Raw genomic sequence first — 115,343 nt, 5'->3', positions numbered from 1 at the left:
ACGCAGGGCCAGGCCTGAGATGAACCGTGACGCCGGGGGGTTCGAGGGAACCGAACAGTCGTCCGACTTCGCAGCCGTGCCGGATGCGTTCCAGCGGCTGTGGACTCCGCACCGCCTCGTCTACATCCAGGACGGCCAGCAGCCGCACGCCGACGACTGCCCGTTCTGCCTGGCGCCGGAGATGGACGACGAGAAGGCCCTGATCGTTGCCCGCGGTCGTTATGCCTACGTCCTGCTCAACCTGTTCCCGTACAACAGCGGTCACCTGCTGGTATGTCCGTACCGGCATATTGCGACGTATGACGAGGCGTCGCCGGAGGAGGTCGCCGAGATTGGTAGCCTGACCCAGATCGCCATGGGCGTGCTCAAGGCGGTCTCGCACTGCGACGGCTTCAACATCGGTATGAACCAGGGCCGAATCGCGGGGGCGGGCATCGCCGGCCACCTGCACCAGCACATCGTCCCGCGGTGGGCGCTCGACTCGAACTTCTTCCCGATCATCGCCGGAACTAAGGCCATTCCCCGACTTCTGGGCGATGTTCGCCGCGAAGTGGCCGAGGGCTGGCCGCAGAGCACGAACTAGCGCAGAGCACGAACTAGCGCAGAGCACGAACGAGCAACACTTTCCCGCCCGGCCCCTGCCGGGCGGAACCCATCCAGTGCAAGGAATAGAATTACAGCCATGACTGAAACCACACCCGCCGAGCAGTTTGGGTCGAGCCGCGTCAAGCGCGGACTCGCCGACATGATGAAGGGCGGCGTCATCATGGACGTCGTCAACGCCGAGCAGGCGCGCATCGCAGAGGACGCCGGCGCTGTCGCCGTCATGGCCCTCGAGCGTGTGCCGGCCGACATCCGTTCCCAGGGCGGCGTCGCCCGCATGAGCGACCCCGACCTGATCGACAGCATCATCGCCGAGGTCTCCATCCCGGTCATGGCCAAGGCGCGCATCGGCCACTTCGTCGAAGCGCAGATTCTGCAGGCCCTGAACGTCGACTACATCGACGAGTCCGAGGTGCTGAGCCCCGCCGACTACGTCAACCACATCGACAAGTGGAACTTCACGGTTCCCTTCGTCTGTGGTGCGACGAACCTGGGTGAGGCGCTGCGCCGCATCACCGAGGGCGCGGCCATGATCCGGTCCAAGGGCGAGGCCGGCACCGGCGACGTCTCCGAGGCCATGAAGCACATCCGCACCATCAAGGGCGAGATCGGCCGCCTGTCGTCGCTGAGCAAGGACGAGCTGTACGTCGCCGCCAAGGAACTGCAGGCCCCGTACGAGCTCGTCGCCGAGATCGCCGCCACCGGCAAGCTCCCCGTCGTGCTGTTCGTCGCCGGCGGCGTGGCCACCCCGGCTGACGCGGCCATGATGATGCAGATGGGCGCGGACGGCGTGTTCGTCGGCTCCGGCATCTTCAAGTCGGGCAACCCGCAGGCCCGCGCGAACGCCATCGTCAAGGCCGTCACGTTCTACGACGACGCCAGCGTCATCGCCGCCGTCTCCCGCGGTCTCGGCGAAGCCATGGTCGGCATCAACGTGTCCGATCTGGCCGCACCGCACCGCCTCTCTGAGCGCGGCTGGTAGTCACTCGTCCGTGAGCGTTGGAGTTCTCGCCCTTCAGGGTGATTTTCGGGAGCATGCCGAGGTTCTCCGGTCCCTCGGCGCCGACGTCGAACTCGTTCGCCGCCCGGAGGAACTGGCCCGCGTCAGCGGGCTGGTGATCCCGGGCGGCGAGTCCAGCGTGATGGACAAACTGGCCAGGGCGTTCGGCCTGGCCGAACCGCTGGCCGCCTTCGTCCGGAGCGGGCTGCCCGTCTACGGCACCTGCGCCGGCCTGATCATGCTCGCCGACACCGTCATCGACGGGATCGCCGGCCAGGAGAGCATCGGCGGTCTCGACATCGCCGTGCGCCGAAACGCCTTCGGTTCCCAGACTCTCTCGTTCGAGACCGACCTCGACGTGCCTGTCCTCGGCGACGCTCCCGTGCACGCCGTGTTCATCCGGGCCCCGGTCGTGGAGACCGTGGGCCCCAGGGCCCGGGCGCTGGCCACTCTCGCCGACGGCCGGTGTGTCGCCGTCGAGCAGGACAACCTGCTCGGCACGTCTTTCCACCCCGAGATCACCGGGGAGAACCGTTTTCACGAGTACTTCCTGGGCAAGGTGGCCGCGGCCGGTTTTCGCGGCTAGGGTCCGTACATGACCCGGTCGGTTGCTTTCCTGCGCGGCATCAACGTCAACGGCATCAACATCAGGATGGCGGCCCTGCAGTCCGTCTTCCGGGAACTCGGATACACCGGGATCAGCACGGTGCTTGCCAGCGGCAACGTTCTGTTCACGACGAGTGAGACGGATGCGGCGGCCACGAAGGCGCGGATCGAGCGGGCGCTCTCCGACACCTTCGGCTACCGGGCCTGGATCATCCTCGTCGACGTCGAGTGGCTCGACCGGGTCGTGCGGGCGTTCCCGTTCGACGCGGACCGCGAGGGGTGGCATCCCTACGTCGTGCTCGGGTCAGACCGGTCCGTGCTGGACGAGCTCCTCGGCGCGGCCGGCGACGCGGACCCCGACACGGAACAGATCAGGTCAGGCGCCGACGTGTTGTACTGGCAGGTTCTGCGGTCGGTGGGCGTGGGCAGCCCGTTCAGCAAGCTGAGCGGCAAGGCCCGGTACCGGGCGAGCACGACCACGCGCAACCTGCGTACGCTGCAGAAAATCCTGGACCAGCCCCCGGGCGCGTGAAGCCTGCTCCGCCGGACACCGCGGGTTAGAATGTGGGGTACCTCAGGGTGCGACGACCAGAGAGCCAAGCGAGACAACGGGAGATTCATGTCCGGACATTCCAAGTGGGCGACAACGAAGCACCAGAAGGCGGTCACCGACTCTCGTCGGGCCAAGGCGTTCGCCAAGTTGATCAAGAACATCGAAGTGGCTGCCCGCATGGGCGGCGCCGACTTGTCGGGAAACCCGACGCTGGTGGACGCGATCCAGAAGGCCAAGAAGACCTCCGTCCCGAACGACAACATCGACCGCGCCGTCAAGCGTGGTGCAGGCCTGTCCGGTGAGGTCGTCGACTACACGACCATCATGTACGAGGGCTACGCCGCGCACGGCGTCGCCATCATGATCGAGTGTCTGACCGACAACAAGAACCGGGCCGCCGCCGAGGTGCGCACGACCGTCTCCCGCAACGGCGGCAACATGGCCGATCCCGGCAGCGTGGCCTACAACTTCAACCGCAAGGGCATCGTCGTGGTGCCCAAGGGTGACAACGTCACCGAAGACGACGTGCTCGCGGCCGTGCTCGACGCCGGTGCCGAAGAGGTCGTCGACGACGGCGACAAGTTCGAGGTCTTCAGCGAGGCCCATGACCTCGTCGCCACCCGCACGGCGCTGCAGACCGCCGGAATCGACTACGACTCCGCCGACATCGCATTCGTGCCCCAGCTCAAGATCGAGGTCGACGCCGAAACCGCCCGCAAGGTCTTCAAACTGATCGACGCGCTCGAAGAGCTCGACGACGTGCAGAACATCTACAGCAACTACGACGTGTCGCCCGAGGTCATCGCGGAGCTTCAGGCCGAAGCCGAGTAGAGGCCGTGTCAGTCCGGGTCCTGGGCATCGATCCCGGGCTGACCCGTTGCGGCGTGGGCGTGGTCGACGTGAACCCCAACCGCACCGCGACCCTCGTCGACGTGGCCGTGCTCCGCAGCGCGGCGGACCTGCCGCTCGAGCAGAGGCTCCTGCTGATCAGCCGGGGTCTCGAGGAGATGCTCGACCGGCACCAGCCCGAATTCGTGGCGATCGAGCGGGTGTTCGCCCAGAACAACGTGAGCTCCGTCATGGGCACGGCGCAGATCAGCGGGGTCGCCCTCCTCCTCGCGGCTCAGCGCGGGCTGACCGTCACCCTGCACACCCCCAGCGAGGTCAAGGCCGCGATCACCGGTTACGGGTCCGCCGACAAGGCGCAGGTCGGCACGATGGTCGCCCGGGTGCTCGGCCTGGCCGAAGTGCCCAGGCCGGCGGATGCCGCGGACGCGCTGGCCATTGCGATCTGCCACGCCTGGCGCACCGGCGCATCCGGTGGCACCCTGCCGACCGGCGCCGCCGTCCCGGTCGGAACGCTGACCCCGGCCCAGAAGGCATGGCGCGCCGCCGAACGCGGCTCCGTGTCGCCGGTGACCCGTAGTGTTAAGCGGTGATTGCATCCGTACGTGGCCTCGTCCTGTCTGCCCTGGGTTCGACGGCCGTGATCGAGGTCGGGGGAGTGGGGCTGGCCCTGCAGGTCACCCCCGCGACCGCGCTGACGCTGCGGGTCGGCACCGAGGCCCGCCTCTCCACCACGCTGATCGTGCGCGAAGACTCACTCACGCTCTACGGGTTTCCGGCCACGGACGAACTCGAGGTGTTCGAGCTGCTGGTCGGGGTGACCGGCGTCGGACCGAAATCGGCCCTCGGTGTGCTCGCCGTGCTCAGCCCGAACCGGATCGCACAGGCGGTCGCCTCCGAGGATGACGCCGCTTTCCGCAAGGTCAGCGGCATCGGCCCCAAGACCGCCAAGTTGATCGTGCTCTCCCTGGCCGGCAAGGTCTTCGTCTCGGCCGCCGCCGCCACCGCCGCGGCTCGCCCGGCCCCCACGAGCGCGTCCGCGAACGTGCAGGCCGCCCTGATCGGCCTGGGCTGGTCTGAGCGGGTGGCCGCTCAGGCGGTCGAGGAGACCCTCGCCGACACGGCCGATCCCGAGCAGGTCGGGGTGGCCAGTCTCCTCCGGCTGGTCCTGGCCCGGCTCGGCCCGGCCCAGCAGGCTTCGGAGCGCCGCTCATGACACCCGAACCGCGCCTGGCCGGCGACCCCGGGGTCGAGCTGACCAATCCCGTTCTGGAAGGCGACGCGGAACTCGCGTTCGAAGGCGCCCTCCGGCCCCGGAGCCTGGCGGAGTTCGTCGGCCAGCAGAAGGTGCGCAGCCAGCTGCAGCTGCTGTTGACGGCGGCGACCATGCAGGCCCGCACGCCGGACCACATCCTGCTGGCCGGCCCGCCCGGGCTGGGCAAGACCACCCTGGCCATGATCATCGCGTACGAGGGCAACCGGCCGCTGAGGATGTCCAGCGGCCCGGCCATCCAGCACGCGGGTGATCTGGCCGCCGTGCTCTCCTCACTGATCCCCGGCGAGGTGCTCTTCATCGACGAGATCCACCGGATGGCCCGCTCGGCCGAGGAAATGCTCTACCTCGCGATGGAGGACTTCCGGATCGACATCATGGTGGGCAAGGGTGCCGGCGCCACCTCGGTGCCGCTCGAGCTCGCCCCGTTCACGCTGGTGGGCGCCACGACCCGGTCCGGGCTGCTGCCCAACCCACTGCGCGACCGGTTCGGGTTCACCGCCCACCTCGAGTTCTACGCGGACCACGAGCTCGAGGAGGTGCTGGCGCGTGCCGCCGCACTGCTCGACTTCAGGATCGACCGGGAGGCCCTCGCCGAAATCGCCGGTCGGTGCCGCGGCACGCCGAGAATCGCCAACCGGCTGCTCCGGCGGGTGCGCGACTACGCCCTGGTGCACGGGGGGGACGCCGACCTGGCCGCCGTCCACGCGGCCCTGGAACTCTACGACGTGGACGCGATCGGGCTCGATCGGCTCGACCGGGAAGTGATGCGCATCATCCTGACCCGTTTTGGGGGTGGGCCGGTTGGCCTGAACACACTGGCGGTGTCCGTGGGGGAAGAGTCGGAGACCATCGAGGCTGTCGTGGAGCCGTTCCTGGTGCGGATAGGCTTCCTCACGCGCACCCCGCGCGGGCGCGTGGCGACCCCCGCAGCGTGGCGGCACTTCGGTCTCGTCAACCCGCAGGACGGCGCTCCGAAGGTCCCATAACCTCGATGACCTATAATTCGAGTTGGTTCGTAAGGAATCAGACGCACAAGCTTCGGCCATCGCGCCGCAATCGGAAGGTTTCACAGTTTTATGGATCCGTTGACTCTTGTCATGCTCGTCGTTCTCGCGGCGCTCGTTTTCTTCATGTTCCGCAACAGCCGCAAGCGCCAGAAGGACCAGGCCGCGCTGCAGGCCCAGATGGTTGCCGGCGCGGAGGTCATGACCAACTTCGGGATGTACGGAACCATTCTCTCGATCGACGAGGAAGCGAACAAGGTCGCCCTTGAAATCGCACCGGGAACGGTCGTGCAGCTGCACCGCCAGACCATCGCCCGTGTGATCGAGCCGACCGTGGCCGAGTCCGAGGACGCACCCGTTGCCGAAATCGGCCAGGACACCGCCGGCGTCATGAACGAACCCGAGTTCGGTCAGCGAGTCGCTGATGCAGACACCGACGAAGAGCCCAAAAAGGGCGATGCGTAACCAATCCCTCTCACATGCCCGCGCCGTGACGGCGCGGGCATGAGCACAGAAAGCTGAGTTCACAGGTGGCAAAGTCGTCTCCGGCCAAAAAGGCCTGGCGTTCCCTCACGTGGCTGGGGGTGATCATCGTCGGTCTGATCGCTCTCAACACCGCCGGCGTCCTCACCGGCGGCGGTTCCTGGACGCCCAAGCTGGCCCTCGACCTCGAGGGTGGCACGCAGATCATCCTCGCGCCGAAACTCGAATCCGGTCAATCAGTTTCGCAGGAACAGCTGAACAATGCCGTGTCGATCATCCGGCAGCGCGTTGACGCGTCCGGCGTCTCCGAAGCGGAGATCAACACGCAGGGCGGCCAGAACATCGTCGTCTCGATCCCGGGCATCCCCGACGACGCCACCATCAACCGGATCGAGTCCTCAGCGAAACTCGAATTCCGCCCCGTCCTTCTGGCCGACGCCCCGTCGGCGGCCAGCGTGGGCGCGGACGGCGCGGCGACCCCGGCCCCGAGCGTCGACCCCGACCTGTCGAGCACGCCGACCGCGGTACCCACCGACGCCAGCGACCCGAGCTGGATCACCCCGGCGCTCCAGGCCCAGTACGACGCCTTCGACTGCACGAAGCTCGACACCAGCAACGTCGCCCCGGCGGACAAGCCACTCGTCACCTGTGAGACCGACGGCTCGGTCAAATACATCCTCGGCCCGGTCGAGGTCAGCGGCGAGAACGTCTCGGACGCCACCAGCGGCCAGGAGACGAACCAGAGCGGCGCGACCACCGGCCAGTGGGTCGTCAACATGAAGTTCGACAAGACCGGGACCAAGGCGTTCGCCGACGTCAGCACCCGGTTGAACGGCCTCGAGGGCGTGCGCAACCAGTTCGCCATCGTTCTCGACGGCCAGGTCATCTCCGCGCCCCGCACGAACGCGGCGATCACTGACGGAAACGCGCAGATCAGCGGAAACTTCACCAAGGAATCGTCCAAGACGCTCGCCGACCAGCTCAAGTTCGGCGCCCTGCCGATCAGCTTCACGGTGCAGAGCCAGGACACCATTTCCGCGACGCTCGGCTCCTCCCAGCTCCTCGGCGGTCTCATCGCCGGTCTGATCGGACTGATCCTGGTCGTGATCTACTCGCTGATCCAGTACCGGTTGCTCGGGGTGGTGACGATCGCTTCCCTGACCGTCGCGGCCCTGATCACGTACCTGATCATCACGACCCTGTCCTGGCGGGAGGGTTACCGACTGTCCCTCGCCGGGGTGGCCGGGTTGATCGTTGCCATCGGAATCACCGCCGACTCCTTCATCGTCTACTTCGAGCGCGTGCGCGACGAGCTGCGGGACGGTCGCGGACTCGAGTCGGCCGTCGAGGCCGGCTGGAAGCGCGCTCTGCGCACCATCCTCGCCTCGGACGGCGTGAACTTCCTCGCCGCCGGCGTGCTCTTCATCGTGGCGGTCGGCAACGTCAAGGGCTTCGCCCTGACCCTCGGCCTCACCACGATCGTCGACGTCGTCGTCGTCATCCTGTTCACCCACCCGATGCTCCAACTGCTGGCGCAGACCCGGTTTTTCAACGAGGGTCACCGCTTCAGCGGACTCGACCCCCGGGCGCTCGGTGCCACCTACCGCGGCCGTGCCAAGTTCCAGCCGTCCACGCAGGTCGCAACAGGCAAACTGTCGTCGGCCAGTAAAGAAGCCGCCAAACGTCAAACCATCGCCGAACGCAAGGCGCAGGACCTCGTCGGTTCCAGCACCGATCGCTTCTCGAACGGGAAGGAATCCTAATGGCCAGCTTCTCCCAGTTCGGCAATGACCTGCACACCGGCAAGCGATCGTTCAACATCATCGGCCGGCGCAACACGTGGTATCTCGTCGCATCCGTCATGCTCCTGATCGCCCTGGTCGTCCCGCAGCTCCGCGGCGGGTTCGTCTTCGGCATCGAGTTCACCGGCGGATCCGAGTTCGTGGTGTCAGACCTGCCGAAGCAGGACCAGGCCACGGCGTCTGACGCCGTCAACGCCGTGGTGCCCTCCGCGGTCCCCAAGGTGTCCAACGTGGGCAACAGCGGCATCCGGGTGCAGACCGACCAGCTCAGCGCCCAGGACAGCCGCGATGTGCGCACCGCCCTGGCCGACGCCTACTCGGTTCCGAAAGACCAGGTCACCGCGTCCTTCATCGGCCCGTCCTGGGGTGCCGACATCACCGGCCAGGCTCTGCGCGGGTTGGCGATCTTCCTCGTCCTCGCCGGGATCGGCATGGCCCTGTACTTCCGCACCTGGAAGATGGCCCTGGCTGCCATGGTCGCGCTCCTGCACGACCTCGTCATCACCGCCGGGTTCTACGGCATCACCGGGTTCGAGATCACCCCCGCCGCCGTGATCGGCTTCCTGACCATCCTCGGCTACTCGCTGTACGACACCGTCGTGGTGTTCGACAAGATCCGCGAGAACACCGCTGAGGACGTCACGGATTCGCGCCGCACATTCGGAGAATCGGTCAACCTCGCCGTCAACCAGACCCTGGTGCGTTCGATCAACACCTCCGTCGTGGCGGTGCTCCCGGTCGGATCGATCCTGTTCATCGGTGCCCTCGTGCTCGGCGCCGGCACCCTGCGGGACATCTCGCTGGCGCTCCTGATCGGAATCATCGCCGGGGCATACTCGACGATCTTCATCGCGTCGCCGCTGTACGCCCAGCTGCGGTCCAGCGAGCCGGATATCCGCAAACGGGACCTGAAGGTTCTCTCCCTTCGGGCCAAGGCCGACGCGACGACGACAAAATCCGCGGAGAAGATCACCGCCTAGGCCGGGAGTCGGTCCCCACCTGGCGCCGGTGGTATCAGGCCCGGGTGGCGAACAGCCATAATTGTTGTGAGGGATGGAGGTGACGGATGACCGATCTGACGTCTCCTCCTGCCTCCCCGGCTCCGGTTCCGCCCGCCTCGCTCCGGCGCCTCGTGCCGCGCATCTTTTCGCGGGCTCAGCCGGTCGGAGCTGTCGACACCCTCTTGAAGACCGTGCGGATGCACCACCCGAAGGTCGACCTGTCGATCATCGAACGCGCGTACACCACGGCGGAACGGGCTCACGAAGGGCAATTCCGGCGCAGCGGTGAGCCGTACATCACCCACCCGGTCGCGGTGTCGCAGATCCTCGCCGACCTCGGCATCGGCCCCAAGACGGTGGCCGCCGCGCTCCTGCACGACACCGTGGAGGACACCGAGTACACCCTCGATCAGCTGCGGAGCGATTTCGGCGACGAGATCACCATGCTCGTCGACGGGGTGACGAAGCTCGACAAGGTCAAGTACGGCGACAGCACGCAGGCCGAGACCGTGCGCAAAATGATCGTGGCGATGTCGAAAGACATCCGGGTGCTGATCATCAAGCTCGCGGACCGGCTGCACAACGCCCGCACCTGGGGCTTCGTGCCGGCGGAGTCAGCCGTGCGTAAAGCCACCGAGACCCTTGAGATCTATGCCCCGCTCGCGCACCGGCTGGGCATCCAGACCATCAAGTGGGAACTGGAAGACCTCTCGTTCGCGGTGCTCTACCCCAAGCTCTACGCAGAGATCGACAGCCTGGTCAAGCAGCGCACCCCTCAGCGCGAGGAATTCGTTCAGCACGTCATCGACTCCATCGTCGACGACCTCAAGGCGGCCCGGATTCGCGGCAAGGTGGCCGGCCGGCCCAAGCAGTACTACTCGATCTACCAGAAGATGGTCGTGCGCGGGCGCGAGTTCGACGAGATCTACGACCTGGTCGGCATCCGCGTGCTGGTCAATTCCGTGCGCGACTGCTACGCGGTGCTCGGGGCGATCCACGCGCGCTGGACCCCGCTGCCCGGCCGGTTCAAGGATTACATCGCCACCCCCAAATTCAATCTCTACCAGTCGCTGCACACCACCGTCCTCGGGCCGAGCGGGCGCGCGGTGGAAATCCAGATCCGCACCCAGGAGATGCACCAGCGCGCGGAATTCGGCGTGGCCTCGCACTGGAAGTACAAGGAGCAGACCACCGGCAAGACCTCCGGGCCGGGCCCGCAGAGCGACACCGACATGGCCTGGCTGGCGCACATCTCTGACTGGCAGGCCGAGACGGCAGACCCGGGGGAGTTCCTCGATTCGCTCCGGTACGAAATCGGTGCCAAAGAGGTCTACGTCTTCACACCCAAGGGCCGCGTCATCGGCCTGCCGGCCGATGCGACCCCGGTCGACTTTGCCTACGCCGTGCACACCGAGGTCGGCCACCGCACGATGGGTGCCAAGGTCAACGGGCGTCTCGTGCCTCTCGAGAGCCCGCTGATCACCGGCGACGTCGTGGAGGTCTTCACCTCCAAGAATCCGGACTCCGGGCCCAGCAAAGACTGGCTCAACTTCGTCAAGAGCCCACGGGCGCGCAACAAGATCCGCCAGTGGTTCACCAAGGAGCGCCGGGACGAGGCGATCGAACAGGGCCGCGACGCCATCGCCCGCGCCATGCGCAAGCAGAACCTGCCGCTGCAGAAGCTGATGAACCAGGACTCCTTCGCCGAGGTGGCCGCGGTGATGAAGTACGAGGACGTCTCCGCCCTCTACGCCGCCGTCGGCGAGGGTCACGTGTCCACCCAGTCCGTGTTGGAGAAGGTCGTCGCCACGCTGCAAAGCGTCGAGGAGAGCGATGCCACCGATCTCCCGTTCGCACCGAACGGGCGCACGCAGACGCTCCGGAACAGCGATTCCGGCATCCTGGTGCGTGGAGCCCCGGACATCCTGGTCAAACTCGCCCGCTGTTGCACCCCGGTCCCGGGCGACAAGGTCGTCGGATTCATCACCCGCGGCGCCGGCGTCTCGGTGCACCAGGCAACCTGCCGCAACGTTCAGTCCCTGCTCAAGGAACCTGAGCGCATGATCGACGTGGACTGGGCGCCGACCTCCAAGAGCCTCTTCCTGGTTCAGATCCAGATCGAGGCCCTGGACCGCTCCGGACTCCTGTCGGACGTGACCCGGGTGCTGTCCGAGCACCACGTCAACATCCTCTCCGCCACGGTTCACACCTCGACCGACCGCTTGGCGATCAGCCGGTTCGTTTTCGAGATGGGGGATACCACCCACCTCGACCGGGTGCTCAACGCCGTGCGGCGCATCGACGCCGTGTACGACGTCTACCGCGTCAACGACGGCTAAACCGGCAGCGTCGGCTGAACCGACAACGTAGGCTCAGCCGGCAGGGTGTCCAGTAGGACCTGCGCCTCGTCGAGGCGGGCCAGGGCCTGGGCCTTGTACGGCACGTTGGGGCCGGCGCAGAGCCGGCGGGCCGGATCGGCGCTGCTGTGGCCGGCGAATCGCAGGAGCGCGGCGATCAGTGGCGGCAGGGCGCACGCCCGCAGCGAATCCCCATCGGCATCCGGGTCCAGGTTCCACCGCGCCAGGTCCACGACGGTCCGGAGGGGGCGAGTGACCCGCAGGCCGGAAATCGTCTGCACCTGGTCCGGGCTGCAGCTGACCTCGCGGATCCGCAGCCTCGGTGAGGGAGCCAGATGCATCCGGGCGGCCGTGTGGACGCAGAACTGGTGCTGTCGCGGCTCCGGGGTGAGGCCGTAGATCCACGCGGCGGTCAGCCGCTCCGCGATCGCCCGTGGAGACACGAGGAGGCCCGCCGCGCGAGCCCGGCTCGGGGCGTCGCCCGGCTCGTCGACCGGGCACCAGAAATCGCCCAGCTTGAACACCTCCCCGTCGAGGCGCGCGCAGCACAGTTCAGCGAGTGGAAGGTCCCGGGCGGAAAGCACCGGCTGCAATCTGAAGCTCATCGGACCAGCGTGCGGTCCGGTCGCGGGCCGGATACAAGAAGAACGGGGATCTGTGGACAGATCCCCGTTCTCACTTCTGTTGACGAACCCGGTTCGAGCCGGGGCGCGTTACTGGCCGATGGCCTTCAACCACGCCTTGCGGGTCTCCAGGGCCTCGGTCGCCTCGGCGATCGCGCGAGCGTCCTTGCTGTCCTGGGCCGTCGCGAGCTCGGCCTCGAGCTTGGCGATGGCGTCGTGCAACTGACCGGCCATGCCCTCGGCACGTGCCTTGGTCTCCGGGTTGTTGCGCTTCCAGTGGTCGTCGTCGAGCTTGCGAACGGCGGCCTCGACCTTGCGCATGCGGTCTTCGACCAGCTTGACGGAGTCGCGCGGAACCTTGCCGATCGCATCCCACCGGCGCTGGATCGCGCTGAGGGTCGTGCGGGCCTTCGTGCGGTCCGTTTCGGTCAGGAGCAGTTCGGCTTCGGTGAGCAATTCGAGCTTCTGCTCCAGGTTTCCGGCGAACTCCTCGTTGTCCTGCGCGTCGATTTCCGACTTCACGGAGTACAACACGTCACCGGCGGCCTTGAACTTCGCCCACATGGCGTCATCCTGCTTTTTGCCGCTGCGGCCGGCCAGCTTCCACTCGTCGAGAAGGTTGCGGTAGGCCGGGATGCCGTCCGCGCCCTTCGGCGCGAGGGCTTCGGCCTGCTCGATCAGGTGCTGCTTGCGGTTGCGGACGTCCTTGTGGGCGCTGTCCAACTCGGCGAAGAACGCCTTGCGGTTCTGTTCGATCGTGGTGCGGGCGGCCCGGAATCGCTTCCACAGGTCGTTGGCCTCACCCTTGGGGATGCGGGGGGCGTCGTGCTGGTGAGCCTGCCACTTGGCGAAGAGCGCCTCGAGGGCAGCACTGGTCTGCTTCCACTGCGTCTTGGCCGGGTCTTCGGCCGCGAGGGCCTCTGCTTCGGCGACGATGGCGGCGCGCTCGGCGATGGCGGCGACAGCAGCGGCCTTCGACTCGGCGCTCTGCTGCTCCGTGAGCTCGCTCACGGCGCCGCCCAGGGCGCCCAGGCGGGCTGCCAGTGCGGCCAGGTTGCCGACCGCGTTGGCGTTGGCTACCGTCTCGGTCAGGTGAGCGACGGACTTCGCGATGTCGGCCGCGGGCGCGCCACCCTTTGCACGCTGTTCCAGGAGCGTGACCTGTCCGTTGAGTTCAACGTATTTGCGTTCGAAGTAGGCCAGCGCCTCTTCCGGCGTCGCGTCGGGATACTGTCCCACGGCGCGTTCACCTGTCGCTTCGCGCACGTAAACCGTGCCGGATTCGTCTACGCGACCCCATGGTTGCTGATCTGTCGTAGTCAAGAGCCTCACCTTAATGATGTCGTCGGGCGCTCACGAGGGAGCCGATACTGCGTCTAGAGCCAATACTGCGTCAAGCCTATTGCAAGCCCGCGCATGGTTTAGGTGATTCTACTGAACTGATACCTGTGTGATCGTCGTCGGCACCGCGGGAGCGCCGTCCGCGGAGCCGCCGGTGACGCCGGCATCCGTGATCTGCGCCTTGATCTGGTCAAGTCCGCCGGTGACCTTGCCCAGCACCGTGTAGCCGCCGACCGCGTCGGCGGGGATGGTGGTGTCGTCGTAGACGATGAAGAACTGGCTGCCCATGCTGTAGGCGTTGCCGCCCTGTCGGGCCATGGCGAGGGTGCCGGCCGGGTACACGTTGTCCGCGGGGGCGTTCTCGACCGGGCCATAGCTGTAACCGGGCCCGCCGGCACCGGTGCCTTCGGGGTCGCCGCACTGCAGCACGAAGAATCCGCCGGTGGTCAGACGGTGACAGGTCAGGTCCTGGCAGAACCCCGAATTGATCAGACTGATCGTGGACGACACGGCCTGCGGTGCGGCGGCGCCGTCCAGTTCGATCTCCAGTGGAATGCCGTTCAGGGCCATCGTGCCGGTCCAGGTGCGGCCCTCGGCCAGGGTCGTGGGCGGGACATCGCCCGAGTTCGCGCCGGCCGGCGCCGTCTCACTCGCCGACGGGGTCGGGGTGGCCGACGTGGAGGGCGCGACCTTCCCGGAGCCGCCGCTGAAGAAGGCCAACTGCGCGCCCACGGCGAGGGCGAGCACGGCCGTCACCGCTATACCGGCAAAGATGTTGTCCCGCAACCGACGCTTCTGCTGGTGCTCGTGCACCGCCCGCCGGGCCTGGAAGGCACGAACCCGCACACGCGCCTCGCGGGCTTCGCGGTCTTGTTTCTTGTTCACTACCACGTCGTATCCTCCAGGGGGCCGCGCACGGCCAGATCACGCAGGGACGGCCCGGCGCGATTGACGCCCGAACCACGTTGAACTCTACGCAACCGAGTGAATCCAGACAAACAGGGTCGCGGGCCCGTCGCCCGGCACTGTTCGCCCGGTCACCGGCACAAACTACGCTGGACCTATGGCTGATGTTCAACCGGGACTACGCAGCGGTGCCACACCGCTCGCCGTGCGGATGCGCCCGAAGAGTCTCGACGAGGTCGCCGGCCAGAAGCACCTGCTGACTCCCGGCTCGCCGCTGGTGAGCCTGGCGAGCGACAAGACGGGGGAGCAGGGCGCCGTCTCCGTCATCCTCTGGGGCCCGCCCGGCACAGGCAAGACCACGCTCGCCCAGGCCATCGCACACAGCTCCGGTCGTCGGTTCGTGGAGTTGTCCGCTGTCTCGGCCGGCGTGCGTGACGTGCGCCAGGTGATGGAGGAGGCGCGCACGAGTCGTGACCTCTACGGGCTCTCCACGGTACTTTTCCTGGACGAGATCCACCGTTTCAGCAAGGCCCAGCAGGATGCCCTGCTCCCGGGTGTGGAGAACGGGATCATCATCCTGGTGGCCGCGACCACCGAGAACCCGTCGTTCTCGGTCATCTCTCCGCTGCTGTCACGGTCCCTGCTCCTGACCCTCGAGACCCTCAGCGACGACGACCTCGGCATCGTCGTCGACCGTGCCGTGGTCGAGCCGCGCGGTCTGGCGGACCGGTTCGTTCTCGACCCCGAGGCCCGGGCGGCGATCATCCGGCTCGCGTCGGGGGACGCCCGCCGGGCGCTCACGGCGCTGGAGGCCGCATCCGTGTCGGCGGCGTCGGCGGTCAGGCCGGCGGAATCCGAACCGGGAGCGGACGAGCGGCCGGTCATCACCACCGAGATCGTCGCCCTCGCCGTGGACCGGGCGTTGCTTCGCTACGACCGCAACGGCGACGAGCACTACGACGTGATCAGCGCGTTCATCAAGTCTGTTCGAGGATCCGACGTCGACGCGTCCCTGCACTACCTCGCGCGCATGATCGAGTCCGGCGAAGACCCGCGATTCATCTGCCGCCGCATCATCGTCCTGGCCTCGGAAGACATCGGCATGGCCGATCCGCAGTCCCTCCTGATCGCCATCGCCGCCGCGGACGCCGTGCAGTACATCGGCATGCCGGAGGGTCGCATCCCACTGGCCCAGGCGGTCGTGCACCTGGCCACGGCGCCGAAATCCAACGCCTCTTATATGGCGTTGGACAAGGCCATCGCGGATGTTCGCGCCGGCAAGACGGGCCGCGTCCCCAAACATTTGCGCGACGCCCACTATTCCGGCGCCAAACGGCTCGGTCACGGCCGGGGCTACCGGTACCCCCACGACGACGTCCTCGGCGTGCTGGCCCAGCAGTACCCGCCGGACGAGATCGCCGACGCTCGCTACTACGAACCCACCGAGCACGGCAACGAGCGCGAGGTCTCGGCCCGGCTCGCCAAGCTCCGCAAGATCATCCGCGCCCGCTAGCAGCCCGCAGCCCTCCTCCTCCCTCGTGCCTCCTCCCTCGTTCCTCGTGCCTCGTGCCTCCTCCCTCGTGCCTCCTCCAGCCTCCAGCCCCCAGCCCCTCGCCCTCGCCCCGCTCCGCTGTGCCCCGCCCGATGAACGAATTCGACGGAGATTTTGGCCAAACCGGCCCGAAACAGTCGGTATGAGCCGTTTTAGAGCAGAATCTCCGTCGAATTGGTTCGGGCGGGGTCGGGCGGAGGGGGCGGGCAACGGAGTGGGCAGCGGGGCCGATGTGGTAGCCTGAACGGGCCTACAACTGGAACGGCATGCGGCTGCGTCCGTCTCCAGATTTGGATGGGTTTCGCTCTGTAGCCGGGCGTCCCGTGGCAACCACCCCTCTGAACTCCCATGACGCCGGTCTGTGCTTTTGCACACCAGGCTCGCGCCCTGGTTTCCCCTGTTTGCAGTTCCATCGAAAGGACACCGTGTCTACCAAGTCACGCACCCGCAGTAAGACCCGCCTGTCGCGGGCCCTGGGCATCGCCCTGACCCCGAAGGCCGCCCGCTACCTCGAGAAGCGTCCGTACGCACCGGGGGAGCACGGTCGCACCAAGCGCAAGACCGACTCCGACTACGCCGTTCGTCTTCGCGAAAAGCAGCGCTTACGCGCCCAGTACGGCATCCGCGAGGCTCAGCTCAAGATCGCCTTCGAGGAAGCTCGCCGCGCCCAGGGACTGACCGGTGAGAACCTCGTCGAGATTCTCGAGACCCGTCTCGACGCTCTTCTCGTGCGTTCGGCCATCGCCCGCACCACCGCCCAGGCCCGTCAGATGATCGTGCACCGTCACATCCTCATCGACGGCCAGCTGGTTGACCGGCCCTCCTTCCGCGTGAAGCCGGGTCAGCTCATCCACGTCAAGCCCAAGAGCGAGGGCATGGAGCCGTTCCAGGTTGCAGCCGCCGGCGGTCACGTCGACGTTCTCCCGAAGCTCCCGCCGTACCTCGAGGTCGAGATCGACAAGCTGCAGGCCCGCCTCGTGCGCCGCCCCAAGCGCATCGAAATCCCGGTGACCTGTGAAGTCCAGCTCGTCGTCGAGTACTACGCGGCCCGCTAGGTTCTTTTTTACCTGCGCCGCCGTCAGGCAGCGCTTCTGAACTACGCTGGAGAGCGGATCACCCTTGGGGTGGTCCGCTCTTTGCATTTCTGCACGCCGAATGTCGGTGCATGCCGATCGAGGAATGGATGGTTGGTCAATGTCTGGTGCAGATATCGTCGGTCTGGTTTTTGCGGGCGGCTTCGCCGTCCTGGTGCTCTTCCTGTCCGTCCCGCTGTTCAAGCTCGGGCGCGTCTTCGATGAGACGACCCTGGCCATCCGAGACCTGAGCCACAACGTGACACCGCTGCTCGAGGAATCGACGAAGACCCTGCAGGAGACCAACGCCCAGCTCGCCCGGGTCGACACCATCACGTCGAATGTGGCGGATGTCACGGGCAATGTCTCCGCGATGGTGGCCCTGGTCGCCGCGACCGTCGGCGGTCCGCTGGTCAAGCTCGCGGGCTTCTCCGCCGGCGTGCGCGCCGCCCTCGGGGCCGCCCGACCGGCCCTCACCCGTCGGCGCCGGTAGTCCGGCGCAGGGAGTCGGCTATTCTGGAAAGAAGCCGTTCGAGTCTCGGATCCGGGTCTCCACACACGTCAGGGAGCATTGTCATGAAGAACTTCATCTGGTTCGTCGTCGGTCTGGCCACGGGGCTGCTCCTCGCCCGTGAGGGCGGTAAGACGCGTCAGGGCAAGCAATTCTTTGCCGATCTCGACACCAAGGCCCGCGAATTCGGCGAGGCCATCTCGGACGGTTACCGCAAACGCGAGGCCGAACTGCGGGACGCCATCGGCGATATCGCTGCGGAAGCCGACGACTCGATCGAAAAGCTCACCCAGCCGTAAATTTCCATCTTTTTCCCGCTACAACGAACTACGGAACTAATGCAGACTGCTGAAATTCGCGGGCGCTGGCTCGACTTCTTTGCCGATCGCGGACACACCGTTGTCCCCTCCGCTTCGCTCGTCAGCGACGACCCCACACTCCTCTTCACGGTGGCCGGCATGGTTCCGTTCGTGCCCTACCTGACCGGTCTCGTACCGGCCCCGTACCCGCGCGCGACGAGCGTGCAGAAGTGCATTCGCACCAATGACATCGAAGAGGTCGGCAAGACGCCGCGTCACGGCACCTTCTTCCAGATGAACGGCAACTTCTCATTCGGCGACTACTTCAAAGAAGAAGCCATCGGGTACGCCTGGGAGCTGCTCACCACCTCAGAGGCCGACGGCGGCTACGGCTTCGCGGAGAAAGACCTCTGGGTCACGGTCTACGAAGACGACGACGAGGCCTTCCGCTACTGGCGCGCCCTCGGCCTGCCCGAGAACCGGATCCAGCGCCTCGGCATGGACACCAACTACTGGTCGACCGGCCAGCCGGGCCCCGCCGGACCCTGCTCCGAGATCTTCTTCGACCGCGGTCCCGCCTACGGCATCGACGGCGGTCCGGCCACCGACGACGACCGTTACGTCGAAATCTGGAATCTCGTCTTCATGCAGTACCTGCGCGGCGAGGGCACCGGCAAGAACGACTTCATCATCCTCGGCGACCTGCCGAAGAAGAACATCGACACCGGAATGGGCCTCGAACGCGTCGCCTTCCTCAAGCAGGGCGTCGAGAACATGTACGAGATCGACCAGGTGCGTCCGGTCCTCGACCGTGCCGCGGAGCTGTCCGGTCGCCGTTACGGCGCCGTGCACGATGACGACGTGCGGATGCGCATCGTCGCCGACCACGTGCGGTCGTCCCTGATGCTGATGAGCGACGGCGTCATGCCGTCCAACGAGGGCCGCGGGTACATCCTGCGCCGCCTCATGCGCCGGAGCGTCCGCGCCATGCGCCTCCTCGGCGTGGAGGGCTCCACCTTCCCCGAGCTCTTCCCGGCCTCACGCGACGCCATGGCCGGGGCCTACCCCGAGGTCAAGGCCGACTACTCCCGGATCAGCCAGGCGGCGTACGCGGAGGAGGAGACCTTCCTCCGCACCCTCGCCAGCGGCAGTGCGGTCCTGGACCTCGCCGTGGCGAAGACCAAGAAGGCCGAGAAGGTCGTTCTCCCGGGCGACACCGCGTTCCTCCTGCACGACACCTACGGCTTCCCGATCGAGATCACCCTCGAGATGGCCGAGGAGGCCGGCCTCAGCGTCAACCGCGACGCCTTCGACGCCCTCATGGCCAAGCAGCGCGCAATGGCCAAAGCCGACGCTAAGGCCAAGAAGACGCACCTCGCCGACCTGTCGGTCTACAGCGCCTTCCGCGCGGCGGGGGAGACGCTCTTCACCGGCTACGACGCCCTGCAGACCGAATCCAGCGTGCTCGGCATCATCGTGAGCGGACAGTCCGTCGACCGCGCCGTTTCCGGTGAGATCGCCGAGGTCATCCTGGCCGAGACGGCGCTCTACGCGGAGTCCGGCGGCCAGGAGGCCGACGCCGGCCTGATCGTGGGAACCGGCTACGAGCTCGAGGTCCTCGACGTGCAGAAGCCCGTCAAGGGGCTCATCAGCCACAAGGTCCAGGTCCGGTCCGGCGAGGTCGGTGTCGGAGACGCGGCCACCAGCGTCGTCGACCCCGATTGGCGCCGCGGCGCGCGCCAGGCCCACTCCGGCACGCACGTGCTGCACGCAGCCTTGCGCCAGGTGCTCGGCCCGAACGCGCACCAGTCCGGCTCCTACAACAAGGCCGGTTTCTTCCGCCTCGACTTCTCCTGGAACCAGGCTCTGTCCCCGGCGACCCGCAGCGAGATCGAAGAGATCTCGAACAACGCCATCCGGGACAACCTGCCCGTTCAGACCCGCGAGCTTCCCCTGGCCGAGGCGAAGGCCCTCGGAGCCATGGCCCTGTTCAGCGAAAAGTACGGCGACCGCGTGCGGGTGGTCGACATCGGCGGCCCCTGGTCACGTGAACTGTGCGCGGGAACCCACGTCTCTTCCAGCGCGGAGATCGGAATGATCAGCCTCGTCAGCGAGGGCTCCGTCGGATCCACGAACCGCCGGGTGGAATCGCTGGTCGGCCTCGAGGCCTTCCGCGACCTGGCCGCCGAACGCGCCCTCGTCTCCCAGCTGACCGCGAACCTGAAGACCCCCCGGGATCAGCTGCCCGAACGCATCAACGAGCTCGTGCAGAACCTCAAGGCCGCCGAGAAGAAGATCGCGGCCTTCGAAGCCCGTGCACTCACGGACAAGGTGCCGGCCCTCGTCGCGTCCGCCTCCACGGCAGGTTCGGTCAAGGTCGTCGCCGAGAACGTCGGCACGCTGAATTCCGCCGACGAACTGCGGATGCTGGTGACCGCCACGCGCACCCAGCTGGGAAGCGGCCCGGCCGTCGTCGCCCTCGCCGCGGTGGTCGGCGAGAAGCCGGTCGTTATCGTGGCCACCAACGCCGCGGCGCGCGAGTCCGGCCACCGGGCCGGCGCGCTGGCCAAGCAGGTCGCCGGGATCCTCGGCGGCGGCGGCGGCGGCAAGGACGACCTCGCCCAGGGCGGCGGCACCGATGTCGCGGCCATTCCGAACGCCCTCGCAGCCGTCACCTCAGCCGTAGCGGGCTGAGCAGCATGCGTCACGGCGTGAGAGTGGGAGTCGACGTCGGGACAGCGCGGATCGGGCTCGCCCGAAGCGACCCGCACGGCATGCTGGCGACGCCGGTCGAGACCGTGAGTCGCGACCAGTCCGGCAGCCTGGACGTGGTGCGGATCGCGGCCGTGGTGGCAGAGCTCGACGCCATCGAGGTCGTGGTCGGCCTGCCCCTGGCGCTGTCCGGAAACCGGACAGCATCGACCAACGACGCGGTGGGTTTCGCAGAGTTGCTCGCCCGGACCCTGTCGATCCCGGTGCGACTGGTCGACGAGCGCCTGTCCACGGTCGCCGCCCAGTCGGTGCTGCGCGCCGCCGGGCGCAAGGCCAGGACCCAGCGCCCAGTGGTCGATCAGGTCGCCGCCACTATAATTCTTCAACATGCCCTCGACACCGAACGTGCTCTGGGAACGCCACCCGGCTCGGCGGTGGCTCCGACCGAAGGGCCGCCACAGTGACGAATCCCCCCGCTGATCCCGACAGAGTGCCGGTCGAAGTCACGCCGTCGGGCTGGGACGCCCTGCTCAGTGGCTGCGTGAACAGCAGCGGCGGCGTGAACACCAGCGCCAGCGCGCCCCGCGACCCCGCCGTTCCGGGAGCGAACGCATCCGCGTCGCCGACGGTACCGTCGCGCCGGGCCCTGCGGGAATCGCAGCAGCCGGGCACGCGTTCCAGCCGGCGCACCCAGCTCGGCACCGAACCGCCGCGGAAGAAGAGGCGGCGGGGCGCCTGGGTCGGGCTGATCATCACCCTGGTCGTGGTCGCGTTGCTGGCTGGCGGCGTCCTGCTGCTGCAGGAACCCCTCTCGAAGATCGTCGCGGCCGTGCAGGGGCCCGCAGACTACGCCGGGAAGGGCACCTCGAAGGTCGTGGTGATGATCCATGACGGCGAAACCGGGCAGGACGTGGCAGACTCCCTCGTCGACCAGGACGTGGTGAAGAGCTATGAGGCCTTCTACTCCCTGCTCCTGAAGGAGTCGCCCGCGCCGGTGTTCCAGCCCGGCGCCTACCGGCTGGCCAGCAAGATGAGCGGCCGCGCGGCCCTCGACGCGCTGCTCGACCCCGCCAGCAAGCTCGAGCAAACCGTCGTGATTCCCGAGGGCACCGCCGCGGTGGACGTGCTCCAGCTGGTCTCCGAAGGCACCAGCATCCCGCTGGCCGACCTGAAGGCCGCCGCCAAGGACGTCGTCGCCTACGGGCTTCCGGCCGAGGCGACCTCCCTCGAGGGCTTCCTGTTCCCGGCCACCTACACCTTCGCGCCCGAACTGTCGGCCGCGGACGCGATCAAGACCCTCGTCGATCGTCAGTTCCAGGCCCTCGACGACGCCGGGGTGGCTCCGGAGAACCGCTGGAAGACCATCGTGTTGGCCTCCCTGATCCAGCGCGAAGCCGGCCTGACCGAGGACTACTACAAGGTCTCCCGGGTGTTCCTGAACCGGCTCGACCCGGCGCAGTGGGAAACCGGGCTGCTCCAGTCCGACGCCACCGTCGCCTACGGCACCGGGGAGACCCACCGCGTGACCACGACGGACGCCGAGCGGGGCGACCCCGCCAACCCCTACAACACCTACCAGCACCCCGGCCTGCCGATCGGGCCGATCTCCAACCCGGGCGACGCCGCGATCGACGCCGCCGTGCACCCGGCCGACGGCCCCTGGCTCTACTTCGTGACCTGGAACCTCGACACCGGCGAAACGATCTTCTCCGCCACGGCGGCGGAGCATGACGCGGCGGTCGCCAAGTGGCTGGCCTGGATGGACGAGCACCCCGAATATGGCTAGGCACGCGGCATCCGTTGCCCCCCGGCGCCTCGCGGTGCTGGGGTCGCCGATCGCGCACTCGTTGTCACCGGCGCTGCACCGGGCCGCCTACCGGGCGCTCATGCTGGACTGGAGATACAACACGGTCGAGGTCACCGCCGACGGGCTGGCCTCCTTCGTCGGCTCGCTGGACGCCGACTGGCTGGGCCTCTCCCTCACCATGCCCCTCAAGCACGAGATCCTCCCGCTCCTGGACGGCGTCGACCGGGTGGCAGCCCAGACCGGTTCGGTGAACACCGTGCTGTTCGGCCAGGCCGACGGCCGTCGGACCCTGCAGGGTTTCAACACGGATGTCCCCGGCCTGGTACGCGCTCTGGCCGAAGCCGGGGTGCGTCGGGCCGACCACGTGACCGTGCTCGGCGCCGGCGCCACGGGGGCGTCCGCTCTCGTCGCGGCGGCGGACCTGGGCGCCGAATCGGTCGACGTCCTGGTGCGAACCCCGGCGAAGGCGGCCGACCTGATCGAGCTGGGCCGCAGCCTCGGCGTGGTCGTGACCGTCGGGGAGCTCGCGGATCTCGCCGATCCGAGCCGGCACAGCGAACTCGTGATCAGCACCCTTCCGGGCGGGACCGCCCTCGGCGGCGAATTCCCCGCCGACCTGCGCCGCCGGGCGCCGCTCTTCGATGTGAGCTACTCGCCGTGGCCGAGCGAACTTGCCCGGTCGTGGGCCTTTGCGGGAGGCAGCGTGTCATCCGGGCAGGGGATGCTGCTGCACCAGGCCCTGATCCAGGTGCGCATATTCCGTTCGGGCGATCCGTTCGAACCGCTTCCCGGCGAGGACGCCGTGCTGCAGGCCATGCGCGGCGCCCTGACCGGACAGGCTGTGACAGGATAGTGGGCATGCTTCGTTGGCTCACTGCCGGAGAGTCCCACGGCCCCGAACTCATCGCCATTGTCGAGGGTTTGCCCGCTGGAATCCCGGTCACTCTTGATGCGATCCGCCTCGATCTCGCGCGCCGCAAACTCGGCTACGGCCGAGGCGCGCGGATGAAGTTCGAGCAGGACGAACTCAACATCTCCGGTGGTGTGCGCTACGGGCTCACCCTGGGCGGACCGGTCGCCCTGCGCATCGGCAACACCGAATGGCCCAAGTGGGTCGACGTGATGAGCCCCGACGTTCCGAAGGAGACGCCCAGCGGTCGAGGCCGCGGCGCGCCCCTGACCCGGCCCCGGCCCGGTCACGCCGACCTCGCCGGCATGCAGAAGTACGGTTTCGACGAGGCCCGCCCTGTGCTCGAGCGCGCCAGCGCCCGAGAGACCGCCGCCCGCGTCGCCCTCGGCGCGATCGCGCGTTCTTTCCTGTCGGAACTGGGCATCGGCCTGGTCAGTCACACGCTGTCCATCGGACCGGTGCGGGTGCCGGACGACGCCCCGCTCCCCGTTCCGGGAGACGTGGACGCCCTCGATGATGACCCGCTGCGCTGCTTCGACGAGGCCACCTCCGCCCGGATGGTGGCCGAAGTCGACCTGGCGCACAAGGAGGGCGACACCCTCGGCGGCGTCGTCGAGGTGCTCGCCTACAACCTTCCTCCCGGGCTCGGCTCCTTCGTGCACTGGGACCGCCGGCTCGACTCGCAACTGGCTGCCGCGCTGATGGGCATCCAGGCGATCAAGGGTGTCGAGGTCGGCGACGGCTTCCTCACCACGACCAGGCGCGGCTCGGACGCCCACGACGAGCTTGTCCAGTCCGACGGCCGCATCCAGCGGGTCAGCGACAAGGCCGGCGGCACCGAGGGCGGCATGAGCACCGGGACCGTGCTGCGCGTGCGGGCCGGCATGAAACCCATCGCGACCATCCCGCGGGCCCTCCGCACGGTGGATGTGACGACGAGTGAGGCGGCGCCCGCTCACCACCAGCGCTCCGACGTCTGTGCTGTCCCGGCGGCCGGCGTGGTGGCGGAGGCGATGGTGGCTCTCGTGCTCGCGAACTCGGTCCTGGAGAAATTCGGCGGGGACTCGATCGAGGAAACCCGTCGCAACCTGGAGTCGTACCTGGCCCACATCCCGGCGAACCTCAAGACGAGCGCGTCCAGCGACGCCTCCCTGTAGTAATGCGGGATGCAGCGAAGCCGACGCAGCAGCACCAGAAGCAGCAGCACCAGGAGCAGCAGCACCAGGAGCAGCAGCATCCAGCCAAACCGCTGTTCCCGCTCGTGTTCATCGGTCCGATGGCCGCCGGGAAGACCCGGATCGGCCGTCTCGTGGCCCGCACCCTCGACGTGCCGTTCGTCGACACCGACGCGCGTATCGTCGCGGACCACGGTGCGATCAAGGAGATCTTCGAGCAGCACGGTGAGGAGCACTTTCGTGCCCTCGAACGCGAGGTGGTGGCGCAGGCGCTGACCGAGAAAGCCGTCGTGTCCCTCGGCGGGGGAGCCGTGCTCGACCCCGACACGCAGGCGGACCTGGCCCGCTGCAGCGTCGTCTACCTGAGCGTGTCGGCCCAGGCCGTGCGCAGACGGCTCGGCGGCGGCAAACGCCCCCTGCTGCGGGGCGGCATCGCCGATTGGAAACGCATCTACAACCAGCGGCGCCCCACCTACGAGGCGCTGGCCAGCATCCGCTTCGACACATCGCACCGTCCGTTGGACGCCATTGCCGATGCCGTCGTGACCTGGACCACAACGAGAACGTGACCGGAGCCATCGTGTCTGAAAATACAGAATCAAAAAACACCTCCCCTGAAAGCGTCGAGCCCGCCACCACTGTGATCACGGTGAACGGAGTCGACAGCTACCCCGTGTTCGTGGGCCGGAACCTCCTGGACGAGGTCGTGGAACAGCTCGGCCCGAAGGTGGCCAAGGTGCTGATCGTGCACACCTCCCACCTCGGTGCCCGCGCGGCCGCCCTGCGCGAGAGCCTGCTCGGCCGGTACGAGGTGCTGATCGCGGAGGTGCCCGACGCGGAGGGCGCCAAGCGGGTCGAGGTGGCGGCATTCTGCTGGCAGGTGATGGGCCAGGCCGACTTCAGCCGGACCGACGCCGTGATCGGCTTCGGCGGCGGCGCCGTCACCGACCTGGCCGGTTTCGTGGCCGCCACCTGGCTGCGCGGGGTTCGCCTGGTGCAGATCCCGACAAGCGTACTCGCCATGGTCGACGCGGCCGTCGGCGGCAAGAACGGCATCAACACCGCCGAGGGCAAGAACCTCGTCGGCACGTTCTACGCCCCGGCCGCCGTGATCTGCGACCTGGACACCCTGGCCGACCTCCCGCGCAACGAGATCCTGGCCGGCTTCGCCGAGATCGTGAAGGCCGGCTTCATCCAGCTGCCCGAGATCCTCGACATCGTCGAAGCGGATGTCGCGGCCGTCACCGACCCGGCCACGCCGCAGTTCCGGCGTGTGCTCGAGCTTGCGATCGGGATGAAGGCCGAGGTCGTCGGGCAGGACTTCAAGGAGTCCGGACTGCGGGAGATCCTGAACTACGGGCACACCCTCGGTCACGCGATCGAGCACGCGGAACGCTACGGATGGCGTCACGGTGCCGCCGTCGCGGTGGGCATGATGTTCGCCGCCGAGGTCGCCCGGCTGAGCGGGCGCCTGTCGGACGCGGCCGTGGACCGGCACCGCAGCATCCTGGAATCGCTCACCCTGCCGACCACCTACCCGGTCGGGCGGTGGAGCACCCTGCTCGCGACCATGCAGCGCGACAAGAAGACGCGCAGCGGCATGCTGCGTTTCATCGTCCTGGACGACATCGGCAAGCCCACCGTGCTCGAAGGCCCCGACGCCTCGCTGTTGTTCGCCGCCTACCAGGAGATCGGCTCCTGACCGGGTGCTGCGCCTATACTGACGTCTGATCCGGGTACATCCCGATCGCCCCTGACCACAGTTGTTCAAAGGTTGCATGACGAGTCCGTGGACCGTTGGTTCTGCGTCGGATCTGAGCGAGGGCAGCTTCGTCAAGCTGGCGCGGGCGCACGAGGCCGCGGTCCTGGACAAGGTGGCGCGGCCGGGTGTGCGCAAGCTGGTGCAGGAATCCTGGGACCGGTCCCTGTCACTGCGACTCGACCCGTCGAGGCTCGCCCCGGAGCGGGAGCTCACGTTCGACGAACTGCGGGACAAACGAGACCAGCACCCCCTGGCGTCCGTCCTGGCCGTGGTTCACAACCTGCTGATCCGTCACTCCTTCGATTCCGGGCTGATCGTGGCGATCGGGGACGAATTCGGCCGGCTGCTCTGGATCGACGGCGACCGGGAGGTGCGCCGGCGTGCCGAGGGGATGCTGTTCGTCGAGGGCTCCGACCGGTCGGAGCGACGGGTCGGCACGAGCGTTCCGGGAACGGCCCTGGCCCTCGACCACGGCATCCAGATCCAGCGCGCCGAGCACTTCAACCACCTCGCGCATCCGTGGAGCTGCACCGCCGTGCCCATCCACGACCCGGACTCCGGTGACATCCTCGGCGTCATCGACATCACCGGCGGAGCCGAGGCGGTGGCCCCCCAGACCCTCCCGCTGGTGGAGGCGGCCGTCGCCGCGATGGAGGCGGAACTGCGCATCCAGCGCCTGAGCGCCTCCGCGGCGGCGCCCACGGTGGCGCGGTTCTTCGGCCGGGCGCTGCCGGCACCCCCGGTGCGCACCTCTCCGGCCCGGTTGGAGGTGCTCGGCCGGGACCACGGTCAACTGGAGAACGACGGCGGCGCCGGGGAGGTCAGCCCGCGCCACGCCGAAATTCTGACCCTGCTGGCGTGGAACCGGGACGGGCTCTCGGCCGACCGGTTGTCGCTGCTGCTCACCGACCAGGCGAACGGGGTCGACAACCTCAGGGCCGAAATGGTGCGGCTGCGGAAGGTGCTGGAACAGACCAGCCCCCGGATCGGCATCGCCTCCCGCCCCTACCGCCTCGAGACCCCTCTCGAGCTCGACGCCCAGCGGGTGCTCGCCTTCCTCGAGCGGGGCGCGCACCGGGTCGCCCTGGGCGCCTACCGCGGACCGGTGCTGCCCGGTTCCAGCGCGCCCGGCATCATCGAGATCCGCACCGAGGTCTCGGCCAGACTGCGCGAAGCCATGCTCAGCGACGCCTCCGCCGAGTTGCTGCTCGAGTACGCGCGCACCGACGAGGCCACCTATGACAGCGAGGTCTGGCGGGCCTGCCTCGAACTGTTGCCGGCCCGGTCGCCGAAACGGGCATCCGTCGTGGCCCGGCTCAAGCGGATCGACGCCGAAATGCAGCAGAGGGGCACCGAGGCCGAGCCTCGCAAGATCCCGCAACGCTGAAGCAACGTTCTCCTTCCTAGGCTCAAGGCCAGGTCCGCAGCAGGCGGACCCCACCGACAACGTCGTCGACGAGGAGAGATCATGACCGTCTATTCCAACCCCGGAACCCCGGGCGCCCTAGTCACCTTCAAACCCCGCTATGAGAACTGGATCGGCGGCGAGTGGGTGAAGCCCGTCCAGGGCCAGTACTTCGAGGACATCTCGCCCGTCAACGGAAAACCATTCGCCGAGGTCGCCCGCGGAACCGCCGAAGACATCGAGCTGGCACTGGATGCCGCCCACAGGGCCGCGCCGGCCTGGGGGAAAACCTCGTCGACCGAGCGCGCGGCCATCCTGAACAAGATCGCCGACATCATCGACGCCAACCTCGAACTGCTGTCCGTCGCCGAGACCTGGGAGAACGGGAAGCCGGTCCGGGAGACCTTGAACGCCGACCTCCCGCTCTCCTCGGACCACTTCCGGTACTTCGCCTCGGCGATCCGGGCCCAGGACGGCGAGCACGCTGAGCTGAACGGCGACATGGTCTCGTACCAGTTCCACGAGCCGCTCGGCGTCGTCGGGCAGATCATCCCGTGGAACTTCCCGCTCCTGATGGCCGTCTGGAAGCTGGCCCCGGCCCTGGCAGCCGGCAACGCGATCGTGCTCAAGCCGGCCGAGCAGACCCCGGTGTCGATCCTGGTGCTGATCGAACTGGACGGCGACATCCTGCCTCCGGGAGTGCTCGACGTCGTCAACGGGTTCGGCATCGAGGCCGGCAAACCGCTCGCCTCGTCGTCGCGGATCCGGAAGATCGCGTTCACGGGGGAGACCTCGACCGGGCGCCTGATCATGCAGTACGCGAGCGCCAACATCATCCCGTCGACCATGGAACTCGGCGGAAAGAACCCCAACATCTTCTTCAGCGACGTCGCCCAGGAAAAGGACGCCTTCTACGACAAGGCCCAGGAAGGCTTCGTGCTGTTCGCGTTCAACCAGGGCGAGGTCTGCACGGCCCCCAGCCGGGCGCTGCTGCAGAAGCCGATCTACGACGACTTCCTCGGCGACGCCGTCGAACGCACCCGCAAGGCGATCCAGGGCAACCCGCTCGACACGAACACGCAGGTCGGCGCGCAGTCCAGCAACGACCAGCTCGAGAAAATCCTGTCCTACATCGACATCGGCAAGAAGGAGGGCGCGAAGCTGGCCCTCGGCGGCGAACGGGTCGACCTCGGCGGCGAGATCAGCGGAGGCTACTACGTGGAACCGACCATCTTCGAGGGACACAACAAGATGCGCCTCTTCCAGGAGGAGATCTTCGGCCCGGTGCTCGCAGTGACGAGCTTCACCGACTACGACGACGCCATCTCGATCGCCAACGACACCCTCTACGGGCTCGGCGCCGGTGTCTGGTCCCGCAACGGCAACATCGCCTACAAGGCCGGCCGGGACATCCAGGCCGGCCGGGTCTGGGTGAACAACTATCACGCCTACCCCGCCGGAGCGTCATTCGGCGGTTACAAGAGCTCGGAGATCGGCCGGGAGAACAACAAGCTCGCGCTCGGCGCGTACCAGCAGACGAAGAACCTGCTGGTGTCGTACTCCGAGGACGCGCTGGGCTTCTTCTAAACCGCACGCCGTATTCGAACAGCCCGGGCCCACCCGGAGCATGCGGGGGACCGCCGCGACGAGCAATGGCCGGTGGTCCTCCGCCCCAGGACTCGACCGATCAGAAGGGAACGGCCATGCCGCAGGAAAGCGTCATCGCATCGATCACCATCCCGGGGGAAACCAGTGCTCGGGTGGAGTTGACCCCGGTCGCGGTCGAACTAGTGCGGAGCCTCTGGGACGAACACGGGCCGCTCATGTTCCACCAGTCGGGGGGCTGCTGCGACGGTTCCTCGCCCTGAGCTACCCGGCGGGGGAGTTCATCACCTCCGACCGGGATGTGCTCCTCGGCCGGCTGGACATCGCGCCGTCCGCAACGGAACCACGCGTGATCGATTTCTGGATGTCTGCCGAGCAGTTCGAGTACTGGAGCCACACCTTCCTCAGCGTCGACGTGGTGCCCGGCCGTGGCGGCGGCTTCTCCGTCGAGGCCCCGCGGGGCGTGAGGTTTCTGCTGCGATCCCGGCTGATGGAGTCGTTCGGGTAACCGGTTGCCCGGCGGCCCTGGCGGGGATTCCTCCCCAGGCCCGACGGCCGACCTGAGCCTGTGCAGACCCGCCCCAGGCCTCCACGCTCGGGCACTCTGGTGCACATGACCAGCCCACTCCGAATCGAAGACGCCGCTCCCGTGACCACGATGACCGAGGCCAGGGAGCGAGTCGCCGACCTGATCGGCCACGCCATCCGCCGGCAGCTCTGGTTCATGATGCTCGATGCCCAGGGATGGCAGATCCCCCTCCTGATCCCCGTGGACGGGATCCCCCTCCGGCCGGATCCGGGTAGCGTCACCGGGATGGCTGCGGCGATCACCGAGGTACTGCGCTGCCACGGGCCCGGAGGCAGCGTCATCCTGACCCTGGAGCGTCCCGGCGCGGCCGCCCTCACCGCCCCCGACCAGGCCTGGGCACGAGAGCTCAGCGTTTCGTTCGGCAAGGTGGTCCGAATCACGGGCATGTTCGTCGCCCACGACGAGGGGGTCTGCGAACTCGTCACCGGCCCTTCGGCTGGAGCGGCAGCCCCGCCAGGTGAGCCCTCGGTCAGGGCGCGAAACCGGGTGTGAAGATGCTGCGGATCAGCAGCACGAGCTGAACGATCAGGCCGATTCCGGTGCCGACCATGGCCGCGATCAGGACCGCCCGGATGAGCACGGTCCAGTCGAAGGAATAGTCCTGGAAGTCGAACGGGAAGACCTCCCACAGGCCGACCAGCACGGCGAGACCGATTCCCAGGGTGATCAGATCGCCCAACGCCCTGATCGGGGGGAGGTCGAGCACCAGATACACGGCGTTCACGATGATGCCGACGATCAGGGAAAGATTGAAGATGCCCAGCACCTGGCTGGTTTCCGGGGTGAGGAAAGGGACGGACTGCCACCCCGGCCAGGCGTTGACCAGATACAGAATCACGGCGTTGACCGCGATCGCAATTGCGAACCCCGCTTTGCGCGCGACGGGACTCGTCGTGCGTCGTGGAACGGTATCGGTCACGGTGTCTCCATCCCGGGTCTCCCACGTCCGCCTCAGCGTCGCCGGCCCGGCAACCTCAGTGCGTGTCCATCTCCGTGGCCGCCTGGGCCAGTTGGGTCTGGAGTTCTTCGGCATCAACGTCGAGTTGCTTCTCGGTTCGCTTGTCGGCACGGATTCCGGCCTTCTGGAGTTCCGCGGTCACCTCCTCCTTGCCGATGATGATGAGCGCCGCTTGACCGGAATCGAGGGCTTCCCCGAGTTCCTTGACGTCGTTGCGGGACAGCGCGCGAGTGAACCGATCAGGCCGCCGGCCGCACCGCCGGCCGCCGTCATCCCGATGATCGAGGGCGGAAACAGCAGGCCGACCACGGCCCCCGCGGCGACTCCCGTCCAGCCCGCGTGCCTCGTCTCCGACCTCTTGATCGTCACGCTGCCTTCAGCCTCCTTGGTGGCGATTGCGGCGTCGTAGGTGCCGATGACCTTGGCATCGTGCATGTCACGCACGACCTCAAGGTCGTCCTTGGCGATCTCCGGATCGTCACATACGCCGAGGAAGAGGAATACCGGCTCTTTTTCTTTAGACATTTTCGGGTACCTCCGTGGTTGAGTGTTTTGGGTGAGTGCTGGACGCCCTCGGTGAGTCCGAGGTCATCGCCCCGCAAAACCCGTTGGTGACGGTACCGACGCGGTCATGGCCTGTCAACCATCAGATGTCGCCGCTGTGAGCGTTCAGGGCGTCGGTCTCAGGCGCCCTTCTCGCCCGGGTGGAGCATGACGCGGCAGTCGATGCACCACCACGCGCCGAGGATGGCTTCCGTCGGCCCCAGACAATCGGGACAGTAGGGGGCGCTCAGATAATCGGGGGAGGAATCCATACCCTGAGTGTGCCGCCGACTCCCGGAACGGGCCAAGAGGATTGCGCGCGGGTGACGGTCTAGCTGGGTCCGGCGGCCGTCCTCGCAGACCTCAGTGTCCTCGCAGACCTCAGTGTTCTAATATCGACCGTATGGCACTCCTGTATCAGGCCGAGTTGAGGCCGTCCAAGATCGAACTCATCGAGGCGTGGGCTCCCACCCAGCCGTGGTTTGCGGGGAGCGCCGGTGCGACCTTCTCGAACGTCGGGTCATTCCGCTTCGACGATCCCGCCGGCGAGGTGGGAATCGAGACAATACTTGTCCGCGCAGGGGACGGCCCACTGCTACAGGTTCCCCTGACCTACCGCGGGGCGGAGCTCGAGGGCGCAGACGAGTGGCTCATCGGCACCATGGCTCACTCGGTGCTCGGCCGGCGGTGGGTGTACGACGGGGCCGGCGACCCGGCCTACCTGACCGCGGTGGCGACGGCGGCGCTCACGAGCGGCGGCCAGGCCCAGCTTCACATCGACATCGACGGCGAGCGGGTCGTGCGGGAGCCGACGGCGTTTGTCGTCGGAAGCGGGACGCCGGCCGCATCCGTGCCCGTGGTGCCCGCGGGCACACGGGTGTCCACCCGGTCTGAGCAGGGAAGGACCGTGGTGGAAGCGAGTGATCTTCGCCTCGTCGTCCTCCGCGTGCTCGGCGCCCCGGGAGCAACGATGCGCGCATTCAGCTCACAGGAGGTGCTCAGCGGCACCTGGTCGGGCCAGGCCGAGCCCCGAGCGCTCGTGCTGGTTCAGGCGGCCCCGGTGGAGACATCCGTGCCCGCGGATGACTGAACGCACCCTGATCCTGCTGCGACACGCCAAGTCGGACTGGTCCGGCCCCGGATCTGACGTCGACCGGCCGCTGGCCGGTCGCGGGCTGCATCAGGCGCCTTCAGCTGGGCGCTGGCTGGCCGATAACGTGGGCGACCTCGATCTCGCCGTCGTGTCACCGGCGACCCGGGCTCGCAGCACGTGGGAGCTGGCCTCGGCTGAGTTGGACACCACGCCGGAGACGCGGATCGACGATCGGGTGTACGCCGCTTCCGCGGGTGAGCTCCTCGCCGTCGTTCGAGACCTGCCCGACGACGTCGAAAGCGTCGTTCTGGTCGGGCACAACCCCGGCTTCGAGGGCCTCGTGTCACTTCTCACCGGAGAGTTCGTCCCGATGAAGACGTCAGCCCTCGCGGTGATCGGCTGGATGGGCCCCTGGTCGGCCGCCGGGAGCGTCTCCGCGAGCCTGCGCGCATTGGGACGGCCGCCTCGGGGCCTGTCCGGTCGCTGATGGCCCGCTCAACCCCGCGGTTCAGCTGAGATCCGCGAGGAAGTGTACTGTCGTCGGCGTACATGCCACTACGACGAAAAGGGCGGACAACGGGATGTGAACGGGTTGTGACCGCCGCCTTCGCCCTCGATGCGAAAGGAATGCCCATGACCGAAATCGTCGATATTGAAGCGGCCGGAGCGGAGCCGGAGGACACCCTCGGCCCGGTCGACTGGATCGTCGTGGAGTTCCCGGGCAGCCGGTTCAACGGCTCCATCGGACCCGAAATCGCGTCGTTGGTCGAACAGGGCGTGGTGCGGGTGCTCGACCTGTTGATCATCAGAAAAGATGCCGATGGCGCCCTCGAAGTGTTTGAAATCGAGGACCTCGAGGAGGCGGAGTTGGGCGAATTGCGTTCCTTTGAGACCGCTCTCGCGACGCTCCTCAGCGAAGACGATGTGACGGCCGTCGCCGAAGCCGTCGAACCGGGCAGCAGCGCTGCCCTCCTGGTCTGGGAGAACCTCTGGGCTGCTCCGTTCGGTTCCGCGGTCCGGCGGGCCGGCGGCCAGCTCATCGCGAGCGGGCGCATCCCGACCCAGACGCTCCTGGCGGCGCTTGAGGCAGACCGGGCAGATGAAACAGACGACCTGGAAGGGATCTGACATGCCCATTGCACGCAGAAGAGTCGGCCGTCCGGGAGTGGTCGGTCACGCACCGATCGCACGAACCGCGGCCGTTGTCGGTACCGCTGCTGTGGTCGCCCACGGTGTCGCCCACGGTGTCGACCGCCGCAGCGACCGTCGTGACGACAGGCGCGATCGGCGCTGATCCGAAGCCTGCTGATCCGGGGTTCAGTTGCTCGGAGCCGTGCCGACGACGTAGGCCTTGACGACGTCACGAGTGTGGAGCGGCCCGGTGCCGGAGAGGGGGGCCACCTGGACGGACCAGCGTGGCGAGGACCGGTCAATGCCGTCTGCGCTGCCGGCCCAGACGGCATCTCCACCCGTGCACGAGTAGGTCCCGTACCAGCCGGGGTACTGGGCCAGGTTGTTCCAGACGCCGCCGCTGCGCATCAGACACCGTTCACCGTCGGCGAGCAGCAGGCCGAGGGGTTGCGCGGCCGGTGGTGCGGGGACCGTGGGGAGATCGCCCTTGCTCGTCATCCTGGCCAGGTCGACCTTCCACGGGTCCCGGAAGCAGAGCACGGAGCCGGGGGAGGCGTCCTTCCAGCAGGCGACGGCGTAGACGCTGGAGGGGGCGCAGCTGAGGATGTTGTCGTCGACGGCGACCAGGGAGGGCCGCGCATTCGTCGGGGTGGTTCCGCAATCGACCGTGACAGCGGAGTCGTCCGTGACGGTGAACCCGGCCGCGGGCAGACCGGCCTGGGAGACGGGGCGAACCACGACCTGGTCGGTGGGGGCGGACCCGCTGCCAGTGGTCGACGGTGCGGACGACTGCGCGGTGCAGCCGGTGACGAGCACGAGTGCGCTGCCCAGCACGATCAGGGGCAGTGAGATCAGGCGAAGTGAGCGCATTTCGGCCCTCCTGTTCCGCACGGCCAGGTCTTTCTGGTCGTTGCCGCCGACCAGTCGTCGACCAGTTGTCCCGGCCTTTCGAAGGCAGACGGTACCCGCGGCGAAATCTGGCGTCAAGTCCTCAGGGCCGCACACCGAAGCGGCGGCCCTCGGCCGGGTCTAGATTGAACGACGACACCCCAGGCTCGTTCGCATCGAGGAGGATTTCATGGCCGCACGTGTGCTCTGGTCGCGCATTCTCGTCGCCCTCGGCGGGATCGGGATGGCGCTGGGAGCCGTCGATCCGGTGGAAGGTTCCCTGCTCATCCTTCTCGGCAGTGCCCTGGTCGCGTTCGGCCTGTTTCTCGGCAAGCGAGAGCGACCCGTGCTGCTCTATTCTCTGTGGGTCCTGGTCCTGATCGCGTTCGGCGTCGGGGCGTTGTTCGCACTGAGCGCGGTCGGCGGCATCGGCGGCGGGAGCGGGCGTTCGATGTGGTGGGGAGTGCTGATCCTGCCGTATCCGATCGGCTGGCTGATGGCGCTTGTCGGTGCGATGTACCTGTTGGTCCGATATCTGAGGGACCGCAGGCGCGCGCCTCACCCGTAGCGGCGCTCAGGGGTGGCGCGTCCCCCGGCCGTCGAGGACGGCCCGGTAGCCTTGCTGATAGGTCGGGTAGGTGAAGACGAAACCCGACTCGAGCAGGAGCCGGTTGCGGAGGCGCTTGTCACCGCCGCGGTGGCTCTCGGTCGCGACGGTTTCCGGCAGCGGCAGGCCGAGCTCGGTGGCGAGGAAGTTCAGCACCTCCCGGCTTACCACCGGGGCGTTGTCCACACCGAGGTAGAGGGGTTCGGGCGACTGGTTGCGACTCATCAGGTGCACGATCGCGGCCGCTGCGTCGTCTCGGTGAATGCGGTTCGTGTGCCGCGACTTTGCGGACACGGTGGCGCCGCCTTCCCTGACCTGGGTGATGAGACGCTCCCGGCCGGGGCCGTAGACGCCGGCCAGCCGGAACACGACCGCCGAGGGAATGCGCGAGTGCAGCAAGTGTTCGGCTTCGAGCAGGATGGCGGCGGTTCCGGGCCGGGGGTTCGCCGGCGTCTGCTCGTCGACCCAGCTGCCATCGGACACGTCGTAGACGGCAGTGGAGGAAACCAGCAGGAACCGGTGCGGCGTGACCCGCGCGTCGTCCAGGCCGTCGAGGAGGTTGCGGAGGCCGTCGACGTAGGCCGCGCGGTAGGCCTCCGGGGTGGGGCTGCCCGGGGTGAGGGCGACGATGACGATCTCGGTGTCGGGCGGCACGACCGGCTTCTCCCTGCTGAGGTCGACCGACTGGCCTGAGATGGCCGCGGGGAGCAGCTCTGTTCGACGGCGCAGTCCCACGACGTGGTGGCCGAGCTCCGCGAAACGCAGGCCGACCTCCGTGCCGAGGTCGCCGCATCCTGCGATGAGTATCGTCATCGATCTCCAATGTTCCGTCTAACGGTAGCTTCTCCAGGACTGAAGGGACGGCGGATGCCATGATCGAAGCGGGGGTTGCCCCCAGGCTGCCGCATTCGCCCGGCCGTGCACCGCAACCGCCTGGCCCGGGGGAACATGTTTGCATGGAGTGATCTGAGAATACCGATCATCGCAGCGCCCATGGCGGGAGGTGCGTCCACACCTGAGCTCGTCGTCAGCGTCGGCGAGGCGGGAGGGCTGGGGTTCCTGGCCGCCGGATATAAGACGCCGGATGCGACGGCCCAGCAGATCATCGAGGTGCGGCAACGCACGCATCGCCCCTTCGGTGTCAACGTGTTCGTTCCTGGGCCGCCGCTGACTGACCAGACTGGAGTTGAGTCCTTCCGTGATGAACTGGCCGGGACCGCGCGGGCATACGGTGTGGAGCTGCCACCGATCCGGGTCGCGGATGACGACTGGTTCCCCGAGAAGCTGGCCCTGCTCGCCGAGCTGCGGGTCCCCGTGGTGTCTTTCACCTTCGGGCTGCCGCCGATCGAGTGGGTGCGGGAGCTGGGCGCTGCCGGCTCATACCTGATTGCGACGGTCACATCCGTTCAGGAGGCAGCGCTCGCCGGGGAACGAGGAATCGACGCGCTCTGCGTTCAGGGCACGGAGGCGGGAGGCCACCGAGGGACGTTCACCCCGGTTGAAGAGCCGGGGACAGTACCGCTGGCCGAGCTGGTCTCCGCCGTCCGTGAGGTCTCCCGGCTGCCGATCGTCGCAGCCGGCGGCATCCATTCCGGGGCGCAGATCGCCGCCCTCCGGGAGTCGGGAGCGGTCGCCGTGCAACTCGGAACCGGGTTCCTCCGCACCGATGAGTCAGGGGCCCACCCGTCGCACCAGGCTGCGTTCGCCGACCCGCGATTCTCTCGGACCGTGATCACGCGGGCGTTCTCCGGCCGCCCCGCCCGCGGCCTGCTGAACGCGTTCATCACCGAGCACGACGCCGCCGCACCCCGGGCCTATCCCCAGGTGCACCACCTCACGAAGGGGCTTAGGGCGGCAGCCGGCCGGCGCGGCGACCCGGACGGACTCGCGCTCTGGGCAGGCACCGGATACCGGTCTGCGAAAACCGGGCCTGCTTCGGACGTGCTGATGGGGCTGTGGGAGGAGACGCGCCTCGCGCCAGGCGCGGAAACGGAAAGGGACGTGTGACTGACCCGGTTGCTCGAACAGAGGTGGATCCGCTGCTGCCGGGTTCGCGGGATCCTGCTCAGGTTGCAGGGGGGCCGCGCTGTGGGAATCGTTGACGGCGAGGCCAGCGTCGGGCAACCCTCAGAACGGTGCGGGATCAGGGCCGGGATCGAGCACAGATTCCGGTGCAGGCTGCGGCGGCGGTTCCGGTGCCACGGCACGGATGACCGTGGCCGGCTCGGTCATGAACGAGCGCCCACTCGGTGACATCCACTCCAGAACACCCAATTCGAGGTGCTTGACGCTCCACCCGGTCTCGCTTTTCAGCGCATGGCACGGCGGACACAGGTGGGCGAGGTTGTCCTCGGCGGTCAGCCCGTTGAACTGCCAGTCCAGCGAATGGTCAAGGTCGGCATGCGCCGCCGACCGGTTGCAGCCGGGGAACCGGCAGGTCTCGTCCCTCACCCGCAGGTACTTCTTGAGGTCTTTGGGCACCTTGTACCGGTCCCGGCCGACCGAGAGCACCACCCCGGTCTCCGGATGCACGAGAAGCCGGGTGAAGCTCGGTGCCCCAGCTGTGATCCGCCGCGCGGTGTCCGCGTCGATCGGGCCGTAACCCTCCAGATGGGCCGGTTCGTCGTTGAGACCCATGAGACTGAACACCGGGACCGTGATGTTCACCGAACCGCGGATCCCCTTGCCGAGTCCCGACGGCGTCACCCCGTCGAGGATGAGGTCCTCGAACACGTCCGCCTTCAACTGGGTCAGGGTTCGTTCCTCCTCCTTGCTCTGCAGGCTCAGGGCCATCAGCGTCACCCGTTCGTACGCGGCCTGCGCCTTCTCCGCGCTGGCGTAGAAGGTGAGCGACGCCATGCCGTCCGGCTCGGGCTCGAAGAACACGGCCCGGTCCTGCACGGATTTCTGGTGCCGCGCCTTGATCGTCTCCGGGTGCCACCGCTCCCGCAGAATCCGCGCGTTGTACTTCAGCTTCGAGGCGGTGAGAGTCGACGCGGATTTGAGTACCGCCGCTTCGAACTTCGCGCGCCCTTCTGCGGGAACCGACCAGGCCTGATTGATCACCGCCTTGGCGTGCTGGTAGCTGATCTCGCCCGATGCGAGCGCGGCCCGGGTCGCCGGGAGGTCACAGGCCAGGGCCCGGCTCTCCGCGACCAGGTTCTCCGCCGTGCGCTGCGGCACCCGGATCGTGCAGGCCAGTTCGCTGGAGAACTCCCGCTCGGCCACCTCCCGGGCGTCCCAGCGGGCACCCGGAATCCGGGCGGCGTTGTGGGCGATGGCCTGACCGAATCTGCGGGCGTCTTCGATCAGGCGAGCGACCTTGGCCTGGGCCCGGGCAACCTCACTGTGGGCGTCTTTGATCGCGTCGAAATGCCGGCCCATGGCCTCTCGCTCTTCGATCACTGCTGGCTTCATGAGGAACACGCTACGGGCACCCACCGACACGGCCCCGGCATCCGTGGACACCGTGGATAACCTGATCAAACCCACATTGTGGAGGACAAGTCGCACCCCGACAAGCAACACGGAGTGCAGTGGAGAACCGAGGGGAGCCTCTAGGCTGTGGTGATGACCACAGTCCTCGTTCTGAACGGCCCCAACCTTGGACGACTCGGCAGTCGCGAACCCGACGTCTACGGTTCGGCTGACCTCGACCAACTGCGGGCAACCCTCGTGCAGGCGGCACCCGCCGGGGTCACCGTCGATGTGCGCCAGACCGACGATGAGGCCGAGCTGATCCACTGGCTCTACGAAGCCGTCGACGAGCGGATCCCGGTGATCCTGAATCCGGCCGCGTTCACGCACTACAGCTACGCGCTGCGGGATGCCGCCGCCCTCGTCACCAAGGCCGGCCTCACCCTGGTGGAGGTGCACCTGTCCAACCCGCACGCCCGGGAGACCTTTCGCCACACCAGCGTGGTCAGCGCCGTCGCGACGGGAGTGATCGCCGGCTTCGGGTTCAATTCCTACCGCCTGGCCCTGGACTTCATCACCCGTTCCCTGGTCGACAGCACCGACAGCACCGACAGCACCGACAGCACCGACAGCACCGGTACAGCCCGCTGACCTGCCGCCGCGGCAGCCTTTGGCTCACAGGGCCGGGGCAACTACACTTGTTTGAGGCCGATTCGGCCGCGCACCTTCCTAATTGAATGGAACACCTTTTCATGGCATCTACCGCCGATATCCGAAATGGCGTCGTACTCAACATCGACGGCCAGCTCTGGGCTGTAACCGACTTCCAGCACGTCAAGCCCGGCAAGGGTGGCGCCTTCGTGCGCACCAAGCTGAAGAACGTCGTCACGGGCAAGACCGTCGACCGCACCTTCAACGCCGGCGCCAAGATCGAAACCGAGAACGTCGACCGCCAGGACTTCCAGTACCTGTACGCGGACGGCGACTCCTACGTCTTCATGGACGTCTCCGACTTCGACCAGCTGCACGTCCCCGCCCTGGTCGTGGGCGACGCCACCAACTTCATGCTCGAGAACCAGAACGTGACGATTGCCCTGCACAACGGCAACCCGCTCTACGTCGAGCTGCCGGCATCCGTCGTGCTCGAAATCACCTACACCGAGCCTGGCCTCCAGGGTGACCGCTCCACCGGCGGCACCAAGCCCGCCACGGTCGAAACCGGCTTCCAGATCCAGGTTCCGCTGTTCCTCGAGCAGGGCACCCGGGTCAAGGTAGACACCCGCACCGGCGATTACCTGGGCCGCGTCAACTAGTGAGCGCGCGCACTAAAGCGCGCAAGCGCGCGATCGACATTCTCTACATCGCCGACGTTCGGCAGATCACCATCCCGGAGTCCCTCGCCCTGGAAGCCCAGCGGGCGGCCAACGAGCCGGCCCGGATGGCGTCCTGGCTGTACGCGCGGGAGATCGTCGACGGCGTGGTGGACCACCGCGACGAGATCGACGAACTGATCGAGACGTACTCGCAGGGCTGGACGCTCAAGCGCATGCCCGTGATCGACCGCGCGATCCTGCGCATCGGCATCTGGGAGGTGCTCTTCAACGACGCCGTTCCGCACGCCGTCGCCATCGACGAGGCCGTCGAGGCCGCCAAGATCCTGTCGACGGATGACTCGGCCGGCTTCGTCAACGGACTACTCGGGCGCATCGCCCAAACCGCACCAACCGCGTAACCCGCGGCCAGCCAGGGGGACCGCATGACCAGCACCACGCCCGAACCGTCGAACGAGCCTGCTCCCTACATTCCGGTCCCCGGCTCACAGCCGTACCCGCAGCGGCCCAAGACGAACACGCTCGCGATCGTCTCCCTGGTGTCGGCGTTCTTCGTCTCCCTCGCCGCCGTGATCACCGGGCACATCGCGCTGGGCCAGATCAAGCGCCGCGGCGAAGGCGGGCGAGGCCTGGCCATCGCCGGCCTGATCCTCGGCTACGCCGGCATCGTCGCCACGATCATCGGCGTCGTGCTGTTGATCGTGTTCGCGGCGGCGCTGGGAGCATTCTTCAAAACCGCAACCCACGACGGATCCACCGGCGGGTCGACGTCGCAGGCAACGAGCCCGCCCCGGGCCGGCCTCCCCACCGGCACGGTCGGAGCGGCGAACTTCGACGCGGGGTACCTCGTCGTGGGCACGGGCCCCGACGTGGTCGACGTCTACTTCGACCCGATGTGCCCGTACTGTCAGCAGTTCGAGACGGCCAACGGCGACCAGCTCGCCGCCCTGGTGGCCGATGGGAGCATCACGCTGCGCCTGCACTCGCTGACCTTCCTCGACCGCGCCTCCCTCGGCACGGAGTATTCGTCCCGCGCCTCCGCCGCGCTGACCTGCCAGGCCACGCTGAACCCCGACGCCACTCTCGACTACCTCGCCGCCCTGTTCGCGAACCAGCCCGCGGAGAACACCGAAGGTCTCAGCGACGACGAGCTGGTGGCCCTCGCCGGCGACGGTTCGAGCATCGCGGAGTGCGTCGCATCCGGTGACTACCAGGCCTGGTCCCAGGCCAACACGGAGCAGGCCCTCACCGGCACCATCCCGGATGCCGACATCACGCAGATTCAGGGCACGCCCACCGCACTGGTCAACGGCAGCGTCTACTCCGGCAGCGTCACCGACCCGGCCGAGTTCCTCGCCTTCCTCGGCGCCAACGCCGTCTCCTAGCCCGGCGCCCTGACCCGGGTCAGGTGGAGACGCTGATGCTGGCGACGTTTCCGACGATGGATGCCCACGGGCGGATGTCGTCACCCGGCTGCTTCTTGTAGGGGTGGCCCGTGTGATCGCGGCAGTCGAAGGCGATCTCGGCCTCGAACGCGACGCCGATGGCGTAGGTGTGCGAGCCCTGCAACTGCAGCGTCACCGACAGGTCGGTGAACGCCTGCCGCTGTGAATTGATGACGGACCCGCCCTGCCCGCTCTCGCTGAACCTGAACAGACTGCGTGAACCGAATGGCCCAGGAGCTCCCACTGGCCCGTGACCGGGTCGATCTCCCAGCCGGCCAGATAGGCCGTGCCGCGGTACGCGAAGTGAGCGAACCCGGCCGGTGTGCCGGGCATGTGCCACCAGCGGGTTTCGGTGACGAGATCGATGTCGGCGCTCACGGTGACGGTGGAGAGGCTGGCCCGGGGAGTGATGCTGACGCCGGTACCGGCGAAACCGATGTAGCTCGGGTTCAGCGCGGAGACGTTGACCCAGCTGAACAGGCGGCCGTCCTTCTCCGAGGCGGAACTGCCGGCGGGCTGGCCCTTCTCCGTGTTCGACCACCGGTACCGGTACCGGTGGTCGCCCGGCGGCGCGACGAACCAGTACCTCTTGAAATCAGCCTCCGCCGGAATGTAGAGGCTGTCCGGCCAGGTCAGGGTGAAGACCGGACGGTCCCGGAAATACTGCGAGAATACCGCGTCCCGGTACTTGTGCACGCTCTCGAGCCGGGCCTCCTCGGTGGGAGCCAGGAGCTCGAGTTCGCGCTGCACGGACTCGATCTCCTGACGCCGCAACAGGCTGATCGGCCCGGCTGGTGCGCCCACCTCCGAGGCGAACGGGGACGGGCCCCGAGCTTCCCCTCGTCGTGACGCCTCGTCCGTCGGCGACATTGTCGGTCTCCCTCCGCAGCCTTTCCCGGGTCTGGCCCATCGTTGCCGGTAGCTTAACCGCGGCCGGCGCCCGTTGCTAGGGGGACCGCGGCCAGGGGAGGCGGCGTGAGGTGTTAGGGTGAAATCGGAAAAGATTTCCTTTAACAGCCGTCCGGTGAGGCGGGGAAGGAGGTCAGGTTTATGGCACGAACAGTGCTGAACCAGGCTGACATCACGCGAGCGTTGACTCGGATCTCCCACGAGATCCTGGAGTCCAATCGCGGCGCTGACAATCTCGTGATCCTGGGGATCCCCACCCGCGGTGTGGTACTCGCCCAGCGGATCGCGGAGACGATCCGGCGGATCGAACCGGCGGCGACCGGGGTGCGGGTCGGCTCCCTCGACGTCACGATGTACCGCGACGACCTCGCTCACACCCGCACCCGAACCCCCTCACGCACCCACGTCCCTGGGAGCATCGAGGGGGCCACCGTCGTGCTTGTCGACGACGTGCTGTACTCGGGCCGCACCATTCGTGCCGCCCTCGACGCCCTCGGCGACCACGGCCGCCCCACCGTCGTGCGCCTGGCCGTTCTGGTCGACCGCGGGCACCGGGAGCTGCCGATCCGTGCGGACTTCGTGGGCAAGAACCTGCCCAGCTCGACCGACGAACGCATCAACCTGCACCTGCTGGAGGTCGACGGCGACGAATTCGTCAGCATCGACGGCGGAGACGGCCCAGCGCACGTGGGCGCAGAGAACGAGGACGCGTCATGAGGCACCTCCTGTCGACCAAGGACATGAGCCGGGACGACGCGATCACGCTCCTCGACATCGCCGAGGACATGGCGGATGTCGCCGACCGCGAGGTCAAGAAGCTTCCGACCCTGCGCGGCAAAACCGTGGTCAACCTCTTCTTCGAGGACTCGACCCGTACCCGGATCTCGTTCGAGGCGGCCGCCAAGCGGCTCAGCGCCGACGTGATCAACTTCAGCGCGAAAGGATCGAGCGTGTCGAAGGGCGAGAGCCTCAAGGACACGGCCCAGACCCTCGCCGCCATGGGGGCGGATGCCGTCGTGATCCGCCACCCGGCCTCCGGCGCCCCGCACGTGCTCGCCGAAAGCGGCTGGATCGACGCCGGCATCATCAACGCGGGCGACGGGATGCACGAGCACCCGACCCAGGCGCTGCTGGACGCGTTCACCATCCGTCGTCGCCTGCACCAGGGCGGTGCCCGCGGGAAAGGCCTGGACGGCGTCACGGTCACCATCGTCGGCGACATTCTGCACTCCCGGGTCGCCCGCTCCAACGTGTGGCTGCTCACCACGTTGGGGGCACACGTCACGTTCGTCGCCCCGCCCACGCTGCTGCCGATGGACCTGACGGGGTGGCCGGCCGAGGTGGGTTTCGACCTGGACGCCGCGATCGACTCCGGCCCGGACGTGGTCATGATGCTGCGCATCCAGCTGGAACGGATGAACGCCGCGTTTTTCCCGAACAGCCGGGAGTACTCGCGCCGCTGGGGCCTGGACGATGAGCGTTTCGCCCGGCTGGCTCCGACTAGCATTGTGATGCACCCCGGCCCCATGAATCGCGGCCTGGAAATATCTTCAGCGGCGGCCGACTCGGCCGGCTCAACCGTGCGCGAACAGGTCGCGAACGGTGTTTCAGTGCGGATGGCGGCACTGTACCTGCTGCTGTCCGGCGATCGGGAGGATTCATAAATGTCCAGCGAACGCGCTGCCAGCACGCGCTACCTGATCAGGGGCGCCACACTTCCGGACGGAACCGGCACTGACCTGGTGCTCGCCGACGGACGCATCACCGAACTCGGCTCCGGTCTCTCCAGCGCCGGAGCGAGCGTCATCGACGCCGCCGGCCTGATCGCCCTGCCGGGACTCGTCGACCTGCACACGCACCTGCGCGAGCCGGGATTCGAGCAGAGCGAGACCATCCTCACCGGCAGCCGGGCCGCCGCGATCGGAGGCTTCACCAGCGTCTTCGCCATGGCCAACACCTCGCCCGTTCAGGACACGGCCGGGGTCGTCGAGCAGGTCCTCGCCCTCGGCGAACGGGCCGGCTACGTCACCGTGCAACCCATCGGCGCGGTCACCGTCGGACTCGCGGGGGAGCGCCTCGCCGAACTCGGCGCAATGGCGGCCAGCCGCGCCCGGGTACGGGTCTTCTCCGACGACGGCTTCTGCGTGTCGGACCCGCTGCTGATGCGCAGGGCCCTGGAATACGTCAAGGCGTTCGACGGGGTCGTCGCCCAGCACGCCCAGGAACCGAGACTGACCGAGAAAGCTCAGATGAACGAGGGCGCCCTCTCCGGCGAACTCGGGCTGACGGGCTGGCCGGCGGTCGCCGAGGAATCGATCATCGCCCGCGACGTGCTGCTGGCCGAGCACGTGGGGTCCCGCCTGCACGTGTGCCACGTGTCGACGGCGGGCTCGGTCGACGTCATCCGCTGGGCCAAGGCCCGTGGAATTAACGTGACGGCCGAGGCCACGCCCCACCACCTGCTGCTGACCGAAGACCTGGTCGTCGGTTACGACGCCCGGTTCAAGGTGAACCCCCCGCTGCGCCGCCGGGAAGACGTGGAGGCACTGCGCGCCGGCCTCGCCGACGGCACGATCGACATCGTGGCCACCGATCATGCCCCGCACCCAGTGGAGTCAAAGGACTGCGAATGGGATGCCGCGGCGAACGGCATGGTCGGCCTCGAGTCCGCCCTGTCCGTCGTGCACGCGGCCGTGGTCGCCGGCGGACAGCTGGACTGGTCCGACATCGCCCGGGTGCTCTCGGCCACCCCCGCCCGGATCGGCCGCGTGAACGGCCAGGGCCAGGGGCTCGTCGTGGGCGCTCCCGCCGAGCTCACCCTCTACGATCCGTCGGCCAGCCGGGTCTTCGACCGCGAGGACCTGGCCGGCAAGGGCGTCAACTCGCCCTACCTGACCATGACCCTGCCCGGCCGGGTGCACGCCACCTTCCACCGGGGCTACGCCACAGTGCTGGACGGAATGCTGCGGCCGATCGCGGAGATCGCCGCCCACGGGGAGAACGACCGTGGCTAGGACCATCGCCACCGTCATCACCGTCGCGGTGCTGCTCGGCGTGCTCGCGCTGATGTACCGCAGCTGGCGCGGCCGCGGCCGGCGCGACGCGGCACTGCCGGCCGGTTACCCCCTGCCGGTCGACGCCGGCGCCGAACTGGCGTCCGTCGCCGTGTTCTACGTGGCCACCACCCTGCGCGGCCGACCGCTGGAGCGCCTCAACATCAGCGGGCTCGGCTTCCGGGCCAGGGCACGCCTCGCCGTGACCGAGGCCGGCGTCATGCTGGTCCTCGCCGGCGAGGAGACCGTCTTCATCCCCGGCGCCGCGATCCAGGTGCTCGAGGACGCGACCTACGCCATCGACCGCGTGGTCGAGCCGGACGGGCTGCTTCTGCTGGGCTGGCGCCTGGCCGGGCCGACCACCGGCGCGTCCCGGGTGGACGAGCCCCAGACCGTCGACAGCTATTTCCGAGTCCTTGACCCATCCGACCGCGTCAAACTGAACGACGCCATCCGAACCATTGCGGCCGACGCCCTGCGCCCGGCCACGCATGATGAAAGCGAGGCGTAGCGTGAGCAACGCAGCGACCCCCGACCGACCGACTGCCGCCGTACTCGTGCTCGAAGACGGCCGCCGCTACGAAGGCCGGGCCTACGGCAGCCAGGGCCAGACCCTCGGCGAGATCGTCTTCGCCACCGGCATGACCGGCTACCAGGAGACCCTCACCGACCCGTCCTACGCCGGCCAGATCGTGCTGATGACGGCTCCGCACATCGGCAACACCGGCGCCAACGACGAAGACATGGAATCCCGCCGCATCTGGGTCTCCGGTTTCGTGGTGCGCGAGCCGGCCCGGATCGCCTCCAACTTCCGGTCGACCCGCAGCCTGGACGATGACCTCGAGAGCGGGGGAGTCGTCGGGATCAGCGGCATCGACACGCGCGCCATCACCCGCCACATCCGGTCCGCCGGCGCCATGAGAAGCGGCATCTTCTCCGGTGACCGCTTCGCCATTTCCGACGGCGAACAGCTCGAGCTGGTGCGCTCCGGCGCCGCCATGCGCGGCCGCAACCTGTCCGACGAGGTCTCCACCGTTGAGCCGTTCTCGGTCCCCGCGCAGGGGGAACGCATCGGTTCGGTCGTCGTGCTCGACCTCGGCGTCAAGACGTCCACTCTCAACCACCTGGCCGCACGCGGCTTCGAGGTTCTGGTGCTGCCCCAGTCGGTCACCGCGGAGCACGTGCTCTCGCTGAACCCCTCGGCCGTCTTCTTCTCGAACGGCCCCGGCGACCCGGCCGCCTCCGACGCCCACGTGACGCTCCTGCAGGAAATCCTGCGCGCCGGCGTGCCCTACTTCGGGATCTGCTTCGGCAACCAGCTGCTCGGCCGCGCGCTGGGGTTCCGTACCTACAAGCTGCCTTTCGGCCACCGCGGCATCAACCAGCCGGTCCTCGACAAGAGCACCGGCCGGGTGGAGATCACGTCCCAGAACCACGGTTTCGCCGTGGACATGCCGATCGAGGGCGTGCACGACTCCCGCACCGGATTCGGCAAGGTCGAAGTGAGCCACTACAGCCTCAACGACCAGGTGGTCGAGGGCATCCGCTGCCTCGATATTCCCGCCTTCTCGGTGCAGTACCACCCGGAGTCCGCGGCCGGCCCGCACGACGCCGAGTACCTTTTTGATCGGTTCAGGGAAGTGGTGGTCGCTCATCGTGCGGCCGCCGGAGCAGGAGACGCCAAGTAATGCCCAAGCGCGACGACATCAACAGCGTTCTCGTCATCGGGTCGGGACCGATCGTGATCGGCCAGGCCTGCGAGTTCGACTACTCGGGCACCCAGGCGTGCCGCGTGCTGCGGGCAGAGGGAGTCAGGGTCATCCTGGTCAACTCGAACCCGGCCACGATCATGACCGACCCCGACTTCGCCGACGCCACCTACATCGAGCCGATCACCCCGGAGATCCTCGAAACGATCATCGCCAAGGAGCGTCCGGATGCGATCCTGCCCACTCTCGGCGGGCAGACGGCGCTCAACGCGGCCATCCAGCTGCACGAGCGCGGCATCCTGGCCAAGTACGACGTGGAACTGATCGGCGCCTCCTTCGAGGCCATCCAGAAGGGGGAGGACCGCCAGATCTTCAAGCAGCTGGTGCTTGACGCGGGCGCCGGCGTCGCCCGCTCCTACATCGCCCACACGGTCGACGAGGCCGTCGGGTTCGCAGGCGACCTCGGCTACCCCCTGGTCGTTCGCCCCTCCTTCACGATGGGCGGCCTCGGTTCCGGCTTCGCCTACACCGAGCCCGAACTGCGCCGCATCGTCGGCGACGGGCTGCACCAGAGCCCCACCAGCGAGGTCCTGCTCGAGGAGTCCATCCTCGGCTGGAAGGAGTACGAGCTGGAAATGATGCGCGACACCGCCGACAACACGGTCGTCGTCTGCTCGATCGAGAACGTGGACCCCGTCGGCGTGCACACCGGCGACTCGATCACGGTCGCCCCGGCCCTGACCCTGACCGACCGCGAGTACCAGAAGCTGCGCGACATCAGCATCGACATCATCCGCGCCGTCGGCGTGGACACCGGCGGCTGCAACATCCAGTTCGCGATCAACCCGGCCGACGGCCGCATCATCGTGATCGAGATGAACCCGCGCGTCTCCCGCTCGTCCGCCCTGGCCAGCAAGGCGACCGGCTTCCCGATCGCGAAGATCGCGGCCAAGCTCGCCCTCGGCTACCGGCTGGACGAGATCCCGAACGACATCACCGGCGTCACCCCGGCCAGCTTCGAGCCCACCCTGGACTACGTCGTGGTCAAGGTGCCCCGGTTCGCGTTCGAGAAGTTCCCGGCCGCCGACCAGCGCCTGACCACTACCATGAAGTCCGTGGGCGAGGCGATGGCCATCGGCCGCAGCTACACCTCCGCGCTGCAGAAGGCGCTCCGCTCGCTGGAGAAGCGCGGCTCCTCCTTCCACTGGGGTGCCGAGACCCGCACGGTCGAGGAACTCCTCACCGTCGCGGAGGTTCCGACGGACGGGCGCATCGTGACCGTGCAGCAGGCGCTCCGCCGGGGCGCCACGATCGAGCAGGTCTTCGAGGCCACCAAGATCGACCCCTGGTTCATCGACCAGATCGTGCTGATCAACGAGATCGCCGACGAGATCGCGGCCGCCGAGCGGCTCGACACCGACATCCTCCTCCGGGCCAAGGACCACGGCTTCTCCGACGCCCAGATCGGCGAGCTGCGCGGATTCGGCGAAGCGGATGTCCGCACGGTGCGCCACATCCTCGGGGTGCGCCCGGTCTTCAAGACCGTCGACACCTGCGCAGGCGAGTTCCCCGCGCTGACGCCGTACCACTACTCCAGTTACGACCAGGATACCGAGGTCGTGCCCAGCGACCGCAAGAAGGTCGTCATCCTCGGCTCCGGCCCGAACCGGATCGGCCAGGGCGTCGAGTTCGACTACTCCTGCGTGCACGCCTCCTTCGCCCTCTCCGAGGCCGGCTACGAGACGATCATGATCAACTGTAACCCGGAGACGGTCTCGACCGACTACGACACCTCCGACCGGCTCTACTTCGAGCCGCTCACCCTGGAAGACGTGCTCGAGGTCATCCACGCCGAAAGCCGGAGCGGCGAACTCGTCGGCGTGGTCGTGCAGCTCGGCGGCCAGACCGCGCTCGGCCTCGCCAAGGGGCTAGAAGCCGAGGGGATCCCGATCCTCGGCACCACCCCGGCGGCGATCGACCTGGCGGAGGAGCGCGGACTGTTCTCCGGCATCCTCGACCAGGCGGGCCTGCTCGCGCCCCGCAACGGCGTGGCCACCGACTACGCCGGCGCCGTCGTGGTGGCCGAGGAGATCGGCTACCCCGTGCTCGTGCGCCCGAGCTACGTGCTCGGCGGCCGGGGCATGGAGATCGTCTACGACTCCGCGTCACTGGCCGACTACTTCACCCGGATGGCCGGTCAGGGCATCATCGGCCCGTCGCATCCGTTGCTCGTGGACCGGTTCCTCGACGACGCGATCGAGATCGACGTTGACGCCATCTACGACGGCACCGAGCTTTACATCGGCGGCGTGATGGAGCACATCGAGGAGGCCGGGATCCACTCCGGCGACTCGAGCTGCACCCTGCCGCCGGTCACCCTCGGCCGCGCGGAGATCGACCGGGTGCGCGAGGCGACGCTCGGCATCGCCCGCGGCATCGGCGTGCGCGGCCTGCTGAACGTGCAGTTCGCCATCGGCGCCGGCGTGCTCTACGTGCTCGAAGCGAACCCTCGCGCCTCGCGCACCGTGCCGTTCGTGGCCAAGGCCCTCGGCATCACCCTGGCCAAGGCCGCCGCGCTGATCATGGTCGGCAAGACCATCGCCGAACTGAAGGCCGAGGGCAAGCTGCCCCTGATCGACGGCTCCAGGGTGCCGATGGATGCCCCGGTCGCCGTGAAGGAAGCCGTGCTCCCGTTCAACCGGTTCCGCACGCCGGAGGGCCTGGTCGTGGATTCCGTGCTCGGGCCGGAGATGCGCTCGACCGGTGAGGTCATGGGCATCGACCGCGACTTCCCGCGGGCCTTCGCCAAGAGCCAGCTCGCGGCCTACGGCGGAATTCCGCTCACCGGCACCGTCTTCGTCTCGGTCTCCGACCGGGACAAGCGCGCCATCATCCTGCCCATGCTGCGGCTGCAGCAGCTGGGCTACACCATCACGGCGACGGAAGGGACCGCGGAGGTCCTGCAGCGGAACGGCATCCGTGCCGGCATCGTGACCAAGTTCAGTGAGAAGGCCGACGAGGCGGACGTGTCGATCGTGGAACTGATCCGCCGCGAAGAGGTGCAGATCGTCATCAACACGCCCGGCGGCCGCACCGCCCGCGCCGACGGCTACGAGATCCGCGCGGCCGCGGTCGCCGCGGACCTCCCGCTGTTCACCACCATCGCCGAGTTGAGCGCAGCCGTTGCCTCGCTCGACGCCATCCGCGGCGGCTTCGAGGTGACCTCGCTGCAGGAGTACACCACCACCCGGACCAACGCGCTGTGAACGGGGGAGACGGCGCGGCCGGCCCGTCGACCTTCGGCGGGCGGCTGGGGCAGGCCTTCTCGCGCTGGGGGCAGCTGTGCGTCGGGATCGACCCGCACGCCTGGCTCCTGACGGACTGGGGGCTGCCGGACACGGCTGCGGGCGCCGAGTCGTTCGGACGGCAGGTCGTGGCGGCCTCCGCCGGGCAGGTGGGCCTGGTGAAGCCGCAGGTGGCGTTCTACGAGCGGTTCGGCTCGGCCGGCTACGTGGCGCTGGAACGCGTCCTGGCGGACGCCCGTGAGGCCGGCCTGCTCGTGATCGCCGACGTCAAGCGCGGCGACCTGGGCACCAGCGTCGAGGCCTACGGGCAGGCGTGGCTCAGCCCCGGTTCGGCCCTCGAGGTCGACGCCATCACCGTGAACGCCTACATGGGCGTCGGCTCGCTCGCGGAGGTCTTCACCCTCGCCGGTGAAACCGGGAAGGGCCTCTTCCTGCTCGCAGCGACCTCGAACCCGGAGGCGGCGGCCATCCAGCGCGCCGTCGTCGCCGACGGGCCGCAGGCCGGCGTCACCGTCGCGCGCGCGGTCTTCGATGACGTTTCCGGCCGGAATGCGGGCAGTGTCACCGAACTGGGCTCGTTTGGGGTTGTGCTCGGGGCGACCCTGGACCTGGCCACGTTCGGCCTCGATCTGTCGTCGGCACCCGCGACCGGGCTCACGCCCATACTCGCCCCGGGCTTCGGTCACCAGGGCGCGGAGGTATCTAAACTGAGGATCTTGTACGGGGGGTACGCTCGAGGCGTTATCGTGAGTGAATCGCGCAGCGTTCTAGCGGTCGGCCCCGACCGAATCAAAAAGATGATTGCGCGCCGAGTAGTTGAAGCTGGAGCGGCCCGTGGCTGAGAAACGCCCTACCCCACCTGACGTCGACCGGGTTGCAGCCTCGCGCGCAGCCGTGGCGGCCCGCCGAGCGCGCGCCGCCGTTAAAACGCAGATCGCACACGGAAAACGTTCGGCACTCGAAGTGCTGGCTGTGGCCACGGAAAGCCCGGAGGGCATCGAGGGCCGGCTGCGGGTGACGGAATTCCTGGTGAGCATCCCGGCCATCGGCGTCACCAAGATGCACCGCATCATGGAGAAGCTCGAGATCTCGCCATCGAAGCGTTTAGGCGGCCTCGGCAAGCACCAACTCGCCCGGTTGCAGGACTTCCTCACCACCCGCACCACCTCCCGGCGCGGAGAATCCGCCGCCCGCCTGGTTGTTCTCGCCGGACCGACCGCGGTCGGCAAGGGAACCGTTGCCGCCTACATCCGTCAGCACTACCCCGACGTGCACCTGTCAGTGTCGGCGACGACGCGGGCGCCCCGGCCGGGCGAGACCGAAGGCGTGAGCTACTTCTTCGTCGACGACGCCGAGTTCGACCGCATGGTCGATGCCGGGGAACTCCTGGAATGGGCGACCGTGCACAACGCCTACCGGTACGGCACCCCCCGCGGCCCGGTCGACGAAGCCCTCAGCCACGGCGACAGTGTGCTCCTCGAAATCGACATCCAGGGCGCCCGTGCCGTTCGCCGGGCCATGCCGGAAGCCCGGCTTGTCTTCCTGCTGCCGCCCACCTGGGAGGAACTCCTGCGTCGGCTGATCGGCCGGGACACCGAAAGTGGCGCCGAACAGACCCGCCGACTGGAGACCGCCAAGCTCGAATTGGCAGCCCAGGGGGAGTTCGATTTCCGGGTCGTGAACCACGACGTGGCTGAGGCCGCCCGCGAGGTCGTAGACTTGTTGAATCTGCGCAAGGCACCGCCGCTGCCATAGCGCCCGTTTTGTCGTGAATTTCCGCGCCGCGTGACTCACGCGACCACCTGCATCATCTGCCCGCTGCTGCCACGTTTCGCAGCACGAACCGCTCTGAAGGAGTGACACCAATGGCCACCAAGCTCACTGGCATCATTGACCCGCCCATCGACGACCTGCTGACCAAGGTCGACTCCAAGTACGCCCTCGTCGTCTTCGCCTCCAAGCGCGCACGCCAGATCAACGACTACTACGCGGACCTGCACGAAGGCAGCCTCTTCGACAACGTCGGACCCCTCGTCGACTCGACCGTGGAGGACAAGCCGCTCTCGGTCGCCCTGCGCGAGATCAACGAGGACAAGCTCGTCTCCCGCCCCATCGTCGAGTAACACAGCTCGCAGCCAGAGCGCGCAGGATGTCGTCAGGTCGTACGGTCGTCGTCGGGATAACCGGCGGCATCGCCGCATACAAGGCCGTCAACGTCGTGCGCGCTTTTGTGTTGCGGGGAGACACCGTGCACGTCGTGGCCACGCCGGCGGCCCTGCGGTTCGTGGGCAAGCCCACCCTGGAGGCCATCTCCCGGAACCCCGTGCACACGGACCTGTATGAGGGCGTGGCCGAGGTGCGGCACGTGGCGATCGGGCAGTCCGCCGACCTGATCGTCGTGGCACCGGCCACGGCGAACAGCATCGCGAAGCTGGCCGCCGGTCTCGCCGACGACCTGCTCGGAAACACCATCCTGGCCAGCACCGCCCCGCTCGTGATCGCGCCGGCCATGCACACGGAAATGTGGAACAACCCGGCCACCGTCGCCAACGTCGCGACCCTGCGCGCGCGCGGCGTCACCATCGTCGGGCCCGGCACCGGCCCGCTGACCGGGTCAGACACCGGGGCCGGCCGGATGGCCGAACCGGACACGATCGTCGCCGCGGCACTCGCCGCCCTGGCCGCGACTGAGAACGGCCGCCCGCAGTCGGACCTCGCGGGGAAGCGCATCGTGATCACCGCCGGCGGCACCCGGGAACCGCTCGACCCGGTGCGCTTCCTCGGGAACCGCTCCAGCGGCAAGCAGGGCGTAGCCCTGGCGGAGGCCGCCGCGGCACGGGGAGCCACCGTGATCCTGATCGCCGCCAACCTGGAGGTCCCGGCCCCCACCACGGTTCAACTCCTGCTGGTGAGCTCGGCGCTCGACCTGGAACGGGCCGTCACCGAGACAGCCGCCGACGCCGATGCCGTGATCATGGCCGCCGCGGTGGCGGACTACCGGCCGGCGACCGTACGGGCAGACAAGATCAAAAAGGACGACACCGGGGACTCGCTCGTGCTGGAACTCACCCGCAACCCCGACATCCTGGCCGGGCTCGCGGCCGGGAAGAAGCCCGGGCAGGTCCTGATCGGCTTCGCCGCCGAAACCGAGACCGACCCTGACCTGCTTCTCGCCCTGGGCCGGGCCAAGCTCGCCCGCAAGGGCTGCGATTTCCTGGTGGTCAACCGGGTGGGATGGTCGGAGGGATTTGCCTCGGACCGTAACGAAGTCAGGGTGCTCGACAGCGCTGGAGATATAGTGTGTGAGGCCTCCGGAACCAAGATGTCGGTGGCCCAGCGCATCCTTGACCTGATCGCCTGAGCCTGCCGGGCATCCGTTCACGGGTTGCCGGGCTGTTCGCGGCGCCGGAGTCCTCCGGGGCCGGTCGGGTCGGGTTTTTTCACCATGTTCACTTCAACACGTTGTTCACCGGCGTGTTCATCAACAGAGACGGGCCAGATGAGCGATCTTCGCCTCTTCACCTCGGAATCAGTCACCGAGGGTCACCCCGACAAGATCTGCGACCAGATCTCCGACAGCATCCTCGACGCCCTCCTCGCCGAAGACCCGAACAGCCGCGTCGCGGTCGAGACCCTCGTCACGACCGGCCTCGTGCACGTGGCGGGCGAGGTCACCACCGAGGCCTACGTCGAGATCCCGTCGATCGTGCGCAAGTGCATCACCGACATCGGCTACGACTCGTCGGACGTGTGGTTCGACGGCCGGTCCTGCGGTGTGGAGATCTCCATCGGCGGGCAGTCTCCCGACATCGCGCAGGGCGTCGACAACGCCTTCGAGCGCCGGGAAGAGTCGAGCGTCGACGACTTCGACCGTCAGGGAGCCGGCGACCAGGGCATCATGTTCGGCTACGCCACCCGCGAGACGCCCGAGCTGATGCCGATCCCGATCTGGATCGCGCACCGCCTCGCGGAACGCCTGGCCGAGGTGCGCAAATCCGGCGAACTGGACTACCTGCGTCCCGACGGCAAGACCCAGGTCACCATCGGTTACGACGGCATCACGCCGCGGACCGTGCAGACCGTCGTGCTCTCCACCCAGCACTCGCCGTCGGTCTCCAACGAACGGCTGCGCGCCGAGGTCGAAGAACTGGTCATCCGGCCCGTGCTCGCCCGGGTCGAGCTTGATTCCAGCGACCTGAACATGCTGATCAACCCAACCGGCCGCTTCGAGATCGGCGGCCCCCAGGGTGATGCCGGCCTCACCGGCCGCAAGATCATCATCGACACCTACGGTGGCTCGAGCCGGCACGGGGGGGGAGCGTTCAGCGGCAAGGACCCCTCGAAGGTCGACCGGTCCGCCGCCTACGCGATGCGCTGGGTCGCCAAGAACGCGGTGGCCGCCGGACTCGCCGAGCGACTCGAAATCCAGGTCGCGTACGCGATCGGCAAGGCCTCCCCGGTCGGGCTGTACGTGGAGACCTTCGGCACCGGCACCCTCCCGGACCGTGACATCACCGCCGCGATCCGCGAGGTCTTCGACCTCCGCCCGGCCGCGATCATCGCGTCCCTCGACCTGCTCCGCCCGATCTACCTGCAGACGGCCGCCTACGGCCACTTCGGCCGGGAACTGCCCGACTTCACCTGGGAGCGACTCGACCGGGTCGACGACCTGCGAAGCGCAGCCCGGCTGTGACCTGCCATGTTGTGACCAGCCGTGTTGTGACCAGGCCGGAGCGGCGCCGACGACAGGGACGCTGACGGTGACCCGCGCCGGCCTCGTGGCACGCGTGCTGATCGATTCGCCCCTTCCCCAGCTCGACCACCTGTTCGACTACAGCATTCCTCCGGAGCTCGCGGACCTCGCCCTTCCCGGCGTGCGGGTCAAGGTGCCGCTGCGCTCGGCCAGCCGGGTCGCCGAGGGCTACCTGATCGAGGTCCTGGGCGCGCCGGAACAGGCGCAGGCCGAGGCCGGTGCCGAGTTCCAGGGCGCGCTCAGCCCCATCGACGGCGTGGTCTCCGCGGCCCAGGTGCTGACCCCGGCGGTCTGGCAGCTGGCCCGGCGACTGGCCGACCGGGCCGCCGGGAACGCGAGCGACATCATCCGTCTCGCCGTGCCGCCGCGGCAGGTGCGGGTGGAGAAGGCGTGGCTGGCCGCGCGAGCGGCGGCCGGGGCCGACGCCGTGCCGGGCGACGCTTCGAGCGCAACGGATACCGTTGCGTTCTTCACCGACTACCCCCAGGACTCACTCGGCCCGCCCGTGCTGGCCCGGCAGCGGCTCTGCGTCGCCGCAGTGCCCGACCTCGTGCCGCTTCCGGACGGACGCACCATCGGGCTCTGGGCGCGGACCATGGCTGAGCTGGCCGTGGCGACCCTGGCCGCCGGCCGCAGCGCGGTGCTCGTCGTTCCGGACTACCGCGACCAGGACCAGGTGCAGGCGGCCCTCGACCAGCTTGCCCCGACCGGCTCCGTCAGCCGGGTCGACGCCCGTCAGCCGAACCCGGACCGGTATCGGGCGTTCCTGGCCTGCCTCGAGCCGGCGCCGCGGATCGTGCTCGGCAACCGGTCCGCGGTCTACGCGCCCGCCCATGACCTCGGCCTGATCGCGCTCTGGGACGACGGGGACCCGCTGCACAGCGAACCGCTCAGCCCCTATGTGCACGCCCGCGACGCCTCCCTCGTGCGCCAGGGGCAGGCCGACTGCGCGCTGGTGTTCCTCGGCCACTCCCGCACAGTGGAGGTGCAGCGCCTGGTCGAAATCGGCTGGCTGACCGAGGTGCACCCGGCCCGGAACCGGCATCCCCGGGTGATCCCCACCGACTTCCAGTCGGAGCCCGACCCGCAGGCGCGGGCCGCGCGCATCCCCACGGCCGCGTGGCTGGCCGCCAAGGAGGCCGTCAAACACGGCCCCGTCCTGGTGCAGGTGGCCAGCCCGGGCTACGCACCCATGCTCGCCTGCCAGAGCTGCAAGAAGTCCGCCCGCTGCACCACGTGCCAAGGCCCGCTGGGCCTGGCCTCGGCTTCGGCCACCCCGTCGTGCCGCTGGTGTGGCGCCCTCGCGGCGGACTGGGCCTGCGTGCACTGCGACGGCCGGAGCCTGCGGGTGGTCACCCTGGGCACCGGGCGCACCGCCGAGGAACTCGGCCGGGCGTTCCCCGGCGCACGGGTGATCGTGGCCGACGGCGACCATCAGCTGCAGCAGCTGGGGGCCGAACCGGCCCTGGTGATCGCCACCCGCGGGGCGGAGCCCATCCCGACCGGCGGCTACCGAGCCATCCTGCTGCTGGACGGCGAACGGATGCTCGCCCGCGAGTCCCTGCGGGTCGGGGAGGACTGCCTCCGCTGGTGGTCCAATGCCGCCGCCCTCGCGGGACCGGGCGCCCCGGTGATCCTGGTCGGGGTCGGCGGGGTCCTGGCGCGGTCGCTGAACAACTGGCAGCCCGAGGCTCTCGCCGCGGCGGAATTGTACGACCGGCGCCAGCTGCGATTCCCGCCCGCGGTGCGCGTCGCATCCGTCACCGGCACCGCCGCGGACGTCGCCGTGGCCGTGGTCGACCTGGCCGGGATGGACGGCGTGGACGTGCTCGGCCCGGTCAGCACGGAGCCTGGCAGTGCGGGGCCGGGTAGCACGGGGGCGCCGCTCGTGCGCGCCATCGTGCGCTTCGCGTACGGCAGCACCGGCGACGACGTGGCCCGGCTCCTCAAAGCCGCCATCGTGCGCAATGCGGCCCGGCGTCGGCGCCCCAAGGGGGCAGCGTTCCGCCCCGCGCCTACACTCAAAGTACGATTCGATGACCCGGAGCTGCTCTAAATGAAACTCGTCTTCGCCGGCACGCCCCAGGCGGCCGTGCCCAGCCTGGTGCTGCTGAACGATTCCCGCCACGAGATCGCGGCCGTCATCAGCCGGGCGGATGCCCCGCTCGGCCGTAAACGCCTGCTCACCCCCTCGCCAGTGGCGCAGGCCGCCGAGGAGCGCGGGCTGCGCCTGCTGAAGGCAAACCGCCTCGACGCGTCCGCGACCGAGGAGATCGCCGCCCTGCAACCCGATCTCGGGGTGATCGTGGCCTACGGCGGACTCGTCCGCGAGCCGCTCCTGTCGGTGCCCAGACTGGGCTGGATCAACCTGCACTTCTCCCTCCTACCGCGCTGGCGCGGCGCGGCGCCCGTGCAGTGCGCCGTCATCGCCGGGGACGAACTCACCGGTGCCGCCGTGTTCCAGCTGGTGCCCGAGCTCGACGCCGGCCCGGTGTTCGCCCAGTCGTCCGAGACGATCGGCGCGGATGCCACCTCCGGCAGCCTGCTCGCGGGCCTCAGTGAGAGCGGCGCCCGGCTGCTGCTGCAGGTGATCGATGACCTCGAGGCCGGCGTCGTCTCACCGGTGGCCCAGGTCGGCGAGGTCACCCTCGCCCCCAAACTCACCCTCGCGGATGCCCGCATCGACTGGTCCGCATCGGCGCAGGCCGTGTACAGCCGCGTGCGCGGCGTCACCCCGGAGCCCGGCGCCTTCACGGAGCTCGCCGGCGCCCGCCTCAAACTTCTCGACGTGGCCCCGGCCACGGGGGCCGAGCCGCACCCCGCAGGCCTGATCCGAGAGATCGACAAGAAAGTGCTGATTGGAACGGGAACGGAGCCCCTCGAGCTCGTCACCGTGCAACCGGCCGGAAAGAAACCAATGAAGGCAGTCGACTGGTGGCGTGGAGTAGCGGCGACGGAGGTGGTCGCCTCATGAGCGACGAGCTTAACCGTGACCGGAGGCAGGAACCGCGCCGCCAGGAGCGTCGGCGGGAGCGGGCCCCCACCGACTTCGTGCAGCCGGCCCGCCGGGTCGCCTACGAGGTGATCGCCGCAGTGCGGGAATCCGACGCCTACGCCAACCTGCTGCTGCCCACCCGCATCAAACGGGCGGCCCTGAACACCGCGGATGCCGCGCTGGCCACCGAGCTGACCTACGGAACCCTGCGGATGCAGGGGTTCTACGACCGGGTGATCGCCGAGGCGGCCGGTCGCCCGGTCACCGCGATCGACCCGGCCATCCTCGACGTGCTGCGCCTGGGCACGCACCAGCTGCTCGCCACCCGGGTGGCGACCCACGCGGCCGTCAATGAGTCCGTCGAACTGGCCCGCCAGGTCGGGTCCCGCGCGGCCACCGGGTTCACGAACGGGGTGCTGCGCACCATCTCCCGTTCCACCCCCGAGGAGTGGCGCGACCGCGTCCTCGCCGGGGCCACCGGCGAGGACGACCGGCTCGCCGCGGAGCACTCGCACCCGGTCTGGGTGGTGCGGGCGTTCCGGCAGTCCCTGCGCCTCGAAGGGCGCGAGGCCGAGCTGGAAGACCTCCTGATCGCCGACAACGCCGCACCCCGGGTGAACATGGTGGCCCTGCCCGGCCTGAGCAACACGGAGGACACCGAGGGTCTCGGCGTCGCCAACGCGTTCTCGCCGGCCGGCTTCGTGCTCGCCGGCGGCGACCCCCTGCACATAATGCAGGACAGCGACGGCCGCGTCCGGGTGCAGGACGAGGGTTCCCAATTGGCCGCCCTCAGCCTCAGCCGGGCCCGGCCGATCGCACCGGGAGAGCGTTGGCTCGACCTCTGCGCGGGCCCCGGCGGCAAGGCCGCGCTGCTGGCCGCCGAAGCGCTGGGCGGGGGAGCCCACCTCGTCGCCAACGAACTCGTCCCGGCCCGGGCCACACTCGTGCGCAAGGCTCTGGCCGCCGTCCCGACCGATGTGGCGGTCTGGGAGCAGGACGGCACCACCTTCGCCGACGCGCACCCCGAGGAATTCGACCGGATCCTCCTCGACGCTCCGTGCACCGGGCTCGGCGCGCTGCGCCGCCGCCCGGAAGCGCGCTGGCGCAAGCAGCCCAAGGACGTCGCCGAGCTCTCCGACCTGCAGTCCGGCCTGATCGACGCGGCCCTCGGCGCCCTCAAGCCCGGCGGCATCCTCGCCTACGTCACCTGCTCGCCGCACATCGCGGAAACCCGCGGGATCGTCGCGTCCGCCCTCAAGAAGTGGGGCGACCGGGTACACACCCTCGACACTGCCGCCGTGCTGCAGGGGCTGAGCAGCTCCGAGCTTGACCTCCCCGACGACGGCCACAGCGTGCAACTCTGGCCGCACCGCCACGGCACCGACGCCATGTTCATCACGCTGCTCGAGCGCACCGCATAGCCGGTGCCTCCGGCTCGATCCGGTGCACCGGTGTCGAACCAATTCGACGGAGATTCTGGTCTAAAACCGTGTTTTCAGGTGTGTTTGGGGCCGATTCCGGCAAAATCTCCGTCGAATTCGTTCGGGCGGGTCGGGCGGGTCGGGCGGGTCGGGCCCGCCTGGATTTGCGCCGCTGCGAGGGCCGGGACCCTCCGCCACTCCAGAGTGGCTCACCGCAGTAGGGTGAAAACATGGTCACCAGGATTAACCCCAGCATTCTCGCCGCCGATTTCGCCAATCTCGAACGTGACCTCGGCCGCATCCGCTCGGCTGACCTGGTGCACGTCGACATCATGGACAACCACTTCGTGCCCAACCTGACGTTCGGGCCGCCCGTGGTCGACCGGCTGGCGCAGGTGTCCCCGCTTCCGTTCGACCTGCACCTGATGATCGAAAACCCGGAACTCTGGGCACCGGGTTACGCGGAGGCCGGGGCGTTCTCGGTCACCTTCCACGCCGAGGCCACCACCAACCCGGTCGCCCTGGCCCGGAGGCTCCGCCAGATCGGCGCCCGGGCCGGCATCGCCCTCAAGCCCGGCACGGCCATCGAGCCCTACCTCGAGCTGCTGCCCGAGTTCGACCAGGTGCTGATCATGACCGTCGAACCCGGCTTCGGCGGCCAGAGCTTCATGCCCTCCACCATGCGCAAACTCCGCACCCTGTCCGAGGCCGTAAATAAGACCGGCCTGGACATCTGGCTGCAGGTCGACGGCGGAATCACCGAGGAGACGATCGTGATCGCCGCCGAGGCCGGGGCCAACACCTTCGTGGCGGGCTCCAGCGTGTTCAACTCGCCCGACCCGGCGAAGCAGATCGCCCTGCTGCGCGCCGCCGCGAACGAACACCCGCACGCGCACTAGTACCCTAGACAGGTGAAGACTTTCGACGACCTGTTTGCTGAACTGAGCGACAAAGCCCGGACTCGGCCGGAGGGCTCGGGGACCGTGCGCGAGCTCGATGCCGGCGTGCATGCCATCGGCAAGAAGATCGTGGAGGAAGCCGCCGAAGTCTGGATGGCTGCCGAGTTCCAGAGCGACGACGAGGCGGCGGCCGAAATGAGCCAGCTGCTGTACCACGTGCAGGTGATGATGCTGGCGAAGGGGCTCACCCCCGCCGACGTCTACCGGCATCTGTAGCAGCCGATCGTTTCCGAGCCCGCAAAGATTCTTCCAAACGCAGAGAGTGATCCCATGCTGAGAATTGCCGTGCCCAACAAGGGCTCGCTGTCCGAAACCGCCGCCCAGATGCTGCACGAGGCCGGCTACACCGGTCGCCGTGACCCGCGCGACCTCGTGGTCTCCGACCCGCTGAACGACGTCGAGTTCTTCTACCTGCGCCCGCGGGACATCGCGACCTACGTCGGCTCCGGCGCCCTCGACGTGGGTATCACCGGCCGCGACCTGCTGCTCGACTCGCGCTCCACCGCCCAGGAGATCGCCAGCCTCGACTTCGGCGACTCCACGTTCCGCTTCGCCGGACCGGCCGGCCGCTTCTCCACCCTGGCCGACCTGTCCGGACTGCGCGTCGCGACGAGCTACCCCGGACTGGTCGAGACCTTCCTCGCCGGGCACGACGTCGAGGTGCACCTGGTTCCCCTCGACGGCGCCGTCGAGTCCGCCGTGCAGCTGGGCGTGGCGGATGCCGTCGCCGACGTGGTCTCCACCGGCACCACCCTGCGCAAGGCCGGCCTGGAGATCTTCGGCCCGGTCATCCTGCAGTCCACCGCCGTGCTGATCAGCTCCGAAAACGACAAGCCCGGCATCGCGACCCTGCTGCGCCGGCTGCAGGGCGTGCTCGTCGCCCGCCAGTACGTGCTGATGGACTACGACATCCCCCTGACGCTCCTCGACGACGCCTGCCTGCTGGCGCCCGGCATCGAGTCGCCCACGGTGTCGTCCCTGCACGACCCGGACTGGGTGGCCGTTCGGGTGATGATCCCGCGCCTGAACACGAACCACGTCATGGACGCCCTCTACGAGCTCGGCGCGCGCGCCATCCTGATCAGCGCCATCCACAACGCCCGCCTCTGACGCGGTCGGTCGGCAAACGGTAACGGAGAACAAAAACGTGACTCTCTCGGTGCGGGTGATTCCCTGCCTCGACGTGGCCGACGGCCGCGTGGTCAAGGGCGTGAACTTCCAGAACCTCCGTGACGCCGGCGACCCGGTCGAACTCGCCCGCCGCTACTACGAGCAGGGCGCCGACGAACTCACCTTCCTCGACGTGACCGCGACCGTCGACAACCGCGCCACCACCTACGACGTGGTTCGGGCCACCGCGGAACAGGTCTTCATCCCGCTCACGGTCGGCGGCGGCATCCGCAGTGTCGAGGACGTGTCGCGTCTGCAGGCCAGCGGGGCCGACAAGGTCGGCGTGAACAGCGCCGCCATCAGGCGCCCGGCCCTGATCGGCGAGATCGCCGACCGGTTCGGCTCCCAGGTGCTCGTACTCTCGCTCGACGTCAAACGCAGCGGGCGAACGGAATCCGGTTTCCTCGTCACCACTCACGGCGGTCGCACCGAAACCGACCTGGACGCGCTCGCCTGGGCGCGCACGGCCATCGAGCTGGGGGTGGGCGAACTGCTCGTGAACTCCATCGACGCCGACGGCACCAAGGCCGGGTTCGACCTCGAACTGATCACGCTGATGCGGGAGCTGAGCGCCGTGCCGGTGATCGCGTCGGGCGGGGCGGGGAAGGTCGAGGACTTCCCCCCGGCCATCGCGGCGGGAGCGGACGCCGTGCTCGCGGCGTCCGTGTTCCACAGCGGCCAGTTGACCATCGGCGACGTCAAGCAGGAACTGCGGCGCGCCGGAATGCCGGTGCGCTGACATGCCGCGCCCCACCCGATCCGAAACGGCCCCGCAATGACCGACCAGTCGTCGACCCCCCAGCTCTCCGCCCCGGACGAGGCCCTCCAACGCGCCGTCTTCAACTCCGACGGACTGCTGCCGGCGGTGGTGCAGCAGTGGGACACCGGCGAGGTGCTGATGCTGGGCTGGATGAACCGGGAGGCCATGCGCCGCACCCTGACCGAAGGGCGCGTGACCTTCTGGTCCCGCAGCCGCCAGGAATACTGGCGTAAGGGCGACACGTCCGGGCACGGCCAGTACGTGAAGTCCGCCGCGCTTGACTGCGACGCCGATACCCTCCTCGTGCAGGTAGACCAGGTCGGAGCGGCCTGCCACACCGGCACCCGCACCTGCTTCGTGGGCCGGGGCATCGAGGTCGTGGCCGGCGCTCGCCCGAGCCGGCCCGCCGGGTCCATCGAAAACGCCGACCAGCCGAAGGAATGACCATGGCAACGGATGACACCAGCCCCGCCGGTTCCACGGCGGCCGCATCCACCACGCCGGAGCGGTTCTCCGCCCTCCTGACCGAGCACCGCGTGATCCCCGTGGTACGCGAACTGTTCGCCGACGGGGAGACCCCGGTCGGCATCTACCGCAAGCTGGCGGCCGGCCGGCCGGGCAGCTTCCTGCTCGAGTCCGCGGAGCAGGGCGGCATCTGGTCGCGGTTCTCCTTCGTGGGAGTGTCCTCCTTCGGTGTACTCACCCAGCAGGGCGACGAGGCCCGTTGGCTCGACTACGGCATGTCGGCCGCCCGCGCGCTCGGCGACGTCGTCGACCTCGGACCCTTGGCGGCGCTGGCCGCGCTCCACGCCCGGTGGGAGACGCCGAAAATGCCGGGGCACCCGCCCCTCACCGGCGGTCTGGTCGGTTTCATCGGCTGGGAGGCGATCCGGCAGATCGAGCACCTGCCGAATCGCCCGCCCGCCGACTACGAGGTGCCGGGCCAGGCCTTCAGCTTCGTGGCCGACCTCGTCGTGATCGACCACAAGTACGGCACCGTGCAGTTGATCGCCAACGTGCTCAACGACGGGTTCGACACCCCGGACGTCCTGTGGGCGTCGGCGCAGCACCGTCTGGATGCGCTGCAGACACGGCTGGCCGAGCCCTCGGAGGCCTGGCTGGCCGAGGTCGACCTGTCCACGCCCGCCAGCCCCGCCAACCGCACGAAGCGGGAGGATTTCCTCGCCTCGGTCGACGTCGCCAAGGACCACATCGTCGCCGGCGACGTGTTCCAGGTCGTCATCTCCCAGAGGTTCGACCAGGAATGCACGGCCGACCCGATCGACGTGTACCGGGTGCTGCGCAGCCTCAACCCGTCCCCGTACATGTACCTGCTCAGCCTCGAGTCACCGGCCGGGGACGGCTACTGGATCGTCGGTTCCTCCCCGGAGGCACTCGTCAAGGTGCAGAACGACCGGGTCTTCACTCACCCCATCGCCGGCTCGAAGCCCCGCGGGGCGACCCCGGAAGCCGATGCCGCATTCGAGACAGAGCTGGCCGGCGACCCGAAGGAACGCGCCGAGCACCTGATGCTCGTCGACCTCGCCCGCAACGACCTGCTCAAGGTGTGCGCCGCCGGCTCGGTGGAGGTCACCGAGTTCATGCGGATCGAACGGTTCAGCCACATCATGCACCTGGTGTCCTCGGTGGAAGGCAACCTGCTGCCGAACCGGTCGGCCATCGACGTGTTCCGGGCCACCTTCCCGGCCGGCACCCTCTCGGGGGCGCCGAAACCGAGGGCGCTGGAGATCATCGACGACCTCGAACCGGCCCAGCGCGGCGTGTACGGGGGAGTGGTCGGCTACTTCGGCTTCGCCGGCGACGCGGACCTGGCCATCGCCATCCGCACCGCCACGATCATGAACGGCGTCGCCCGGGTGCAGGCCGGCGGTGGCCTGGTCGCCGATTCCGACCCCGCCTCGGAGTACCAGGAATCGCAGAACAAGGCCGCCGCCCCGCTCCGGGCCGTCGCCGTGGCCAACGCGATGAAGAGGGTGCGCTAGATGCCCTCTTCCCGGCGGCTCAAGCTCGCCCACGTCCTGGTCGTGCTGCTGGCCAGCGGACTGGCCCTGCTCGCCTGGACGCAGACCTGGGTGAACGCCGTCGTGGCACAGTCCGGCACCGCCCGGCAGAGCCTCGAGGTGACGGGCGCGACCGCGTCGCCGGCACTCACCGCCCTGGCCATGGCCGGGCTCGCCCTCGCCGGCGCCCTCACGATCGCCGGCCCGGTGATCCGGTTCGTTCTGGGCCTCCTGGAGGTGCTGCTCGGGCTCTCCGTTTTTCTGGCGGCGCTCACCGCAGTCACCGGTCCGGCCGCGGCCAGCGCGGGTGCCATCACCAAGGCCACCGGGGTCTCGGGCAGGGAGTCCGTCCTGGACGGGGTGGTCTCCGCAGTAGCGACGCCGTGGCCGTACCTGGCGCTGCTCGCCGGCGTCGTGATGGCCGCCGTGGGCGTCAGCGTCCTGGTCACCGCCCGCCGCTGGCCCGGACCGACGACCCGCTACCAGGCCGTGCGCTTCGCCCCGGCCGATTCCACCGGCGGGACGGACGCCGCGGCCGCCGGCGTCGACACCGGGCACGACGCCGTCGACGACTGGGACGGCTTGAGCCGCGGAGAAGACCCCACGGCACAGCGCTGACTCCGGTGCCGATCGAGACCTGAATCGCCGCAGCGCGAAGCTGCACGAGAAGGCCGGGGAACCCTGAGGCCGCTAGACTTGTTTTGCCCGTCAACGCACAAAAGGAGAACCATGAGCTTCGAATCGGTAGACCCTGGCGAAGGCCATTCGATCGCCGCCTGGACCGCCGTGACCATCATGCTGCTGGCCATCGCGATCGGGACCGTCGCGTTCTTCCTCGCGGTGGAATGGCTCGTCTGGGCATCCGCCGGTCTTCTGGTCGTCGGTCTGCTCACCGGCTGGGTGCTCGCCAAGGTCGGCTACGGCGTGGCCGAGCACGAGTCCTCGCACCAGGGTCACTAGTCGAGTGCTGTCTGATCTTCTAGCCGGGGCGGTCGCCGACGCGGAAGCGCGTCGCGTCACCCGTTCCTTCGACGTCGTCCAGGCGGCGGCCCTCATCCGGGCGCCGGCCATCGATGCCCTGTCGGTGCTCGCCCCGGCGCCACGCGTCAAGATCATCGCCGAGGTCAAGCGGGCCAGCCCCTCCCGGGGAACCCTGGCCGAGATCTCCGATCCCGCGGCACTCGCCGTCTCCTACGAGTTCGGCGGCGCCAGCGCGATCAGCGTCCTCACCGAGGGCCGCAAGTTCCTCGGGTCGCTCTCCGACCTGGAGCAGGTGCGTTCGGCCGTGCAGATTCCGGTGCTCCGCAAGGACTTCATCGGGCTTCCGTACCAGGTCTTCGAAGCCCGGGCCGCGGGCGCCGACATGGTGCTGCTGATCGTGGCGGCCCTGGACCAGGCCACACTGGTCTCCCTGCACGACCTCGTGCGCGAACTGGGCATGACCGCCCTGGTCGAAACCCACAGCGCCGACGAGGTCGACCGAGCCCTCGATATCGGCGCGAGCCTGGTCGGCGTGAACGCCCGCGACCTGACGACCTTCGAGCTGGACCAGGACCTGTTCGGCCGGCTGGCCGGCCGGATCCCCTCCGGCGTTGTCCGGGTCGCCGAATCCGCTGTCAAGACGGCCGCGGACGTGGCACACTATCGCGCGGCCGGCGCCGACGTCGTGCTCGTCGGCGAAGCCCTCGTCACCAACGATCCCATCCGCACCCTCACCGAATTCCTGGCGGTTTGAATGTCCTCCCCACTCGACTCAGAATCCCTCCGGGCGCAGGCGGGCCCCTACTTCGGTGAATTCGGCGGGAGGTTCGTGCCGGAATCCCTCGTCGCGGCCCTCGACGAACTCACCAGCGAGTACGCGCTGGCCCGTCAGGACCCCGCATTCGCGGCCGAGCTGACCGAACTGCACCGCAGCTACACCGGTCGGCCCTCCATCATCACCGAGGTGCCGCGGTTCGCCGCGCACGCCGGCGGCGCCCGCATCATCCTCAAGCGGGAAGACCTCAACCACACCGGCTCGCACAAGATCAACAACGTGCTCGGGCAGGCCCTGCTGACCAAGCGGATCGGCAAGACCCGCGTGATCGCCGAGACCGGCGCCGGCCAGCACGGGGTGGCCACCGCCACCGCGGCCGCCCTGTTCGGCCTCGACTGCGTGGTCTACATGGGCGAGGTGGACACGGAGCGGCAGGCCCTGAACGTGGCACGGATGCGCCTGCTCGGTGCCGAGGTCGTGTCGGTCACGACCGGCTCCCGCACCCTCAAGGACGCCATCAACGAGGCCATGCGCGACTGGGTGACCAACGTCGAGACCACCAACTACATCTTCGGGACCGTGGCCGGCCCGCACCCGTTCCCGGCCATGGTGCGCGACTTCCAGAAGATCATCGGCGAGGAGGCCCGCCAGCAGGTCCTCGACCTCACCGGCCGCCTGCCCGATGCTGTCACCGCCTGCGTCGGCGGCGGCTCCAACGCCATGGGCATCTTCCACGCGTTCCTGGACGACCCCGACGTCGCCCTGTACGGCTACGAGGCCGGCGGGGAGGGCGCGGAAACCCTCCGCCACGCCGCGACGATCACGAAGGGACGTCCCGGCATCCTGCACGGCGCGCGCAGCTTCCTCCTGCAGGACGAAGACGGCCAGACCGTGGAGTCGCACTCGATCTCCGCCGGCCTGGACTACCCGGGCGTCGGCCCGGAGCATTCGTGGCTGGCGAGCATCGGCCGTGCCACCTACCTGCCGGTCACGGACGCCGAGGCGATGAGCGCCCTGCGCCTTCTCAGTCGAACCGAGGGCATCATCCCGGCCATCGAGTCGGCACACGCCCTCGCCGGAACCCTCGACCTCGGCAAAAAGCTCGGCCCCGACGCCACCATCCTGGTCAACCTGTCCGGCCGCGGCGACAAGGACATGGAAACCGCGGGTCGGTACTTCGACCTGCTCGACAAGGGCGCGGAACAGCTATGAGCAACTCGGCAGTGACAGGCAACCCGGCAACAGGCAACCCGGCAGCGCGCCACCCGGCAGCGGGCGGCAGCACGGTCGAGGCCACCATCGCGCGGCGCCGCTCCGAGGGCGGCGGCGCCCTGATCGGGTATCTGCCGGTCGGATTCCCCACGCTCTCCGAGAGCATCGACGCGGCCGTGGCCCTGGCCGACAACGGCGTCGACATCCTCGAGCTCGGCCTGCCGTATACCGACCCGGTGATGGACGGCCCGGTCATCCAGGCCGCAACCCAGAGGGCCCTGGCGAACGGTTTCCGGCTGCGCCATGGCATCGAAGCCGTGGCCGCGATCACCGCGCAGGTCGACGTGCCCGTGTTGGTGATGACCTACTGGAACCCCATCGTGCAGTACGGGGTCGATCGTTTCGCCGATGACCTGCTCGCCGCGGGCGGCGCCGGCCTGATCACGCCCGACCTGATTCCCGACGACTCGGCGGACTGGGTCGCCGCGAGCGAACGCACCGGTCTCGACCGGGTGTTCCTGGCCGCTCCGTCCTCCTCGGACGCCCGCCTGAAGCAGGCCGTCGAGGCGAGCCGCGGCTTCGTCTACGCCGTGTCCACCATGGGGATCACCGGTGCCCGCGGCGACGTCGACTCCGCCGCCCGCATCCTGATCGACCGGCTGCGGGCCGCCGGCTCGACCAGCGCGTGCGTCGGCCTCGGCATCTCCACGCCGGAACAGGTTCGCGAGATCCTCGGCTACGCGGACGGCGCCATCGTCGGATCCGCCCTCGTCAAGGCGCTCTCCGACGGGGGAGTGCCGGCAGTCGCCGCCCTCGCCCGTGAGCTCGCGGCCGGCGCGCGGGAGATCCGGCCCGCCAGCTAGGGTAAATTGACCCCGGCGGTCGATCGTTCGCCCCCGGGTGGCCGACGCCACGATGAAAGGTAGTCCCCAGGTGTTTATACCTCTGAGCATTCCGAGCCCGAGCCCCGAGTGGAGTTCCTTCACGCTCGGACCGTTCACCATCCACGCCTACGCCCTATGCATCCTCGCCGGGATCATCGCGGCGACCGTGATGACCTCCCGCCGCCTGACCCAGCGCGGCGGCGAGCCGGGAGTGGTCCTGGACATCATTCTCTGGGCGGTACCGCTCGGAATCGTGGGCGCCCGGTTCTACCACGTGCTCACCCACCCCGGCGACTACTTCTACGAGGGCGCCGACCCGCTGGAGGTCTTCGCCATCTGGAACGGCGGCAACGCCATCTTCGGAGCGCTCCTCGGTGGGGCCGTCGGCGCGTTCATCGGCTGCCGCATGGCCGGGGTGCGCTTCTGGTCTTTCGCCGACGCCCTCGCTCCCGGCATGCTCGTCGCGCAGGCCCTGGGACGCCTCGGCAACTGGTTCAACCACGAGCTCTTCGGACTGCCGACCACCCTGCCCTGGGGACTGCAGATCGAATCTACCAACCAGGCCTTCCCCCTCGGGCTGCCCGCCGACACCCTGTTCCACCCCATGTTCCTCTACGAGATGATCTGGAACTTCCTCGGCGTCGCCGTGATCCTGCTGCTCGAACGCAAGCTCACCCTGCGCTGGGGCAAGGCCTTCGGCGTCTACCTGATCTGGTACGGCGTCGGGCGTAGCTTCTTCGAGTCGATCCGGGTCGATCCGAGTGAGATCTTCCTCGGCATCCGTACCAACATCTGGGCTGCCTTTGCCGCCATCCTGCTCGGAATCATCCTCATCGCGGTGCAGACCCGACGCCACACCGGCGTCGAGGTCAGCCCCTATGTTCCGGGCCGCGAGTGGAAGGGCTCCGACGCTGAGGTAGAATCTGATGAGTTTGACTCGGACTCAGAGGATCACGGTGATGAAGCCGCAACCCCCGCCGAATCTGACGACGTTGCAGCCACAAGCACCAGCAACTCGCGCCTCTAGGCCCAGGTAGCCTTCAGCCTGGACCACGGCTTGTGTCCCGGTATGACGGGCCGCCGCGCACATGTATACCTGAGCGGGCCAGCGTCGTCCCCACTTGCCAGTCATCTTCCTGAGGACGGTCCCATGCCGCAAACACCCCTCTTCTCGCGCTTCAGCAGTGTGCCGGAGTCGCAAGGACTGTACAACCCTGCCGACGAACGCGATGCCTGTGGCCTCGCCATGGTGGCCACCCTGCGCGGGTCCGCCGGGCATGACATCATCACCCTCGCCCTCGATGCGCTCCGCAACCTCGAGCACCGCGGCGCCGTCGGGTCCGACGCCGGCACCGGTGACGGGGCGGGCATCATCACGCAGGTCCCCGATGAATTCCTGCGCGCCGTCACCGACTTCGCCCTGCCGGTCGCGGGCCGCTACGCGGTCGGCAACGTGTTCCTGCCGACCAACCCAACCGCCAGGAGTGGCATCAAGCGTCAGATTTCCCGGATCGCCCTGGAAGAGGGCCTGGTCATCCTGGGCTGGCGCGAGGTGCCGGTCCGCCCCGACGAGGTCGGCAACCTGGCCCGCGCGGCGATGCCCGCGATCCAGCAGCTGTTCGTGCAGAGCAGCCGGACGACGGAGGCCGGAGAGACGCTGGGCGACATCGCCCTGGACCGCCAGGCCGTGCGGCTCCGGAAGCGTGCCGAACGCGAATTGGAGATCTACTTCGCCTCCCTGTCGTGCCGGACCATGGTCTACAAGGGCATGGTCACCACGCTGCAGCTGGAGCCGTTCTACCCTGACCTGTCCGACCCGCGTTTCGTCTCGAAGCTCGCGCTCGTGCACTCCCGGTACTCGACGAACACGTTCCCGTCCTGGCCGCTGGCCCAGCCATTCCGCATGATCGCCCACAACGGTGAGATCAACACGGTGCAGGGCAACCGCAACTGGATGCAGGCGCGCCAGTCCCAGCTCGAATCCGAGCTGCTCGGCGACCTCGCCCCGCTGCTGCCGATCGTCACCCCCGGTGGCAGCGACTCCGCCTCGTTCGACGAGGTCGTGGAGCTGCTCAGCCTCTCCGGGCGTTCGCTCCCGCACGCCGTGATGATGATGGTGCCGGAGGCCTGGGAGAACCAGACCGACCTCGACGAGGATCGCCGCGCGTTCTACGAGTACCACTCCATGCTGATGGAGCCGTGGGACGGTCCGGCGGCCATCGTCTTCACCGACGGTTCGCTCGTCGGCGCGACCCTGGACCGCAACGGGCTGCGCCCCGGCCGGTACCTGATCACCGATGACGGCCTGGTCGTACTCGCGAGCGAGATCGGGGTGCTCGACATCGACCCCGCGCGCGTGGTGCGCAAGGGCCGGCTCCGTCCTGGAAAGATGTTCCTCGTGGACACAGTCGCCGGAAGGCTGATCGAAGACGACGAGATCAAGGCTGAACTCGCCGCCAGCGAACCCTGGGGCACCTGGCTGGATGCCGGACGGATTAACCTGAAGGACCTGCCCGACCGGGAGCACATCGTGCACCCGCCGGCATCCGTCGTGCGTCGCCAGCGCACGTTCGGCTACACCGAGGAAGAGGTGCGGATCCTGCTCGCACCGATGGCCCGCACCGGCGGGGAACCGCTCGGCGCGATGGGCTCCGACACTCCCATCGCCGTGCTCAGCGACCGGCCGCGGCTGATCTTCGACTACTTCACGCAGCAGTTCGCGCAGGTGACCAACCCGCCGCTGGACTCGATCCGCGAGGAGGTCGTCACCTCGCTCCGGCTCGGTCTCGGCCCGGAGCGCAACCTGCTGTCGGTCGGCCCCGAGCACGCCCGGCAGGTCGTGCTCGACTTCCCCGTCATCGACAACGACGAGCTGGCCAAGATCCAGCACATGGACCCCGTCCCCGGCAGCCGCACCACCACGACCATCCGCGGCCTCTACCGGTTCGAGGACGGCCCTGACGCCCTCGCCGCACGCATCGAGGAGATGTGCGCCGAGGCCGACGCTGCCATCGACGAGGGCGCGATGTTCCTCGTGCTCTCGGACCGAGATTCCAACAAGGATTTCGCGCCGATTCCGTCGCTGCTGATGATCGCCGCCGTGCACCACCACCTGATCCGCACCGAGAACCGGATGAAGGTCGGCATCGTGGTCGAGGCCGGTGACGTGCGCGAGGTGCACCACGTTGCCCTCCTGATCGGCTACGGCGCCTCCGCGGTCAACCCGTACCTCGCGATGGAAACCTGCGAGGACCTCGTGCGCAGCGGATTCATCACCACCGGCACGCCGGAGCAGGCCGTGCGCAATGTGATCAAGGCCCTCGGCAAGGGCGTGCTCAAGATCATGTCCAAGATGGGCATCTCCACCGTGTCGTCCTACGCCGGCGCCCAGACCTTCGAGGCTGTCGGCCTCAGCCAGGACTTCATCGACCAGTACTTCACCGGCACCACCAGCAAGCTCGGCGGCATCGGCATCGAGGTCATCGCGGCCGAGAACGAGGCCCGGCACGCGGCGGCGTACCCGGAGGACGCGGCCGTCACCGCCCACGAACGCCTCGCGACCGGCGGCGAGTACCAGTGGCGCCGGGAAGGATCCCCGCACCTGTTCAACCCGGACACCATCTTCCGGCTGCAGCACTCCACCCGCACGCGCCGCTACGACATCTTCCGCGAGTACACCAAACTCGTCGACGACCAGGCGTCGAGCCTGATGACCCTGCGCGGCATGTTCACCTTCAACACCGGCAAACGGCACGCCGTACCGCTGGACGAGGTGGAATCCGTGGCGTCGATCGTGAAGCGTTTCGCGACCGGGGCCATGAGCTACGGCTCGATCTCGGCCGAGGCGCACGAGACCCTCGCGATCGCGATGAACCGTCTCGGCGGCAAATCAAACACGGGCGAGGGCGGCGAAGACCTCGACCGCCTGCTTGACCCCGAGCGCCGCAGCGCGGTCAAGCAGGTGGCCTCCGGGCGGTTCGGCGTCACGAGCATGTACCTCTCCCACGCCGACGACATCCAGATCAAGCTCGCCCAGGGGGCCAAGCCGGGCGAGGGCGGCCAGCTGCCGCCGACCAAGGTCTACCCGTGGATCGCCCGCACCCGGCACGCGACCGCCGGGGTCGGCCTGATCTCGCCGCCTCCCCACCACGACATCTACTCGATCGAGGATCTCAAACAGCTGATCTTCGACCTCAAGCGCGCGAACCCCGAGGCACGAATCCACACCAAGCTGGTCAGCCAGTCCGGCATCGGAGCGGTGGCCGCCGGGGTGGCCAAGGCACTCTCGGACGTGATCCTGATCTCCGGCCATGACGGCGGAACCGGGGCGAGCCCGCTGAACTCACTCAAACACGCGGGCACCCCGTGGGAACTCGGCCTCGCCGAGACCCAGCAGACCCTCATGCTCAACGGCATGCGCGACCGGGTCGTGCTGCAGGTGGACGGCCAGTTGAAGACGGGCCGTGACGTCATCATCGGCGCCCTGCTCGGCGCCGAGGAATTCGGTTTCGCCACTGCTCCCTTGATCGTGGAAGGGTGCGTGATGATGCGCGTCTGCCACCTCGACACCTGTCCCGTCGGCGTCGCCACCCAGAACCCGGAGCTGCGAAAGCGGTTCACGGGCAAGGCGGAGCACGTGGTCAACTTCTTCGAGTTCATCGCCCAGGAGGTGCGGGAGTACCTCGCCGAACTCGGATTCCGCAGCCTGGACGAGGCCATCGGGCACCGCGAGGTCCTGGACGTGAACGGTGCCCTCGCCCACTGGAAGGCGTCGGGGCTCGACCTGGCTCCGATCCTGGTCGGCCCTGACTTCTCGGCCGACGAGCCGCGCCAGTCCGGCCGCGAACAGGAACACGAACTCGAGCTCCACTTCGACAACGAACTCATCCGGCAGAGCGCCAGTGTGCTCGAACACGGCGGCCAGGTCAGGATCACCCTGCCCATCCGCAACACCGAACGGGCCGTCGGCACCATGCTCGGGCACCGGGTCACCATGCGCCACGGTGCACAGGGCCTGCCCGCCGGGTCGATCGACGTCACCCTGACCGGCAGTGCGGGACAGTCGTTCGGCGCCTTCCTTCCCGGTGGCATCACCCTGCGCCTGGAGGGCGACTCGAACGACTACGTCGGCAAGGGGCTCTCCGGCGGACAGATCACCGTGCGACCCGACCGGGGCAGTCTGTTCCCGGCCGAACAGAACGTGATCGCCGGCAATGTCATCGGCTACGGAGCCACCCAGGGCAGCATGTTCATCCGCGGCATCGTGGGGGAGCGGTTCCTGGTGCGCAACTCCGGTGCCACCGCCGTCGTCGAGGGGGTCGGGGACCACGCCCTCGAATACATGACCGGCGGACTGGCCGTCGTGCTGGGTGAGACCGGGCGCAACCTCGGGGCCGGCATGTCCGGGGGAACGGCCTACGTGTACGGCCTCCGCACCGAGAACGTCAACCGCCAGGCCCTCGACTCGGGCGAACTGACGCTGCTTCCGCTCGGCGGCGCCGACCGTGAGATCGTTCAGGACCTGCTCGAACAGCACCGGGACCAGACCGAGTCGGTTCTGGCGTCGCGGCTGCTGTCCGACCTCGAAACCACCATGTCCACATTCGTCAAGGTGCTGCCGCGCGACTACGCGGCCGTCCTGGCCACCAGGCAGAACGCCGTCACCGAGGGGCTCGACCCCGATGGAGACGTTGTCTGGAGCCGCATTCTGGAGGTAACCAATGGCTGATCCGAAGGGATTCCTCAAGACGACTGAGCGTGAGCTTCCCGCGCGTCGTCCCGTGTCCGTGCGACTCATGGACTGGAAAGAGGTCTACGAGCAGGGTGATGCCGCGCAGCTGAAACGCCAGGCCGGACGGTGCATGGACTGCGGCGTGCCGTTCTGCCAGCAGGGCTGCCCGCTGGGCAACATCATCCCCGAGTGGAACGACCTCACCTGGCGGGACGAGGGCCGGCAGGCCATCGAACGCCTGCACACCACCAACAACTTTCCGGAGTTCACCGGGCGGCTTTGCCCCGCGCCCTGCGAGTCGTCGTGCGTGCTGGGCATCAGCCAGCCGCCGGTCACCATCAAGCAGGTCGAGGTGTCCATCATCGACCAGGCGTTCGCCAACGGCTGGGTCCAGCCGCAGCCGCCGGGACGGCTCACCGGAAAGACCGTTGCCGTCGTCGGCTCCGGCCCGGCCGGCCTCGCGGCGGCCCAGCAGCTCACCCGCGCCGGTCACACCGTGGCGGTCTTCGAGCGAGACGACCGCATCGGCGGGCTGCTGCGCTACGGCATTCCCGATTTCAAGATGGAGAAGAGGCACCTCGAGGCCCGCCTGGCTCAGATGACCGCCGAGGGCACCCGCTTCCGTGCGGGCGTGAACATCGGCGTCGACCTCACCTGGGCCGACCTGCGCGCCCGCTACGACGCCGTCGTGATCGCCACCGGGGCCATGGTGCCACGCGACCTGCCCGTCGCCGGCCGTGACCTCCCCGGGGTGCACTTCGCCATGGAGTACCTGGTCCAGCAGAACAAGGTGGGCGCCGGCGACACCGTCGACCAGCAGATCACGGCTGAGGGCAAACACGTGGTTGTGCTCGGGGGCGGTGACACCGGAGCGGACTGCATCGGCACGGCACACCGCCAGCTCGCGGCATCCGTCACCAATCTCGCCATCGGACGTCAGCCCGGCACGGACCGCCCCGAGCACCAGCCGTGGCCCCTGTCGCCGACGCTGTTCGAGGTGTCCAGCGCCCACGAGGAGGGCGGCAGCCGCGAATTCCTGGTGTCGACGGTCGAGTTCCTGGCCAATGAGGCCGGCGAGGTGCGCGCCATCCGCGTGGCCGAAACCGAATTCCTGGACGGGCGCCGCGTGCCGAAGGCCGGAACCGAACGTGAGATTCCCGCGGATCTCGTGCTGCTGGCGCTGGGTTTCACAGGCCCGGAGTCCCGCGACCTCGCCGATCAGCTGCACATTCCGGTCGATGGTCGGAGTAATGTCGAACGTGACGACAATTACCAGACGAGCCATGAAGGCGTTTTCGTTGCCGGTGATGTCGGCCGCGGTCAGTCACTCATCGTCTGGGCGATCGCTGAAGGCCGGGCTGCTGCGGCAGCGGTCGACAAATTCCTCGAAGGCGAGACACAGTTGCCTGCTCCGGTCAAACCGACGGATCATGCCTTCGCAATCTGATTGGTCACTGATCCAGTGAGTCAATTCCAAGAGATCCACCACCCCGTGGTCTCCCGTTCCACAACAGAAATCATGCGCCCAAACAGCGCGGAAACCGGAGTTTTTTCAGAATGAGACGCGCCAAAATTGTCGCCACGCTCGGGCCGGCAGCATCCAGCTACGATCAAATTCGAGCCCTTATTGATGCCGGTGTAGATGTCTGCCGGATGAACCTGAGCCACGGGGACTACCAGGTGCACGAGGGCGTTTACGCCAACGTGCGCAAGGCAGCGAACGACTCCGGCCGCGCAGTCGCCGTCATGGTCGACCTGCAGGGGCCGAAGATCCGTCTCGGCAAGTTCGAAGGCGGCCCTTACGAACTGGCCGTCGGAGACATTTTTAAGATCACCACCGAGGATGTCGTCGGAACGCGCGACCTGTCCGGCACGACCTACAAGGGTCTGCCCCAGGACGTCAGGCCGGGCGACTTCCTCCTCATCGACGACGGCAAGGTCAAGGTCGAGGTCGTGGCCACGAACGACACCGTCGTCACCACCACGGTCATCGTCGCCGGCCCCGTCTCCAACAACAAGGGCATCAACCTGCCCGGAGTCGCCGTCAACGTGCCCGCCCTGTCCGAAAAGGACGAGGCGGACCTGCGCTGGGGCCTCCGCCTCGGAACGGACCTGATCGCGCTGTCGTTCGTCCGTGACGCCGCCGACATCACTCGCGTGCACGAGATCATGGAAGAAGAGGGCCGTCGTGTCCCCGTCATCGCCAAGATCGAGAAACCGCAGGCCGTGGAAAACCTCGAAGGCATCGTCGACGCCTTCGACGCCATCATGGTCGCCCGTGGCGACCTGGGCGTCGAACTGCCGCTCGAGGCCGTCCCGATCGTGCAGAAGCATGCCGTCGAACTGGCCCGCCGCATGGCGAAGCCGGTCATCGTGGCCACGCAGATGCTGGAATCGATGATCCACAGCCCGGTCCCGACGCGGGCCGAAACGTCCGACGTCGCGAACGCCGTGCTCGACGGCGCTGACGCGGTCATGCTCAGTGGTGAGACCAGCGTCGGCGAATACCCCGTCGTGACGGTCCAGACGATGGCGCGCATTGTTGCGTCGACGGAGGACCACGGACTGGAGCGCATCGCCCCGCTGACGAACAAACCCCGCACCCAGGGTGGCGCGATCACCCTCGCAGCCATCGAGGTCGCCGAGTTCGTCGAAGCGAAGTTCCTGTGCATCTTCACGGAGTCCGGCGACTCGGCAAGGCGGATGTCGCGTCTGCGGTCGAAGATCCCGATGCTGGCCTTCACGCCCGAGCCCGGCATCCGCCGTCGCCTCGCGCTGACCTGGGGAATCCAGACCTACCTGGTGGACCGGGTCACGCACACGGACGCCATGTTCGGACAGGTGGACGACATCCTGCTCGGGCAGGGCCTGGCTCAGCTCGGTGACAAGGTCGTCGTCATCAGCGGATCCCCTCCCGGAATCGCCGGTTCCACGAACGACATCCGTGTGCACCGCGTCGGCGATGCCCACAATGAAGTTCACCCGGCGTACGCCAAGAGCTGACACCTCTCCTGGAAAGGCCCCGCACCCCGTGTCACACGGGGTGCGGGGCCTTTCTTGAGGATCCGGCGTCAGCGCTGCACGCCGGCGGGCACCATCAGGGCGCGCTCGGCGGGGAGGGTCGTTCCCAGCGCCAGCGCGGCCGACACGGCGTGCGATTCCCGGCTCCGCCGGGTGAACGGGTCGAGGTCGGCCAGGCGGGCCGGATCGGACAGGTCCGCGATGCACGCGAGCTTCACCGTGAGCACGATCGGGTCGGCCAGGATCTGCTGCAGGGAGATCCCGTCCGTGTCCTCGTCGATGTTGCCGAGGGCGCTGACGGCCATCAGGAGGCGGTTCGGCAGGAACGCGCGGAGGTCGCTGAGGGTGGCGACCGAGTTGACGAGGGTGTCGTGCAGCACGGCGACGAGCCTGTTGTCGTCGCTCGCGAGGGCATCCATCACGCGAAGCGGATGCTCGATGGCCAGCCGACCGAAATCGTCGCGGTGGCTGGAGTACGCGACGCGCGCGAAGTGGATGGCGTCGTCCAAAAGTGTTGTCACGGGGCATCCTCTGTTCGGGTCGAGTACGCGGTTCAACAGGTCTTTTCGTTGCTCCACCCTATTGCGGATGCCGCAGCCCAGACTGGGGGCAGACGTGGGCACCCGAATCTGATACTGAGTATTCCGCAGTTCGACTCGCCGATTTGAGTCGTCGCCCGCCGGAGTTCTGCACGCACCGCCTCACCGGGTGGACACCCCGTTCCCCTTCGGTGTCGCCCCGGTGAGACTGTGCGCGTGAACACTCCGAAAGGAGCGTGAATGGTTGGCTCCCCATGGCGACTGCGGGCCCTCCGACCCGGTAGCGTAGACATGTCCAACCGAGATTCACGTTATCACCTGTTAGACATGTCCAACGCCGATTCGGCGTCCCCCGAAGGGGGTTGCCGTGGCGCAGTGAGTGGGGAACACAGCCTGAGGTACGAAAAGCGCACGGAGCGGGCGCGCGACCTGGTAGCCGCCCTCCACCTGCCGCATCCTTTGACGGCGGAGCTGCTCCACCGGCACATGGAGGGGCTCCGGGGGAAGACGATCGTCATCCGCCCCGCCAGCACGCGCCTGGTCGAGTCCGGCGTCTGCGGGCTCTGGATCGAGGTCGCCGGTGAGAATTTCGAACGTATCCATCACGCACCGACGGATTCGGCGGTTCACCGCCAGCAATTCATCAACCACGAATTCGGCCACATGATCCTCCGTCACGAGAAGGAACTTCTGCCGATCGAACGGGTCGCCCTGCTGGCGCCCCTCATCCCGCTGGACGCCATCGCCTATGCGCTGTCCCGGAGCAGCTTCACCGACGACCAAGAGGCCCTCGCGGAGGCGATCGGGGATCGGCTGGCGCTGATCATGCTGGAGGACGAGGCGGATGCCGCCAAGGGCCCCCAAACCGGATTCGGCAGGGTGCTGTGATGCAGACCGCCCTCCTCGCCGTTTCCGCGCTTCTGTGGGTCACCGCCGGCTTCTGCCTGCCCTCGGTCATTCGCGGTCGGCGGCGGACGTTGTTCTGGTTTCTGACCGCGTTCGCCACGACCATGTCCCTTCAGCCGCACGTCATCTACAACGCGGTGGACGCCCTACTCGGCGGCGTCAACGTGCCGTACTTCATCTTCCACGCCACGGCGATCGTGGCGATAACACTCCTCGCTGCGCTCGTGGGGGAGGCGGTATCCGGTGAACGACTGACCGAGCGACGCAAGCAGGTCAGCGCCGCGGCGGCCGCGGCGATCATCGCCGTCCAGGCCATTCTGTTTTTCGGCAGCGACTGGCACCTTGTCCGGGAGATCCACAAGTCGTTCCCGACGCGGTGGGACTTCGCCGCATACTCCGCCACGACCTGGATCGCGATGGCCCTCTTCTCCATCTCGGTGGGGTACGCCTGCCTGTCGGACCTTCGACGCCAACGGCGCACGGTGACCCGCGTGTCGCTTGCGTTTGTGGCCTTCGGATGCTGGTGGGTTCTGGTCTACGCGCTGCTCAGCATGTTCGATGCAGCGGAACTGATCCTCCTCAAGGAGACCGCTTTCCAGGTCTGGTCGCGCCCGGTGTACCACCTCGCCCTCCTCACCGCGCCGATATCCCTGGCCGTCGGCCTGGGCCTTACCGCGACAGCGGACGCGATCCAATCCGCGCGCAAAAGCGTTCGGCACCGCGAGTTGCTGTGGCGAATCACGCCTCTCTGGGAACGTCTCCTGGCGGACTCGCCGGAGCTGAGCATCGAGCGCCGGCTCACCTGGCCGATGCTGCTCATCGTCAGGGATCCCCGTGCCCACCTGTATCGGCGCTACGTCGAAGTCCGCGACAGCCTGCTCCTCAACCCCGGTCAGGCCGTCTCCCCGGCCGAGCGGGCGCTGATCGAGGACATCGAACGCCACGTCCGGGCGACGGCGACCCGCCGCCCGGTTAACCACCCCGAGGTTCTCGAAGGGGGCGGGCGATCGTGATCAACCCCGGAACATCCCACGGCTCGCTGAACCCGGCCGGCGAACCCGTCAGCCCGCAGCTCGAACTGGCCCGCAAACTGAACCTGCTGCTTGATGTCGTCGTCGCCGAGGGAAACACTCCCCATACGTACAAGCAGATCGCCGCGGGCCTGGAAGCGCGGGGCCTCTCGCTGTCGCGCGCCCGGTGGGCCTACATGATCACGGGGGACGGCCCACTGGTCACCGACGCCGACCTGCTCACCGGGATCGGCGAGTTCTTCCGCATCCCGCCCAAGTACCTGCTCGGGTCGGGCGACCTGCCGGAACGGGTCGACGCCCAACTGGTCTTTGTGAAGAGCCTGCGCGCCAAACGCGTCGTCAACTTCGCGGCCCGGGTGCTCGGGGATGTGTCACCGGAGACGCTTCGGTCGATCACGGCGCTGCTCGAGGAGGACATGTCCCGGGACGACGTCACGCTGCCCGGCGTGCGCGACTAGCAGGCGACGAGCGCCCGCCACGCGTCACTGACCGGGGGTTTCACTACGTGGTGTTGGTACCGGTGGTGGGACTCGAACCCACACGTCCTTTCGAACAAAGCATTTTGAGTGCTCCGCGTCTGCCATTCCGCCACACCGGCTCACAACACCTGGATCAGAATACCGTAGGCTTTCACCCGTGACCGACCAAGATTCCACCCCAGTACCTCCTCGGCGCGTTGTCGTTGCCGAGGATGAGTCTCTCATCCGCCTCGACATCGTCGAGATCCTCCGTGACGCCGGATTCGAGGTGGTCGGTGAAGCCGGCGACGGAGAAACCGCCGTCGCCCTGGCCACCGAGCTTCGGCCCGACCTCGTCATCATGGACGTCAAGATGCCTCACCTCGACGGCATCTCCGCGGCCGAGCGCATCACGAAGGCCCACATCGCGCCCGTCGTTCTGCTGACCGCGTTCAGCCAGAAGGAACTCGTGGAACGTGCGACGGAGGCCGGTGCGCTCGCCTATGTCGTCAAGCCGTTCACTCCGAACGACCTGCTGCCCGCGATCGAGATCGCCCTGTCCCGGTACAGCCAGATCATCACCCTCGAAGCCGAGGTCGCGGACCTGGTCGAGCGGTTCGAGACCCGCAAGCTCGTCGACCGCGCCAAGGGGCTCCTCAACGAGAAGATGGGGCTCACCGAGCCGGAATCGTTCCGTTGGATCCAGAAGGCGTCCATGGACCGCCGGCTCACCATGCACGACGTCGCCCAGGCGATCATCGAGCAGCTGAGCGCCAAGAAGTAGCACCAGTACCCGAAGCGAACGGAATCTCGGCCGGCCGAGCAGCCCCCTCTCGTGGGCTGCTCGGCCTTTCGCGTTCCTACTTCATTCCGGACCGGTCCTTGATCAGGTTCGTGATCCGGATGGTCGAGCAGCGGCGTCCCTGGTCGTCGGTCACCGCGATCTCGTGCGTCGTGAGCGTGCGGCCCAGGTGCACGGGCGTACACACTCCCGTGACGTAGCCGGAAGTCGCCGACCGGGTGTGCGTGGCGTTGATCTCGATCCCCACCGCCAGACGGTCCGGCCCTGCGTGCAGGTTGGCGGCCATCGATCCGAGCGATTCGCCCAGGACCACGTAGGCGCCCCCGTGCAGGAGCATGGCCGGCTGGGTGTTGCCCTCCACCGGCATCCGTGCGACGGCCCGGTCGATCGTGAACTCGACGAACTCGATGCCCATCTTCTCGGCCAGTGAGCCGGCTCCGCGCTGCTGGACCCACTCGAGTGCATCCGTGGTCTTCTGGATCATATTCACCTTCGGTCGCTGCACCTGCCCACGCCGGATGACGCTTGTAGGCTGTCTCTGTGTCAGATTCCGAAAAGCCTACCCTGATGATCATCGACGGCCATTCCCTGGCCTACCGGGCGTTCCACGCCCTCCCGGTGGACAGTTTCCAGACCCGCGACGGGCAGCACACGAACGCCATCCACGGCTTCCTGTCCATGCTGCTCAGCCTGCTGCGCACCGAGAACCCCACTCACATCGCCGTGGCCTTCGACATCTCGCGATACTCCTTCCGCACCCGCGAGTATGCGGAGTACAAGGGCACGCGGGCGAGCACGCCGATCGAGTTCATCGGGCAGGTGCCGCTGCTGCAGGAGGCCCTGGCCGCGATGAACATCAAGACCCTGACCAAGGAAGACTACGAAGCCGACGACATCCTCGCGACGCTGTCCGTCCGCGGCTCCAGCGAGGGCTTCCACGTCCTCGTCGTCTCCGGCGACCGGGACACCATCCAGCTCGTCAACGAGAACGTGACCCTGCTCTACCCGGCCAGCCAGGGCGTATCGGCCCTCACCCGGTACGACCCGACCAGGGTGCGGGAGAAGTACGGGATCGAACCGGCCCAGTACCCGGATGTCGCCGCCCTCGTCGGCGAAACCAGCGATAACCTGATCGGCATCTCGAAGGTCGGCGAGAAGACCGCCGTGAAATGGCTGGGCCTCTACGGGAGCCTCGACGGCATCCTGGAGCACGCCGAGGAGATCAAGGGCGTCGTCGGCAACAACCTTCGGGAGCAGAAGGAAAACGCGATCCGCAACCGGCGCCTGAACCACCTCGTCACCGACCTGGACCTGCCGGTCGAACTGCCGGACCTTGCGCGATCCACCATCGACGAGCCCGCCGTGCGTGACGTGTTCGGACGGCTCGAATTCAGGACCCTGCTCGAGCGCGTGATCAAGCTCGAGGGGGCCGGCGGTCCCGGTGCTGCCGGCGAGGCCGTCGCGGCCGCGGCGCCGGCCCAGGAACTCGTCCCGGCCCCCCGGGCCCCGATCGCCCAGGACCTGCTGGACGAGGAACTGAGCGCCTGGATCGCTCGGGCCTCCGCCGCTTCCCCGCAGGGCCTCGGCCTGTGCGTCGAAGTGCAGGACGGCCTGGCGATCGGCTTCGGCCTCTCCGGCGGGGCCGAGACCGTCAACCTGCCGTGGCAGCCCGGCCGCGCGGACTACCTGGCGCTGGAGACCTGGCTGGCCAGCGATTCGCCCAAGATCATGCACGACGCCAAGCTCCAGATCAAGGCCCTGCGCCGCAGCGGCATCGACTTCACCGGTCTGGTCTTCGACACCCTGATCGCGGGCTGGCTGCTGCGGCCCGGGGGACCGGACAAGACCCTCGCCCACCTCGTCAGCCGGTACCTCGACGAAACGCTCCCGGTCAGCGACCCGAACCAGCTGGTGCCCGAGGAGACCGAGAACGGCGGAGTGCCGATGGAGGCCTGGTACACGTTCCGGGTCGCCGGAGCCATCGAGGCACTGCTCGACGACGGTTCGCGCAGCGTGCTCACCGCCATCGAGATGCCCACCCTGGTGGCCCTGGCCGACATGGAACTCGCCGGCGTGGCCGTGTCCCACGACCAGCTCTCCGCACTGTCCGCCCAGCTCGGGGAACGCGCGGCTGGGCTCGCAGCCGGCGCGTACGCCGAGATCGGCCGCGAGGTGAACCTCGGATCGCCCAAGCAGCTGCAGGAGGTGCTCTTCGAGCAGCTGGGAATGCCGAAGACCCGGGCGAACAAGACCGGGTTCTCCACGGATGCCGGGGCCCTCGCCGACCTGCAGGCCAGCAACCCGCATCCGTTCCTGGACATGCTGCTCAAGCATCGGGACGCCACGAAGCTGCGCCAGATCGTGGAGAGCCTGGACAAGGCCATCGACACCACCGGTCGGATCCACACCACCTACGTGCAGATCGGCACCACCACCGGCCGGATCTCCTCGACCGACCCGAACCTGCAGAATATCCCGGTGCGCACCGAGGAAGGCCGTCGCATCCGCGCGGCCTTCCAAGCCGGCGAGGGGGCGGAGTGCCTCCTGACCGCGGACTACTCACAGATCGAAATGCGGATCATGGCGCACCTCTCCGGGGACCCGGGGTTGATCGAGGCGTTCAACGCGGGCGAGGACCTGCACCGGTTCGTGGGCGCGAGCGTGTTCGGGGTAGCCCCGGAGGACGTCACGAACGAGATGCGCTCCAAGGTCAAGGCCATGTCCTACGGACTCGCCTACGGGCTGAGCGCGTTCGGCCTGTCCCGGCAGTTGCGCATCGACACGAAGGAAGCCAAACAGCTCATCACGGACTACTTCGCCCGCTTCGGCGCCGTGCGCGACTACCTGCGCAACGTGGTGGAGCAGGCCAAGGTCGACGGGTATACCGCGACCATCTTCGGGCGGCGCCGTCCGTTCCCCGAGCTGCACAGCACCAACCGGGCACTGCGCGAGAACGCGGAACGCGCCGCCCTCAATGCCCCGATCCAGGGGTCTGCCGCCGACATCATGAAGATCGCGATGAACGGCATCAAGGAGGACCTGCTGGAGGGCGGTCTGGAATCCCGCATGCTTCTGCAGGTGCACGACGAACTGATCTTCGATGTGGCGCCCGGCGAATGGGACGCGCTTCGCCTGGTCGTGACGCACCAAATGGAGACGGCGGCCGACCTGCTCGTGCCGCTCGAGGTGCAGGTAGGACGCGGCGACAACTGGGACGCGGCCGCGCACTAATGACCGTGGGCCGGGGGATTCCCCGGCGCACGGTGTTCTAGGCTCGGTTCATGACAACCGACAACCAGCGCATTTCCGCGCGCACTCCGACGGCGATCGACACGATCGCCGAGGACTGGGTGGACACCGTCGTCGAACTCGACCCGACGGTCGGCACCTACATCGGCCGCGCGGAGGCGAACGGCCGTTTCGGCGATTATTCCCCGGCCGGCCTCGAGCGCCGCGAGGCCGAGGCTCGGGCCGTCATCGCCCGCCTCGATGCGGCCATCCCGGTCGACGACGTCGACCTCGTCACGCGCGCGGACCTGCGCAGTGACCTGGCCCTCGACGTGGAGAGCGCCGAGGCAGGGCTGCCGCTGCGGGATCTGAACGTGATCGCTTCGCCTGCCCAGGGCATCCGTGAGGTCTTCGACCTCATGCCCACCGGCACCGTCGCCGACTGGGACAACGTGTCCGCGCGCCTTCGCGCCGTGCCCGCGGCGATCGACGGTTACATCGAGACCCTGCGCCTCGGTATCGAGCGGGGCAGCATGCCCGCCCGGCGGCAGGTGCGGGAGGTCATCCTGCAGGCCCGGCACCACGCCGCGAACGACGGCTTCTTCGCCCAGTTCGTAGCGGAGGCCACCCTCGACCAGGGCCACCTGCCGGCGTCGCTCGCCAAGGACCTCGCGACGCGGGCGCGAACCGCCGCCGCAGCCTACGGAACCCTGGCCGACTTCCTCGGCCGCGAACTCGAGGGTGCCGCGCCCGAGCGCGACGCCATCGGCCGGGAGCTCTATGCCCTGCAGTCACGGCGCTTCCTGGGTGCTTCGATCGACCTCGATGAGACGTACGAGTGGGGGGTGGAAGAACTGGCCCGCATGGTCGCCGAGCAGGAGAGCGTCGCCGACCAGATGCTTCCCGGGGCGAGCGTCCAGGAAGCCATCGCGTTGCTCGACACGGATCCCAGCCGCAAGCTGCACGGCACCGACGCCCTGCAGAAGTGGATGCAGGAGACCAGCGACCGCGCCGTCGCCGAACTCTCGGAGACCCAGTTCGACATCCCGAACGAGATCAGGCGCCTCGAATGCATGATCGCTCCCACCCAGGAAGGCGGCATCTACTACACCGGGCCAACGGACGACTTCTCCCGGCCGGGCCGGATGTGGTGGTCCGTTCCGGTCGGCGTCACCGAGTTCGACACCTGGCGCGAACTCACCACCGTCTACCATGAGGGCGTTCCGGGACACCACCTGCAAATCGGCCAGGCCGTCTACAACCGGGCGAAGCTGAACACCTGGCGCCGCCAGATGGCCGGCACCTCGGGCCACGCGGAAGGTTGGGCGCTTTACGCCGAACGCCTGATGGAACAGCTGGGCTACCTGGACGACCCGGGGGACCGGCTCGGCATGCTGGATGGGCAGCGGATGCGCGCCGCCCGGGTCGTGCTGGACATCGGCGTGCACCTCGAGAAGCAACGGCCGGACGGCTCCGGCCCCTGGACCGCGGACTACGCCTTCGATTTCCTGGGCCAGAACGTCAACATGAACGCGGGTTTCGTCAAATTCGAGGTCAACCGGTACCTGGGCTGGCCCGGGCAGGCGCCCTCGTACAAGGTGGGCCAGCGCATCTGGGAGGAGTTGCGGGACACCTACGCTGCGCGGGAGGGCGATGCGTTCTCGATCAAGGAGTTCCACCGCAAGGCGCTGGACCTGGGCGGGGTCGGACTGGACACCCTCCGGGCCGCCATGCTCGGCACTCTTCCGGGTGGATCGCGGTAGATTCAGGGCAGGCTCGGCGGTTGCCGGGCGCTCCCGCAAACCGCTAAGCTTGACTGTCACGTTTGTGACGAAATATCCGCTGCCATGCGCGGAGTACCGCAACGAACTCTTTCTGCGTATGGCCCGACTTATGTCCATCCTGGAGCAACTACTACATGACAAACGCAACGACCGAACGGGCACCCAAGCAGGTCGCCATCAACGACATCGGATCTGCTGAAGACTTTCTTGCCGCGGTCGAAAAGACTCTGAAATTCTTCAACGACGGAGACCTCATCGAGGGCACCGTTGTGAAGATCGACCGCGACGAGGTTCTCCTCGACGTGGGCTACAAGACCGAGGGTGTCATCCCCTCCCGCGAACTCTCCATCAAGCACGACGTTGACCCCTCCGAGGTCGTCAAGGTCGGCGACCTGGTTGAGGCCCTCGTTCTTCAGAAGGAAGACAAAGAAGGCCGTCTCATCCTGTCGAAGAAGCGCGCTCAGTACGAGCGTGCATGGGGCGACGTCGAGAAGATCAAGGAATCCGATGGCGTTGTCACCGGTTCGGTCATCGAGGTTGTCAAGGGTGGCCTCATCGTGGACATCGGTCTCCGTGGCTTCCTTCCGGCCTCGCTCATCGAGCTGCGCCGCGTTCGCGACCTGACCCCGTACCTGGGCCAGGAGATCGAGGCCAAGATCCTCGAACTCGACAAGAACCGCAACAACGTTGTGCTGTCTCGTCGTGCCCTGCTCGAGCAGACGCAGTCCGAGAGCCGCACCACGTTCCTCAACAACCTCCAGAAGGGACAGGTCCGCAAGGGCGTCGTCTCGTCAATCGTCAACTTCGGTGCGTTCGTTGACCTGGGTGGCGTTGACGGTCTGGTTCACGTCTCCGAACTCAGCTGGAAGCACATCGAGCACGCCAGCGAGGTCGTCGAGGTTGGCCAGGAAGTCACCGTCGAGATCCTCGAGGTCGACCTCGAGCGCGAGCGCGTGTCGCTGTCCCTCAAGGCCACGCAGGAAGACCCGTGGCAGGTCTTCGCCCGCACCCACGCCATCGGTCAGGTTGCACCGGGTAAGGTCACCAAGCTCGTTCCGTTCGGCGCGTTCGTTCGCGTTGCCGAGGGCATCGAGGGACTCGTCCACATCTCCGAGCTCTCCGGCAAGCACGTCGAGCTCGCCGAGCAGGTCGTTTCGGTCGGCGACGAGGTCTTCGTCAAGGTTATCGACATCGACCTCGAGCGTCGCCGCATCTCGCTGAGCCTCAAGCAGGCCAACGAGGGTGTCGACCCCGAGGGCACCGAGTTCGACCCGGCGCTCTACGGAATGCTCACCGAGTACGACGACCAGGGCAACTACAAGTACCCCGAGGGCTTCGACCCGGAGACCAACGAGTGGCGCGAGGGCTTCGAAACCCAGCGCGAGAAGTGGGAGCAGGACTACGCTGCAGCCCAGGCTCGCTGGGAAGCACACAAGAAGCAGGTCGCTTCCGCGAACGACGAGATCACCGCCGTCGGCGATGTCCCGTCCGCCGCAGGCTCCTCCTTCTCGAGTGAGACGGCCGGCGCCGGCACGCTCGCGGACGATGAGGCCCTCGCAGCACTGCGCGAGAAGCTCTCCAGCTCCAACTAGTCACACCGCACGACCAACAGGCCGGTCCCCTTTGGGGGCCGGCCTGTTGGCTGTTAACGCCTGCCTACTGATTCATCTCCTCGCACGTCGGCCTTCCTCCACAATGCGGGTCTGATCCTGTTGTGCACAGGGCACGCGCTGGCGGGCGGATTCAACGGGCACTGTCAGTGGGTGCCCGTAACGTGACTCGCATGAAGCCCTCGTTCATCGAACAGCAGGAGACACGCGGTGAGTACTTCGACGCCATCCGCGAGGCCCACGGCAATCTCGCCCAGGACGCTGCCGCACTGGCAGACCTCATCGACGAGGCCCACCGCTATGCGACGGCGACTGCGGATGCCGCGCCTCGGGTACCAGGGTCCCGGTGGGACGCCGACACGGTCGCCGAGCGGGAGTTCGTGAGTGAGCTCGCCTGCACGATCCGGATCCCGCAACGGTCGGCCGAGACCCTTCTCGCCGAGAGCGCGTGCCTCACCGGTGAGCTGCCGCGAACGATGGCCGCGCTCCGGGCGGGCCAGATCAGCTACCGGCACGCGCAGGTGCTGATGGGGCAGGCCTGGTCCCTGCCGGATGAGACCAAGGCCGCGTTCGAGGAGGGCCTGCTGAAGTCCGCGGCGAACCTGACCGCGTCGAAACTCAAGCACAAAGCACGGACGCTACGGGAGCGGCTGCACCCGGAGACGATCCGGGCCCGGCACCAGGCATCCGTGTCGGAACGCAACGTGTTCTTCGAGCCCGAGGCCGACGGGATGGCGTCGCTGCACTGGTACGACTCCGCGGAGAAGGTGCAGGCCGCGTACGACCGCATCACCGTGCTGGGCCTGAGCCTGCTGGGACCGGACGAAGACCGCACCCTCGGCCGGCTCAGGGCCGACGTGTTCAAGGACCTCATCCTCAACGGGCTGACACCTTCAGGGCTCGGCACGGTCATCCAACCCAAACCGTCGCCAAAGCCGCAATCGGCTCAGCTATTCGTCGTCTGAAACCTCATCGTTGGCCGTCATGTCTATCCAGTCGATTGCCTCTTCTGACAGGGAGAATCCCTCCGGCACGGCGTCCCCAACCCAGGGGGTGTCTGCAGTGGGTTCCCCTGCCACAGCCGTAATCTGATCCAGAACGTCTGGCGGCACGACGTCACCGTTATTGTTGATCAGCCATTGCTGGGTTGTCCAGTCCAGTAGTGGCCACCAGTCCTGAATGCGCATGGCGTTATTCTGACACTCTTCTTTGGATCCCGAGCCAATGAGCAGAACCAATTATCGGACCGCGATTGAGCAGGAACCAGCCCGCGTACCCGCAGGCCGAACTCCATTCAAACTCGCGTCGTTCTGCTGCGGTTCAGCGCGACTCCTCGCGAGTGCGCCGGTAGCGCTCGTAGATCACACGCGAGCCGAACGTCCTGGTCTCGACCAGGTCCAGCCGAATGTTCTTGGTCATCGGCGGCAGGAAGGGCGTGCCGCCACCGACGACGACCGGATGACGGAACATTGACAGCTCGTCGACGAGATCGAGTTCGACCGCCGCCGCGGCCAGGCCAGCACCGCCAATCCCGACGTCCTTCCTGGTCGCGCCGACCGCGACAGCGACCTCCTCGCCCACCGACGCCTCGGCAAGCCGGGCATTGCCAAAAACGCTTTCCAGCGTGCGGCTGAAGACGACCTTCGGGAGAGCATTCCAGACGTCGGCGAACGCGGCACCGAGCTCGTCGTCGCGCATAGACGCATCCGTCTCCCACGGCAACATGGTCTCGTACAGCTTGCGGCCGCACAAAAAACCACCGAGCTCACGGGTCTGCGCAATGTGGAAACGAAACTGCTCCTCGCTCGGAACCGACCACCCGAACGCGCCGTCACGGTCGGCGATAAAACCGTCCACAGAGACGCCCATCGAGTAGATCAGCACGGGGTCACGCTCCTCGCACCGGAACGACGGACCATGATCGCGAGGACGTTCACCAAAGAAAATGACATCCGGCTCCCTTTTTCTGATCGCCAGTCTGCCCCCGGTGGCAAGCCAAGGCGAGAGAACGACTGAACGTCGTGGGCGGTCCAAGCCTCGTCCGCCATCGAAGCTGCGTCGAAGACGCCCAAGCCGAACCCTCAGCGGGAGATGGTTTGCATCAGGGCGTCCAGTGTCAGGAATGCGTTGTCGGAGGTCTTGGGGATTGAACGAAATGCGCCTGATCGGTCTGTGTCCGCTCCGGTCCCGGTGAGATACCGGTCAATGTCGTTGGGGGAGGCAAAGTTGAACGGCTTCAAATGCAATGCGGTGAGCGGTGCGTTGATCTGGAAGGCGATCTTGGGAGCATCCTCGGGATGAAGATCGAGCGCCGCTTCCAAGGTCACGTCCCACTGAGTGGTGGAATTTCTCAACACCATGCAGGTCAGTGGTTTTAGTCTAGGCGGTGGCGAGTTCGGGGAGGATCACCGCCTCGTCGAGGACCTCGATGGGGTTGTTCATGACGGCCAGCTCGAGCATCGAGGCCTCGGAGAAGTAGCGTCTTTCGCCAGCTTCCCACTCGTCGTGCTGCTCGATCAACACCGACCCGGCCAGGCGCAGCAGGGCCGCGGCGTTGGGGAAGACGCCGACGACGTCGGTGCGGCGTTTGATCTCCTTGTTCACCCGTTCGAGCGGGTTCGTGGACCAGATCTGGCGCCAGTGCCGCCTTGGGAAGCCGGCGAAGGCGAGGAGGTCGGGTTGCGCGTCGACGAGCATCGCCGCGACCTTCGGGTGCGAGCGGTCCAGCATCGTGGTCACCTCGCGGAACTGTTTCTCGATGTGCTCGCGGTCGGGTTGGGCGAAGATGGTGCGGATGATCGAGGCGACCATGTCCTGCGATCCCTTCGGCACCACGGCGAGGACGTTGCGCATGAAGTGCACCTTATGCCGACCTCCGGATTATGCCGATGTCGCCGGTGGTGCCCTTATTCCGCGCGGCGAGGGTGCGGTCGCGAAACTGGGCGACCTCGGCATCCAGGCCCGCGCAGATCCGGGACACTTCCGACTTCGAGATCCCGGTGTCAGCACCGAGCGCCTTGACCAGATCGTCGACCTTCCGGGTCGATACACCGTGAACGTAGGCCTCCATCACGACCGCGAACAACGCCTGGTCGACCCGGCGGCGCCGCTCCGACAGCGCCGGGAAGAAGGAGCCGGCGCGCAGCTTCGGGATCTTCAGATCGAGGTCCCCGGCCGTCGTCGTCAACGTCCGCGGCCGGGTGCCGTTGCGGTGGGCGGTGCGGTCGCCGGAGCGTTCGAACGGGGCGGCGCCGATGAACGCGGTCGCCTCCGCATCGATCAATTCTTGATAGAGAGTTTCGGTCGCGACGCGGATTCGGTCGGTGACATCGGTGAGTTTGAGTTCTCCCAGCAGGTCAAGCAGGGCAGACTGGTCTAGAGCCATCGTGTGGTGTCCTTTGTGAGTTCTTTGATCGGTACTCACTGACCATCCCACGGTGGCTCCTCACGTTGACGAAGCAACGCTCAAGAGCGGGAAATCACACCACTCACGGGGACGTAACCGGACAGTCCAGCACCAGTGCCCTCTACGAGGATGACCAACGTCTATCCAATAGACACAAGTACAAGATCGTCTTTGCGTTTCCCAAGTGCCACCGGCTCGGACTCTGCTGACGACATTCTGCCGTCGCGCGTGGGGTCATCCGCTGTCCCGTAAGCCGGACCAACCGCGCACATGACGAGTGAATGGCGGGCCGCGGCGACCGTCTGGTAGAACTTTGTTCCGCATGCCCCGGCAGAAAAAAGTTCGCGCCCAGGCGCGCAATGTGCGACAGCGTTCGTTCGTGGGAAGAGCCCGAATCAACATATCGGCCGCACTGCGGGCCTGGCCGGCCGGATTACCGTCACCGTCGGCATTGCCGACGCCATCCGTGTCGGCAACGACGGTGGACTGCCCGCCCCCCCGCTGACAAAGGTGCGGATGAGCACGGGCCGTTAGCATTACAGGCGTGTACTTGATTGGACTGACCGGCGGGATCGCATCCGGAAAGAGCACTGTGGCGCGCCAACTCGTGCAGCACGGCGCCGTGCATATCGACGCCGACCATCTGGCGAGGCTCGCGGTCGGACCGGGCACCCCGGCCCTCGCGCAGATCGCCGATGCCTTCGGCCCGGGGGTACTCAATGCCGAGGGCGCCCTGGATCGAGCGGCCCTGGGCGCACTGGTCTTCGCCGACCCGGATGCGCTCAGCCGCCTCAACGCGATCGTGCACCCGGCGGTGCGGGCGATGTCCAACGCGCGCATCAGGGAGGCAGAACGAGCCGACCCGGAGGCAGTCGTCGTCTACGACGTGCCCCTGCTCGTGGAAGCCGCCGTCGACCATCCGTTCGACCTGGTCGTGGTCACCCAGGCCGACGAGGAGACCCGGGTGCGCCGCATGGTGGATCTGCGCGCGATGGATGCCGGTGAGGCGGAACGCAGGATCCGCTCGCAGGCCAGCGACGCCGAGCGGCTCGCAATCGCCGACGTGGTCCTCGAGACCGGAGGCACCCTCGAGCAGACTCTCGAGCAGGTAGACCTGCTCTGGGAACAGATTCACGCCGGACGCGAAGACCGTACTGTCAGGGCTGCTCCTTAGACTAGATATCATGGAACCCACGCGCTCAGTGCATCCGTTCGAGGTGGTCAGCGAGTACACACCGAGCGGCGACCAGCCCACCGCGATCGCCGAACTGGCCGGCCGGATCAATGCCGGGGAGACCGACATCGTGCTGCTCGGCGCCACCGGAACCGGCAAATCCGCGACCACCGCCTGGCTGATCGAGCAGGTGCAGCGCCCGACCCTGGTCCTGGCCCACAACAAGACCCTGGCAGCTCAGCTCGTGAACGAGTTCCGCGAGCTGATGCCCAATAACGCTGTCGAATACTTCGTGTCCTACTACGACTACTACCAGCCCGAGGCCTACGTGCCCCAGACCGACACCTTCATCGAGAAGGACTCCTCGATCAACGCCGAGGTCGAGCGGCTGCGGCACTCCACCACTAACTCCCTGCTCAGCCGGCGGGACGTCATCGTCGTGTCCACCGTGTCGTGCATCTACGGTCTCGGCACGCCCGAGGGCTACCTTCAGGCGATGGTCGCCCTGCAGGTCGGCCAGCAGATCAACCGGGACTGGCTGATCCGCAAGTTCGTGGCGATGCAGTACCAACGCAACGACGTCGACTTCTCCCGGGGGCATTTCAGGGTGCGCGGCGACACCATCGAGATCATTCCGATGTACGAAGAGCTCGCGATCCGGATCGAGATGTTCGGCGACGAGATCGAAGCGCTGTACAGCCTGCATCCGCTCACCGGCGACATCGTGAGGAAACTCGAGTCGGTGTCCGTCTTCCCCGGGTCGCACTACGTGGCGAGCACGGATGTCATGCAGCGCGCGATCGTCACCATTCAGGAAGAACTCGCCGAGCGGCTGGAACAGCTCGAACGTGAAGGCAAGTTGCTCGAAGCCCAGCGCCTCCGCATGCGCACGACCTTCGACCTCGAGATGATGGAACAGATCGGCTTCTGCTCCGGGATCGAGAACTATTCCCGGCACATCGACGCCCGGGCCCCGGGGGAGGCCCCGCACTGCCTCCTGGACTACTTCCCCGACGATTTCCTGATGGTCATCGACGAGTCCCACGTGACGGTGCCGCAGATCGGCGCCATGTACGAGGGCGACTCGTCCCGCAAGCGCACCCTCGTCGAACACGGATTCCGCCTGCCGAGCGCCCTGGACAACCGGCCGCTCAAATTCTCCGAATTCAAGGGACGGGTCGGCCAGACCGTCTACCTGTCCGCGACGCCGGGAAAGTACGAGATGGGCATCGCCGACGGTGTCGTGGAGCAGATCATCCGCCCGACCGGGCTGATCGACCCGCAGATCGTCGTGAAGCCGAGCAAGGGCCAGATCGACGACCTGCTCGAGGAGATCCACAAGCGTGTCGAACGGAACGAGCGCGTCCTGGTCACCACTCTGACGAAGAAGATGGCGGAAGAACTCACCGACTTCCTGACCGAGGCCGGTGTCCGGGTGCGGTACCTCCACTCCGACGTCGACACCCTGCGCCGGGTCGAGCTCCTGACCGAGCTCAGGGCCGGTGTCTACGACGTTCTCGTCGGCATCAACCTGCTCCGGGAAGGGCTCGACCTTCCCGAGGTGTCGCTGGTCGCCATCCTCGACGCCGACAAGGAGGGTTTCCTCCGGTCGGCGACGTCTCTCATCCAGACCATCGGGCGCGCGGCCCGCAACGTCTCCGGCGAGGTGCACATGTATGCCGACCGGCTCACGGCCTCGATGGAGCGTGCCATCGACGAAACCGATCGTCGCCGCGAGAAACAGGTCGCCTACAACACGCTGCACGGCATCGACCCCACCCCGCTCCGCAAGCGCATCGCGGATATCACCGAGGTTCTGGCGAGGGAGGAAGCCGACACGGCCGAGCTCCTGGCCGGCCGCGACGCGCGCCGGAAAAGCGTCGCTGCGACCCCGCGCCGGCAGGGACTGGCCGCGAACGGCGCCAACGACCTCGAATCCATCATCGCCGACCTGAACGGCCAGATGCTCGAGGCGGCCGGGGAACTCAAGTTCGAACTCGCGGCCCGGCTGCGCGACGAGGTCTCCGAGCTCAAGCGTGAGCTGCGTCAGATGGAGAAGGCCGGCCACATCTGACCGGCTTCCGAACAAAAATTCGAACACGTGTTCGCTCAGAGCGTTGTTCTGGGTGTATCAGTGTCGGCGCACTGCATAGACTCGAAAAGTGTCAATTTCCAAGGTAGAGTCCGGGTCAAAACTCAACGTCCGCGGTGCGCGTGTGCACAACCTGCACAACGTCGACCTGGAGATCCCTCGGGATTCGCTTGTCGTGTTCACCGGGCTGTCCGGCTCCGGCAAGTCCTCCCTCGCGTTCGACACCATCTTCGCGGAGGGCCAGCGGCGATACGTTGAGTCGCTCTCCGCCTACGCGCGCCAGTTCCTGGGGCAGGTGGACCGACCCGACGTCGATTTCATCGAGGGCCTGAGCCCGGCCGTCTCAATCGATCAGAAGTCGACCAACCGCAACCCGCGCTCGACCGTGGGCACCATCACCGAGGTCTACGACTACATGCGGCTGCTCTGGGCGCGCATCGGCATTCCGCACTGCGCGGTCTGCGGTGAGGTCATCCAGGCGCAGACCGTGCAGCAGATCGCCGACCAGCTGATGGAGCTCGAGACGGGCGTGCGGTACCAGGTACTCAGCCCCGTGGTCTCGCAGAAGAAGGGCGAATTCGTCGACCTGTTCAAGGAACTCGCGGCCGGCGGCTATTCCCGGGCCATCGTCGACGGCACCCAGATTCAGCTCAGCGAGCCGCCCACCCTGAAGAAGCAGGTCAAGCACGACATCTCCGTGGTTATCGACCGGCTGGTCGCCGCACCCGAGCTGCTCAGCCGGCTCACGGACTCCCTTGAGACCGCGCTCAAACTGACCGACGGAATCGTGCAGATCAACTACGTCGACCTCGAGGGCGACGAGGCCTGGCAGAGCTACTCGGAGAAGCTCTCCTGCCCCAACAACCACCCCGTGCAGCTGACCGAGATCGAACCCCGCACCTTCTCATTCAACGCCCCGTTCGGCGCCTGCCCCGAATGCTCCGGTCTCGGCACGCGCATGTCGGTCGATGCCGACCTCCTCCTCGGTGATCCGCAACTGAGCATCGCGGAAGGCGTGGTCCTGCCCTGGACCACCCAGGGCAAGGGCCTGTTCCAGTACTACGAGAAGCTCCTCGACGGCCTCGCCCGCGACCTGGACTTCTCCCTCGACACCCCCTGGGGCGACCTCCCCGAGGAGGTGCAGAACGCCGTGCTCCGCGGCGACAACTTCGAGGTCAAGGTGAAGTGGAAGAACCGCTACGGCCGGGAGATGAGCTACACTTCCGGCTTCGAGGGTGTCGTCCCCTACATCGAGCGCCAGTACCTCCAGGCCGAGTCCGACACGCAGCGGGCACGCTGGGGCGAGTACCTGCGCGAGGTCGACTGCCCCGTCTGCGCCGGCACCCGGCTCAAGCCCGAGGTGCTCGCGGTGCTCGTGCACGACGCGAGCATCGCGGATGTCTGCAACCTCAGCCTCAGTGACGCGCGAGTCTTCATGAACAAGCTCGAGCTCACCGACCGGGAGGCGGTCATTGCGGCCCAGGTCCTGCGGGAGATCAAGGCACGCCTGGACTTCCTGATCCGGGTCGGCCTGAACTACCTCAACCTGGCCCGCGCCGCGGCGACCCTCTCCGGCGGCGAAGCCCAGCGCATCCGGCTGGCGACCCAGATCGGCTCCGGACTCACCGGCGTGCTCTATGTGCTGGACGAGCCGAGCATCGGCCTGCACCAGCGCGACAACCGGCGCCTGATCGAGACCCTCGTCACGCTGCGCGACCTCGGCAACACCCTGATCGTGGTCGAGCACGACGAGGACACCATCAAGACGGCGGACTGGATCGTCGACATCGGCCCCGGGGCCGGCGTCAACGGCGGGCATGTCGTGCACTCCGGCTCGTACGCCGACCTGCTCACGAACACCGCGTCTCTGACCGGCGACTACCTGGCCGGCCGCAAATCGATCCCCACGCCCACGACCCGGCGGGAGATCGACCCCGCCCGGGAGATCACGGTCGTCGGCGCGGAGGCGAACAACCTCAGGAAGGTGACCGTCAGCTTCCCGCTCGGTACCTTCACCGCGGTCACCGGGGTCAGCGGATCGGGCAAGTCGTCGCTGGTGAACGACATCCTGTACCGCGTCCTGGCCAACCGGCTCAACGGCGCCCGCAAGCTTCCCGGGCGCCACACCCGCGTCACTGGACTCGACCACCTCGACAAGGTCATCCACGTCGACCAGGCGCCGATCGGGCGCACCCCGCGCTCGAACCCGGCGACCTATACCGGCGTGTTCGACAAGATCCGCACCCTGTTCTCCGAGACCGTCGAGGCGAAGGCGCGCGGGTACCTGCCCGGCCGGTTCAGCTTCAACGTCAAGGGCGGCCGCTGCGAGGCCTGCTCCGGCGACGGCACGATCAAGATCGAGATGAACTTCCTGCCGGACGTCTACGTGGCCTGCGAGGTCTGCGGGGGATCCCGGTACAACCGAGACACCCTCACCGTGCATTACAAGGGCAAGAGCATCGCCGAGGTGCTGGACATGCCCATCAGCGAGGCCGCCGACTTTTTCGAACCGATCTCCGCGATCCACCGCTTCCTGAAGACCCTCGTCGAGGTGGGGCTCGGCTACGTGCGGCTCGGCCAGAGCGCGACCACGCTCTCCGGCGGCGAGGCCCAGCGGGTCAAACTCGCCACCGAGCTGCAGCGGCGCTCCAACGGCCGCAGCGTGTACGTGCTCGACGAGCCGACGACCGGCCTGCACTTCGAAGATGTGCGCAAGCTGCTGCTCGTGCTGAACAGCCTCGTCGACAAAGGCAACACGGTGATCGTGATCGAGCACAACCTCGACGTGATCAAGTGCGCGGACTGGGTGATCGACCTTGGCCCCGAGGGCGGTTCCGGCGGCGGCCTCGTGCTCGCCACGGGGACGCCGGAGCACATCGCCACCGTGAAGAAGAGCCACACCGGCACGTTCCTCAAGGAGGTCCTGGCAGCGCAGTAGGCGCGAGCAGGGATACCATGTCCGACGCGCTGAGCTACCGGCCCAAGACCGGAGAAATCCCCACGAGCCCGGGGGTCTACCGGTTTCGCGACGAAACCGGACGGGTGCTCTACGTCGGCAAGGCCAACAGCCTGCGGGCCCGTCTCGCGAACTATTTCGCCCCGCTCAGCAGCCTGCACGAGCGCACCCGGCGCATGGTCACCACGGCCACCTCGGTCGAATGGACCGTCGTCGGCACCGAGGTCGAGGCGCTCCAGCTCGAATGGACGTGGATCAACGAGTTCGACCCGCCGTTCAACGTGAAGTTCAAGGACGACAAGTCCTACCCCTACCTCGCCGTCACCCTCGCCGACGAGGCCCCGCGCGCCCTTGTCACCCGCACCACGGGAATCCGCAGGGCCCGGTATTTCGGTCCGTATCCGAAGGTTTGGGCCGTGCACGAGACCATCGAGCTCATGCTCAAGGCCTTCCCGATCCGCACCTGCAACAACTCCAACTACAAGCGCGCCATGCAGTCGGGCAAGCCGTGCTTCGCGGGCCAGATCGGCCGCTGCTTCGGTCCCTGTTCCGGCAAGGTGACCATCGAGGAACACCGGGTTATCGTGAACCAGTTCGTCAGTTTCATGGGTAGCCAGGATCGAAAGCTGATCAACACGCTGACCGCGGAGATGAAGGATGCCGCGGCGCACCAGAACTACGAGGTCGCCGCGAAGCGCCGGGACCAGGTCCTGGCCCTCAACGCCGTGCTGGAGAAGAGCGCCGTCGTGCTGCGGGACAGCGTCGACATCGACCTCTTCGCCATCGAAGAGGACGAGCTGGCTGCCGCGGTGCAGCTGTTCATCGTCCGGGGCGGGCGCATCCGTGGTGTGCGCGGCTGGATGGTCGACAAGGAGCTCGACGTGTCGACGGGTGAACTGATCGACTCGGTCATGCAGACGGCCTACGGCGGGGGTGCCGTGCCGCCGCGGGAAATCGTGGTGCCGCTCCTGCCCGACGACGCCGAGGCGCTGGAGATCTGGCTGGCCGGCCTGGCCAAGCGCAAGGTCAGGCTTGTCGCGGCCCAGCGGGGGGAGAAGGCGGCCCTGCTCGCGACCGCCACGCAGAACGCCAAGCACGCCCTGATGCTCTACAAGACCCGCAGAAGCTCCGACTTCGTCGCCCGGTCCAAGGCGCTGGAAGACATCCAGGAGGCGCTGGAGATGCCCTCGGCCCCCCTGCGCATGGAGTGCTACGACGTCTCCCACCTGAGCGGCACCAACATCGTCGCGTCGATGGTCGTGTTCGAGGACGGCCTGCCGCGCACCGACGAATACCGCCGGTTTAGCATCCCGGAGTCGACCGATGACACCGACTCCATCTACCGCACCCTCACTCGCCGCCTGGCATACCTGGTGCCCGAGGAGGGGGGGGCCGACGCCGAGACTGCGACGACGGATGCCCCGGTCGGCGACGCCTCGGGGAAGCGCAAGAAATTCAGGTACCAGCCGAACCTCCTGATCGTCGACGGAGGCCAGCCCCAGGTGGCCGCGGCGGCCCGGGCCCTGCGCGAATCCGGCGTCACGGGCATCCAGCTCTGCGGCATCGCCAAGCGGCTCGAGGAGATCTGGCTGCCCGACTCCGACTATCCCGTGATCCTGCCCCGCAACAGCGATGCACTGTTCCTGATCCAGCGCATCCGCGACGAGGCCCACCGGTTCGCGATCGTGCACCAGCGCACCAGGCGCAAGCGCGACATCAACACGGTGCTGGGGGAGATCCCCGGGCTCGGTCCCGCCCGGGTGAAGGTGCTGCTGCAGCATTTCGGCTCCGTCGCGCGTCTCAAGGAGGCCCCGGCGGACGCCATCTCCGAGGTCCGGGGCATCGGACCGGTGCTGGCGACAGCCATCCACGAGCATTTGCGCTCCTGAAGCGCTCTGCTGATCGGTAGGCTGGTCACTCAGGCCACATCCAACCGAAGGCGCAGTTCAGAATGACAACGGAGAACGACAGGCAGGAAATGCTTATCGTGACGGGCATGTCCGGGGCAGGTCGCTCGACCGTCGCAAATGCCTTGGAAGACCTCGGCTGGTACGTGGTCGACAATCTGCCGCCGCAGATGCTGCGCCCGCTCGTCGAACTCGTCGGCCGCGCCGGCACGAGCCTGCCGAAGATCGCCGCCGTGGTCGACATCCGCGGGCGCGACTTCTTCACCGACTTCCAGGAGATCGTGCACTCGCTGCGCAAGAGCGCCCAGGTGCGGGTCATCTTCCTCGAGGCGCGGGACGACGTGCTCGTGCGCCGCTTCGAATCCGTGCGGCGGCCGCATCCGCTGCAGGCCGACGGCACCATCCTCGACGGCATCTCGGCCGAGCGGTCCAAGCTCAGCGCCGTGCGCGAGTCGTGCGACCTCGTGATCGACACGTCCGACCTGAACATCCACCAGCTCGCCACGACCATCACCGAACGCTTCGCGGCCGCGGACGCCGCCGGGGTGCACGTGACCCTGATGAGCTTTGGTTTCAAGTACGGTCTCCCCACCGACGTCGACATGGTGGCCGATGTCCGCTTCCTGCCGAACCCGTTCTGGATCCCCGAGCTCCGGGCGCACAACGGGCAGGACGCCGAGGTGCGGGACTTCGTGCTCGAACAGACCGGCGCACGGGAGTTCATCGCGCACTACGCCGCCGCCCTCGAACCGGTGCTCGCGGGGTACCAGCGGGAGAACAAGCGTCACGCCACCATCGCCGTCGGCTGCACGGGCGGCAAGCACCGCTCGGTTGCCATGGCCGCTGAAATCGCGGCTCTGATCAAAGACTTCCCCGGCGTCGCCGTCAGCCTCAAGAATCGCGACCTCGGCCGAGAATAGCCACGGCCATCGATGCCTGCGTCAAGCAGACGCCGACACCGGCCAGTACGAACACAACGTCCAGAACCCTGGGCCAGGACGACAGAATGGACAAGCGATTGGCACTCACCGCCGACGTTAAAGACGAGCTTGCTCGCGTTGAAGTTTCAAAGACCACGGTGCGCGCCGCGGAATTGGCGACGATCCTCCGGTTTTCCGGGGGCCTGCACATGATCTCCAGCCGGATCGCGATCGAATCCGAGCTCGACACCGCACTGCTGGCCCGCCGGGTGCGGAAGGACCTGGCCGAACTGTACGGCGTGCGCAGCGACGTTTCCGTGATCGACGCCTCCGGCCTGCGCCGCAATAGCCACTTCCTCGTTCGCGTGCTCGAGGGAGGCGAGACCCTCGCGCGGCAGACGGGTCTGCTCGATGCCAGGCGACGCCCCATCCGCGGGTTACCGAACCGCCTCACCACCGGGTCCCGGGAGGAAATCGCCGCCGTCTGGCGCGGCGCCTTCCTGGCCAACGGGTCGCTCACCGATCCGGGGCGCTCCGCAGCGCTGGAGGTCACCTGCCCGGGGAACGAGTCCGCCATGGCGCTGGTGGGCGCCGCCGGACGCCTCGGCGTGGCCGCGAAGGCCCGCGAGGTGCGCGGCGTGCACCGCGTCGTGATCCGTGACGGCGACGCGATCGGCGCGATGCTCGTGCACATGGGCGCGCAGGAGACGGTGCTCAACTGGGAGGCCCTCCGCCAGCGCCGCGAGGTGCGAGCGACCGCCAACCGCCTGGTCAACTTCGATGACGCCAACCTGCGGCGCTCCGCCCAGGCCGCCGTTGCTGCGTGCGCCCGGGTGCAGCGGGCCATGGAGATCCTCGGCGAGGACATTCCGGAACACCTGCGCTACGCGGGCGACCTGCGCCTCTCCTTCCGGGACTCCAGCCTCGACGAGCTCGGTCACCACGCGGACCCGCCGATGACGAAGGATGCCGTCGCTGGCCGCATCCGCCGGCTGCTGGCCATGGCCGACAAGAAAGCCGCAGACCAGGGGATCCCCGGCACCGACGCCAACCTGCCCGCCGACCTCGACGACGTCTAGCGGCGTCCAGCTTTCCCACATCCCCGTCACAGGTCCACCCCATCCTGAGTAGACTGAAATAGTTGCTCACGAACTGGTAGCGGCGCATTTCGCGTCGTCCACTACAGAGGAGATGCACATTGGCTGAATACACACTTCCGGCTTTGGCCTACGACTACTCGGCCCTCGCGCCGAGCATCAGCGGCACCATCATGGAACTGCACCACGGCAAGCACCACCAGGCGTACGTGACCGGGGCTAACACGGCCCTTGCACAGCTGGCCGAGGCCCGCGACGCCGGCGACCTCACCTACGTGAACAAGCTCGAGAAGGACCTTGCGTTCAACCTCGGCGGTCACGTCAACCACTCGATCTTCTGGACGAACCTCTCCCCGGACGGTGGCGACAAGCCCACTGGCGAGCTGGCCGGCGCCATCGACGACAACTTCGGCTCGTTCGACAAGTTCCGCGCGCACTTCGCCGCGGTGGCGCTCGGTGTGCAGGGCTCCGGCTGGGCGGTGCTCGCCTGGGACTCCATCGGCCAGCGACTGATCATCCAGCAGTTCTTCGACCAGCAGGCGAACTTCGCCGCCGGCACCATCCCGGTGCTGATGCTGGACGTCTGGGAGCACGCGTACTACCTCGATTACCGCAACGTTCGTGCCGATTACGTGAAGGCCTTCTGGAACATCGTCAACTGGGCGAACGTCCAGGAGCGCTTCTCCGTGGCACGCGAAAAGACCAACGGACTGCTGCTCCTCTCCTAGAGGAGCCGGGCCCCTCCGGGGGCCCGCAGCCCGTCCCGTTTCAACCATCAAAACGCGCTCCGGCGCACAAATATTAGGAGTCATCTGTGTCTGTAAAGATTGGTATTAACGGATTCGGCCGCATTGGCCGCAATTATCTTCGCGCTGCCCTCGCCCAGGGCAGTGACATCGAGATCGTCGCTGTGAACGACCTCACCGACACGAAGACGCTGGCTCACCTCCTTAAATATGACTCCATCACCGGTCGCCTGAACGCCACCGTTTCCGTTGAGGGTGACTCGATCATCGTCGACGGCAAGCCGATTAAGGTCCTCGCCGAGCGCGACCCGGCCAACCTTCCCTGGGGCGCCCTGGGCGTCGACATCGTGATCGAGTCGACCGGTCGCTTCACCAAGGCCGAGGACGCGCGCAAGCACATCACCGCCGGCGCCAAGAAGGTCATCGTCTCCGCTCCCGCCACAGGCGACGCGGCCACGATCGTCATGGGCGTCAACGAGCAGGACTACGACCCGGCCAAGTTCGACATCATCTCCAACGCGTCGTGCACCACGAACTGCCTCGCGCCGCTCGCCAAGGTCTTCAACGACAACTTCGGCATCAAGTCCGGCCTGATGACGACCATCCACGCGTACACCGCCGACCAGAACCTGCAGGACGGCCCGCACTCCGACCTGCGTCGCGCCCGTGCCGCAGCCGTGAACATCATCCCGACGTCGACCGGTGCCGCCAAGGCCCTGGGCATCGTCCTCCCCGAGCTCAAGGGCAAGCTTGACGGCTTCGCTTTACGCGTTCCGGTTCCCACCGGTTCCATCACCGACCTCACCGTCATTGCTGAGCGTCCGGTCACGGTCGAGGCCATCAAGGCTGCGTACAAGGCTGCCGCCGAGGGCCCCCTCAAGGGAATCCTGATGTACACGGAAGATGAAATCGTCTCCAGCGACATCGTCACCGACCCGCACTCCTCCATCTTCGATGCCGGCCTGCTGCGCGTCATCGGCGACCAGGTCAAGCTGTCCTCCTGGTACGACAACGAGTGGGGCTACTCCAACCGCATGGTTGACCTCACCGCGCTCGTCGCCAAGAGCCTCTAACGGGGTCCGCAGTGACGCTGCGTACTATCGAATCACTGGGACAGCTGAGCGGAAAGCGCGTCATCGTCCGTTGTGACCTCAACGTGCCGTTGAAAGACGGCGAGATCACGGATGATGGCCGCGTGCGGGCGTCCCTGCCGACGATCAAGGCTCTGCGTGAGCAGGGTGCCCGAGTTGTGATCGTTTCGCACCTCGGACGCCCCAAGGGCGCCCCGGAAGCCAGGTACAGCCTGGCCCCGGTGGCGGTCCGACTCGCCGAACTGCTGGGCGCGGACGTGGCCTTCGCCACGGACACGGTCGGTGCTTCGGCTCAGGCCGCCGTGGCCGCCCTCGCCGACGGGGAGGTCGTCGTTCTCGAGAACCTCCGCTTCAACGCGGGGGAGACCGCGAAGGATGACGCCGAGCGCGGCGCGTTCGCCACGGAGCTTTCCGCTCTGGGCGATGTGCTCGTGTCCGACGGCTTCGGCGTCGTGCACCGCAAGCAGGCCAGCGTGTTCGACCTCGCGGGGATTCTTCCCAGCGCGGCCGGCCTCCTGATCGCCGCGGAGCTCGAAGTCCTCGACCGCCTCACCGAGAAGCCCGAGGCTCCGTACGCGGTGGTCCTGGGCGGCTCGAAGGTCTCGGACAAGCTGGGCGTCATCGGGCACCTGCTGCCCCGCGTCAATTCGCTGCTCATCGGCGGCGGCATGGCCTACACCTTCCTCGCAGCCCAGGGTCACAAGGTCGGCGCAAGCCTGCTCGAAGCCGACCAGATCGAAACCGTTCGCGGTTACCTTCAGGAGGCTGAGCGCCTGGGCGTGAAGATCGTGGTCCCGACGGACGTCGTCGTCGCCTCGAAGTTCGGGGCCGACGCGGAAATCGCAGTCACCCCGGCCAGCGGTATCGAAGACACCACCTTCGGAGCCTCAGGTCTCGGCCTGGACATCGGGCCGGAGACGGCAGCGGCATTCGCTGACATCATCCGGGCGTCCAAGACGGTCTTCTGGAACGGCCCGATGGGCGTGTTCGAGCTGGCCCCGTTCGCGGAGGGCACCCGCACGGTTGCCGCCGCGCTGACCGAGGTCGACGGTTTGAGCGTTGTCGGTGGCGGAGACTCTGCCGCCGCGGTGCGCACCCTCGGCTTCACCGATGACCAGTTCGGTCACATTTCTACCGGCGGCGGCGCGAGCCTCGAGTTCCTCGAGGGTAAGCGCCTGCCAGGACTGGAGGTCCTCGGATGGCAGTAAACGAACACCCACGGCGTACTCCGCTGATTGCAGGCAACTGGAAGATGAACCTGGACCACCTCCAGGCCATCGCCTTCGTGCAAAAGCTCGCCTGGAACCTGAAGGACGCCAAGCACGATGTCGCAGCGGTCGAGGTGGCGGTTTTCCCGCCGTTCACCGACCTCCGCTCGGTGCAGACGCTGGTGTCCGCCGACAAGCTCCCGATCGCCTTCGGCGCCCAGGACCTGTCGGCACACGATTCAGGCGCGTACACCGGCGAGATCTCCGGTGCGTTCCTGGCCCAGCTTGAGTGCAAGTACGTGCTCATCGGGCACTCCGAGCGGCGCACGCTGCACGCGGAGACCGACGAGCAGGTCGCGGCCAAGGTTTCGGCAGCGCTCAAGCACAATTTGGTACCAATCATCTGCGTCGGCGAGACCGCCGCGGACCTGGAACTGCACGGCCCGAGTGCGGTGCCGGTTGCCCAGCTGCGTGCGGCCCTGTCCGGTGTCACTGACGCGGCCGACTTCGTCGTCGCCTACGAGCCCGTTTGGGCGATCGGCTCCGGCCAGGCGGCAACGCCTGAACAGGCCGAGCAGGTGGCGGCACAGTTGCGTCTCGTGCTCAAGGAAACGCTCGGTCAGGATGTGGCCGACAAGACGCGCATCCTGTATGGCGGTTCGGTGAAGGGCGTCAACATCGCGGGTTACATGCGCGAGCCCAACGTTGACGGCGCGCTCGTCGGCGGCGCCAGCCTGGACATCGACGAGTTCTCGAGCATCGTCCGGTTCCAGAAGCACGTCGGCCTGTAGGGGTTCATCCCCGACGCTGGTAATGAACCAACCCGTCGGCCCCCGTTCCGGGGGTCGGCGGGTTGGTTCGTGATGCAGGCTATGATTATGACTGATCTTGGTGGGGCTTTTGCTGCCACCGCACTGTGAAAGGTTTCGCGTGGAGATTCTCCAGGTTGTACTGCAGGTATTGCTCGGAATTACGAGCCTGCTGCTCACCATGCTCATTTTGCTGCACAAGGGGCGCGGTGGAGGCTTGTCCGACATGTTCGGCGGTGGTGTCACCTCGAACCTCGGGGCTTCAGGCGTGGCGGAGCGCAACCTCAACCGCATCACGGTCATCCTCGCCCTGCTCTGGATAACCTGCATCGTGATCCTCGGGTTGATCACCAAATTCGACGCGGGACTGTAACGCCCGCTCCACAGTTTTGACGAGTACCAGCTCATTCGGCCGATCGGCTTCAGGCCCTTTTCAAGCGGAGGAACAACATGGCATCTGGTGGCAGCGCAATCCGTGGCTCCCGTGTAGGAGCTGGCCCCATGGGCGAGCAGGACCGCGGTTTCCACGCGGACCGCATCAAGGTGTCCTACTGGGACGCCCTCGGCAACGAGACCGTTCGCTACTTCGCGGCCAATCTGCCCGACGACGAGATCCCCGAAACCATCGACTGCCCGTCCTCCGGCCTGCCGGCCGGACGCGACAAGGAAAACCCGCCCTCGGTCGTCAAGCTCGAGCCGTATAAGACCCACCTCGCGTACGTCAAGGAACGGCGCACGGAGGAGGAAGCGGAATCCCTGCTCGAGGAGGCACTCCAGCAGCTTCGCGTTCGCCGAGGAAAGCTGACGGCCACGAACTGACCTGACGTCACCACGAACCAGAAAAGGTCCCGACGATGTCGGGGCCTTTTTCGTGCCTGTTCGGCGTGACCCGGTCAGAAGGAGGACGCGGTGAGGTTCTCGGGAACCTCCGCGGCGGCCTCACGGTCGACGAAGAAGTTCGTGTACCGGCGACCTTTGATCCCGGCCACGGGGACCTCATCCCGGCTGGCTCCCGCGAGGGCGAGGCCCAGGGCCGAGGCCTTGTCCGGGCCGGCCAGGACCATCCAGATGCACCGCGACGAGTTGAGGGCCGGTCGGGTGAGGCTGAGGCGCTCCGCCGGGGGTTTCGGCGAGGAGCGCACCGCGATCACGCTGGCGGCGTTTTCCCGGATTCCGGCCTGATGCGGGAACAGGGACGCGACGTGGCCGTCGGGGCCCACACCGAGGAACGTGACGTCGAAGCGCGGCAGGGCCGTTCCTTCGATCGAGTGGGACTCCAGCTCGGCGGCGTAGCTGGCGGCGGCCTCGTCCAGGTCGAGTCCCTCGTCCGACGCGGCGAAGGGGTGGATGTTCCCAGCAGGAATCTCGATGTGGTCCAGCAGAGCCGTGCGGGCCTGGAGCTCGTTACGTTCGGGGTGGTTTTTGGGCACCCAGCGTTCGTCGCCCCACCAGAATGCCACCTGCTCCCAGTCGATGGTGTCGCGGGCCGCGGAGGCGTTGACGGCCTCCAGCACTTCGACGGCCACGGACCCCCCGGTGAGGACCACGTTGAGGTCGCCCTGCTCGTGCAGGAGGTCAACCGCGGTGGTGATGAATCTAGCGGCGACCGAAGCCGCCAGGGCAGCCCGGTTAGGGTGCACCAGTACTCGTCGTTCGTTGGTCACGATCGTCCTCCGGTTAATTCTGCGACCACATCGTCAAGGTGCGGTAGGCCGCGCGTGATGACTTCACCATACAGTTCGTCTGGATCCAGGCGGCGCAGCTCATCGCTGAGACAGTCCCGCAGGCTTCGACGTTTGAGGGTGAGGTCCTGAACCGGTTGACCCGGCTGGGTGAGCGTCGCGATGTCGGGGACCTCGCGTTCGAGGGAGATGACGCCGGCCGAGCGCGTCAGGTGCACGCAGCGGATGCCGTGGGACATCGGTCCCGTCGTGAATTCGTAGTCCACCGGGACCTGGAGCTGCATCGACAGCCAGGCGGCGAGCAGGGTCGTCGACGGCGAGTCGGCGGCGCCTGACACCCGCACCGCCGTGACCGGCAGATACGGGGGCTGGTCGAGCACGGCGGCGAGCTGGGCGCGCCAGAGGGTCAACCGGGTCCAGGCGAAGTCCGTGTCGCCGGGACGGTACGAGGCGCACAGGTGGTGCAGGGCCGCCTGCGGGTCCGGCTGGGCGGAGGCGTCCGTGATGCGCCGGTAGGCGATCCGCCCAAGCGGGGACTCGGCGGGCACGACCGGGGCCACACCGGGCCACCAGGCCACGACCGGGGCGTCCGGTAGGAGCAACCCCGTGACCAGGCTTTCCTGGTCGCTGGCGGCGTCGCCGTAGGCACGAAGCACGATCACCTCGCTCGCCCCGGCGTCACCGCCGACCCGGATTTCGGCATCGATCCGGGCGGAGGCGTGCGGGTCGGTCGGGTCGGACTCGGGCGTGGACATCACGATGACCCGCATCGGGTGTTCCCTCGAGGCATCGTTCGCCGCCTCGATCGCCTCTTCCTCGTGACCCATCGTCGACGCGATGATCAGCGTCAACACGCGGCCGAGGGCGACGGCGCCGCCCTCCTCGCGGATCCTGACCAGGGCTTTTGAGATCTTGGACGTGGTCGTGTTGGGCAGATCGACGATCATGGGCGTCTCCAGTGTCGGCCGTCGCGGGCCAGAAGTTCATCGGCGGTGGACGGACCCCAGGTTCCCGGCCGGTACTGCTCGGGTTGTCCCTGCGTCGCCCAGAATTCCTCGATCGGGTCGAGGATCTTCCAGGACAGTTCGACCTCCTCGTGCCGGGGGAACAGGGGCGGATCGCCGAGGAGCACATCCAGGATCAGACGTTCGTAAGCTTCCGGGCTGGCCTCGGTGAAGGCGTGCCCATAGCCGAAGTCCATGGTCACATCCCGCACCTGCATGCCGACGCCGGGCACCTTGGAGCCGAAACGGATGGTGACGCCCTCATCGGGCTGCACCCGGATGACCAGCGCGTTCTCGCCGAGGGGAGTCGTGTTGGCCTTGGCGAAGAGATGCTGGGGGGCGCGTTTGAAGACAACGGCAATCTCGGTGACCCTGCGGCCGAGGCGCTTTCCCGCGCGCAGGTAGAAGGGGACCCCTGACCAGCGACGCGTGTCGATGCTCAAGCGGATCGCAGCATACGTCTCGGTGAGGGACTCGGGGTCCATCCCATCCTCGTCGAGGAAGCCGGGAACCTTCTCGCCGCCCTGCCACCCGCCCGCGTACTGGCCGCGAGCCGTGCCGGTGGCCAGGTCGTCCGGGAGCCGCACGGAGGCCAGTACCTTTTCCTTCTCGGCGCGCAGGTCCGTCGCGTCGAACGAAATGGGCTCTTCCATCGCGGTCAGGGCCAGGAGCTGGAGCAAGTGGTTCTGGATGACGTCTCGGGCGGCGCCGATGCCGTCGTAGTAGCCGGCGCGGCCGCCCACGCCGATGTCCTCCGCCATGGTGATCTGCACGTGGTCGACGTAGTTGGCGTTCCAAATCGGCTCGTAGAGCTGATTGGCGAAACGCAGCGCAAGGATGTTCTGCACCGTCTCCTTGCCCAGGTAGTGGTCGATCCGAAACACGGAGTCGGGGGAGAAGACCGACTCGACGACGTCGTTCAGCTTTCGCGCCGTCTGCAGGTCACTGCCGAACGGCTTCTCGATGACGACTCTGCGCCACTGCCCGTCCTTCTGTTCGGCGAGCCCGGACCGCCTGAGCTGCTCGGTGACGAGGGGAAAGGCCTTCGGCGGAATCGAGAGGTAGAACGCATGGTTGCCCATCGTGCCCCGCTCCCGGTCCAGTTCTGCGATGGTCTCCTTCAGCAGTTCGAAGGAGGCATCGTCGTCGAAGGAACCGGGGACGAAACGGATTCCCTCGGCCAGCTGTGCCCAGACGTCCTCGTGGAAATCGGTGCGCGCGTACTGCTTGACGGAGTCGTGCACCACCTTCATGAAGTCCTCGTTGTCCCAGTCTCGCCGGGCGAAGCCGACGAGAGCGAAGCCGGGAGGCAGGAGACCTCGGTTGGCCAGGTCGTACACCGCCGGCATGAGTTTCTTCCGCGACAGATCACCGGTGACGCCGAAAATGACGAGGCTGCTGGGCCCGGCAATCCGGTTCAGACGGTGGTCGGACGGCGATCGCAGCGGATTGAACTCCGGGGTGATTTCCACCGGGGGCATGCGGCTCCTTCAGGATGGGGCGGTGAGGCGGTGAGGCGGTGCGGCGCTGAGTCCGTCCGGCGGAAACGATGACGGCGCCGGCCCCGGAAGGGTCGGCGCCGGATCGTCAGCGCAGGGCGTCGAACAGGGTTGTGATGTTCTTCTGCGGCTGGGTCAGCGTCAGCGTCAGGACCGGGCGGCCGTGTGCGGCAAGAACGCTGGCGTCGCCGCTGGCCTGGGCCTGGATGAGCTCGCCGAAGGTGAACGGGCGCTCCGGGATGTCCAGGTCCACCTCGGGGGTCGTCAGGATCTGCAGGAAGACGCCGGTGGTCTGGCCGCCCTTGTGCAGCTGACCGGTGGAGTGCAGGAACCGGGGCCCCCAGCCGAATGTCACCGGACGCTTCGAGAGCGCGGCCAGGAGGCTGCGGATCTGCGCGAGCTGCGGCAGTTCCAGCCGGTTCACGTAGGCCTGCACGGAGATGAACCCGTCCGGGCCGAGCTCCTCGATCAGGGCATCGATGGCAGACGCGAGGTCGCTCGCGGCGCCGATGACGTGGGCTGTGCCCCGGATCTCGATGCCGTCCGAGATGAAAGCGGCCGGGGCGGGCTCGGGGCGGGAGTCGAGAAGTCCACGGGTCGCGATCTTGGCGGCCTCGACATCCGGCTGATCGAACGGGTTGATGCCGAGCAGACGGCCCGCGACGACGGTCGCGTACTCCCAGACCAGGAACTGGGCGCCGAGGGTGCCGCTGACGCGGATCTCGCCCCGTCCGTCGTGGTCGGCGAACAGGTGAAGGCCGGCGTCGTCGACGAGGCGCAGGATCTGCACGTCGGGCAGGTTCTCGGTCAGTTCGGGTGCGGTGGGGTCGAGGACGACGGGGAGGATTCCGGTGCCCTGCTTGCCGGTCGACTCGGCGATGAGCTGTTCGGCCCAGTCCGGGAACCCGACGATGTGGGTGCCGTCGGCCACGAGGGCGAGCTTGTCCTTGCGCGGGTTCGTCGCCGCGATGGCCGCGCCGAGGATGAGTCCGGGGTTTTTCGGGCTGTCGATGGCGAGCGAGAGCGAGATGGACTCGGCTTCATCGAGGAGCTCCGCGATGTCCACGCCGGCGAGTCCGGACGGAACGAGTCCGAATGCCGTCAGTACGGAAAAGCGCCCGCCGACGGTGGGGTCGGCGTTGAACACCCGGTAGCCGACCGAGCGGGCATCCGCGTCGAGCGGGGAGCCCGGGTCGGTCACCACGATGATCCGGTCGACCGGGTCGATCCCGGCCTCACGGAAGGCCCGCTCGAACACGCGGCGCTGGCTGTCGGTTTCCGCCGTCGAACCGGACTTGGACGAGACGACCAGAGCGGTCTCGGCGAGGTGATCGCCGAGGGCGGCGAGCACCTGGCCGGGGTCCGTGGAGTCCAGGACCGTCAAGGGAACCCCGGCGGTGCGCGTGATGACCTCGGGGGCGAGGGAAGACCCGCCCATGCCGGCGAGGGCGATGCGGGTGACTCCGGCGGCGCGCAGCGAATCGCGCAGGGCCAGAATCTCGGGGATCAGCGGGCGGGAATCGGCGACGGACTCGGTCCAGCCGAGCCGTTTGGCGGCTTCGGCTTCCGCGTCGGGGCCCCACAGGGCGGGGTCCAGCGCGGTGATGCCGGAGGCGACGAGGTCGGCGACGAGGGTGGGGACGGTGGCGCGCACGGCGTCGGCCGCGGCGCCACTGACGGAGATGCGGAAGCTCACCGGTCGGCACCGTTTCGGGTGGCGGTCTTGGCGGCATCCAGCGCCTGGGTCACGGTGTCCAGCAGCTCGTTCCAGGACACCACGAACTTGGAGACGCCCTCGGTCTCGAGCACCTGGGTGACGTCGGCGTAGGAGATGCCTTCGTTGGCGAGGGCGTCGAGGACGAGGTTGGCCTCGTCGTACGCGCCGGTGACCGAGTTCGCGGGGATGATTCCGTGGTCGAGGGTCGCCGCGAGGGTCTTCTCCGGCATGGTGTTGACGACCTCGGGGGCAACCAGGTTGGTCACGTAGAGGGTGGCGGGAAGCGTGGGGTCCTTGACGCCGGTGGAGGCCCACAGCGGGCGCTGCTTGTTGGCGCCCGCGCTCAGCAGGCCGAGGGCACGCTCGGTCGAGAATGCTTCTTCGAAGACCTGATACGCGAGTTGGGCGTTCGCGACGCCGGCCTTGCTCTTCAGCGCGAGGGCCGAGTCGGTGCCGATGGCCTCGAGGCGTGCGTTGATCTCCGTGTCCACCCGCGACACGAAGAACGATGCCACGGAGTGGATCGTGGACAGGTCGATGCCGGCGGCCTTGGCCTTCTCCAGGCCGGAGAGGTACGCGTTGATGACCTGGCGGTGCCGCTCGAGGCTGAAGATCAGGGTGACGTTGACGCTGATGCCGAGCGCGATCGTCGCGGTGATGGCGTCTAGCCCTTCAACGGTGGCCGGGATCTTGATCATGGCGTTGGGACGGTTGACCTTCGCCCACAGTTCCTGGGCCTGCGCGATGGTGCCGGCCGCGTCGTGGGCGAGGCCAGGCTCGACCTCGATCGAGACGCGTCCGTCGACGCCGTTGGTGCGATCGTAGACCGGGCGGAAGATGTCGCTGGCCGCGGTGACGTCATCCGTCGTGATCTCGAACACGGCATCGTGCACACTGGTGCCGGCGGCCGCGAGGGCGGCCACCTGCTCGGCGTACGCCTCACCCTTACTGAGGGCGCCCGCGAAGATCGTCGGGTTGGTGGTGACGCCGACGACGTTTTTCGTGTCGATCAGGTTCTGCAGCCCGCCGGAAACGATCCGTTCGCGGGACAGGTCGTCCAGCCAGATGCTGACGCCGGCGAGGGAAAGTTCGGCGAGGGGAGTGTTCTCTGTCATGTCTCTAATCTCCTAAAAAATGTGCAGGTTGTTCCGAATGTGGTGCCGCCGACCGTTGAGTCAGTGGGCGGCGAGGGATTCCTTGGCTGCGGCGACGACGGCCTCGGTGGTGATTCCGAATTCGCGGAACAGGGTCTTGTAGTCGGCCGAGGCGCCGAAGTGCTCGATCGAGACGCTGCGGCCGCGGTCGCCGACGTAGCTTGTCCAGGTCAGGGCGATGCCGGCCTCGACCGACACCCGGGCCGTGATCTCACGGGGGAGCACGCTTTCGCGGTACTCCGCGGGCTGCTCCTGGAACCACTCGAGGCTGGGAGCAGACACGACACGGGCGTGGATGCCGTCGACCCGCAGTTGCTCACGGGCGGCCAGGGCGAGCTGCACCTCCGAACCCGTGCCGATCAGGATCACGTCGGGGGTGCCTCCCGGCGCTTCGGCGAGGATGTAGGCGCCCCGGGCGACGTTCCGCGCGGATGCGAAAACCTCACCGTGGGCATCGCCGTCGCCACGCGGGACCACGGGAATGTTCTGGCGGGTCAGCACGATCCCGGCCGGTCCCTGGCGCCGTTCGAGGATGGTCTTCCAGGCCCAGGAAACCTCGTTGGCGTCGCCGGGTCGCACAACGTCGAGTCCCGGGATGGCGCGCAGGGTCGCCAGCTGCTCGATCGGCTGGTGTGTGGGGCCGTCCTCGCCGAGTGCGACGGAGTCATGGGTCCAGACGAAGATCGAGGGAGACTTCATCAGGGCGGCCAGGCGGATGGCCGGTCGCATGTAGTCGCTGAAAATCAGGAACGTTCCGCCGAACGGGCGGGTGTTCCCGTGCAGCACGATGCCGTTCAGGATGGCCGCCATGGCATGCTCGCGGATGCCGAAGTGCAGCACCCGGCCATAGGAGTTGCCCGTCCACTCGCCGGTGGAGTGCTCGCTCGGAATGAACGACGCCGCGCCCCCGATGGTCGTGTTGTTCGATTCGGCGAGGTCGGCGGAGCCGCCCCAGAGCTCGGGGATGACGGTGCCGAGGGCGGTGAGCACCTTGCCGGAAGCGGCACGGGTCGAGACCTCGATGTCGGCCTCGAACACGGGCAGCGCCGCGTCGACGCCCTCGGGCAGGTCGCCGGCGAGAACCCGGTCGAGCAGCGCCTTCCGCTCCGGGTTGGCGGCAGCCCAGGCGTCGAACGCGGTGGTCCACTCCGCGTGGACCGCGGCGCCGCGCGCCACCGCCTGGCGGGTGTGGGAGATGACCTCGTCGGACACCTCGAAGTTCAGCGCCGGGTCGAAACCGAGCACGGTCTTGACGGCGGCCAGCTCGTCGGCGCCGAGAGCAGAACCGTGGATCTTTCCGGTGTTCTGCTTCTTCGGGCTGGGCCAGCCGATGATGGTCTTCAGGATGATCAGGGACGGCTTGTCGGTGACGGCCTTGGCCGCCTCGATGGCGTCGTTGAGGGCGGCGACGTCTTCGACGTAGGCACCCGTCTTCTTCCAATCGACCGTCTGCACGTGCCAGTGGTACGCGTCATAACGCGCGGCCACATCCTCGGTGAACGCGATGTTGGTGTCGTCCTCGATCGAGATCTGGTTGCTGTCGTAGATCGCGATCAGGTTGCCGAGCTGCTGGTGGCCGGCGAGGGACGAAGCCTCGCTCGTGATGCCTTCCTGCAGGTCGCCGTCGCCGGCGATCACGTACACGAAGTGGTCGAAGGGGCTCGTGCCGGCGGCGGCCTCCGGGTCGAACAGTCCGCGTTCGAAGCGGGACGCGTAGGCGAAGCCGACAGCGGAGGCGAGGCCCTGTCCGAGGGGACCGGTCGTGATCTCGACCCCGTCCGTGTGGCCGTATTCCGGGTGGCCGGGGGTTTTGGAGCCCCAGGTGCGCAGAGCCTTCAGATCGTCGAGCTCGAGCCCATAGCCGCCCAGGTACAACTGCACGTACTGCGTGAGGGAACTGTGACCGACGGAAAGGACGAACCGGTCGCGGCCCAGCCAGTCGTTGTCGGACGGGTCGCGGCGCATGACCTTCTGGAACAGGAGGTAGGCGGCCGGGGCAAGGCTCATGGCCGTGCCGGGATGCCCGTTCCCGACCTTCTCCACGGCGTCGGCCGCGAGCAGGCGTGCGGTGTCGACCGCCTTGTTGTCAATCGAATCCCACTGCAATGCTGCCACTTGGTATTGACCCTTCTGGATACAAAGGGGGCAGGTTGTCGAGAACCCGCACCCGCTGGTGTGCGCGCCCGTGGACATCAGCGTCATCATGGTTTCGCAGCAGAGGCCATTTCCGGTGGATCATGCCTGCATGCACCGTGATTGGCGAGCATCCCCAGTATAGGCAACCCGCGGTTGGGCCGGAGTATGGGGCGCCCCATAATCCTCCGGCGCACTACCGTTTGGCGACGAGGTCGGCCGGTGATGATCCGGGGGAGACCGTGCGGGTGTCGATGGGGGCGCTCAGATTCAACAGGAGCGCGGTCATCACGGCCGCGAGGATGCAGGACAGCACCATATGGATGCCGACCAGGCCGGCCGGCAGTCCCGTGTTGGCCTGGATCAGGCCGACCCCGACCTGCACGGCCTCGACGAGCAGCAGCAGCATCGCCCAGCCTCGCGTCTGCAGGCCGCGAGACACTCCGGTGACCATCAACACCAGGGTGAAGGCCACGGTCAGGTAGGCCGGCCAGCTGTGGATGTGCTGGAGGAACTCCGGGTCAAGGCCGGTGCGCGGGGCGTCCACGTCGCCCGCGTGCGGGCCGGAGCCGGTGGTGAGGATCCCGACCAGGATGGTGAGGAGCACGAAGGCGCTCGTGACCCACGCGACGGCACGGTACCAGCGCGGCACGGCGAGGGTGCGCTGCACACGACCGGTGTAGACCCGGTGCACGAACACGGTGCAGAGCACGACCAGGGCGACGGAGATCACGAAGTGGAGGCCGACCACGTAAGGGTTCAGCTGCACGAGAACGCTGATCCCACCGATGACGGCCTGGGCCGGGATGCCGAGCCCGGCCAGCAGTGCGAGCCGGAACAGGTCGGGCCGCTCCCGGCGCAACCGCACCACGGCCAGGAACGCCGCGATCGCGATCAGGCCCAGGGCGACGCCCAGCAGACGGTTGCCGAACTCGATGAACCCGTGGATGCCCATTTCGGGTGTGTTGACCAGGGAATCCGCGGTGCATTTCGGCCAGGTCGGGCAACCGAGGCCGCTACTCGTCAGGCGCACGAGCCCGCCCGTGCCGACCAGGAGAATCTGGGCGGCCAGGTAGACCCACGCGATCACCCGGACACGCCTGTCGATCCTGGTGGGCAACCACTCCGCAATACGTTTCACCGGTTCAGCTTCCTGTCTCGTGCGCGATGTGTGAAAACGCCGGACCGCACTACTAATCCCATGGCTAGCCTGTAGAATTAGGTGTTTCCTGGGCGGCGACACCGCAGTTGACATAACCGTGGCGCAACACACCGTCGTCTGTGAACATCTTAGGTACGCAACGTAGCCGCTCACACAACGCGTTCCCGTGTCTGCCCTCCGGCCGGAGGCCTTCCCTGGAATGACCGGACTGATATCCGGGTTGTCGTGGTTGGGAGAAGAGGTAGATATGTCCGACGTCCTGCTTGACCGCCCCGAACTTGCGGGGCTCGGTACGTACGAGTTTGGTTGGTCCGATTCCGATGCGGCGGGCGCGTCCGCCAGGCGCGGGGTTTCG

At 67.6% G+C, this 115,343-nt stretch carries 108 protein-coding genes, 1 tRNA gene and 2 pseudogenes (1 of these 111 running past the window's edge); 86 read left to right on the top strand and 25 right to left on the bottom strand.

Features of this window, described 5'->3' with window-relative positions; genetic code table 11:
• The 13 genes from thrS to E3T37_RS10400 form a co-directional block, all read left to right on the top strand.
• On the top strand, positions 1-18 hold the 3' end of the coding sequence (thrS, locus tag E3T37_RS10460; RefSeq protein WP_241976173.1) for a threonine--tRNA ligase. Its footprint begins 1,905 nt before the window's first position; 18 of the gene's 1,923 nt are visible here — the last part of the coding sequence; the start codon falls outside the window, past its left edge; it ends in the stop codon at positions 16-18.
• 1 nt (position 19) lies between these two features.
• Positions 20-583 (top strand): HIT domain-containing protein, encoded by a 564-nt coding sequence (locus E3T37_RS10455; protein WP_134366725.1) that lies wholly within the window; start codon positions 20-22, stop codon positions 581-583.
• Positions 584-682: 99 nt separating this feature from the next.
• Positions 683-1,585: a pyridoxal 5'-phosphate synthase lyase subunit PdxS gene (gene pdxS, locus E3T37_RS10450; protein WP_134366724.1), complete on the top strand. Its 903-nt coding sequence runs from the start codon at positions 683-685 to the stop codon at positions 1,583-1,585.
• Positions 1,586-1,595: 10 nt separating this feature from the next.
• Positions 1,596-2,189, top strand: a complete 594-nt coding sequence (gene pdxT / locus E3T37_RS10445) for a pyridoxal 5'-phosphate synthase glutaminase subunit PdxT (RefSeq protein WP_241976143.1) — start codon at positions 1,596-1,598, stop codon at positions 2,187-2,189.
• 9 nt (positions 2,190-2,198) lie between these two features.
• Positions 2,199-2,741, top strand: a complete 543-nt coding sequence (locus tag E3T37_RS10440) for a DUF1697 domain-containing protein (RefSeq protein WP_134366722.1) — start codon at positions 2,199-2,201, stop codon at positions 2,739-2,741.
• 87 nt (positions 2,742-2,828) lie between these two features.
• A complete protein-coding gene (locus tag E3T37_RS10435; protein WP_134366721.1) occupies positions 2,829-3,593 on the top strand; it encodes a YebC/PmpR family DNA-binding transcriptional regulator in 765 nt (254 codons plus the stop codon).
• A 5-nt stretch (positions 3,594-3,598) separates the two neighbouring features.
• A complete protein-coding gene (gene ruvC, locus E3T37_RS10430) occupies positions 3,599-4,201 on the top strand; it encodes a crossover junction endodeoxyribonuclease RuvC (RefSeq protein ID WP_134366720.1) in 603 nt (200 codons plus the stop codon).
• Positions 4,198-4,824 carry a Holliday junction branch migration protein RuvA gene (gene ruvA / locus E3T37_RS10425; protein WP_134366719.1) on the top strand — a complete coding sequence of 209 codons (627 nt, stop codon included), beginning with the start codon at positions 4,198-4,200 and terminating at the stop codon, positions 4,822-4,824. Before ruvC ends, ruvA begins: the two co-directional genes overlap by 4 nt.
• Positions 4,821-5,870 (top strand): Holliday junction branch migration DNA helicase RuvB, encoded by a 1,050-nt coding sequence (gene ruvB, locus E3T37_RS10420; protein WP_134366718.1) that lies wholly within the window; start codon positions 4,821-4,823, stop codon positions 5,868-5,870. The genes ruvA and ruvB overlap by 4 nt, the downstream gene beginning before the upstream one ends.
• 111 nt (positions 5,871-5,981) lie before the next feature.
• Positions 5,982-6,353: a preprotein translocase subunit YajC gene (gene yajC / locus E3T37_RS10415; RefSeq protein ID WP_241976141.1), complete on the top strand. Its 372-nt coding sequence runs from the start codon at positions 5,982-5,984 to the stop codon at positions 6,351-6,353.
• 65 nt (positions 6,354-6,418) lie between these two features.
• Positions 6,419-8,134, top strand: a complete 1,716-nt coding sequence (gene secD, locus E3T37_RS10410) for a protein translocase subunit SecD (protein WP_134366716.1) — start codon at positions 6,419-6,421, stop codon at positions 8,132-8,134.
• Positions 8,134-9,153: a protein translocase subunit SecF gene (gene secF, locus E3T37_RS10405; protein ID WP_134366715.1), complete on the top strand. Its 1,020-nt coding sequence runs from the start codon at positions 8,134-8,136 to the stop codon at positions 9,151-9,153. The genes secD and secF overlap by 1 nt, the downstream gene beginning before the upstream one ends.
• An 86-nt stretch (positions 9,154-9,239) precedes the next feature.
• Complete coding sequence (locus E3T37_RS10400; RefSeq protein WP_134366714.1) at positions 9,240-11,513, top strand: bifunctional (p)ppGpp synthetase/guanosine-3',5'-bis(diphosphate) 3'-pyrophosphohydrolase; 2,274 nt, start codon at positions 9,240-9,242, stop codon at positions 11,511-11,513.
• On the opposite strand, the gene E3T37_RS10395 is transcribed toward E3T37_RS10400, so the two are convergent.
• The 3 genes from E3T37_RS10395 to E3T37_RS10385 all read right to left on the bottom strand — a co-directional run bounded on the left by E3T37_RS10395 (position 11,510) and on the right by E3T37_RS10385 (position 14,380).
• On the bottom strand, positions 11,510-12,136 hold the full coding sequence (locus E3T37_RS10395; RefSeq protein ID WP_134366713.1) for a hypothetical protein: 627 nt from the start codon (positions 12,134-12,136) through the stop codon (positions 11,510-11,512). The genes E3T37_RS10400 and E3T37_RS10395 overlap by 4 nt on opposite strands.
• Positions 12,137-12,244: 108 nt before the next feature.
• A complete protein-coding gene (locus E3T37_RS10390; protein WP_134366712.1) occupies positions 12,245-13,477 on the bottom strand; it encodes a DUF349 domain-containing protein in 1,233 nt (410 codons plus the stop codon).
• A gap of 108 nt (positions 13,478-13,585) precedes the next feature.
• Positions 13,586-14,380, bottom strand: coding sequence for a peptidylprolyl isomerase (locus tag E3T37_RS10385; RefSeq protein WP_370292434.1), 795 nt, complete (start codon positions 14,378-14,380; stop codon positions 13,586-13,588).
• Between the two features lie 178 nt (positions 14,381-14,558).
• Between E3T37_RS10385 and E3T37_RS10380 the strand changes: the two genes are divergently transcribed.
• The 15 genes and pseudogenes from E3T37_RS10380 (at position 14,559) to E3T37_RS10310 (ending at position 30,293) form a co-directional block, all read left to right on the top strand.
• Complete coding sequence (locus E3T37_RS10380) at positions 14,559-15,914, top strand: replication-associated recombination protein A (protein ID WP_134366710.1); 1,356 nt, start codon at positions 14,559-14,561, stop codon at positions 15,912-15,914.
• 464 nt (positions 15,915-16,378) lie between these two features.
• Entirely contained in the window at positions 16,379-17,008 is a 630-nt protein-coding gene (gene rpsD, locus E3T37_RS10375; protein ID WP_134366709.1) for a 30S ribosomal protein S4, read from the top strand.
• A gap of 139 nt (positions 17,009-17,147) precedes the next feature.
• Complete coding sequence (locus E3T37_RS10370) at positions 17,148-17,519, top strand: DUF948 domain-containing protein (protein WP_134366708.1); 372 nt, start codon at positions 17,148-17,150, stop codon at positions 17,517-17,519.
• A gap of 83 nt (positions 17,520-17,602) precedes the next feature.
• Positions 17,603-17,836: a hypothetical protein gene (locus E3T37_RS10365; protein ID WP_134366707.1), complete on the top strand. Its 234-nt coding sequence runs from the start codon at positions 17,603-17,605 to the stop codon at positions 17,834-17,836.
• A gap of 39 nt (positions 17,837-17,875) precedes the next feature.
• The gene (gene alaS / locus E3T37_RS10360; protein ID WP_134366706.1) at positions 17,876-20,530 is read left to right on the top strand and encodes an alanine--tRNA ligase; all 2,655 of its coding nucleotides are present in this window, start codon (positions 17,876-17,878) and stop codon (positions 20,528-20,530) included.
• 5 nt (positions 20,531-20,535) lie between these two features.
• Complete coding sequence (gene ruvX / locus E3T37_RS10355) at positions 20,536-21,012, top strand: Holliday junction resolvase RuvX (RefSeq protein WP_134366705.1); 477 nt, start codon at positions 20,536-20,538, stop codon at positions 21,010-21,012.
• Positions 21,009-22,334, top strand: coding sequence for an endolytic transglycosylase MltG (gene mltG / locus E3T37_RS10350; protein WP_134366704.1), 1,326 nt, complete (start codon positions 21,009-21,011; stop codon positions 22,332-22,334). Before ruvX ends, mltG begins: the two co-directional genes overlap by 4 nt.
• Positions 22,327-23,208: a shikimate dehydrogenase gene (locus tag E3T37_RS10345; RefSeq protein ID WP_134366703.1), complete on the top strand. Its 882-nt coding sequence runs from the start codon at positions 22,327-22,329 to the stop codon at positions 23,206-23,208. Before mltG ends, E3T37_RS10345 begins: the two co-directional genes overlap by 8 nt.
• 5 nt (positions 23,209-23,213) lie before the next feature.
• Complete coding sequence (gene aroC, locus E3T37_RS10340; protein WP_134366702.1) at positions 23,214-24,422, top strand: chorismate synthase; 1,209 nt, start codon at positions 23,214-23,216, stop codon at positions 24,420-24,422.
• Between the two features lie 2 nt (positions 24,423-24,424).
• On the top strand, positions 24,425-25,009 hold the full coding sequence (locus E3T37_RS10335) for a shikimate kinase (protein ID WP_134366701.1): 585 nt from the start codon (positions 24,425-24,427) through the stop codon (positions 25,007-25,009).
• An 11-nt stretch (positions 25,010-25,020) separates the two neighbouring features.
• Positions 25,021-26,142 carry a 3-dehydroquinate synthase gene (gene aroB / locus E3T37_RS10330; RefSeq protein WP_134366700.1) on the top strand — a complete coding sequence of 374 codons (1,122 nt, stop codon included), beginning with the start codon at positions 25,021-25,023 and terminating at the stop codon, positions 26,140-26,142.
• A gap of 76 nt (positions 26,143-26,218) precedes the next feature.
• The gene (locus tag E3T37_RS10325; protein WP_134366699.1) at positions 26,219-27,589 is read left to right on the top strand and encodes a transcriptional regulator; all 1,371 of its coding nucleotides are present in this window, start codon (positions 26,219-26,221) and stop codon (positions 27,587-27,589) included.
• An 81-nt stretch (positions 27,590-27,670) separates the two neighbouring features.
• Positions 27,671-29,194: an aldehyde dehydrogenase family protein gene (locus tag E3T37_RS10320; RefSeq protein ID WP_134366698.1), complete on the top strand. Its 1,524-nt coding sequence runs from the start codon at positions 27,671-27,673 to the stop codon at positions 29,192-29,194.
• 116 nt (positions 29,195-29,310) lie between these two features.
• Positions 29,311-29,720 (top strand): annotated as a pseudogene (locus E3T37_RS10315) (DUF779 domain-containing protein).
• 105 nt (positions 29,721-29,825) lie between these two features.
• Positions 29,826-30,293, top strand: a complete 468-nt coding sequence (locus E3T37_RS10310; RefSeq protein WP_134366697.1) for a hypothetical protein — start codon at positions 29,826-29,828, stop codon at positions 30,291-30,293.
• Here E3T37_RS10310 and E3T37_RS10305 read toward each other — a convergent pair.
• From E3T37_RS10305 to E3T37_RS10300, 3 genes are read right to left on the bottom strand one after another with little or no spacing between them, the layout of a single operon-like run.
• Positions 30,271-30,720 (bottom strand): hypothetical protein, encoded by a 450-nt coding sequence (locus E3T37_RS10305; RefSeq protein ID WP_134366696.1) that lies wholly within the window; start codon positions 30,718-30,720, stop codon positions 30,271-30,273. The genes E3T37_RS10310 and E3T37_RS10305 overlap by 23 nt on opposite strands.
• Before the next feature lie 55 nt (positions 30,721-30,775).
• Entirely contained in the window at positions 30,776-30,901 is a 126-nt protein-coding gene (locus E3T37_RS17635; protein ID WP_255572812.1) for a hypothetical protein, read from the bottom strand.
• On the bottom strand, positions 30,898-31,284 hold the full coding sequence (locus E3T37_RS10300) for a hypothetical protein (RefSeq protein WP_134366695.1): 387 nt from the start codon (positions 31,282-31,284) through the stop codon (positions 30,898-30,900). The genes E3T37_RS17635 and E3T37_RS10300 overlap by 4 nt, the downstream gene beginning before the upstream one ends.
• Positions 31,285-31,705: 421 nt before the next feature.
• Between E3T37_RS10300 and E3T37_RS10295 the strand changes: the two genes are divergently transcribed.
• From E3T37_RS10295 to E3T37_RS10285, 3 genes are all read left to right on the top strand, one after another.
• Positions 31,706-32,392 carry a hypothetical protein gene (locus E3T37_RS10295; protein ID WP_134366694.1) on the top strand — a complete coding sequence of 229 codons (687 nt, stop codon included), beginning with the start codon at positions 31,706-31,708 and terminating at the stop codon, positions 32,390-32,392.
• A complete protein-coding gene (locus E3T37_RS10290) occupies positions 32,385-32,882 on the top strand; it encodes a histidine phosphatase family protein (protein WP_134366693.1) in 498 nt (165 codons plus the stop codon). The genes E3T37_RS10295 and E3T37_RS10290 overlap by 8 nt, the downstream gene beginning before the upstream one ends.
• Before the next feature lie 146 nt (positions 32,883-33,028).
• On the top strand, positions 33,029-33,523 hold the full coding sequence (locus tag E3T37_RS10285) for a DUF6325 family protein (protein ID WP_134366692.1): 495 nt from the start codon (positions 33,029-33,031) through the stop codon (positions 33,521-33,523).
• 189 nt (positions 33,524-33,712) lie between these two features.
• On the opposite strand, the gene E3T37_RS10280 is transcribed toward E3T37_RS10285, so the two are convergent.
• Positions 33,713-34,396 (bottom strand): hypothetical protein, encoded by a 684-nt coding sequence (locus tag E3T37_RS10280; protein ID WP_134366691.1) that lies wholly within the window; start codon positions 34,394-34,396, stop codon positions 33,713-33,715.
• Positions 34,397-34,604: 208 nt separating this feature from the next.
• Here E3T37_RS10280 and E3T37_RS10275 point away from each other — a divergent pair, with 208 nt between their 5' ends.
• Complete coding sequence (locus E3T37_RS10275; protein WP_134366690.1) at positions 34,605-34,982, top strand: hypothetical protein; 378 nt, start codon at positions 34,605-34,607, stop codon at positions 34,980-34,982.
• Between the two features lie 6 nt (positions 34,983-34,988).
• On the opposite strand, the gene E3T37_RS10270 is transcribed toward E3T37_RS10275, so the two are convergent.
• Positions 34,989-35,834, bottom strand: coding sequence for an SDR family oxidoreductase (locus tag E3T37_RS10270; protein ID WP_134366689.1), 846 nt, complete (start codon positions 35,832-35,834; stop codon positions 34,989-34,991).
• 135 nt (positions 35,835-35,969) lie between these two features.
• On the opposite strand from E3T37_RS10270, the gene E3T37_RS10265 reads away from it, so the two are divergent.
• Positions 35,970-37,028 carry a nitronate monooxygenase family protein gene (locus E3T37_RS10265; protein ID WP_134366688.1) on the top strand — a complete coding sequence of 353 codons (1,059 nt, stop codon included), beginning with the start codon at positions 35,970-35,972 and terminating at the stop codon, positions 37,026-37,028.
• 120 nt (positions 37,029-37,148) lie between these two features.
• On the opposite strand, the gene E3T37_RS10260 is transcribed toward E3T37_RS10265, so the two are convergent.
• Positions 37,149-38,438, bottom strand: a complete 1,290-nt coding sequence (locus E3T37_RS10260; RefSeq protein ID WP_134366687.1) for an HNH endonuclease signature motif containing protein — start codon at positions 38,436-38,438, stop codon at positions 37,149-37,151.
• A 153-nt stretch (positions 38,439-38,591) separates the two neighbouring features.
• Between E3T37_RS10260 and E3T37_RS10255 the strand changes: the two genes are divergently transcribed.
• The 4 genes from E3T37_RS10255 (at position 38,592) to E3T37_RS10240 (ending at position 41,154) form a co-directional block, all read left to right on the top strand.
• Entirely contained in the window at positions 38,592-39,089 is a 498-nt protein-coding gene (locus E3T37_RS10255; RefSeq protein ID WP_134366686.1) for a type II 3-dehydroquinate dehydratase, read from the top strand.
• A 101-nt stretch (positions 39,090-39,190) separates the two neighbouring features.
• Complete coding sequence (gene efp, locus E3T37_RS10250; protein ID WP_134366685.1) at positions 39,191-39,751, top strand: elongation factor P; 561 nt, start codon at positions 39,191-39,193, stop codon at positions 39,749-39,751.
• Positions 39,751-40,170, top strand: coding sequence for a transcription antitermination factor NusB (nusB, locus tag E3T37_RS10245; RefSeq protein WP_134366684.1), 420 nt, complete (start codon positions 39,751-39,753; stop codon positions 40,168-40,170). Before efp ends, nusB begins: the two co-directional genes overlap by 1 nt.
• 24 nt (positions 40,171-40,194) lie before the next feature.
• Complete coding sequence (locus tag E3T37_RS10240) at positions 40,195-41,154, top strand: thioredoxin domain-containing protein (RefSeq protein ID WP_134366683.1); 960 nt, start codon at positions 40,195-40,197, stop codon at positions 41,152-41,154.
• A gap of 19 nt (positions 41,155-41,173) precedes the next feature.
• On the opposite strand, the gene E3T37_RS16850 is transcribed toward E3T37_RS10240, so the two are convergent.
• Entirely contained in the window at positions 41,174-41,350 is a 177-nt protein-coding gene (locus tag E3T37_RS16850) for a hypothetical protein (protein ID WP_166787095.1), read from the bottom strand.
• Positions 41,347-42,084 (bottom strand): hypothetical protein, encoded by a 738-nt coding sequence (locus E3T37_RS10235; RefSeq protein WP_134366682.1) that lies wholly within the window; start codon positions 42,082-42,084, stop codon positions 41,347-41,349. The genes E3T37_RS16850 and E3T37_RS10235 overlap by 4 nt, the downstream gene beginning before the upstream one ends.
• Before the next feature lie 180 nt (positions 42,085-42,264).
• Here E3T37_RS10235 and pyrR point away from each other — a divergent pair, with 180 nt between their 5' ends.
• The 29 genes from pyrR (at position 42,265) to pyk (ending at position 76,855) form a co-directional block, all read left to right on the top strand.
• Positions 42,265-42,840, top strand: coding sequence for a bifunctional pyr operon transcriptional regulator/uracil phosphoribosyltransferase PyrR (pyrR, locus tag E3T37_RS10230; RefSeq protein WP_134366681.1), 576 nt, complete (start codon positions 42,265-42,267; stop codon positions 42,838-42,840).
• The gene (locus E3T37_RS10225) at positions 42,837-43,787 is read left to right on the top strand and encodes an aspartate carbamoyltransferase catalytic subunit (RefSeq protein WP_134366680.1); all 951 of its coding nucleotides are present in this window, start codon (positions 42,837-42,839) and stop codon (positions 43,785-43,787) included. Before pyrR ends, E3T37_RS10225 begins: the two co-directional genes overlap by 4 nt.
• A complete protein-coding gene (locus tag E3T37_RS10220) occupies positions 43,788-45,137 on the top strand; it encodes a dihydroorotase (RefSeq protein ID WP_134366679.1) in 1,350 nt (449 codons plus the stop codon).
• Positions 45,130-45,687 carry a hypothetical protein gene (locus E3T37_RS10215; protein WP_134366678.1) on the top strand — a complete coding sequence of 186 codons (558 nt, stop codon included), beginning with the start codon at positions 45,130-45,132 and terminating at the stop codon, positions 45,685-45,687. The genes E3T37_RS10220 and E3T37_RS10215 overlap by 8 nt, the downstream gene beginning before the upstream one ends.
• The gene (gene carA / locus E3T37_RS10210) at positions 45,671-46,864 is read left to right on the top strand and encodes a glutamine-hydrolyzing carbamoyl-phosphate synthase small subunit (RefSeq protein ID WP_134366755.1); all 1,194 of its coding nucleotides are present in this window, start codon (positions 45,671-45,673) and stop codon (positions 46,862-46,864) included. Before E3T37_RS10215 ends, carA begins: the two co-directional genes overlap by 17 nt.
• Positions 46,864-50,151: a carbamoyl-phosphate synthase large subunit gene (gene carB, locus E3T37_RS10205; protein ID WP_134366677.1), complete on the top strand. Its 3,288-nt coding sequence runs from the start codon at positions 46,864-46,866 to the stop codon at positions 50,149-50,151. The genes carA and carB overlap by 1 nt, the downstream gene beginning before the upstream one ends.
• The gene (gene pyrF, locus E3T37_RS10200; RefSeq protein WP_174235667.1) at positions 50,148-51,032 is read left to right on the top strand and encodes an orotidine-5'-phosphate decarboxylase; all 885 of its coding nucleotides are present in this window, start codon (positions 50,148-50,150) and stop codon (positions 51,030-51,032) included. Before carB ends, pyrF begins: the two co-directional genes overlap by 4 nt.
• On the top strand, positions 51,025-51,945 hold the full coding sequence (gmk, locus tag E3T37_RS10195) for a guanylate kinase (RefSeq protein ID WP_134366676.1): 921 nt from the start codon (positions 51,025-51,027) through the stop codon (positions 51,943-51,945). Before pyrF ends, gmk begins: the two co-directional genes overlap by 8 nt.
• 110 nt (positions 51,946-52,055) lie before the next feature.
• Positions 52,056-52,313, top strand: coding sequence for a DNA-directed RNA polymerase subunit omega (gene rpoZ / locus E3T37_RS10190; RefSeq protein WP_134366675.1), 258 nt, complete (start codon positions 52,056-52,058; stop codon positions 52,311-52,313).
• Positions 52,314-52,339: 26 nt separating this feature from the next.
• The gene (coaBC, locus tag E3T37_RS10185; RefSeq protein ID WP_134366674.1) at positions 52,340-53,551 is read left to right on the top strand and encodes a bifunctional phosphopantothenoylcysteine decarboxylase/phosphopantothenate--cysteine ligase CoaBC; all 1,212 of its coding nucleotides are present in this window, start codon (positions 52,340-52,342) and stop codon (positions 53,549-53,551) included.
• Positions 53,552-53,689: 138 nt separating this feature from the next.
• Positions 53,690-54,883 carry a methionine adenosyltransferase gene (metK, locus tag E3T37_RS10180; protein WP_134366673.1) on the top strand — a complete coding sequence of 398 codons (1,194 nt, stop codon included), beginning with the start codon at positions 53,690-53,692 and terminating at the stop codon, positions 54,881-54,883.
• A 67-nt stretch (positions 54,884-54,950) separates the two neighbouring features.
• Positions 54,951-56,999 carry a primosomal protein N' gene (locus tag E3T37_RS10175; protein ID WP_134366672.1) on the top strand — a complete coding sequence of 683 codons (2,049 nt, stop codon included), beginning with the start codon at positions 54,951-54,953 and terminating at the stop codon, positions 56,997-56,999.
• Positions 57,000-57,917, top strand: coding sequence for a methionyl-tRNA formyltransferase (gene fmt / locus E3T37_RS10170; RefSeq protein WP_134366671.1), 918 nt, complete (start codon positions 57,000-57,002; stop codon positions 57,915-57,917).
• Positions 57,914-59,359, top strand: a complete 1,446-nt coding sequence (locus tag E3T37_RS10165) for an RsmB/NOP family class I SAM-dependent RNA methyltransferase (RefSeq protein ID WP_134366670.1) — start codon at positions 57,914-57,916, stop codon at positions 59,357-59,359. The genes fmt and E3T37_RS10165 overlap by 4 nt, the downstream gene beginning before the upstream one ends.
• A 230-nt stretch (positions 59,360-59,589) precedes the next feature.
• The gene (gene rpe / locus E3T37_RS10160; RefSeq protein ID WP_134366669.1) at positions 59,590-60,258 is read left to right on the top strand and encodes a ribulose-phosphate 3-epimerase; all 669 of its coding nucleotides are present in this window, start codon (positions 59,590-59,592) and stop codon (positions 60,256-60,258) included.
• Between the two features lie 12 nt (positions 60,259-60,270).
• A complete protein-coding gene (locus E3T37_RS10155) occupies positions 60,271-60,534 on the top strand; it encodes a phosphoribosyl-ATP diphosphatase (protein ID WP_134366668.1) in 264 nt (87 codons plus the stop codon).
• Between the two features lie 54 nt (positions 60,535-60,588).
• Positions 60,589-61,428, top strand: a complete 840-nt coding sequence (gene hisG / locus E3T37_RS10150) for an ATP phosphoribosyltransferase (RefSeq protein WP_134366667.1) — start codon at positions 60,589-60,591, stop codon at positions 61,426-61,428.
• A 37-nt stretch (positions 61,429-61,465) separates the two neighbouring features.
• Positions 61,466-62,227 carry an imidazole glycerol phosphate synthase subunit HisF gene (hisF, locus tag E3T37_RS17035; protein ID WP_134366666.1) on the top strand — a complete coding sequence of 254 codons (762 nt, stop codon included), beginning with the start codon at positions 61,466-61,468 and terminating at the stop codon, positions 62,225-62,227.
• Between the two features lie 36 nt (positions 62,228-62,263).
• Entirely contained in the window at positions 62,264-62,692 is a 429-nt protein-coding gene (hisI, locus tag E3T37_RS17030) for a phosphoribosyl-AMP cyclohydrolase (protein WP_134366665.1), read from the top strand.
• Positions 62,689-64,251 carry an anthranilate synthase component I gene (locus E3T37_RS10135; RefSeq protein ID WP_370262440.1) on the top strand — a complete coding sequence of 521 codons (1,563 nt, stop codon included), beginning with the start codon at positions 62,689-62,691 and terminating at the stop codon, positions 64,249-64,251. The genes hisI and E3T37_RS10135 overlap by 4 nt, the downstream gene beginning before the upstream one ends.
• On the top strand, positions 64,252-64,887 hold the full coding sequence (locus tag E3T37_RS10130; protein WP_134366663.1) for a Trp biosynthesis-associated membrane protein: 636 nt from the start codon (positions 64,252-64,254) through the stop codon (positions 64,885-64,887).
• A gap of 111 nt (positions 64,888-64,998) precedes the next feature.
• A complete protein-coding gene (locus tag E3T37_RS10125) occupies positions 64,999-65,229 on the top strand; it encodes a DUF6704 family protein (RefSeq protein WP_134366662.1) in 231 nt (76 codons plus the stop codon).
• A 4-nt stretch (positions 65,230-65,233) separates the two neighbouring features.
• The gene (gene trpC, locus E3T37_RS10120; protein ID WP_134366661.1) at positions 65,234-66,004 is read left to right on the top strand and encodes an indole-3-glycerol phosphate synthase TrpC; all 771 of its coding nucleotides are present in this window, start codon (positions 65,234-65,236) and stop codon (positions 66,002-66,004) included.
• A complete protein-coding gene (trpB, locus tag E3T37_RS10115) occupies positions 66,005-67,237 on the top strand; it encodes a tryptophan synthase subunit beta (protein WP_134366660.1) in 1,233 nt (410 codons plus the stop codon).
• Entirely contained in the window at positions 67,234-68,100 is an 867-nt protein-coding gene (gene trpA, locus E3T37_RS10110) for a tryptophan synthase subunit alpha (RefSeq protein WP_134366659.1), read from the top strand. The genes trpB and trpA overlap by 4 nt, the downstream gene beginning before the upstream one ends.
• 70 nt (positions 68,101-68,170) lie before the next feature.
• Complete coding sequence (gene lgt / locus E3T37_RS10105) at positions 68,171-69,148, top strand: prolipoprotein diacylglyceryl transferase (RefSeq protein ID WP_370262436.1); 978 nt, start codon at positions 68,171-68,173, stop codon at positions 69,146-69,148.
• Positions 69,149-69,271: 123 nt separating this feature from the next.
• Positions 69,272-73,849: a glutamate synthase large subunit gene (gene gltB / locus E3T37_RS10100; protein ID WP_134366657.1), complete on the top strand. Its 4,578-nt coding sequence runs from the start codon at positions 69,272-69,274 to the stop codon at positions 73,847-73,849.
• The gene (locus E3T37_RS10095; RefSeq protein ID WP_134366656.1) at positions 73,842-75,299 is read left to right on the top strand and encodes a glutamate synthase subunit beta; all 1,458 of its coding nucleotides are present in this window, start codon (positions 73,842-73,844) and stop codon (positions 75,297-75,299) included. The genes gltB and E3T37_RS10095 overlap by 8 nt, the downstream gene beginning before the upstream one ends.
• 110 nt (positions 75,300-75,409) lie before the next feature.
• A complete protein-coding gene (gene pyk / locus E3T37_RS10090; RefSeq protein ID WP_134366655.1) occupies positions 75,410-76,855 on the top strand; it encodes a pyruvate kinase in 1,446 nt (481 codons plus the stop codon).
• 68 nt (positions 76,856-76,923) lie between these two features.
• Here the strand turns inward: pyk and E3T37_RS10085 are convergent, their stop codons facing one another.
• A complete protein-coding gene (locus E3T37_RS10085) occupies positions 76,924-77,394 on the bottom strand; it encodes a hypothetical protein (RefSeq protein WP_134366654.1) in 471 nt (156 codons plus the stop codon).
• 393 nt (positions 77,395-77,787) lie between these two features.
• Between E3T37_RS10085 and E3T37_RS10080 the strand changes: the two genes are divergently transcribed.
• The 3 genes from E3T37_RS10080 to E3T37_RS10070 are packed head-to-tail and all read left to right on the top strand — an operon-like array spanning position 77,788 to position 79,807.
• Positions 77,788-78,300 (top strand): hypothetical protein, encoded by a 513-nt coding sequence (locus E3T37_RS10080; RefSeq protein ID WP_134366653.1) that lies wholly within the window; start codon positions 77,788-77,790, stop codon positions 78,298-78,300.
• Positions 78,300-79,331, top strand: coding sequence for a DUF6545 domain-containing protein (locus E3T37_RS10075; protein WP_134366652.1), 1,032 nt, complete (start codon positions 78,300-78,302; stop codon positions 79,329-79,331). The genes E3T37_RS10080 and E3T37_RS10075 overlap by 1 nt, the downstream gene beginning before the upstream one ends.
• On the top strand, positions 79,328-79,807 hold the full coding sequence (locus E3T37_RS10070; protein WP_241976133.1) for a hypothetical protein: 480 nt from the start codon (positions 79,328-79,330) through the stop codon (positions 79,805-79,807). Before E3T37_RS10075 ends, E3T37_RS10070 begins: the two co-directional genes overlap by 4 nt.
• 54 nt (positions 79,808-79,861) lie before the next feature.
• Here E3T37_RS10070 and E3T37_RS10065 read toward each other — a convergent pair.
• Positions 79,862-79,947: transfer RNA gene (locus E3T37_RS10065), tRNA-Leu, on the bottom strand.
• Positions 79,948-79,985: 38 nt separating this feature from the next.
• Between E3T37_RS10065 and E3T37_RS10060 the strand changes: the two genes are divergently transcribed.
• On the top strand, positions 79,986-80,591 hold the full coding sequence (locus E3T37_RS10060) for an ANTAR domain-containing response regulator (protein ID WP_134366651.1): 606 nt from the start codon (positions 79,986-79,988) through the stop codon (positions 80,589-80,591).
• A gap of 76 nt (positions 80,592-80,667) precedes the next feature.
• Here the strand turns inward: E3T37_RS10060 and E3T37_RS10055 are convergent, their stop codons facing one another.
• A complete protein-coding gene (locus E3T37_RS10055; RefSeq protein ID WP_134366650.1) occupies positions 80,668-81,093 on the bottom strand; it encodes a hotdog fold thioesterase in 426 nt (141 codons plus the stop codon).
• 56 nt (positions 81,094-81,149) lie between these two features.
• Here E3T37_RS10055 and polA point away from each other — a divergent pair, with 56 nt between their 5' ends.
• The 4 genes from polA (at position 81,150) to E3T37_RS10035 (ending at position 88,196) form a co-directional block, all read left to right on the top strand.
• The gene (gene polA / locus E3T37_RS10050) at positions 81,150-83,840 is read left to right on the top strand and encodes a DNA polymerase I (RefSeq protein WP_134366649.1); all 2,691 of its coding nucleotides are present in this window, start codon (positions 81,150-81,152) and stop codon (positions 83,838-83,840) included.
• 50 nt (positions 83,841-83,890) lie between these two features.
• The gene (locus tag E3T37_RS10045) at positions 83,891-85,600 is read left to right on the top strand and encodes a DUF885 domain-containing protein (protein WP_134366648.1); all 1,710 of its coding nucleotides are present in this window, start codon (positions 83,891-83,893) and stop codon (positions 85,598-85,600) included.
• A gap of 155 nt (positions 85,601-85,755) precedes the next feature.
• On the top strand, positions 85,756-87,213 hold the full coding sequence (gene rpsA, locus E3T37_RS10040) for a 30S ribosomal protein S1 (protein ID WP_134366647.1): 1,458 nt from the start codon (positions 85,756-85,758) through the stop codon (positions 87,211-87,213).
• A gap of 191 nt (positions 87,214-87,404) precedes the next feature.
• Entirely contained in the window at positions 87,405-88,196 is a 792-nt protein-coding gene (locus E3T37_RS10035; RefSeq protein ID WP_134366646.1) for a DUF222 domain-containing protein, read from the top strand.
• On the opposite strand, the gene E3T37_RS10030 is transcribed toward E3T37_RS10035, so the two are convergent.
• The 4 genes and pseudogenes from E3T37_RS10030 to E3T37_RS10015 all read right to left on the bottom strand — a co-directional run bounded on the left by E3T37_RS10030 (position 88,182) and on the right by E3T37_RS10015 (position 90,616).
• Complete coding sequence (locus E3T37_RS10030) at positions 88,182-88,418, bottom strand: hypothetical protein (RefSeq protein ID WP_134366645.1); 237 nt, start codon at positions 88,416-88,418, stop codon at positions 88,182-88,184. The two genes, E3T37_RS10035 and E3T37_RS10030, sit on opposite strands and share 15 nt — an antisense overlap.
• 133 nt (positions 88,419-88,551) lie before the next feature.
• Positions 88,552-89,115: a dihydrofolate reductase family protein gene (locus E3T37_RS10025; protein WP_134366644.1), complete on the bottom strand. Its 564-nt coding sequence runs from the start codon at positions 89,113-89,115 to the stop codon at positions 88,552-88,554.
• A gap of 197 nt (positions 89,116-89,312) precedes the next feature.
• Positions 89,313-89,591, bottom strand: a complete 279-nt coding sequence (locus tag E3T37_RS10020; protein WP_134366643.1) for a hypothetical protein — start codon at positions 89,589-89,591, stop codon at positions 89,313-89,315.
• A 19-nt stretch (positions 89,592-89,610) separates the two neighbouring features.
• Positions 89,611-90,616, bottom strand: a pseudogene (locus tag E3T37_RS10015) (transposase).
• Positions 90,617-91,181: 565 nt separating this feature from the next.
• On the opposite strand from E3T37_RS10015, the gene coaE reads away from it, so the two are divergent.
• From coaE to E3T37_RS09955, 12 genes are all read left to right on the top strand, one after another.
• Entirely contained in the window at positions 91,182-91,811 is a 630-nt protein-coding gene (coaE, locus tag E3T37_RS10010; RefSeq protein ID WP_134366642.1) for a dephospho-CoA kinase, read from the top strand.
• 10 nt (positions 91,812-91,821) lie between these two features.
• The gene (gene uvrB, locus E3T37_RS10005; RefSeq protein ID WP_134366641.1) at positions 91,822-93,885 is read left to right on the top strand and encodes an excinuclease ABC subunit UvrB; all 2,064 of its coding nucleotides are present in this window, start codon (positions 91,822-91,824) and stop codon (positions 93,883-93,885) included.
• Between the two features lie 88 nt (positions 93,886-93,973).
• Positions 93,974-96,841 carry an excinuclease ABC subunit UvrA gene (gene uvrA / locus E3T37_RS10000; protein WP_134366640.1) on the top strand — a complete coding sequence of 956 codons (2,868 nt, stop codon included), beginning with the start codon at positions 93,974-93,976 and terminating at the stop codon, positions 96,839-96,841.
• 17 nt (positions 96,842-96,858) lie between these two features.
• Positions 96,859-98,748, top strand: a complete 1,890-nt coding sequence (gene uvrC, locus E3T37_RS09995; RefSeq protein WP_134366639.1) for an excinuclease ABC subunit UvrC — start codon at positions 96,859-96,861, stop codon at positions 98,746-98,748.
• A 62-nt stretch (positions 98,749-98,810) separates the two neighbouring features.
• On the top strand, positions 98,811-99,686 hold the full coding sequence (gene rapZ / locus E3T37_RS09990) for an RNase adapter RapZ (RefSeq protein WP_134366638.1): 876 nt from the start codon (positions 98,811-98,813) through the stop codon (positions 99,684-99,686).
• A 98-nt stretch (positions 99,687-99,784) separates the two neighbouring features.
• A complete protein-coding gene (whiA, locus tag E3T37_RS09985) occupies positions 99,785-100,765 on the top strand; it encodes a DNA-binding protein WhiA (RefSeq protein ID WP_134366752.1) in 981 nt (326 codons plus the stop codon).
• 119 nt (positions 100,766-100,884) lie between these two features.
• On the top strand, positions 100,885-101,511 hold the full coding sequence (locus E3T37_RS09980) for a superoxide dismutase (RefSeq protein ID WP_134366637.1): 627 nt from the start codon (positions 100,885-100,887) through the stop codon (positions 101,509-101,511).
• Between the two features lie 86 nt (positions 101,512-101,597).
• Positions 101,598-102,602: a type I glyceraldehyde-3-phosphate dehydrogenase gene (gap, locus tag E3T37_RS09975; RefSeq protein WP_134366636.1), complete on the top strand. Its 1,005-nt coding sequence runs from the start codon at positions 101,598-101,600 to the stop codon at positions 102,600-102,602.
• Positions 102,603-102,613: 11 nt separating this feature from the next.
• Positions 102,614-103,828: a phosphoglycerate kinase gene (gene pgk / locus E3T37_RS09970; RefSeq protein WP_134366635.1), complete on the top strand. Its 1,215-nt coding sequence runs from the start codon at positions 102,614-102,616 to the stop codon at positions 103,826-103,828.
• The gene (gene tpiA / locus E3T37_RS09965; RefSeq protein WP_134366634.1) at positions 103,819-104,619 is read left to right on the top strand and encodes a triose-phosphate isomerase; all 801 of its coding nucleotides are present in this window, start codon (positions 103,819-103,821) and stop codon (positions 104,617-104,619) included. Before pgk ends, tpiA begins: the two co-directional genes overlap by 10 nt.
• A gap of 139 nt (positions 104,620-104,758) precedes the next feature.
• Positions 104,759-105,010 (top strand): preprotein translocase subunit SecG, encoded by a 252-nt coding sequence (gene secG / locus E3T37_RS09960; protein ID WP_134366633.1) that lies wholly within the window; start codon positions 104,759-104,761, stop codon positions 105,008-105,010.
• Between the two features lie 77 nt (positions 105,011-105,087).
• On the top strand, positions 105,088-105,456 hold the full coding sequence (locus E3T37_RS09955) for an RNA polymerase-binding protein RbpA (RefSeq protein WP_134366632.1): 369 nt from the start codon (positions 105,088-105,090) through the stop codon (positions 105,454-105,456).
• Between the two features lie 74 nt (positions 105,457-105,530).
• On the opposite strand, the gene pgl is transcribed toward E3T37_RS09955, so the two are convergent.
• From pgl to E3T37_RS09920, 7 genes are all read right to left on the bottom strand, one after another.
• Complete coding sequence (gene pgl, locus E3T37_RS09950; protein ID WP_134366631.1) at positions 105,531-106,301, bottom strand: 6-phosphogluconolactonase; 771 nt, start codon at positions 106,299-106,301, stop codon at positions 105,531-105,533.
• Positions 106,298-107,266 carry a glucose-6-phosphate dehydrogenase assembly protein OpcA gene (locus E3T37_RS09945; protein ID WP_134366630.1) on the bottom strand — a complete coding sequence of 323 codons (969 nt, stop codon included), beginning with the start codon at positions 107,264-107,266 and terminating at the stop codon, positions 106,298-106,300. The genes pgl and E3T37_RS09945 overlap by 4 nt, the downstream gene beginning before the upstream one ends.
• A complete protein-coding gene (zwf, locus tag E3T37_RS09940; protein WP_134366629.1) occupies positions 107,263-108,804 on the bottom strand; it encodes a glucose-6-phosphate dehydrogenase in 1,542 nt (513 codons plus the stop codon). Before zwf ends, E3T37_RS09945 begins: the two co-directional genes overlap by 4 nt.
• 106 nt (positions 108,805-108,910) lie before the next feature.
• Entirely contained in the window at positions 108,911-110,518 is a 1,608-nt protein-coding gene (locus tag E3T37_RS09935) for a glucose-6-phosphate isomerase (RefSeq protein WP_134366628.1), read from the bottom strand.
• Complete coding sequence (gene tal, locus E3T37_RS09930; RefSeq protein ID WP_134366627.1) at positions 110,515-111,654, bottom strand: transaldolase; 1,140 nt, start codon at positions 111,652-111,654, stop codon at positions 110,515-110,517. The genes E3T37_RS09935 and tal overlap by 4 nt, the downstream gene beginning before the upstream one ends.
• 60 nt (positions 111,655-111,714) lie before the next feature.
• Positions 111,715-113,808: a transketolase gene (gene tkt, locus E3T37_RS09925; protein WP_134366626.1), complete on the bottom strand. Its 2,094-nt coding sequence runs from the start codon at positions 113,806-113,808 to the stop codon at positions 111,715-111,717.
• A 214-nt stretch (positions 113,809-114,022) separates the two neighbouring features.
• On the bottom strand, positions 114,023-114,967 hold the full coding sequence (locus tag E3T37_RS09920) for a heme A synthase (RefSeq protein WP_134366625.1): 945 nt from the start codon (positions 114,965-114,967) through the stop codon (positions 114,023-114,025).
• Between the last annotated feature and the right edge of the window lie 376 nt (positions 114,968-115,343).

The sequence above is a fragment of the Cryobacterium sp. TMT2-10 genome, assembly GCF_004403075.1.
In the GTDB taxonomy this organism is placed as follows: Bacteria; Actinomycetota; Actinomycetes; order Actinomycetales; family Microbacteriaceae; genus Cryobacterium; species Cryobacterium shii.
Note: the sequence above shows the minus strand (reverse complement) of the source record. Positions and strands in the feature narration are given on the sequence as shown.

Bases quoted from the DNA above. Each gene is read 5' to 3' on its own strand.
- E3T37_RS10455 (WP_134366725.1), top strand. From the start codon at position 20: ATGAACCGTGACGCCGGGGGGTTCGAGGGAACCGAACAGTCGTCCGAC.
- pdxS (WP_134366724.1), top strand. From the start codon at position 683: ATGACTGAAACCACACCCGCCGAGCAGTTTGGGTCGAGCCGCGTCAAG.
- E3T37_RS10440 (WP_134366722.1), top strand. From the start codon at position 2,199: ATGACCCGGTCGGTTGCTTTCCTGCGCGGCATCAACGTCAACGGCATC.
- E3T37_RS10435 (WP_134366721.1), top strand. From the start codon at position 2,829: ATGTCCGGACATTCCAAGTGGGCGACAACGAAGCACCAGAAGGCGGTC.
- ruvB (WP_134366718.1), top strand. From the start codon at position 4,821: ATGACACCCGAACCGCGCCTGGCCGGCGACCCCGGGGTCGAGCTGACC.
- yajC (WP_241976141.1), top strand. From the start codon at position 5,982: ATGCTCGTCGTTCTCGCGGCGCTCGTTTTCTTCATGTTCCGCAACAGC.
- secF (WP_134366715.1), top strand. From the start codon at position 8,134: ATGGCCAGCTTCTCCCAGTTCGGCAATGACCTGCACACCGGCAAGCGA.
- E3T37_RS10400 (WP_134366714.1), top strand. From the start codon at position 9,240: ATGACCGATCTGACGTCTCCTCCTGCCTCCCCGGCTCCGGTTCCGCCC.
- E3T37_RS10395 (WP_134366713.1), bottom strand. From the start codon at position 12,136: ATGAGCTTCAGATTGCAGCCGGTGCTTTCCGCCCGGGACCTTCCACTC.
- E3T37_RS10380 (WP_134366710.1), top strand. From the start codon at position 14,559: ATGGCTGATGTTCAACCGGGACTACGCAGCGGTGCCACACCGCTCGCC.
- E3T37_RS10370 (WP_134366708.1), top strand. From the start codon at position 17,148: ATGTCTGGTGCAGATATCGTCGGTCTGGTTTTTGCGGGCGGCTTCGCC.
- E3T37_RS10365 (WP_134366707.1), top strand. From the start codon at position 17,603: ATGAAGAACTTCATCTGGTTCGTCGTCGGTCTGGCCACGGGGCTGCTC.
- alaS (WP_134366706.1), top strand. From the start codon at position 17,876: ATGCAGACTGCTGAAATTCGCGGGCGCTGGCTCGACTTCTTTGCCGAT.
- ruvX (WP_134366705.1), top strand. From the start codon at position 20,536: ATGCGTCACGGCGTGAGAGTGGGAGTCGACGTCGGGACAGCGCGGATC.
- E3T37_RS10345 (WP_134366703.1), top strand. From the start codon at position 22,327: ATGGCTAGGCACGCGGCATCCGTTGCCCCCCGGCGCCTCGCGGTGCTG.
- aroC (WP_134366702.1), top strand. From the start codon at position 23,214: ATGCTTCGTTGGCTCACTGCCGGAGAGTCCCACGGCCCCGAACTCATC.
- E3T37_RS10335 (WP_134366701.1), top strand. From the start codon at position 24,425: ATGCGGGATGCAGCGAAGCCGACGCAGCAGCACCAGAAGCAGCAGCAC.
- E3T37_RS10325 (WP_134366699.1), top strand. From the start codon at position 26,219: ATGACGAGTCCGTGGACCGTTGGTTCTGCGTCGGATCTGAGCGAGGGC.
- E3T37_RS10320 (WP_134366698.1), top strand. From the start codon at position 27,671: ATGACCGTCTATTCCAACCCCGGAACCCCGGGCGCCCTAGTCACCTTC.
- E3T37_RS10310 (WP_134366697.1), top strand. From the start codon at position 29,826: ATGACCAGCCCACTCCGAATCGAAGACGCCGCTCCCGTGACCACGATG.
- E3T37_RS10300 (WP_134366695.1), bottom strand. From the start codon at position 31,284: ATGTCTAAAGAAAAAGAGCCGGTATTCCTCTTCCTCGGCGTATGTGAC.
- E3T37_RS10295 (WP_134366694.1), top strand. From the start codon at position 31,706: ATGGCACTCCTGTATCAGGCCGAGTTGAGGCCGTCCAAGATCGAACTC.
- E3T37_RS10290 (WP_134366693.1), top strand. From the start codon at position 32,385: ATGACTGAACGCACCCTGATCCTGCTGCGACACGCCAAGTCGGACTGG.
- E3T37_RS10285 (WP_134366692.1), top strand. From the start codon at position 33,029: ATGACCGAAATCGTCGATATTGAAGCGGCCGGAGCGGAGCCGGAGGAC.
- E3T37_RS10280 (WP_134366691.1), bottom strand. From the start codon at position 34,396: ATGCGCTCACTTCGCCTGATCTCACTGCCCCTGATCGTGCTGGGCAGC.
- E3T37_RS10275 (WP_134366690.1), top strand. From the start codon at position 34,605: ATGGCCGCACGTGTGCTCTGGTCGCGCATTCTCGTCGCCCTCGGCGGG.
- E3T37_RS10270 (WP_134366689.1), bottom strand. From the start codon at position 35,834: ATGACGATACTCATCGCAGGATGCGGCGACCTCGGCACGGAGGTCGGC.
- E3T37_RS10265 (WP_134366688.1), top strand. From the start codon at position 35,970: ATGTTTGCATGGAGTGATCTGAGAATACCGATCATCGCAGCGCCCATG.
- E3T37_RS10260 (WP_134366687.1), bottom strand. From the start codon at position 38,438: ATGAAGCCAGCAGTGATCGAAGAGCGAGAGGCCATGGGCCGGCATTTC.
- E3T37_RS10255 (WP_134366686.1), top strand. From the start codon at position 38,592: ATGACCACAGTCCTCGTTCTGAACGGCCCCAACCTTGGACGACTCGGC.
- efp (WP_134366685.1), top strand. From the start codon at position 39,191: ATGGCATCTACCGCCGATATCCGAAATGGCGTCGTACTCAACATCGAC.
- E3T37_RS10240 (WP_134366683.1), top strand. From the start codon at position 40,195: ATGACCAGCACCACGCCCGAACCGTCGAACGAGCCTGCTCCCTACATT.
- E3T37_RS10235 (WP_134366682.1), bottom strand. From the start codon at position 42,084: ATGTCGCCGACGGACGAGGCGTCACGACGAGGGGAAGCTCGGGGCCCG.
- pyrR (WP_134366681.1), top strand. From the start codon at position 42,265: ATGGCACGAACAGTGCTGAACCAGGCTGACATCACGCGAGCGTTGACT.
- E3T37_RS10225 (WP_134366680.1), top strand. From the start codon at position 42,837: ATGAGGCACCTCCTGTCGACCAAGGACATGAGCCGGGACGACGCGATC.
- E3T37_RS10220 (WP_134366679.1), top strand. From the start codon at position 43,788: ATGTCCAGCGAACGCGCTGCCAGCACGCGCTACCTGATCAGGGGCGCC.
- carA (WP_134366755.1), top strand. From the start codon at position 45,671: ATGAAAGCGAGGCGTAGCGTGAGCAACGCAGCGACCCCCGACCGACCG.
- carB (WP_134366677.1), top strand. From the start codon at position 46,864: ATGCCCAAGCGCGACGACATCAACAGCGTTCTCGTCATCGGGTCGGGA.
- rpoZ (WP_134366675.1), top strand. From the start codon at position 52,056: ATGGCCACCAAGCTCACTGGCATCATTGACCCGCCCATCGACGACCTG.
- coaBC (WP_134366674.1), top strand. From the start codon at position 52,340: ATGTCGTCAGGTCGTACGGTCGTCGTCGGGATAACCGGCGGCATCGCC.
- metK (WP_134366673.1), top strand. From the start codon at position 53,690: ATGAGCGATCTTCGCCTCTTCACCTCGGAATCAGTCACCGAGGGTCAC.
- fmt (WP_134366671.1), top strand. From the start codon at position 57,000: ATGAAACTCGTCTTCGCCGGCACGCCCCAGGCGGCCGTGCCCAGCCTG.
- E3T37_RS10165 (WP_134366670.1), top strand. From the start codon at position 57,914: ATGAGCGACGAGCTTAACCGTGACCGGAGGCAGGAACCGCGCCGCCAG.
- rpe (WP_134366669.1), top strand. From the start codon at position 59,590: ATGGTCACCAGGATTAACCCCAGCATTCTCGCCGCCGATTTCGCCAAT.
- hisG (WP_134366667.1), top strand. From the start codon at position 60,589: ATGCTGAGAATTGCCGTGCCCAACAAGGGCTCGCTGTCCGAAACCGCC.
- hisI (WP_134366665.1), top strand. From the start codon at position 62,264: ATGACCGACCAGTCGTCGACCCCCCAGCTCTCCGCCCCGGACGAGGCC.
- E3T37_RS10135 (WP_370262440.1), top strand. From the start codon at position 62,689: ATGACCATGGCAACGGATGACACCAGCCCCGCCGGTTCCACGGCGGCC.
- E3T37_RS10130 (WP_134366663.1), top strand. From the start codon at position 64,252: ATGCCCTCTTCCCGGCGGCTCAAGCTCGCCCACGTCCTGGTCGTGCTG.
- E3T37_RS10125 (WP_134366662.1), top strand. From the start codon at position 64,999: ATGAGCTTCGAATCGGTAGACCCTGGCGAAGGCCATTCGATCGCCGCC.
- trpB (WP_134366660.1), top strand. From the start codon at position 66,005: ATGTCCTCCCCACTCGACTCAGAATCCCTCCGGGCGCAGGCGGGCCCC.
- trpA (WP_134366659.1), top strand. From the start codon at position 67,234: ATGAGCAACTCGGCAGTGACAGGCAACCCGGCAACAGGCAACCCGGCA.
- gltB (WP_134366657.1), top strand. From the start codon at position 69,272: ATGCCGCAAACACCCCTCTTCTCGCGCTTCAGCAGTGTGCCGGAGTCG.
- E3T37_RS10095 (WP_134366656.1), top strand. From the start codon at position 73,842: ATGGCTGATCCGAAGGGATTCCTCAAGACGACTGAGCGTGAGCTTCCC.
- pyk (WP_134366655.1), top strand. From the start codon at position 75,410: ATGAGACGCGCCAAAATTGTCGCCACGCTCGGGCCGGCAGCATCCAGC.
- E3T37_RS10075 (WP_134366652.1), top strand. From the start codon at position 78,300: ATGCAGACCGCCCTCCTCGCCGTTTCCGCGCTTCTGTGGGTCACCGCC.
- E3T37_RS10055 (WP_134366650.1), bottom strand. From the start codon at position 81,093: ATGATCCAGAAGACCACGGATGCACTCGAGTGGGTCCAGCAGCGCGGA.
- E3T37_RS10045 (WP_134366648.1), top strand. From the start codon at position 83,891: ATGACAACCGACAACCAGCGCATTTCCGCGCGCACTCCGACGGCGATC.
- rpsA (WP_134366647.1), top strand. From the start codon at position 85,756: ATGACAAACGCAACGACCGAACGGGCACCCAAGCAGGTCGCCATCAAC.
- E3T37_RS10035 (WP_134366646.1), top strand. From the start codon at position 87,405: ATGAAGCCCTCGTTCATCGAACAGCAGGAGACACGCGGTGAGTACTTC.
- E3T37_RS10030 (WP_134366645.1), bottom strand. From the start codon at position 88,418: ATGCGCATTCAGGACTGGTGGCCACTACTGGACTGGACAACCCAGCAA.
- E3T37_RS10020 (WP_134366643.1), bottom strand. From the start codon at position 89,591: ATGGTGTTGAGAAATTCCACCACTCAGTGGGACGTGACCTTGGAAGCG.
- uvrB (WP_134366641.1), top strand. From the start codon at position 91,822: ATGGAACCCACGCGCTCAGTGCATCCGTTCGAGGTGGTCAGCGAGTAC.
- uvrC (WP_134366639.1), top strand. From the start codon at position 96,859: ATGTCCGACGCGCTGAGCTACCGGCCCAAGACCGGAGAAATCCCCACG.
- rapZ (WP_134366638.1), top strand. From the start codon at position 98,811: ATGACAACGGAGAACGACAGGCAGGAAATGCTTATCGTGACGGGCATG.
- tpiA (WP_134366634.1), top strand. From the start codon at position 103,819: ATGGCAGTAAACGAACACCCACGGCGTACTCCGCTGATTGCAGGCAAC.
- E3T37_RS09955 (WP_134366632.1), top strand. From the start codon at position 105,088: ATGGCATCTGGTGGCAGCGCAATCCGTGGCTCCCGTGTAGGAGCTGGC.
- E3T37_RS09945 (WP_134366630.1), bottom strand. From the start codon at position 107,266: ATGATCGTCGATCTGCCCAACACGACCACGTCCAAGATCTCAAAAGCC.
- zwf (WP_134366629.1), bottom strand. From the start codon at position 108,804: ATGCCCCCGGTGGAAATCACCCCGGAGTTCAATCCGCTGCGATCGCCG.
- tal (WP_134366627.1), bottom strand. From the start codon at position 111,654: ATGACAGAGAACACTCCCCTCGCCGAACTTTCCCTCGCCGGCGTCAGC.